This window comes from Bradyrhizobium sp. AUGA SZCCT0105 (genome assembly GCF_018129565.1).
Lineage (GTDB): Bacteria > Pseudomonadota > Alphaproteobacteria > Rhizobiales > Xanthobacteraceae > Bradyrhizobium.
In genome coordinates this window covers 283,388-396,653 of record NZ_JAFCMK010000007.1, presented here as the reverse complement: position 1 = coordinate 396,653, position 113,266 = coordinate 283,388, and the positions used below count along the sequence as shown (strand labels likewise).

Genomic DNA, 113,266 nt, shown 5'->3' with positions numbered 1-113,266 from the left:
GAAGGACGACATCTCCGGCCTCGGCCAGACCGAGGCAACGCACGCGCTCTGCACCGCGATTCCGAACCATCGCCGCGTGCACTACGTGCAGAAGGGCGTCGGGCACTACGGCGTGTTCAACGGCTCGCGGTTCCGCTCCGAAATCGTGCCGCGGATCTCCGATTTCATGGTTTCGGCGGCCAATACGCGGCTTTCCCTGGTCGCCGCCGCCGAATAGGTATCGCTCCGGCCGCGATTATCGCGGTCGCGCAAGTCACTGATTTAACTAAAAGAATCTCAAATCAGCCAAGGCTCAAGTGATGAATTTAATTTCATCTCTTGGGCCTTTTTCGTGACTCCGATTCATCGGAAAAAATCCGGTTCCGCCCCCTGCCAGTAGAGGTCAATTAACGGCCAACCCCTGTATATTGGGCAAATGATTTGTTTTTGCGCCGAGCGCTTTCCCTGGCGGCGGATATGGCAAAGTTCGGGCGAACTCCTGCTCCCCGGACTCTCAGAAATGGCTACTCGCGCGCTCCTCTATCGGCGGCCTGCCGAACCCGCGACCGTATTGGTCAGACACGGCTCCCAGTTCTTCACTGTCAGGCTGCGCCGGCACCGGCGCGCGCGCCGCTATACGCTCAGGATTCATCCAACCGATCGCGAAGCGATCCTGACCATGCCGCCGCGCGGCACGATCGTGGAAGCCAAGGAGTTCGCCAATATCCATGGCGGCTGGATCGCTGCCCGTCTTGGCCGTTTGCCGAAGGCCGCGCCGTTCCAGCCCGGCACCGTGGTGCCGTTGCGCGGCGTGCCACATCGGCTGGTGCACCGCTCGGGCGAGCGCGGCACGGTCTGGACCGAGACGCGCGACAGCGGCGAGAAGATCATTTGCGTCGCCGGCGGCGTCGAGCACATGGATCGCCGGGTGCATGACTTCCTCAAGCGCGAGGCGCGCAAGGATCTGCAGAAGGCGGCGCAGCTGCACGCCGCGGAACTCGGCGTACGGGTCCGTCGAGTCTCGATCCGCGACCAGTCGAGCCGTTGGGGCTCGTGCACCTCGGCGGGTTCGCTGTCGTTCTCGTGGCGGCTGATCCTGGCGCCGCCCTTCGTGCTCGATTACCTCGCCGCCCATGAGGTCGCGCACCTCGTCGAGATGAACCACTCGGCGCGGTTCTGGCGGGTGGTCGACAAGGTCTGCGCGTCGGTGACGCGCGCCAAGAACTGGCTCGACACCTACGGCAACGACCTGCATCGCTACGGGATTCAGGAGTAGGCGGCGCTGTCGTAGGATGGGTAGAGCGCAGCGAAGCCCATCATGGCGTGTGCAAGAGGCGATGGGTTTCGCTGCGCTCTACCCATCCTACGGACTGAGTGTGAATGAAAGCGCGGTGCGTAGCCCGGATGAAGCGAAGCGAAATCCGGGGCAGCTTTCACCAATGGCGCGACCGATCCCGGATTTCGCTTCGCTTCATCCGGGCTACGTAGTCAGGGACTAGAGGCCTACCGAAACAACCGATCCGCCAACCATCCATCCAGCCCCGCCGCCGCCTCCGGCCGCGCGTTCGGGTTGGGTGGCGCCGAGGCGCGGGCCGGCGTCGGCGGTGGCTGGCGATAATAGCCGCCGCCGGACGGAACCGGCGCGGGCGACGGCGCCTGCATCGGCGGTTGAATCTGCATCGGTGCCGCCGGTGCTGAAGGCGCTGATATCTGCGACGAGATCTGCATCAGGTTCGCCGGCGCCCAACTGCCCTGCGAGTTCGGGATCGCCGCGACCGGCACGCCCTGATGCGCGGCCTTCATGAAGCGGGTCCACACTTCGACCGGCAGTCCGCCACCGGTTGCCTTCTTGGTCGGCGAATTGTCGTCATTGCCGAGCCAGACGCCGGTGACGAGCTTGGCGGTGTAGCCGATGAACCAGGCGTCGCGATAATCCTGGCTGGTGCCGGTCTTGCCGGCAGCGGTCCAACCGGGGATTTCGGCCTTGCGCGCGGTGCCCGAGATCAACGTCTCGCGCATCATGCTGTTCATCATCGCGTCATAGCGCGGTTCGATCACCTGGTTAGGCGGCTCCGTCGGGCGATCATAGAGCAGCTTGCCGGAGCTGGTGCGGATCTTGGTCACCACATGCGGCGACACTGCGTAGCCGCCATTGGCGAACGGCGCATAGGCGCCGACCAGCTCGATCACGGACACTTCCGACGTGCCGAGCGCGATCGAGACGTTGGGCTCGAGCTTGGAGGAGATGCCGAGCCGGTGCGCGGTGCGCACCACATTCTTGGCGCCGACCTCGACGCCGAGCCGCACCGCCACCGTGTTCAGCGACATCGCCAGCGCCTGGGTCAAGGTCACCGAGCCGAAATATTCGTGGGTGTAGTTCTCCGGCTTCCAGCCCTTGATGTCGAGCGGTGCATCGGTGCGGATCGTGTCCGGCGTCAGCCCGGATTCGACTGCGGTGAGATAGACGAACGGCTTGAACGACGAGCCCGGCTGCCGCTTCGCGGTGACGGCGCGATTGTACTGGCTCTCGGCATAGTTCCGGCCGCCGACCATGGCGCGCACCGCGCCGTCGGGCGTCATCGCCACCAGCGCGCCCTGGCTGACATTGAATTTCACGCTCTTGGCGGCGAGCTCGTCGATGACGGCGGCTTCGGCGACGTTCTGCAGCTTCGGATCGATCGTAGTCTGCACCACGATGTCCTGGTCGATCTGGCCGACCAGATCGTCGAGCACTTCACCGATCCAGTCGGCGACATAGTTCACGGTGCCGGCGCCGGCCGGCTTCACCGCAATCGAGGGCTGGCCGATCGAGGCCTTTGCCTGCGCTTCGGTGATGAACTTGGCGTCGGCCATCGCCGCGAGCACGACCTGCGCGCGCTGCTCGGCGCCCTCGGGGTTGCGGTTTGGCGCCAGCCGCGACGGCGACTTGACGAGGCCCGCGAGCATCGCAGCTTCCGGCAAGGTCACGTTCTTCGCCGACTTGCCGAAATAGCGTTGCGCCGCGGCCTCGACGCCGTAGGCGCCGGAGCCGAAATAGACGCGGTTGAGGTAGAGCTCGAGGATCTCGTTCTTGGAATGCTTGCGTTCCAGCCACAGCGCGAGCTCGGCCTCCTGCAGTTTGCGCTGCATGGTGCGTTCCTGGGTCAGGAACAGGTTCTTGGCGAGCTGCTGGGTCAAGGTCGAACCGCCCTGCGATACACCCCGATGCAGCACGTTGGTGACGGCTGCGCGCAAAATGCCGAGCGGGTCGACGCCGAAATGCGAATAGAAGCGGCGGTCTTCAATGGCGATGAACGCCTTCGGCAGATAGGGCGGCAGGTCCTTCAACGCGATGTTGGCACCGGCCATTTCGCCGCGTTGCGCCAGCACGCTGCCGTCGATGCCGACGATCTGGATCGTCGGCGGACGCTTGGGAATTTCCAGGGACTGGATCGGCGGCAGATGCGCGCCGACCCACACCACGACACCGATCACAGCAATGCCCGCCCACAGGCCGAGCACCGCGGTCCAATAGAACAGGCGGCCGATGCCGAAACCGCGCGACTTGCTGCGCCGCTTGCTGCCGCTGCGCGACGGGCGCGGTTTCTCGCTACCGGAATCGCTACTTTTGGGTTTGGATTTGGCGGGCGTATCGTCGCCACCGCCGGGAACGCGATCGGAGGGCGACAGTCGGAGGTCGGCAAGCGCGGCCGGAAGCCCGAACAGCGGCTCCTTGCGCGCACCGCCTTTTTTACGTCCCCACGCCATCCGCAACGCTCACACCCTGACAGGGGCGCACGCTAGCGTTCCCGGTTTAAGGGGCGGTTACGCAAAGCTTAACGGGGGATTAGGAGGTGAGGCGGCGCGTGTTAGATAGAGATGGAACAAGGGAAAAAAGGAGCACCGCATGGGCCATATCGATCCGACCAAGGACGTCTTCGCGCAATTCCGGGACAACAACCGGCCGGGCCCGATCCACATGCTCAATCTGGTGCGTTTACGCGAATGGGCTGCCTATCCCGACGGCCGCAAGGCGACCGGCGCGGAGGCCTATGCCGCCTATGGCCGCGAGAGCGGGCCGGTGTTCGAACGCCTCGGCGGCCGCATCGTCTGGCAGGGCCGCTTCGAGCTGATGCTGATCGGTCCGCAAGAGGAGCGCTGGGATCACTGCTTCATCGCCGAGTATCCGAGCGTCGCCGCCTTCGTCGAAATGATCCGCGATCCCGTCTATCGCGAGGCGGTGAAGCATCGCCAGGCCGGTGTCGAGGATTCGCGGCTGATCCGCCACGCCGTGCTGCCGGTCGGGAAGAATTTTGGTGAGATCCCGGAGTGAGCGCACGAAGCGAGATTTCTATCCCGTCATGCTGAGGTGCGAGCGGAGCGAGCCTCGAAGCATGCACGGCCCGGCTGGTGGCCGTCGACCCTTCGAGACGCCGCTTCGCGGCTCCTCAGGGTGACGGGGATAGATGGTGTGGAAGGCCCAAAAACAAAATCGGCGGCCTGCAGGCCGCCGATTGCATCTCAACTCTGTGCGAACGACTAGCCCGCCGGGCCGGCGTCCTCGAGGATCGGGCCGAACAGCTCCCAGCGCTCGCCGTTGAACTTCATCATTTGCAGCTGCTTGTTGACGCGATAGTCGTTCGGCGTGGTGTTGCCCTTGATGCCGGGCAGCGCCATGTCGAGGTCGACGTTCTTCAGGTTGGTGGCCTGCTTCAGCACGTTCTCGCGCGTCAGCTCGTCGCCGCACTGCTTCAGCACATGCACCATCAGCTGGGCCGTGGAGTAGCCGTAGGTATTGAAGTTCGAGTTCTTGTCACCGTCGGGATAGTACTTGGCCATGAAGTCGAAATAGCGCTTCATGCCCGGATCGTCCTTCCACTGCGGATCGGCGGGATCCTTGCCGTAGTTGGTCGAGATCAGGCCCTTGGAGGCTTCCAGGCCCGCCGGCTGCAGCACGGCGCCGACCGAGGTGGCGTTGATGTCGACGATGTGGACCGGATGCCAGCCGAGCTCGGCGATCTTCTTGATCGCCTGCGCGGCCTGCTTCGGCGTCGAGGCCGAGAAGAACAGGTCGGCGCCGGCGTCCTTGATCTTGATCACCTGGGAGTCGATGGTCGGGTCGGAGACCTCATAGGAGGCTTCGGCCACGATCATCTTGGCGGCCTTGTCGCCGAGTCCGGCCTTGATGCCGTTCAGGTAATCCTTGCCGAGGTCGTCGTTCTGATAGAGCACGCCGATCTTGGCGTTCGGATGCTCCTTCAGGATGTACTGGCCGTAGATGCGGCCTTCGACGAAGTAGTTCGGATTGAAGCCGAGCGTCCACGGGAAGTTCTTCGGATCGGTGAACTTCGAGGCGCCGGTAGCCGCGAACAGCTGCGGCACCTTCTTGGCGTTGAGATATTTCTGCACGGCGGCGTTTGACGGTGTGCCGACGATCTGGAAGGTCAAGAGCACCTCGTCGCTCTCGACGAGCTTGCGCACCTGCTCGACAGCCTTCGGCGGCGAATAGGCGTCGTCATACTGGATCAAATTGATCTTGCGGCCGTTGATGCCGCCCTGATCGTTGATCATCTTGAAATAGGCCGCCTGTGTCTTGCCGATCGAGGCATAGGCGGAAGCCGGTCCGGAGAAGGGGACGGTCTGGCCGATCTTGATCTCGGTGTCGCTCGCGCCGGGATCGTACTTCTTTTGCGCGGAGGCCGACGTTGCAGACAGCGCGATCGCGAGCGCCGTTCCCGTGACCAGGTGGAAAATCCCATTCCTCATAATGCTGTTTCCCTCACGTGACTGATGGTTGGCCGATGATCTTGTCCGCGGGCTCAAGGTCCCGCGGTCGCCATCGCTGGGCCGGGATACTGGAGGAACCGTTGCTGCGATGCAAGACGACGGATGCCGAAAAGCCGAGCAATTTCAGTCAACGAAAGTAGGGGGCGGCGCAAAAAGAAACGGCGCAGCGGGGATGCCCCGGGGCTGCTCCGTACACCTCGCCCCGCTTGCGGGGAGAGGTCGCATCGCATCGAAGATGCGATGCGGGTGAGGGGGAGTCTCCGCGAGTGTCTCTATCGCCGAATGCGCGGTGAGAGCCCCTCACCCCAACCCTCTCCCCGCAAGGGCGGGGCGAGGGAGTGGATCGCGTCTTAGGCGCGACCTAGCCCGCCGGTCCGGTGTCCTCGATGATCGGGCCGAACAGCTCCCAGCGTTCGCCGTTGAACTTCATCATCTGCATCTGCTTGTTGATGCGATAGTCGTTCGGTCCGGTCGTGATCGACATGCCCGGCAGCGCGAGGCTCGGCACGAACTTCTTCAGACTGGTCACCTGCTTCATCAGGTTCTCGCGGGTGAGGTCGTCGCCGCACTGCTTGAGCACCTGGATCAGGAGCTCGGCCGTCGAATAGCCGTAGGTGTTGACGGTGTTGAGCTTGTCGCCCTCCGGGTAATACTTGTCCATGAAGGCGAAATAGGCCTTCACGCCGGGATCGTCCTTCCACTGCGGATCGGCGGGGTCCTTTCCGTAATTGGTCGAGATGATGCCCTTGGAGATGTCGAGGCCGGCCGGCTTCAGCGTCGCCGACACCGGGCTCGCATTGATGTCGAGGATGTGCACCGGGTGCCAGTCGAGGTCCGCGACCTTGCGGATCGCTTGAGCTGCGAATTTCGGCGTCGACGCGTTATAAAGCAGGTCGACGCCGGCGGCCTTCAGCTTGACGATCTGGGAATCGACGGTCGGGTCGGTCAGCTCGTAGGACACCTCGGCGACGATCATGCTCGCGGCCTTGTCACCGAGCCCGCTCTTCAGGCCGGTGATGTAGTCGCGGCCGAGATCGTCGTTCTGGTAGAAGATGCCGATCTTGGCGTTGGGGTGATTGGCCAGAATGTATTTGGCGTAGATGCGTCCCTCGGACTGGTAGTTCGGGTTGAAGGCGATCGTCCACGGCGCGTTCTGCGGATCGGAGAAGCGCGACGCGCCGGTCGAGGCCAGCAGCTGCGGCACCTTCCTGGCATTCAGATATTTCTGCACGGCGGCATTTGAGGGGGTGCCGATGATCTGGAAGGTGAACAGCACCTCGTCGCCCTCGACCAGCTTGCGCACCTGCTCGACCGCTTTCGGCGGCGAATAGGCGTCGTCATACTGGATCAGGTTCAGCTTGCGGCCGTTGATGCCGCCCTGATCGTTGATCATCTTGAGGTAGGCCGCCTGGGTCTTGCCGATGCCGGCATAGGCGGATGCGGGGCCCGAGAACGGCACGGTCTGTCCGATCTTGATCTCGGTGTCGGTCGCGCCGACGTCGTATTTCTTCTGCGCGGTGGCCGATGTAACCGACAACGCGATGGCAAGCGCTGTCGCAGCGAGCAATTGCGCGCTCCTCATGTCCGTGACCTCCCATGTTGCCGGTGGTCTTGTCCGCAAGGCTCAAACCCGCGGATGTCACCGTTGAACGGGATGATGGAGGAACGGTGAGGGCATTGCAAGACGATGCCCCCTGCGCGCGATGTCGCGTCAGGCCAGCCAGAGCAGGATCAGTGCGAGCGCCGCGGGTGCCGCCTGCACATAAAGGATGCGCCGGCTCACGGTGGCGGCGCCATAGGCGCCGGCGACGATCACGCAGAGCAGGAAGAATGTCTTGATCTGGAAGGCGAAGGCGGCATTGCCGTGCACCAGGCCCCAGATCAGCCCGGCGGCGAGGAAGCCGTTATAGAGCCCCTGATTGGCGGCAAGCACCGCCGAATCGGTCGCCTTCTCGATCGAGTTGCGGAAGGTCTTCAGCCCGAGCGGCTTGGTCCACAGGAACATCTCGAGCACAAGGAAATAGACGTGCAGCGCGGCCACCACCGCGACCAGGACATTGGCTATCCACAGCATGCTCGGTCCCCCCAAAGAGCTTCGGTTCTGATTGAATCAGAACCGAAGCTCAAGATACTTGTTTTGACGCGTTTTCTTCACGCGAACCGGTGCCCACTTCGCTCGAAAACGCTTTCACCGGAATTCGGGTGGACGCTAGCACGCGGCCGGTGAATTGTATGCCGAGCGACTGCTTCGAGAACGATTGATATGGCCGACCGCAAGACCGCACAGACCTTCAACCTCGACCGCCTCAAGACCCCGATCGGCACCGCGCTGCTGGTGACCGATGACGACGGCGTGCTGCGCGCGCTCGACTGGGACGATTATGAAGGGCGCATGCTCGACCTGCTGCGGCTACACTATGGCGCCGTGACGCTGCGAGACGGCCGCGCGCCGGCCGCGATGCGCAAGGCGCTCGGCGACTACTTCAACGGCGATCTCGATCGGCTGACCGATGTCGAATGGCGCGTCGCCGGCACGCCGTTCCAGCAGAAGGTCTGGCACGCATTGCCGAAGATTGCGCCGGGCACCACCATGAGCTACGGCGCGCTGGCGGCGAAACTGAAAGTGCCGAATGCGATGCGCGCGGTCGGCCACGCCAACGGCTCCAACCCGATCAGCGTCGTCGTGCCCTGCCACCGCCTGATCGGCGCCAACGGCTCGCTGGTCAAATATGGCGGCGGACTGGAGCGCAAGCGCTGGCTGCTGCGGCACGAGGGCGTGGAGATATAGCGGCCGAACTCAGCCGCCGTGAGATTCTCAATCGAGATCCTCGCGCGGCATGTTTCGCAGATCGCGCACAATGTAGAGGAATACAATGAGCGAAGGCACCCACGCGAGGATCGCTCCTACCAGCATCGCATCGACCGTCGTCATCGGAGCTCCCTTGAGCGTTGTTCGCGCATTTTCGAACGAAGTGGCCGCCGGCTCGCGTGAAGAAAACGCGTCAAACAAAAATCTGGCTTTCGCCGTCAGCTCAGCTTTTTCGATGGACCGCCGGTTCTCGGAGGGGATAGAGCCACTTCCAATAGACCTTGTTGCGCTCCAACTGCCGCTTGTAGATCTCGCGGCACTTCGTCGAGCAGAACTGCTCGAAGTACCAGCTATGCCGGATCAGTCCGAAGGGCCGCCGGCATCCTGGATTCCCGCAACGGCCTGTCATGAAGCTGCCTCCGCATTCGCCCGCCAAAGCCAGCGAATGAAGTTCTCCTGACCCTTGTGAAGACAGAGCCGTCCGCAGTAGCGTTCACCCGCCGGATTTCGCAAGCAGATGATCTTGGCATCTTCACTGTCACACTGGGCGCAGCGCGGTTCCGTACGCATTGGCGACTTCCCTCCGAGGAACTGCCATTTGCCAATCAAGAATGTCTGATGCTGTCGTTGCCATCGGTCTTCTTGAGGGACGGCGCCGCGAAATCTCGCGCTGCCACCGTCGATGTGCAACTTGTCCAGATGTTTCTCGGCATCATCCTTGCGTATACTCGATTTGAACTCACGCGCTCGTCGCTGTGCCGCGCTGTGCCAGAGCTGCATCGAGGCATTTGACCAGCGTATCTCCGTCAAACGGCTTGATCAGAAAGCAGATCGCTCCCGCCTGCATGGCTCGGGCCCGATCGGCTTCGACGGAGAAGGCCGTAATGAAAATGAACGGAAGGCGCCGGCCGTCGGCAATCAGGCGTGCCTGCAGGTCGAGCCCGCTCATGGCTGGCATCCTGACATCGGCTATCACGCAGGATGTGTCGTTCAGTTGCGGCGAATGCAGGAATTCTTCGGCCGACGCGTAGGTCTGGACCGCGTAGCCAAGCGACCTGACCAGATTGTCGGTCGCGGTGCGGACCGACATGTCATCGTCGACGATCGATATCACCGGGTTGGACAAGAAGGCTTTTCCTGGAACGGCCAGAGGGGCCTCTGGTGTCTGCGATCACGGAGCCACAGTGCGTCGTCGGCCGCGGCTGGAGAATCATACTTAGGTTTGCGCGCCGCCGGATGCCTGCTTGAACCCGAGGATCTGCGCCATCCTGACCAGATCCGGCAACGACTTTGCCGCCATTTTCCGCATAATGTGCCCGCGGTGTATCTTGACTGTGATCTCGGCTACGCCGATTTCGGCGGCGACCTGCTTGTTCATGAGCCCCGCGGTGACGAGGCTCATGATCTGGCGCTCACGAGGGGTCAGGGTCGCGAAGGCTGCGCGCAGGTTTGCGAGCGCCTTGGCCTCATTGCGGCGAGTTCTGTCGCGTTCGATCGCAGTCGTGACGGCATCCAGCATGTCCTGATCGCGGAACGGCTTGGTCAGGAAGTCGACAGCTCCGGCCTTCATGGCTCGGACCGTCATCGGGATATCGCCATGGCCGGTCATGAAGATGATCGGAATTTGAATGTCGGCTTTGGCCAATTCCGCCTGGAAGTCGAGGCCGCTCAGCCGGGGCAGCCTGATGTCCAGGATCAGGCAGCTTGGGACATCGGGGAGCTTGTGCTGCAGAAATTCATGGGCCGACCCGAACGCCGCGGTCCGCAGGCCGACCGACCGGAAAAGATTGCTCAACGCGTCGCGCACCGACACATCGTCGTCGACGACGAAGACGGTCGGATCCTCGGCGTTCGCGAGGGCGGGAGGCGATGCCGCGCGTCCAATCACCATGCATGATCCTCCTGACGCAGCGGCAGGGTGAACTGGAACGTCGTGCCGGGGCCGATATTTCTGGACATTGACAGGCGCCCTCGGTGGGCTTCGACGATCGAGCGGCAGATCGACAGCCCCATTCCCATGCCGCTGGCCTTGGTGGTGTAGAAGGCGTCAAACAGCCGTTCGGCATGCTCTGTCGCAACCCCGACGCCACAGTCGGTGACCGTGACCAGGATCTGCCCGGTATCGTCATGGCGGGTCCGGATCACGAGTTCCCGTGGCCTGTCCGTGACCGGCTGCATTGCCTCGATGCCATTGACGACAAGGTTGAGGATGACTTGCTGCAGCTGGACGCGGTCGGCAACGACAGGCGGGAGCGCGGGAGCGAGGTCGAGCTGCAGGGATACAAGGTGGTTCTGCAGTTCATGCTGCACCAGGCCGATCACCTCGTTGATGGCTTCATTGATGTCGAGCGGCGCCATCTGACCGGTCGTCTTGTTCACCAGTGCGCGGACGCGCTGGATGACTTCGCCTGCCCGGTTGCCGTCGCTGATGATCGACCTGACCGCCCCGCGCGCTTCATTCAGATCGGGAGCCGCCCGGTTGAGCCAGCGCAGGCATGCCGCGGCGTTGGCGACCACGGCGGCGAGCGGCTGGTTCACTTCATGGGCGATCGATGCGGCGAGCTCGCCGAGTGCCGTCACGCGCGTGACGTGCGCGAGGTTGGTCTGCGCTTCGTGCAACTCCGCCTCGGCTCGCTTGCGGGCGGTCACGTCGGTGACCGCTCCGATGAATTCGGTGTCGCCCGAGGGGGTGGTCACCGCATGCGCCCTGGCGTGAACATATTTGATCGCGCCGTCCGGCATCAGCAATCGGTAGCCGTGCTCGAAGTCCCTGCCGTCGAGCGAGACGCTGTCGACGGTCCGTTGCACGCGGGCGCGATCATCCGGATGGATGCGTTGAAGGACCGTGGCATGCTTGATGGAAGGAGCCCTGTCGAATCCGAAGATCCTGAACGTCTCTTCCGACCAGATCACCTCACCGCTGGCGACGTGCCAGCCAAAGCTGCCGGTGTGGCTCAATCGCTGGGCTTCGCTCAGGTACATTTCGCTCTGCTGCAGCGCGTTTTCGGCCTGTTTGCGCTCGGTGATATCCTCGCATGCGATCAGCACGATCAATCGGTCGTCCTGCCGCCGCACGGCCTTGGCATTTTCGCGAACCCAAAGTCTTGAGCCGTCCTTGCGGATCTTCCGGATTTCCCAATTGTGGGTTTGGCCGATGTTCTCGAGGCACGCCGCGACGTTGCGCTGTACCATCTCTCGGTCTTCGGCGGCAAAGACCCGCAGCACGGATTGTCCAAGCAATTCGTCGACGGTGTAGCCGAGTTGTGCCGCGCCGAACGTGTTGACCGACAGCACGAGACCCGTGGCGTCGACCATGAAGTACATGACCGGATTGTGCTCGAACACCTCCTTCCATTGCGCTTCGCTGTTGCGCAGGGCCTCTATTGCGCGCTCTTCGCCGCTGGCCCGGCCGCGCAACATGGCTTCCATCTGCCTGTGGGTGCGCCCCACCACCCCCATCATCACCAATGCGGCGGCAAGCGAGGCGATCAGCAGCGCCAGCGCGATCAGATGGGCGGAAGCTGCCGGCTGCGGACCAAGCAGCAGCCCAATGCAGGTTGCGGCCAAAGCCAGCACCATGCCGCCGAGCAGCCATTGCTCGGCCGACCAGGATTTCGTGGTCGGGATGCGCATCATCGGCAGCACCAGCACTTGGCTATCCAGCACTTGGGCCGTCCAGCACTCGGCCGTCATGGGCCGCGCTGCGTCGCTAGGTGACCGCTACCATCAGCGGCGACAACGTCGCCCTCCTCACAAACTCCATACTAGCAGCTTTCTCGACGTTCGAACGGGATCGTGGGGGCGATTTTGGCGATCCGCTCGCGTGGCGTGAGATCGCGCGGAAAGCGCAATCGCCGGACGAACTCAGGCCCAGGTTGCGGCTAAACCAAAGTATGTCGTCCCCATCCGAATGTAACGGCCGGATCAACCTCCGTTCAATGGCCGGTTTCCTGCCGGTGGCTACGCTTATTGGGTAACTCGATGACAGTAGAGGCCTTTCGGGGTTCAGCAATCGCCAATCAGAGACGGGAGATTGAAATGCCCAACACGCGCCTGCATCTGATCCTTTGCTCCGACGACGTCGCGCGCGAGACGACGTCTCAGAGCCGTAACCGCAGCTTCCAGCCCTCCGTGATCGACGGCGGCAAGCAAGCAGCGACCGTGCAGGCCGACAATTCCTGGATCGATCTGCTCGACGTCTTCGATTTGAGCGTTGTGCTCTGCCAGGCGAGCTACCTGGCCCTGCTGGGGGCAAGCCTCGCGGCGCTGCAGCCGCAATTGAACGTGCCGGATCCAGGATCGTAGCCCGCTCTGGATCCAAGTCCGGCAGGCTGCCGGGACCGACGCGCTGGCTGCTCACGCCTGGGTCGCGCAAACGGGTCCGACAACAGCCTCCGTGAGAGCCCGGAATCCACTCCCCGTCTAGCCCCGGCCCTGATGGATTCCGGGCTCAGTTCCTTCCGCCGTCATTCCTCGATGCGCAATTGCGCATCGAGGAATGACGAGTGGAGCGAGGCGACGCGTCACGCCGCCGGCTTCGCCGCCTGATCCTCGCTCGACAACAGATGCAGCAGGGCGCTCTTGATCGCGGCCTGCCGGGTCGGCGCGGTGATCTGGGCGCCGAGCAGGTCGGTGACATAGAACACGTCGCGGGCGCGTTCGCCGAAAGTCGCGACATGCGCCGAGGCGATGTTGAGGTTGAGCTTCGAGATCGCTGTGGTCAGCTGGTAGAGCAGGCCGGGGCGGTCGAGGCCGGAGACCTCGATCACGGTGTAGCGGTCGGACCACTGGTTGTTGATGGTCACTTCGGGCTCGACGATGAACGGCCGCGCCTTGCTGCGCACCGCGCGCTTCGCCACCGCCTCGGGCAGCCTGAGCTTGCCTTCCAGCACCTGCTCGATCATCTCGCCGATCCGCGTCGCGCGGCGGCCCTCGTCATCGTCGCGATCGTACTCGCGCGAGATCGAGATGGTGTCGAGCGCGCGGCCGTCGGTCGTGGTGTAGATCTGCGCGTCGACGATGTTGGCGCCGGCCGAGGCGCAGGCGCCGGCGATGATCGACAGCAGCCAGGGATGGTCGGTCGCCAGAATCGTGAGCTCGGTGACGGCGCGGACCTCGTCGAAGCCGACATTGATCGCGAGCTTGTGGCCGGCCTGCTCGCTGGCGCGGATGAAGCGCGCCTGGCGGATCTTGCGTTGCAGCTCGACCTTGAGCCAGTACGCCGGGTAGTGTCGGCCGATATAGGCGTTGAGCTCGACCTCCGGCCATTCGGTGAAGGCGCGGCGGAATTCGGCCTGCGCCACCGCGATGCGCTGGGCGCGGTTGACCTCGGAGAAGCCGCCGGTCAGCACCGGCTCGGTCTCGTAATACAGCGTGCGCAACAGCTGCGCCTTCCAGCCGTTCCAGACGCCCGGGCCGACGCCGCGGATGTCGGCGGTGGTCAGGATCGTGAGCAGCTTCATCTGCTCGACCGACTGCACCACGGCGGCGAAATTCTCGATGGTCTTGCGGTCCGACAAATCGCGCGATTGCGCCACCGTCGACATCGTCAGATGTTCCTCGATCAGCCACGCCACCAGCTCGGTGTCGGCGGCCGAGAAGCCGAGCCGCGGGCATAGCCGCCGCGCCACCTTGGCGCCAGCGATCGAATGATCTTCCGGGCGGCCCTTGGCGATGTCGTGCAGCAGGGTCGCGATATAGATCACCGGGCGGTGCTCGGGGCGAATCTTGCGGAACAGGTCGCTGGCGACCGTGAACTCCTCATTGCCGCCGCGCTCGATGTCCTGCAGGAAGCCGATGCAGCGGAGCAGATGCTCGTCCACCGTATAGTGGTGGTACATATTGAACTGCATCATCGAGACGATCTTGCCGAAGGCGCGGATGAAATGGCCGAGCACGCCGGTCTCGTTCATCCGCCGCAGCACGGTCTCCGCATCGTTCGAGGTCAGGATCTCCATGAACAGGCGGTTGGCTTCCTCGTTGTCGCGGAGCTGGGTGTTGATCAGCTTCAGTGAGCGCGTCACCGTGCGCATCGCATCGGGATGGAAGGCGAGGTTGTTCTGCTGCGCGAGGCGGAAGATCCGGATCAGGTTGACCGGATCGTGCTTGAACACATCGGGCGCGGCGAGGTTGATGCGGTTGTTGTCGACGATGAAGTCGTCGCTGCCGGCCACCCGCCGCCGCTTGGCGCCGGGCCGCAGCCGCGCCACCATCCGGCTCAACACCGGCGCCGGCTTGTTGTGCTCCTCCTCGAGCTTGGCGCACAGGATCGCGGTGAGGTCGCCGACGTCTTTCGCGATCAGGAAGTAGTGCTTCATGAAGCGCTCGACGTCCTGCATGCCGGGATGCGAGGTGTAGCCGAGGCGCACCGCGATCTCGCGCTGCATGTCGAACGACAGCCGCTCCTCGGCGCGTCCGGCGAAGAAGTGCAGATTGCAGCGCACCGACCACAGGAAGTCGGCGCAGCGGCGGAAGGTGCGGTACTCCTGCGCGTCGAACACGCCGCGTTCCAGCAGTTCGTCGGTCTCGCGCACGCGGTAGACGTATTTCGCGATCCAGAACAGCGTATGCAGGTCGCGCAGGCCACCCTTGCCGTCCTTGACGTTGGGCTCGACCAGATAGCGCGACTGGCCGGCGCGGCGATGCCGCTCCTCGCGCTCGGCGAGCTTGGCGGTGACGAATTCCGCCGCGGTGCCCTGCACCACCTCCTTGTCGAAGCGTTCGACCAGCTCGTCATAGAGCGGCTGGTCACCGGTCAGAAAGCGCGTCTCCAGGATCGCGGTGCGGATCGTCATGTCGCCGCGCGCCTGGCGGATCGATTCATCGACCGAGCGCGTGGCGTGGCCGACCTTCAGCCCCATGTCCCAGAGGCAATAGAGGATGGCTTCGGCGACTTGCTCGCCCCAGGCGGTCTGCTTGTAGGGCAGGATGAACAACAGATCGATGTCGGATTCCGGCGCCATCAGCCCGCGGCCATAGCCGCCGGTCGCGACCACGGCCATGCGCTCGGCGCCCGAGGGGATCGGCGAGTGATACAGATGCCGGGTCGCCGCCGCGTAGAGGATGCGGATGATCTCGTCCTGCACGAAACAGAGTCGTTCCGCGCAGTGCCGGCCGTGGCGGTCCTTCAGCAGCAGCGTCTGCGCCGTGGCGCGCGCCGCGATCAGCTCGGCCTTGAGCAGCTGCGCCATCGCGGCGCGGAACTGGTCCTCGCGCCCGGCATGCTGTTCGGCGAGTGCATTGACCGCCGCGGTGATCCGCTCGGTCTCGAAACGACCATCCGCTTCAGGGCGGACTTCGGCTACGACGCTGTCCATACGTTCATCCGATATCGGACCAAGCTGTTGCTGTCACTGACCAAAGTATATGGACAGCAGCTCCATTCTGTTTCCTGGGCACCCAGAGCAAGTCTGTGCTCGCGCCGCCAAACAAAGGGTAGAGATTTTCTCGTTGACCGCAAGGCTAACTCATTGAATTAAAAGTGTGTTTTTTAATCAACCCAAGGGGATCGACGAATGCAGAATTTTTCCCGGCGCGCGTTTGCGGCGCTGCTCGCGGTCTCGACATTCTTGCCCGGCGCGGCGCTCGCCGCCGACGCGCTGAAGGAGATCCGGATCGACTGGGCGACCTACAATCCGGTGTCGATGGTCCTGAAGCAGAAGGGCCTCTTGGAGAAGGAGTTCGCCAAGGACGGCATCAGCATCGTCTGGGTGCAGTCGGCCGGCTCCAACAAGGCGCTCGAATTCCTCAACGCCGGCTCGATCGATCTCGGATCGACCGCGGGCTCCGCCGCCTTGGTCGCCCGGATCAACGGCAACCCGATCAAGTCGATCTACGTCTATTCGCGCCCCGAATGGACCGCGCTGGTCACCACCAAGGACTCCAAGATCGCGTCGGTCGCCGACCTCAAGGGCAAGCGCGTCGCGGTGACGCGCGGCACCGACCCGCACATCTTCCTGGTCCGCGCGCTGCTCGGCGCTGGTCTCACCGAAAAGGACATCACCCCGGTGCTGCTGCAGCACGCCGACGGCAAGACCGCGCTGATCCGCGGCGACGTCGACGCCTGGGCCGGCCTCGACCCGATGATGGCGCAGGCGGAGGTCGAGGACGGTGCCAAGCTGTTCTACCGCAAGGCCGACGCCAACACCTGGGGCATCCTCAATGTGCGCGAGGAGTTTTTGAAAGCGTATCCGGACATCGTCCGCCGCGTGCTCGCGACCTACGAGGAAGCACGGAAATATTCGCTGGCGAACTATGACGAGCTGAAGAAGACCTTCATCGCGGTCACCAAGCTGCCCGATGCCGTGGTCGACAAGCAGCTCAAGGAGCGCACCGAGCTGACCCACAGCCGGATCGGCGCGCCCCAGCGCGAGTCGATCCTCGCCGCCGGTCTCGCCTTGCAGCAGGCCGGCGTGATCGACGCCAAGACCGACGTGAAGGCCGCGCTCGACAGCCTGATCGACGATCAGGTCCCGTTGCCCACCAACTAACCACTGTCGTCCCGGGCAAGCGAAGCGCGACCCGGGACCCATAACCACAGGGCGTTGTTGTTGAACAAGGCTGTGGCTCCAGCTTGCTCTGTCACCACGCCCTGTGGTTATGGGTCTCGGCCTTCGCCGGGACGACGGGGATGGACTTAGGCGAGCCCCCGCCTTGCAATCCCGCCGGAAGAATAGTTCTTGCTATGGCCATGACCGTTGACCTGCCTGCGCTGGAACAGACGGCCGCGCCGCGTGCGGCGTCGGCGCGATGGTCGCGTTATGCGCGCCCGGTGCTCGGGCTCGCGCTGCCGGTCGTGCTTGCGCTGGGCTGGGAATTGGTCGTCCATCTCGGCTATTCCAACGGCCGCCTGGTGCCGCCGCCGTCGAAGGTGTTCGAGACCATCGTGGCGCTCGCCAGAAGCGGCGAGCTGTCGCGCCATATCCTTGCCACGCTCTGGCGCGTCGGCGCGGGCTTTGCGCTCGGCGTCGTCGCCGGCACCATCATGGGCGCGATCTCCGGCTATTGGGGCCTGGCGCGGCGGCTGCTCGATCCGACCGTACAGGCGTTGCGCGCGATCCCCTCGATCGCCTGGGTGCCGCTGTTCATCCTGTGGCTCGGCATCTTCGAGACCTCGAAGGTCGCGCTGATCGCGGTCGGCGTGTTCTTTCCGATCTATCTCGGCGTGATGGGCGCGATCCTGTCGGTCGATCGCAAGGTGGTCGAGGTCGGCCGCGTGTTCCGGTTGTCCAGCTTTGCGATGATCCGCCGCATCCTGCTGCCGGCGGTGCTGCCGACCTATGTGGTGTCGCTGCGGGTCGGGCTCGGCTTGGGGTGGATGTTCGTGGTCGCCGCCGAATTCATGGGCGCCTCCGAAGGGCTCGGCCATCTCCTGATCGACGGCCAGCAGCTCGGCAAGCCGGCGCAGATCCTCGCCGCGATCGTGATCTTCGCGATCCTCGGCAAGCTGACCGACTGGCTGATCGAGTTCGCAACCGCGCCGCTGCTGCGCTGGCAGGATGCGTTTGGCGCGCGGGGAGGGCAGTGATGCTGGCGCTGAAGGATGTCGGCAAGACCTATCCGAACGGCGTTCACGCGCTGGAGCGCTTCTCGGCCGAGATTTCGCCCGGCGAGATCGTCGCGATCATCGGCGGCTCCGGTTGCGGCAAGTCGACGTTGCTGCGCGCCATCGCCGGCCTCGATCGCGCCAGCACCGGCAGCGTGACGCTCGACAATGCCGTGATCACGTCGCCGCACGCCGAGATCGGCATCATCTTCCAGGAGCCGCGGCTTTTGCCCTGGCTCAGTGTCGCCGACAATATCGGCTTCGGTCTCGCCGATCTTCCGGCTGAGGTGAGGCGCGCGCGGGTCGCGGCGGCGCTGGCTCGTGTCGGCCTCGCTGACAAGGCCGACGCCTGGCCGCGGGAGCTCTCCGGCGGGCAGGCGCAGCGGGTCGCGATCGCCCGCGCGTTGGTGCCGCAGCCGGAAGTGCTGCTGCTCGACGAGCCGTTCTCGGCGCTCGATGCCTTCACGCGGCGTGACCTGCAGGACCATCTGCTCGATCTCTGGGCCGACACGCGGCCGACCCTGATCCTGGTCACCCACGACGTCGACGAGGCCGTGGTGCTGGCCGACCGCGTGCTGGTGATGCGGTCGCGGCCGGGCCGGCTGTTCGAGGAGATCACTATCAATCTGGCGCGGCCGCGCGACCGCAAATCGGAGCTGTTCGACACCTTCAAGCGCCGCGTGCTGACCGCGCTCGACCGCTCGCTGGACCGTTCGGTGCGTGACGTCACGGACAAATCAAGCGCCGGCGAGGCGATGTGGTGGTGACATCGGCGCCATAAGGCCTTACATCGGCATAAAGAAGAATAGCCGGGAGACGAGACCATGGACTCCGCCGAACTCCGCGCAATGCAGGCCCCGATCAAGGAGCGCTACAAGAGCGATCCCTCGGCCGCCGTGATCACCCTGAAAGCCAAGGGCACGATCGACAACGAAAGCCTGTCCTGCAAGGTCGAAACCGGCCGCGCGCTCGCGGTCGCCGGCCTGCACCCCGCCACCGGTGGCTCCGGGCTCGAGCTTTGCTCCGGCGACATGCTGCTGGAAGCGCTGGTCGCCTGCGCCGGTGTCACGCTGAAATCGGTCGCAACTGCCGTCGAGGTGCCGTTGAAGGTCGGCAATGTCTTCGCCGAGGGCGATCTGGATTTCCGCGGCACGCTCGGCGTCGACAAGGAGGCCCCGGTCGGCTTCCGCGAGATCCGCCTGCGCTTCGACGTCGGCACCGACGCGCCGCAGGACAAGCTCGATCTGCTGCTGAAGCTTACCGAGCGCTACTGCGTGGTATATCAGACCATCAAGAACGGCCCGAAAGTGTCGGTCACGATGCAGCGGGTGTGATGTCTCGCTTACCCTCCCCTGGAGGGGGAGGGTCGCCGCGAATGCAATGAGCGGCGGGGTGGGGTGAAAGTCTCTCCACCCGATCAGCGCCCGTGTTGAGAGATCACCCCACCTCGTTTCGCATTTTGCTTCGCTGCGTGCGAAACGATCCTCCCCCTCCAGGGGAGGATAAGAAAACAAGAAATGTCCCCCGAACTCCACTTCGTCCTGCTCCTCGTGCTGCGCATGGCGGTTGCCGCCGCCTTCGTGGTCAGTGCGTCCATCATCACGGAACGTTCGGGGCCGGTGATCGGCGCGCTGATCGCAACCCTGCCGATCTCGGCCGGGCCGTCCTACACCTTCCTTGCGCTCGATCATGACGCGGCCTTCATCGCCGAAGGCGCGCTGTCGAGCCTGCCGGTCAATGCGGCGACGATCTTCATGGGCCTCACCTACGCCGTGCTGGCGCAGCGCCGCGGCATGTGGATCAGCGCGGGCTCCGCGATCGCGTTGTGGCTGGTGCTCGGCACCATCATCCGTCAGTTCGCGTGGACGCTCGCCGGCGGGCTGATCCTCAATGCCATTGCGTTCGCGATCTGCATTCCGCTGCTGAGGCCTTATCGACACGTGGCGAAAATGCCGCTGATCGCGCGGCGCTGGTACGACATTCCGCTGCGCGCCGCGCTGGTCGCGAGCCTGGTCGGCACCGTCGTCACTGCGTCGACCTGGGTCGGTCCACGCGTCACCGGCGTGATCGCGCTGTTTCCGATCGTGTTCTCCTCGATGATGCTGATCCTGCATCCGCGGATCGGCGGCCCCGCCACCGCCGCCGTGCTCGCCAACAGCGCCTGGGGCCTGCTCGGCTTCGGTCTCGGCATCGCGGTGCTGCATGTCGCGGTCGCGCAATTCGGCTCGGCGATCGGGCTGAGCTGCGCGCTCGCCACCTGCATCATCTGGAATCTGGTGCTGTGGCAGATCGGACGAAGGAAGAAGGCGCGAGCCTAGCCGTCATTGCGAGGAGCGAAGCGACGAAGCAATCCATCTGTCCGCGTATGTGGATCGATGGATTGCTTCGCTTCGCTCGCAATGACGAGTGAGACATCCGTAGCCCGGATGAAGCGCAGCGCAATCCGGGGCGGTTGTGCAATGGAGAGAGCGGCCCCGGATTTCGCTTCGCTGCATCCGGGCTACACCGCTACTGCTTCGGCAGTTTCGCCCGCAACGCATACAGCGCATCCAGTGCTTCGCGCGGCGACATCTCGTCCGGGTGCAGCGCCTTCACCGCCTCGAACAGCAGATCCGCCTCGCTTGGCGGCTTGTCCTCACTGGCGGCGCGGGAGGGCACGGCGAACAGCGGCAGGTCGTCGGCCAGCGCGCGGGCGGTCTGGCCGCGGTCCTGGGCTTCGAGTTTTGCCAGCACCGATTTGGCGCGCGTGATCACGGCGGGCGGCAGGCCGGCGAGCTTGGCGACCTGGATGCCGTAGGAGCGGTCGGCCGAGCCCGGCAGCACCTCGTGCAGGAACACGACGTCGCCCTGCCATTCCTTGACCCGCACCGTGGCGTTGAACATCCGCGGCAGTTTGGCCGAGAGCGCCGTCAACTCGTGATAGTGGGTGGCAAAGAGCGTGCGGCAGCGGTTGCCCTCATGCAGATGCTCGATCGCGGCCCAGGCGATCGACAGGCCGTCGAAGGTCGCCGTTCCCCGGCCGATCTCGTCGAGGATCACCAGCGACCGCTCGCTCGCCTGGTTCAGGATCACGGCGGTCTCGACCATCTCGACCATGAAGGTCGAGCGTCCCCGCGCCAGATCGTCGGCGGCGCCGACGCGCGAGAACAGCCGGTCGACGATGCCGAGCCGCGCGCGCGACGCCGGCACATAAGAGCCGATCTGCGCCAACAGTGCAATCAGCGCGTTCTGGCGCAGGAAGGTCGATTTACCGGCCATGTTCGGGCCGGTGATCAGCCAGAGCTGGCCGGATTTCTGCCCGGGCGCCGGTGACAAGTCGCAGGCATTGGCGATGAACGGCTGGCCGTCGCGCTTCAGCGCCTGCTCGACCACCGGATGGCGGCCGCCCTCGATCGCAAAGCCGAGCGAGCCGTCGACGTCGGGCCGCACGTAATTGTCGTCGATCGCAAGCTTCGCCAGCGAGGTCGCGACGTCGAGCATCGCAAAGGCATGCGCGGCGTTGCGTAGATCGTCGCTGGCGGCAAGCGCCAGCGCGCTCAGCCGCTCGAAGATCTCGAGCTCGAGATTGAGCGCGCGCTCGCCGGCATTGGCGATCTTGGCCTCGATCTCGCCGAGTTCTGATGTGGTGAAGCGGACCTGTCCGGCCAGCGTCTGGCGGTGGATGAAGGTCGCGTTCAGCGGCGGCGCGAACAGCTTGTCGCCGTGCTGCGCGGTGACCTCGACGAAATAGCCGAGCACATTGTTGTGCCGGATCTTCAGCGTCTTGATGCCGGTGTCCTCGGCGTAGCGCGCCTGCATCGCGGCGACGACGAGGCGCGAGGCATCGCGCAGATTCCGGCTCTCGTCGAGCGCGGCCTCATAGCCTTCGCGGACGAAGCCGCCGTCGCGCTTGATCAGCGGCAATTGCTCGGACAGCGCGCGCGTGAACTCCCGCGCGAGATCACGCGAGGGACGCTGCAGCGCCGCCATCACGGTCGACACCTCGGCCGGCGGATTGGCAAGCTGCGCCAATAGCTCCAGCGCCTGGTCGGCGGCGAGGATGCCGTCGCGCAGGCTGGCGAGATCGCGCGGACCGCCGCGGCCGACCGAGAGCCGCGCCAGCGCGCGCGACATGTCGGGCGCTGCGCGCAGCACGGTTCTGACGTCCTCACGCGCCGCGGAATCCGCGACGAACGCTGTGACGGCATCGAGCCGCCGCGCGATCACGGCAACGTCGGTAAGCGGCGCGGCAAGGCGCTGTGCCAGCAGCCGTGAGCCCGCCGCTGTCACGGTGCAGTCGATCGCATCGAGCAGCGAGCCGCGGCGTTCGCCGGCGAGCGTCCGCGTCAGTTCGAGATTGGCGCGGGTCGCCGGGTCGATCGCCATCGTGGTGCCGGCGGCCTCGCGCGCCGGCGGCGACAGTGGTGGACGCTTGCCGACCTGGGTGCGGTCGATATACGTGACGGCCGCGGCCGCGGCGGTCGCTTCCAGCCGCGACATCGCGGACAGGCCGTCCATGGTCGCGACCGCGAAATAATCGCACAGCCGCCGCTCCGCGGTGGCGCTGTCGAACACGTCGCGGGTCAGCGGCGTCACCGAGGGCAGCTCGCGCAAGGTCGGCGCCAGCTCGTTGTCGCTGTACAGCGCATCGGTGACGATGGCCTCGTTCGGATTGATGCGCGCCAGCGTCGCCGCAAGCTCTGATGTCGCGCACTCCGTCACCATGAATTCGGAGGTCGAGATGTCGATCCAGGCAAGGCCAAGACGATCCGCGCCGGCCGAGCCGCGGGCGCGCGCGATCGCGATCAGGTAATTGTTGGTGCGGGCGTCGAGCAGCGTGTCTTCGGTCAGCGTGCCCGGCGTCACCAGCCGCACCACGCCGCGGCGGACCACGCTCTTGTTGCCGCGGGCCTTTGCCTCCGCGGGATTTTCCGTCTGCTCGCACACCGCGACGCGGTGACCGGCGCCGATCAGGCGATGCAAATGGTCCTCGGAGCGTTCGACCGGAACGCCGCACATCGGGATGTCCATGCCCTGATGCTTGCCGCGCTTGGTCAGCACGATGCTGAGCGTCTTGGAGGCGATCTCGGCGTCCTCGAAGAACAACTCGTAGAAATCGCCCATCCGGTAGAACAGCAGCAGGCCGGGGTGGGCCGCCTTGATCTCCAGATACTGTTCCATCATCGGCGTGACGCGCGACGGCGCCTCGACGGCGGGAGTTGGCTCAGGCGGAACGGGGATGGGCTGCTGAATGGTCATGAGGGCCGGGAAGCTACAAAATTTCGCCGCGCGGTCCTATCCAAGAGGAGGGGGTTTTCCACCCTGTCCACGACCCGAGATATGACAGGGCATCACGGTAATGCGTGGAGGGCCCGCAGCCGCGTCAATTGACCTGCCGCGGGCACGCTCCTAAAACTCACCTCAAGTTCCAGCCTATCCAGCGCCTAAGTCGCGGCATTCAGGGAGAGATTCAATGCGTGATGTCTATATTTGCGATGCCGTCCGGACTCCGATCGGCCGTTTCGGCGGTTCGCTCGCCAAGGTGCGCGCCGACGATCTCGCGGCGGCCCCGATCAAGGCGCTGATGGCCAAGCACCCGACCCTCGACTGGAATCAGGTCGACGAGGTGTATTTCGGCTGCGCTAACCAGGCTGGCGAAGACAACCGCAACGTCGCGCGCATGGCGCTTCTGCTCGCCGGCATGCCGGAATCGGTTCCCGGCCAGACCCTGAATCGGCTCTGCGCCTCCGGTCTCGATGCGGTCGGTGCCGCGGGCCGCGCCATCCGCGCCGGCGAGATCGATTTCGCGATCGCGGGCGGCGTCGAATCGATGACGCGCGCGCCGTTCGTGATGGGCAAGGCTTCCGAAGCCTTCTCGCGCTCGTCCGAGATCTACGACACCACGATCGGCTGGCGCTTCATCAATCCGCTGATGAAGGCGCAGTACGGCGTCGATGCGATGCCGGAGACCGGCGAGAACGTCGCCGAGGAATTCCAGGTCTCGCGCGCCGATCAGGATGCGATGGCGATCCGCTCGCAGGAGCGCGCGGGCGCGGCGATCGCGTCGGGCTATTTCGCCGAGGAGATCGTGCCGATCCAGGTGCCCGGCGGCAAGGCCGGCCCGATCACCGTCGACAAGGACGAGCATCCGCGGCCGGAGACCACGCTCGAAGCTCTCGCCAAGCTGAAGCCGATCGTGCGCAATCCGGGCACGGTGACCGCGGGCAATGCGTCCGGCGTCAATGACGGCGCCGCCGCGATGATCCTCGCCTCCGAGGCCGCGGTGAAGAAGCACGGCCTGACCCCGCGCGCAAAAATCCTCGGCCTTGCCTCGGCCGCGGTGCCGCCGCGCATCATGGGCATCGGCCCGGTGCCGGCGACCAGGAAGCTGGTCGAGCGGCTCGGCATCAAGGTGTCGGACTTCGATCTGATCGAGCTCAACGAAGCCTTCGCCTCGCAGGGCATCGCCTGCCTGCGCCAGCTCGGCGTCAAGGAGGATGCCGATTTCGTCAATCCGCATGGCGGCGCGATCGCGCTCGGCCATCCGCTCGGCATGAGCGGCGCGCGGCTGGTGCTGACCGCCGTGCACGGCATGGAGAAGCGGGGCGGGAAGCTTGCCTTGGCAACTATGTGCGTCGGGGTCGGCCAGGGCGTCGCGGTCGCCATCGAAAAGCTGAACTAATCCAATGGCTTGGAAGGGCTGAAAACAGCCCTTCCCCATTTTGGTTATGCATTATAATGATCTGATGTGAGCTCACGGGGCGCGTGGGCCGCGGAGGAATTCGCCATGACCTTGTTGTATCCGCTGCAATCGCTTGCGGCCCATCCGGCGCGGCTCTCGCCGGACTATCGCTCCACCGTGAAGCGCTCGCCGCAGAAGCCGCTGATCCCGATGCGGCACACGCTCTCCGAATTGACCGGGCCGGTCTATGGCCACGAGACGGTGCGGGCGCACGACAACGATCTCACCATTCAGGCCAAAGGCGAGCCGCTCGGCGAGCGCATCATCGTGCATGGTCACGTGCGCGACGAAGACGGCCGCGGCGTGCCCAACACGCTGGTCGAGCTGTGGCAGGCCAATGCCTGCGGCCGCTACATTCATGTCGTCGACCAGCATCCGGCGCCGCTCGATCCGAATTTCACCGGTGCCGGCCGCACGCAGAGTGACGCGCAAGGCTATTACAAGTTCATCACCATCAAGCCCGGCGCGTATCCGTGGGGCAATCACCATAACGCCTGGCGGCCCGCGCATATCCACTTCTCGGTGTTCGGCCACTCCTTCGTCTCGCGTCTGGTGACGCAGATGTATTTCCCAGGCGATCCACTGTTCCCGTTCGATCCGATCTTCAATTCGGTGACGGATGAGAAGGCGCGGGCGCGGATGATCTCGTCGTTCGATCTCGAGAACACCAAGCCGGAATGGGCGCTGTGCTACCGCTTCGATATCGTGCTGCGCGGCCAGAGCGCCACGCCGATGGAGACCAAGTAAGTGTCGAACCAACGTCCTGATGGAATCACGCCCTCGCAGACCGTCGGTCCCTATTTCAAATACGGCCTGACGCCGAACGGCGAGTATGAATGGAACGACGCCTTCACCAACAACCTCTTGACGTCTGACGTGTCGGGCGAGCGGCTTCGCGTCGAAGGCAAGGTCTACGACGGCGACGGCGCCGTGATCCCGGACTGCATGCTGGAGATCTGGCAGGCCGATAGCCAGGGCCGCTTCTCTGATCCGCAGGATGCGCGCGCGCTGCCGAACTCCTCCTTCAAGGGTTTTGGCCGCTGTGGCACCGACAAGAGCGGTTTCTATGCCTTCGACACCATCAAGCCGGGCTCAGTGCCCGATCCCGACGGCAAGCCGCAGGCGCCGCACATCGTGCTCGCGGTGTTCGCGCGCGGCATGCTGCTGCATCTCTACACCCGGATCTATTTCGACGACGAAGCCGGCAACGCCGGCGATCCTGTGCTCGCATTGGTGCCGGCCGATCGCCGCGCCACCTTGATCGCCAGGCGCAAGGCAGGCTCCGGCAACACCTACACGTTCGACGTTCACCTGCAGGGTGACAACGAGACCGTGTTCTTCGACGTCTAGCCGCTGACCGCGCCCGGCGGCACGCAAATCCAGCACCGAAGGGACGACCCAAATCCGCTGCGCGCCCTCGCCGCAGCGGATTTCGCTTGACTATGCATAATCAGTTATATAGCAAATTAGTTATATAACTGATGTGAGATCAAGCATGCCCAGCCTCGACGCCGCCTTTTCCGCGCTCGCCGACCCGACCCGCCGGGCGATCCTCGCGCGCCTCGCCCTCGGCGAGGCGACGGTGATGGAGCTGGTCGAGCCGTTCGAGATGACCCAGCCCGCGATCTCCCGCCATCTCAAGGTGCTCGAGGGCGCGGGCCTGATCGTCCGGCGCGTTGAAGGCACCAAGCGGCCGTGCCGGCTGGCGCCGATGGCGGTCGCCGAGATCGATCAATGGCTCGGCATGCTGCGGCGGGCGCTGGAAACCAATTACGACCGGCTGGACGGAGTGCTGGCCGCCATGAAGCCTGAGACGTGAAGGGTATCCCATGAGCAAGTTGACGCTGAAGACCGAAGGCGACCGCTACATCGTTGTCACCAGGCGCTTCGTCGCGCCGCCCGAGGCGGTGTATCGCGCGCATACCGAGCCGGAGCTGCTGCAGAAGTGGCTGCTCGGCCCGGAAGGCTGGACCATGCCGATCTGCGTCAGCGATCTCAGGCCCGGCGGCAAGATCCGCTACGAATGGACCGACGGCAAGGGCGGCGGCTTTCATCTGACCGGCGAGTATGTCGCGCTCGAACCGTTCAGCCGCATCGTGCATGTCGAGCGCATGCACCTGCCGGACCCGACGCCGGACAATCATGTCGAGACGCGGTTCGCGCCTGACGGCAGCGGCACCGTGATGACGATGCGGATGACATTGCCGGATGCCGAGACGCGCGCGGCGATGCTCGCAACCGGCATGGAGCACGGCATGGAAGACAGCTATGCTCGGCTCGACCGCATGAGCTGAGCACACACGTGAGGGACAATGCGCGATCGTTTCCTGACCGGTCTGATCGGGTATCCGATCGCGCATTCGGCGGCGCCTGCGATGCACGAGCAGGCCGCCGCAGTGCTCGGCGTTCGCTGTCACTACCAGCTCATCGAAGTGAAGGGCGCCGGGCGCGACGATCTGCGTGCGATGCTGGAGGGCGTCAGGCGGCTCGGCTTTGCCGGCGTCAACGTCACCTTTCCGTACAAGGAGGCGGTCGTCGATCTGCTCGATGACCTCGCGCCCGATGCGCGCGCGATCGGCGCGGTCAATACCATTGTCTCCGACGGCGGGCGTCTGATCGGGCACAACACCGATGCGACCGGCTTTGCGCGTGCGATCGAACCGCTGCTTGCGTCAGCGCCGCGCGGCCCGATCGCGCTGACCGGTGCCGGCGGCGTCGGCAAGGCGATCGCCTTTGCGCTCGCCGGCCTCGGCGTCGCCGGGATCAGAATCTTCGACGCCGATGCCGCCAAGGCCGCACAGCTTGCAGCCCAGTTGCGGGATCGCCATGCGGTCCACGCCAGCAGCGTCGCGATCGCGGTGGATGGCGCCACAGGTCTCGTCAACGCAACGCCGGTCGGCATGCTGCCGAGCCGCGACACGCCGGTGCCGGATGCGCTGCTGCATCGCTCGATGTGGGTCGCCGACGCCGTCTACACGCCGCTCTGGACGCCGCTGCTGACCGCGGCCAAGGCCAAAGGCGCAAGCGTCCTGACCGGACGGGACCTCGCGATCAACGCCTCGGCCGACGCATTCAAGCTGTTCACGGGATTGGCGCCGCCGCATGCGGCGATGGGAAATGCGTTCGACGCCGTGATGGCTGCACGCTACTCTCCGCCCGCCTGAAGGGCGGAGATATTAATGACAAAAATCAGGATCGGTCTGGCCGGCTGCGGCTTCGTGTCGGAGCTGCATATGGTTGCGTACCGGCGGGTCTATGGCGTCGATGTCGAGGTGAGTGCGGTGGCGGCGCGCGGCGATCACGCGGTCGAGTTCGCGCGCAAGCACGGAATCCCGAACGCCTATCGCAGTTTCGCCGAGTTGGTCGCCGACCGTGAGCTCGACGTCATCGACATCTGCACGCCGCCCAACCTCCATGCCGCGATGATCGTCGACGCAATGCAGGCCGGCAAGCATGTGATCTGCGAGAAGCCGTTCAGCGGCTATTTCGGCCGCGACGGCGACAAGGCGCCGATCGGCAGGCACGTTCCGAAGGCGCTGATGTACCAGCGCGTGATGGAGGAGATGGAAGCGACCCGCGCCGCGATCGAGCGCAGCGGAAGACTGTTCATGTATGCCGAAGACTGGATCTACGCACCCGCGGTGACAAAGACCGCGGAGATCATCCGCGCCACAGGCGACAAGATCCTGTTCATGAAGGGCGAGGAGAGCCATTCCGGCTCGCATGCCGCGCACGCCGCAGAGTGGGCGATGACCGGCGGCGGCTCGCTGATCCGGATGGGCTGCCATCCGCTGTCGGCCGTGCTCTATCTCAAGCAGGTCGAGGCCAAAGCGCGCGGCGAGGCGATACACGTTGCCAGCGTCACCTGCGATGTCGGCAATGTCACCGCCGGTCTCAAGCCGGAGGAGCGCGCCTACATCAAGGCCAATCCGGTCGACGTCGAGGATTGGGGCACGCTGACCGCGACCTTCTCCGACGGCACCAAGGCCACGGTATTCTCCGGCGACATGATCATGGGCGGCGTGCGCAATCTGATCGAGACCTACACGTCAGGCGGCTCGCTGTTCGCCAACATCACGCCGAACACGCATCTTGTGAGCTATCAGACATCAGAGGAGAAGCTCGCCTCCGTCTACATCACCGAGAAGGTCGATCGCAAAACCGGCTGGCAATATGTCTGCCTCGAGGAGGAATGGACCCGCGGCTATCTCCAGGAGATCCAGGATTTCATGGAGTGCGTGGCGACCGGACGCCAACCGCTCGCCGACCTCGCGCTGGCGTATGAAACCACCAAGGTGAACTACGCCGGCTATTGGGCCGCGGATGAGGGACGGCGGGTGGTGCTGTAGGCTAAGGGCAGCAGCGGGGTGATTGCTCTCGTCCCAAGGGTGCGTATGCCAGACCCGTCATCCTGAGGTGCGAGCACTTGCGAGCCTCGAAGGATGAACGGCCAACAGCGGGGCCGCGCATCCTTCGAGGCTCGCTCCGCTCGCACCTCAGGATGACGGAGCTGGTTCCAACACGCCGCAACAAACGGTCGAGCCCTACGCTCCGTACACCGATCCCTTCGGCAGCGGGAATACCGGGTCCTGCGTCCGGATGTTGGTCGGCCACACCACGGTGATGCGCTCGCCGGCGTTCTGCATCACGACCGGCGTCGAGCGCTCGTTCTGGCCGGACATCGGCGTATCAGGCGGATAGAACTTCACGCCATAGCCCTGGATGGTGCCGCCCGGCGGGATGTCGACATCGAGCGCGGCCTTGCGGATCGCCTCCGGATCGAAGCCGCCATACTTGTCCTTGGCGACCGGCAGCACATTGTTGAGCAGCACCCAGGTCTGGTTGAAGCCCATCGAGCAGTGCGGCGGCACTTCGGTGGCGCTGGTCTTCTCGCGGTAGCGCGCGACCATCACCTTGGTGAGATCGCCGACCCCCGGCGCCAGCTTGGCGGGATCGAGCAGCTGCGCCGGAACGGGGTCGATGTTGCAGAAATTGTCGATGTCGGCGCCGAACGTCGTCCGCAGCTTGTCGAGCTGGCTGTAGCCGGCGCCGGCGCCGAACAGCATCTTGAACTTCAGCCCGCTTTCGCGCGCCTGGCGCAGGAACAGCGTGATATCGGGGTTGTAGCCGGCATGCGAGATGATGTCGGCCTTGGCGCGCTTCAGCTTGGTCACCAGCACCGAGAGATCGGGCGCGGAGGCCGAATAGCCTTCCTTGAGCACGACCTGCAGCCCGGCTTCCTTCGCGAACATCTCGTCGGCGGCGGCGACGCCGACGCCGTAGGGACCGTCCTCATGGATCAGCGCGACCTTGACGTCCTTCGGCTCCATGCCGAGCCTGGCCTTGGCGTGCTCGCCGAGGAAGCCGCCGAAGGCCTGGCCGTACTGGTCGGAATGGATCTGGGCGCGGAACACGTATTGCAGATTCTTGTCCTTGAACACGGCGGTCGAGACCGCGGTCGTGATCCAGAGGATGCGCTTCTGCTGCTCGACCTTGGCGGCGAGCGGCACCGCGTGCGAGCTCGCGAACACGCCATTGAGGATATCGACCTTCTCCTGATCGATCAGGCGATTGGCCTCGTTGATCGCGACATCCGGCTTGCTCTGGGAATCGACATTGACCGGCGCGATCTTGTACTTGCCGCCGACGCCGCCCTTCTCGTTGACGAGATCGATCGCGATCTGCGTGCCGATCGAGGAGGCGACCGAGCCGCCGGCGGCAAACGGGCCGGTCAGGTCGTAGATCACGCCGATCCGGACCGTTTCGGCCTGCGCCTGCGCGCGCGTCCAATCGAAGCTGAAAGCAGCGGCGGCAGCCGCTGAAGTCTTCAGCAGCGTCCTGCGTGAAGTCGGCATCGCGTCCTCCCCTGAAGCCGTCATTTGTGTGACGGGATCTGTTTTTTCGCGGAGTATTGGGAGGCGAGGTCGGAAAGTCAACGCGATTGCGGCTGCGGCGTCTTGCGCTTTGGTCGAGGTTGGCCGCATCACAGGCTGTCATCGCCCGGCTTGACCGGGCGATCCAGTATTCCAGAGACAGTAGTGCTTGAGCCGATAGGCCGCGGCGTACTGGATCGCCCGCCTGCGCGGGCGATGACACCGAGGGAGACGTCCGACAGTGCGATCGGAGCGCCGAGACGTGGAGAGTTACTCCATCACCGCGGCATGATCCGGCGGCGCCGATTGCGCGCGCAGCGTGGCCTTGGTCGAGCCGATCATCAGCGCGAGCGGGATCGAGACCAGGATGAACAGCATCACCAGCTGGTAGTCGTGCGAGAATGCGATGATCTGCGACTGCGCGGCCACCATCCTGTCGGCCATCGCGCGGCCGGCATCGGTGTTGAGGTTGATCATGCCGGCGACATCGGGCATCTGCAGCGCGTGGTTGAACGGATTGATCTGCTCCGACAGCTTTGCGTAGATCCGCCGACCGCCTTCGGTGAGCTGCGCGATCACGATCGAGATGCCGACCGAGCTCGCGACGTTGCGGAACAGCGTCAGCATCGAGGTGCCGTCGGTACGCAATTGGTTCGGCAGAGTCAGGAACGCCACCGTCGACAGCGGCACGAACACGAGGCCGAAGCCAAAACCCTGGATCACGCTGACGACGATGATCTCTCTTGCCTGGGTCATGTCGGTCCAGCCGGTCATCTGGAACAGCGATGCCGCGGTCAGCGCGAGGCCGGAGACGATCAGCGTCCGCGCCTCGATGTAGCGCATCAGGCGGCCGACCAGCATCATCGCGACGAAGGTGCCGGCGCCGCGGGTCGCCAGCAACAGGCCGGCGGTGATGATTGGATAGCCGACCACGTTCTGCAGATACGGCGAGGACAGCGCCATGGTCGAATACAGCACGAGGCCCATCACCGTCATGAACACGACGCCGCCGAGAAAATTGCGGTCCTTGAAGATCGCGAACTGGATGAACGGCTTGTCGGTGGTCAGCGAATGGGCGAAGAAGAAATAGGCGCCGACCGCCGCCACAATGAACTCGATCATGATCTCGTTGGATTCCAGCCAGCCGAGCTGCTCGCCGCGGTCGAGCGCGAGCTGCAGCGCGCCGATCGCGACCGCGAGCGCGCCGAAGCCGAACCAGTCGAAGCGCAGCGCGTGGTCCTGCCTGGTCTCGTCCATGAACACCGCGAGGCCGAGCACGGTGAAGGCGCCGAACGGCAGATTGACGAAGAACACCCAGTGCCACGAATAGGTCTCGGTCAGCCAGGCACCGAGCGAGGGGCCCATGATCGGGCCCATCATCACGCCCATGCCCCAGATCGACATCGCCTTGGCGCGCTCATGCAGCGCGTAGGAATCGAGCATCACCGCCTGCGACAGCGGCACCAGCGCCGCGCCGAACACGCCCTGCAACAGGCGGAACAGCACCATCTGGTTGATGTCCTGCGCCAGGCCGCAGAACACCGAGGCGACGGTGAAGCCGGCCGAGCAGATGATGAAGATGCGCTTGCGGCCGAAGCGGTTGGCGATCCAGCCCACCGGGGCGGTCATGATCGCGGCCGCGACGATGTAGGAGGTCAGCACCCAGTTGATCTGGTCCTGCGAGGCCGACAGCGAACCCTGCATATAGGGCAGCGCGACGTTGGCGATCGTGGTGTCGAGCGCCTGCATGATCGTCGCGGTCATCGCGCAGATCGTCACCATGTTCCGGCGCATGCCGGGCACGGCGGATGGTGACGGTGCATTCATCGCGTCTTAGTCCTGATGGTCCGGGTGCGCGGAGGCCGAGCGCAGCCCGAGCAGGCCGGCCAGCGTGCGGCGGTGGTTGGTGTCGATCGTCGCGTAGACGCTCATGCCGGCCTTCAGCTTCTTCACGAACGGATCGTTCTCGTCGAAGTAGATCCGCACCGGCACCCGCTGCACCACCTTGACGAAGTTGCCGGTGGCGTTCTGCGGCGGCAGGATCGCGAACTGCGCGCCGGTGCCGGGCGACAGCGAGCCGATCTTGCCCTTGAATTCATGGTTCGGGAACGCGTCGACGTCGAGCGTCACCGGCTGACCGACCGCGACATAGGTGAAGTCGCTTTCCTTCGGATTGGCGTCGACCCAGGGGTGGTCGACGTCGATCACCGAGAACACCGGTGCGCCCGCGGCGACGAAGCGGCCGAGCTGGATCTGATCGACCTGGGTCGCCACGCCGTCCATCGGCGCGCGCAGTACGGTGTGATCGAGATTGCGCTGGGCGTCGTCGAGCTTGGCCTTGGCCTGGGCGTAAGGCGGGAAGCGTTCGATCGGCAAGTCGACATCGCCGAGCAGCTGCGTCTTGGCGTTGGAGATCTGCTGCCTGATGTATTGCGCCAGGCTCTCGGCCGTGACCTGCGCGTTGGCGGCGTTGTCGAGGTCGAGCTGCGAGCCGAAATTCTGCTTGGCGAGCGTCGATTTGCGATCGACGTCCTTCTTCTTCAGTTCGATGCTCTGCTGGGCGAATTCCAGCATCCTGGTGTTGATCTTGATGTTGTCGACCAGATTGTCATAGGTGGTCCTGGTCTGGTCGAGCGCCGCCTTGGCCTGGTCGACCGCGAGGCGGTACGGCACCGGATCGATCTCGAACAGCTCGTCGCCCTTCCTGACGTGCTGGCCTTCCTTCACGACGATCTTGTCGATCTTGCCGGAGATTTCCGGCGTGATCAGCACCTTCTGCGCGCCGACATAGGCGTCGTCGGTGCCGACATAGCGGCCGCCATTGAGATAGAACACGCCGCCGCCGATCACCGCCACGATCGGCAGCACGACGAGCAGCAGCACCCGGCGATAGCGCCGCAGGCCTGCCATCAGGCGACGGCGCGGCGCGCGGCTCGCCTTGCCCGACGGCGCCGGCTCGCCCGGATTGCTCTTCTGTTCGGGGGCCAGCTTGAGGACGGGTTCAGCCATAGCGTTGTTCCTTTCGGGAGGGCTCGCCGGCTGGGTTTTGGATGGCATTGCGAACGTTTTCCTTGATCGATTCCAATTGAGTGAGCAGGCGGTGCGCGTCAGCGGGGCTGATGCCCTCGAGCGCGGTCGCGGTGAGTTCGGAGCGCAGGCCGGCCAGCTTCCCGAGCAGCGGGCGCGCGGCCTTTTTCAGATAGAGGCGGTTGACGCGGCGGTCGTTCTCGTCGCTGCGGCGCTCGATCCAGTCATTGTCGCAGAGCTTGTCGATCAGCCGCGTCAGGGTGATCGGCTGCATCTCGAGCAGCTCGGCGAGCTCGGTCTGCTTCAGCCCTTCCTGGCGTTCCACCTTCGACAGCACGGCCCATTGCGCACGGGTAATGCCGTAGCGCGCGGCCTCCTTGTCGGCGTAGACGCGGATCAGCCGGAACAATTCGCCCAGCGTAAACATGAAGTTCGCGTCCACAGAACTGCGCATCAATGTTGTCTCCATAAGCTTGCAATATAATAAGCTTGCTTATGAATTCTGCATGCCAGGTTAACGGGGGGCTGCCCCGCATGGCGCACATGGCTGCAAGGCGGTGAGGGACTGGCTTCGGTATCGGGCTTGGGCCGGGCTATGGGAACGGGCGCAGAAATGCTACATATCCGGGCAATGAGCCTCGCCAAGCCGACATTTCCTGCCCCCGACCACGATCACGGCCGCTGCGCCGCGGACGCGATGGCGCATGCCGAACAGGTGTGCGCGCGCCGCAGCCAGAAATTCACCTCGATCCGGCGTCAGGTGCTGCAGGCGCTGCTGTCGAGCCATCGACCGCTCGGCGCCTATGAGGTGATCGACGAACTGGCCAAGACGATGCCGCGCCCGGCACCGATTACCGTCTATCGCGCGCTCGACTTCCTGATGGAAAACGGCCTCGTTCATCGCATCGAGAGCCGCAACGCTTTCCTCGCCTGCGCGCACGATCATGACGAAACCTCGATGGTGGCGTTCCTAATCTGCGACCATTGCGGCTCGGTCGGCGAAATCCCCGCTGCGCCTGTCGCGCAAAGCCTGACCGCCGCGGCGCGGGCCTCGGGCTTCATCCCAAAGCTCTCCGTGGTCGAGATCGCCGGCACCTGCGCGCATTGCCAGAAGGCGTGATGCGCGGATGGTTCTGGCTCATCGGCACAGCTTCGGAGTCACCTCGCCCCGCTTGCGGGGAGAGACCGAAGTTCGCGTGAGCGAATTTCGGGTGAGGGGGGCTCTCCGCGCGCTCGTCTCTATCAAGTTTGCGGAGACAGCCCCTCACCCCGACCCTCTCCCCGCAAGAGCGGGGCGAGGGAGGGCAACCAGTCGATAGCAACAATAACGGCAGCAAGCCGGCCCGCGAGGAAACATGTCGACCCAAGCGATCACAGCCCACGTCACGAGGCCGGTCAGCGTCGGCCACGGGCTGCCGCCCGGCGCCATCGCATTGATGCTGATGCTGTGCGTGAGCTGGGGCTTCAACCAGCTGGCGGTGAAGCTTGCGCTGCCTGATGTGCCCCCGATGTTGCAGGCGCTGATCCGCTCCTCAGGCGCGCTGCCCGTGATGCTGATCGTCGGCCGGCTGCGCGGCGTCAAATTCTTCGAGCGCGACGGCACGCTCGTCCCCGGCGTGATCGCCGGGCTGATGTTCGGCTGCGAGTTCGTGCTGATCTTCACTGGCCTCGTCTTCACCTCGGCGTCGCGCGCCTCGGTGTTTCTCTACACCGCGCCGTTCTTCGTCGCGCTCGGCTCGCACCAGTTCCTCGGCGAGCGGCTCTCGACCGTGCAGTGGAGCGGGCTGGCGTTGAGCTTTGCCGGCGTCGCGCTCGCGATCGGCGTGCCGCAGCCGAACGTCGATGCCAAGGTGCTGCTCGGCGACCTCATGGTGGTCTGCGGCGGCGCGCTGTGGGCGGCGACCACCCTGGTCGCCAAGGGCACGCAGCTGCGTAAGGCCGCGCCGGAAAAGGCGCTCGGCTACCAGGTCGCGATCTCGATTCCGATTCTCGGCCTCGCCGCCTGGATCGCCGGCGAGCGCATCGCGCACGTGCCGAGCGCGCTGTCGATCTCGCTGCTCGCCTATCAGGCGGTCTGGGTGGTGGGCTGCACTTTTGTCATCTGGTTTGCGATGGTGAAGACCTATTCGGCCAGCAAGCTCTCGGCCTTCACCTTCGTCACGCCGCTGTTCGGTGTGGTCGCGGCCTATTTCATCATGCACGACACGCTGACCCCTGTGTTCGGCGTCGCCGCGCTGCTGGTGATCGCCGGCCTCTATCTCGTCAACAAGCCCGACCCGAAGGTGACGCCGGATCCGAACGTTCCGGCGTGAGGCTCAGGCGCCCGACGATTCGAGCGTCGTGTCGCCCTAGCAAGGCTCGGACAGATCATGTCGCGAGAATGCGAAGCTGCGTCCCAGCCCACCCTGTCATCGCCCGGTCGAGCCGGGCGATGACACCGAGATGAGGTGCGCAATAGCGGTGCGCGGTATCGCGCGAAATCGATCGTCAGCGTCGTCCTGGCTTTCGCCAGGACGACGGAGGAGGCTTCACGCCTCCGTCCACTATCCGACCTCGATCGGCAGCGACTCATCCTTCGCCCATTCGCCCATCGAGCCGTCATAGAGCGTGAGATTGTCGTAGCCGAGCCGATGCAGCTGGAACAGGTCGATGGTCGCGGAGATGCCACCGCCGCAATAGGCGACGACGCGCTTGTCCCTGGTGATGCCTTGCGCGGCGAAGGTTGCTTCGGCCTCCGCAAGCGGCACGAACGTCTTGCCCTTGGGATCGATCAGGGTTGCCGCCGGCACGCTGACGCTGCCGGGGATGCGGCCGGGCCGGCCGTAACGGCTCGGCTCCAGTCCCTTGTAGAATTGCGGGCCGAGCGCATTGACGATCACGGTGTCGCGCTCGGTGGTCGCGGCGAGCACGTCACGCTTGTCGACGAACATGCCGTCCTTCGGCCGCGCCGAGAACGTGGCCTGCGGATAGCCGCCGGCAAGCCCGGTCTCGATGTCGCGTCCCTCGGCGGTCCATTTGTCGATGCCGCCGTCGAGCACTGCGGCGCCGTCAAAGCCGAGCGAATGCAGCATCCACCAGAACCGCGTCGCCCACATCGCCGTCCCGATCGAATAGAGCACCACGCGGCTGTTGGCCGAGATGCCGTGGCGGCCGAAGGCGGCCTCGAGCTGGGCCGTCGGCGGCATCATGAAGCGCAGCTCGGTGCGGGGATCGGAGAATTCGGCCTGCAAATCGAGGAAATTCGCGCCAGGGATGTGGCCGGCCTCGAATGTCTGGCGGCCCGAGACGACGACATAGGGAATGCCGCTGCCGGCCGGGGCCGGCTCCAGATAGGTCGTGCAGTCGAACAGGCGCAGCTCGGGCCGGGTCAGGATCTCGGCAAGTTCCGCCGTGGTGATCAGCTCGCTATGGCCGGCCATGTCACGCCCTCCGGGAATGATCTTAAGGGGATGCTAGTGCATGATCCGAAAAAGTGGGTACCGGTTTTTCGAAAGGATCATGCTCAAACCAAAGGAGTCCGCCGGATCACATGAAAAGCTGTCACTTTGCCCTTTGATTCACCCCAATTCGGCCCAATATAGCTAGCCATGCAGGACGCCGCTGCATGGCTTGCGTTTGGCCTCAATCGGCGTCATAAGCTATTGAATTCACTCCGAAACATCACCGTTTGGCCCGTCTTGCGCGAGGCCCATCGCCCCCTTGGTGAATGTCACCAAAACCTGATATTCGAGACGCCATGAACAAGCCCGAGATTTTGCCGCAAGACGACGTCGCCGGTCCCGCGCCGCGGCACCGAACCACGCAGGTCATGGTCGGCAACGTTGCCGTCGGCGGCGGTGCGCCGATCGTCGTGCAGTCGATGACCAACACCGACACCGCCGATATCGACGGCACCATCGCCCAGGTCGCCGCGCTCTCGCGCGCCGGCTCCGAAATGGTGCGCATCACCGTCGACCGCGAGGAAGCCGCTGCCGCCGTGCCGCACATCCGCGACGGCCTGCGCAAGCGCGGCATCACCACGCCCTTGATCGGCGACTTCCACTATATCGGCCACAAGCTGCTCGCCGAATATCCGGCCTGCGCCGAGGCGCTCGACAAGTACCGCATCAATCCCGGCAATGTCGGCTTCAAGAACAAGCGCGACACCCAGTTCGCCGACATCATCGAGATCGCCAACAAGAACGGCAAGCCGGTGCGCATCGGCGCCAATTGGGGCTCGCTCGACCAGGAGCTGCTCACCAAGCTGATGGACGAGAACACGGCATCGGCCAATCCGCGCGATGCCCGCGCGGTGACCCGCGAGGCGATGGTGCAGTCGGCGCTGCTGTCGGCGGCCCGCGCGCAAGAGCTCGGCATGCCCAAGAACAAGATCATCCTGTCGGCCAAGGTCTCCGCCGTGCAGGACCTGATCGCGGTCTATCAGGAGGTCGTGCGCCGCTCGGATTATGCGATCCATCTCGGCCTCACCGAGGCCGGCATGGGCTCGAAGGGCATCGTGGCGTCCTCCGCCGCACTCGGCATTCTCCTGCAGCAGGGCATCGGCGATACCATCCGCATCTCGCTGACGCCGGAGCCCGGCGGCGATCGCACGCTGGAAGTACAGGTCGCGCAGGAATTGCTGCAGACCATGGGCTTCCGCACCTTCGTGCCGCTGGTTGCGGCCTGCCCGGGTTGCGGCCGCACCACCTCGACCACGTTCCAGGAACTGGCGCGCTCGATCCAGGATTTCATCCGCGACGAGATGCCGGCCTGGAAGACCAAGTATCCGGGCGTCGAAGAACTCAACGTCGCGGTCATGGGCTGCATCGTCAACGGCCCCGGCGAATCCAAGCACGCCAATATCGGCATCTCGCTGCCCGGCACCGGCGAGGCGCCGGCTGCGCCTGTCTTCGTCGACGGCAAGAAGTTCCGCACCCTGCGCGGTCCGGGCATCGCCGCCGACTTCAAGGCGCTGGTGATTGACTATATCGACCAGAAGTACGGCGCCGGCGCCAAGATGCCCGAGCCCGCGGGCGCCGCGGAGTAATTTCACTTCGCGCGTAACCCACACTCCACCGTCGTCCCGGCGAAAGCCGGGACCCATAACCCCAGGCGGCGGTTATGGCGCGAGATGCGGGTTACCAGCCTTCGCAAAACACAATCCTGTGGTTATGGCTCCCGGATCTGCGCTCCGCTTCGCTGCGCTTGTCCGGGACGACGGATATGCTTGCGGCGCGGATTGCGCTTCGCTCCATCCGGGCTACCATGCTCCCAATCAAGAACCATCGGGAGAACGCCCATGAGCTCGCTGTCCGGCAAGCAGGGTCCGCGCTACCGCCACCTCGCCGACCAATCCGAGCCCTATGAGACCATCGGCGTCGAGAAGCTGACGCCGATCATCGGCGCGGAAATCTCCGGCGTCGATATTGGCAAGCTCGTTGGCGACGATGCGCGCTCCAACCGCCAGATGGACGAGATCCATCGCGCGCTCGCCGAAAACCTCGTCATCTTCTTCCGCGACCAGCACATCAGCCCCGACCAGCATCTCGCCTTCGGCCGCAAGTTCGGCGAGCTGCACGTGCACCCGGCCGCGCCCAATGAGGGCGATCCGGCGCTGATGAAGATCTATGCCGACAAGGATAGCCCACGCGCCAATGGCGAAGGCTGGCACACCGACGTGTCCTGCGATCTCGAGCCGCCGATGGGCTCGATCCTCTACATCAAGCAGTGCCCGCCGCGTGGCGGCGACACGCTGTTCGCCAACATGTACGCCGCCTATGAGGCGCTGTCGGACCGCATAAAGGCCTATCTCGACGGGCTGACCGCGCTGCACGACGGCGAGCAGACCTATCGTGGGCTGTACGCCAATTATGGCGTCGCCGACAAACGGGAATATCCCCGCGCCGAGCATCCGGTGGTCCGCACCCATCCGGTCACCGGCAAGAAATCGCTCTACGTCAATCGCGGCTTCACCCGCTTCATCGTCGGCATCCCGCGCGACGAGAGCGACGCCATGCTGGCCTATCTCTACCAGCATGCGGAGAACCCGCTGTTCCAGTGCCGCTTCCGCTGGACCGAGAACGCGATCGCGTTCTGGGACAATCGCTGCGCCCAGCACCGCGCGATGTGGGACTACTGGCCGCACACCCGTTCCGGCACCCGCGTGACCGTGAAGGGCGAGCGGCCGGTGTGAGGACGGCGTCGGCCTTGCGCCGTCGCGCCGGCCGCGGCTGAGCTCGATGCTTCAGTCTGCCCAAAGCTGCGCGGTTAACAGGGGTAATCCTTGCGGGTCATAGTATCCGTGAGCCGGTGAGCCCTATGATGCCCGATCATAATGGGCGATATCACCATGCGGCAGGTGATACTGGACGCGCGCAGACATGAGAGCATCGTCATTCGCGTCGACGGGAACTCAGCTTGTGAAAGTGCCGGCTCGCGCGTCAGATCGGATCGAGCGCCATTTGCTCCGAGGATGATGCGCCGGGCGGCTCCGCTATGGTGCGCAGCAACCCTCGCGCTGACGTGTCCTTCGGATGGGCCGGGTTCTGGCGGCGTCGCGCACGCGCAGTCCAACGGCCTCGCCGGTAATTCCCCGCAACTTGCACAAGCCAAGACGAACCCTGCGAGGGACGTTGGTCCAGCTGCAGAACAACCGCAAAGCGCGGACGTGCTCGCCCGCGAACTCGCGACAGCGCGGCGAGACATTGAATTGTTGCAGGGCTTGCTGACCAAGGCGCGCGATCTCTATGCGAAGGCTGAGGCCGGTGAATCGAGGGGGCAAGGCGCATTCGAGGCGCTGCGTTGATCGAACGATCTTTGCAGCAAGAGCGAACGCGCTGACGGGATGTCGTGCAAAGGAGCTGGTCGATGAAAAGGTCTACCGGATTGCGTCCGCTGTTTCTGCTTGCGGCCCTGGTGTCGCTGCTCCTTGCGCCGCAGCCGCCCGCGGTGGATGCGGCGCCGCAGTCTGGTCGACCTCACAAGGCTCGCTTGATCCGGGCCGAACCGCCTCCGCCCAAGCCTGAAGTTCTGGCCATGAATGCCTGGGTCGTCGGCCTCGCCGGCGGTCTTCTCGAGGGCGCGCCGATCCGCCTGGCCGCGGAGATAGCCCGTGTGACCGATGACGGCGACAATCTGCACGTTCTGCCGGTGGTGACGCGAGGGGCCGTGGAGAATCTGAACTCGCTGCTGTACTTGCGCGGCATCGATGCGGCGATCATCAACTCCGACGCACTCGAGGAATACAAGAGCCAGGTGCCGGACATCCAGCGACGGATCGCTTATGTCCTGAACCTGTTTCCCTCCGAGCTGCATATTTTCGTTCGGCCGGAGATTCAGAGCCTGAGCGACCTCGCCGGCAAGAAGGTGAACTTCAACAACCAGGGTACCGCCGCAGCCTATTCAGGTCCGCTGATCTTCAGTCGTCTCGGCATCGACGTCGAGAAGACCTTCATTCCGCACCAGATCGCACTCGAGCAGATGCGGAAAGGCGAAATGGCGGCCGTCGTCTTCATTACATCGAAGCCGGTCGATGCCTTTGTGAAAGGCCGGTTTGAATCGGGCTTCAAGTTCCTGCCCGTACCGTATGACAGCAAGTTCGAGGACTATTATCTGCCGGCAGCTCTTGATGCCGCCGACTATCCAAATCTGATCAAGCCGGGTGACCGCATCACCACGATCGCCGTGCCGACCGCTCTCGTTGCCTTCAATTGGCCGGCCAGCACCAACCGCTTCGAGCGTGTTGCACGCTTCGTCGATCATCTGTTCTCGCGCATCGACAAGCTGCAGGGGCCGGGCTTCGACCCGAAGTGGAAGTCGATCAACCTCGGAGCGACGGTGCCCGGTCTCACGCGCTTTCCTGCCGCGCAGGCGTGGCTCGATCGTCAGTCGGCACGGGCATCGCAATGACCAGGCTCGCCGTCCCGCTGCTAGCCGCAACCACCGCCGTCAACGGCGTTGCCCTGGCGCAAGGGATGGAAGACCCCATGGCACAGCTACGCGCCTGTTCCCAGCTGCAACGTGAAGCGCGCCTGGAATGCCTCGACAAGTTGTCGCACGCCACTGCGCCGACCCGCCGCGAGGCGTCGAGAGCCGATAATTGGACGATCAGCGAGACGACGTCGCCCGTCGATTATTCACCGATCGCCACTGCGACGACATTCGATTCGGTCGAATCGTCGATCAAGCTGTCGATCCGGTGTCGCGGCGGGCGGACCGAATTGTCCTTCGCGGGACCCGCTATCTCGGGCCGCGGCGACGGCTATGCGATCTCCTATCGCATCAACGACGGTCAGCCGACGCAGGTCGCGGCAACTGTGCCGGCGTTTGGTTCCGGCGTCGCCGTCGCAGGCGATGCGGTTCGCTTGTTGCAATCGCTTCCCGATAACGCGGTCCTTGTTGTCCGCCTCTCACCCGGTACCGGGGCTGCCCATGACGCAAGATTCTCGCTCGCGGGGCTGGACGCGATGCGAGCGAAGATGGCCGCGATCTGCAAATGGCCGCTCGCTGTCGCAAGGCCCAGCAACTGAGAAGTGTGTTCGACGATTTTTCGAGATGGAGATCTGTAATGTGCAATTTTGAGTCTGTAGCGAAATTTGTTGCGATGGCTGCCATCGCGATGCTGGCTTCCACGTCCTTGGCGGTGGCCGAGCAAGGCGGAAAATACTGGGTGCCGGGCGAGCAGTCCGCAACTTACCGGACAAGCGACGCCCGGAAATCTGAAACGCCGCGATCCGCCGCCGAAACGCGCAAGCGCGCCGCATATGCGCGTATGCATGATCCGGTGGCGCCGAAGGGGAAGGAGCATCATCTGGTCTTGCAGGTGAACAGCAATGATCCTGCCGCCATGAATCTCACGCTCAACAACGCAACGAACGTGACCGAATATTACAAGGGCCTTGGCGAAAAGGTGAAGGTCGAGGTGGTCACGTTCGGCCCGGGCCTGCACATGCTCCGCGAGGATACGTCGCCGGTGAAGGCTCGCATCGAGGAGATGGCCCTCAGTTCACCCGAGGTGTCGTTCAAGGCCTGCGGCAACACCCAGGAGAAGATGCAGAAGGCCGAGAACAAGTCGATCCCGATCATCAGGCAGGCGGAAGTCGTGAAGTCCGGCGTCGTGCGCGTGATGGAACTGCAGGAGAAGGGATGGGCTTACGTGAAGCCGTGAGCCGGAAGGCCAGCCTGCCTTGAACCACTCTGCGCGGGCACGGACCGGCCGGCGCAGAGAACGGGTGTAAATCCATCAGTGCGCGGGACAGGGCTGCCGGCCGCGCAGCCAATCGCATTGACGCCGCGCATCGGCTACGCCAAGCTCCGGGAAAATCAAAAACAACTCCCGGGGAAATGCCATGCTCCGCGCCGAAGACAACAAATTCCTCACCGAATCCGGTGCCGGAACGGGAATGGGCGAATTGCTGCGCCGGTTCTGGATTCCGGTGCTGCTGACGGAAGAGCTGCCGGAGCCGGACAGCGACCCGAAGAAGATCGTTGTCATGGGCGAGGAGCTGCTGGCCTTCCGCGACTCGAGGGGCGTGGTCGGCGTCATCGATCAGTATTGCCCGCATCGCGGCGCCAATCTCTGGCTCGGCCGCAACGAGGAATGCGGCATCCGCTGCGTCTACCACGGCTGGAAGTTCGACACCGACGGCCGCTGCGTCGACATGCCGACATCCTATCCGGACCTCAACGCCAAGGACCTGATCCGCATCAAGTCCTATCCGGTGCGCGAATGGGGCGACATGATCTGGGCCTATATGGGCCCGGCCGATCAGATGCCCGAATTGCCGGCGCTGGAGATGGCGCTGCTGCCGGCCTCGCATCGCTTCGTCACCAAGAAGTGGCAGGACTGCAACTGGGTGCAGGCGGTGGAAGGCTCGATCGACACCGCGCATTTCACCTTCGCGCATCTCTCCTTCGAGAAGGAGGAGAACGAGATCCTCGACATCAAGAAGCATTTCGTCAACCCGCTGACGCGGGTCGCGACCGACCACATGCGCTGGATCGCCGAGGATCCGCGGCCGGTGATCAAGATCAATCCGCACGAGGCCGGCCTGACGGTCGCGGGCGGACGGCTCACCGGCAGCGACAACATCTACTGGCGCATCGCCCAGTTCCTGATGCCGTTCCACAGCTATGCGCCGAGCTCGATGCCGGGCGAGAACATGTTCGGCCAGACCTTCGTGCCGGTCAGCGACACCAATTGCTGGATCTATACCTACGCCTGGAATCCGCACCGGCCGCTGACCGATGCCGAACGCGACGGCTATGCCAATGGCAACGGCGTGATGGCTGTCGTCGACGAGAACTACGTGCCGCTGCGCAACAAGGCAAACGACTATCTGATCGACCGCCAACTGCAGCGGACCAAGAGCTACACCGGGATCAAGGGCGTCTCCGAGCAGGACGCCGCGGTGCAGGACAGCCAGGGCCCGATCGCCGACCGCACCCGCGAGCATCTCGGCCCGACCGATCTCGGCATCATGCATTTCCGCAAGCTGGTGCTGGAGGCGGCCCGCGCGCTGCAAAAGGGCGAGGCGCCGCCGCACGCCAGGCATCAGGATCGCTACACAGTGCGCTCCGGCGCCTGCGTCACCAGCAAGACCAAGGATCTCACGGCCGTGATGATCGAACGGTTCGGCGATCCCGCGGGCTTCGTCGGCGGTCCCGGGCAGAACGCCGCGGCGGAGTAGGCTCCTTGCTGTCGTCCCGGCGAAGGCCGGGACGACGTGGGATAGAGTTCGCTACAACGGAATCCTGCGATACTCCCGGTTGGAGAGGCTCGCCTCCTCCAGATCGAGGTCGCGTTCGATGCGCCGTCTGGTCTCGTCGGTGATCTTGCCGTCGCGCAGCAGCATGTGGATGAACTTGCGCTCGGAGGCGATCAGCTCCCGTGTCAGCGCGGTGCCGGCGGCGGAGACGTCGTGCTTGTCGGGATCGAGCGTATCAGGCAGCTGGTTGATGCGGATTTCGTGCCGCGACCGCAGCAGCTTGATGACCTCGTCGGAGAGCTCGCGGTCGTCGGTGATGGCGTCGAGCGATTTCAGCGCGGCGTTCAGCGCCTCGCGCCGCGCCTCGATTTCCTGCTCGTGCTCGGCGATATGCTCGCTGCGGCCGTCCTTGGCGAGGCCGAGCACGCGCACCACCGGCGGCAATCCGAGGCCGAGCCCGACCAGTGTCACGAATATCACGCCGAAGGCGACGAACAGGATCAGGTCGCGATACGGGAAGGCGTCGCCACCGGGCAATGTCAACGGCAGCGCAAGTGCCGCGGCGAGCGAGACCGCGCCGCGCACGCCGGTGAAGGCGACCACGAACACCGCCCGCCACGACGGCAGCGGATCGCGCTCGCGCACGCGGGCGCTGATCCAGCGCGGCAGATAGGTGCCGGGAAACACCCACAGGAAGCGCGCGACGATCACGATGACGGCGACCAGCACGGTGGCGGTCAGGATGTCGTGCAGCGGGAACGCCTTCGACTTCTCGTACAGCGAGCGCATCTGGAAGCCGGTCAGGAGGAACAGCAGGCCCTCGATCAGATAGATGATCAAATCCCAGAAGAAGATGCCCTGCAGGCGCGTCGCGGCCGAGATCAGCAGCGGTCCGTTCCAGCTCATATAGAGGCCGCAGGCGACGGTTGCGATCACGCCGCTGCCGCCGAAATGCTCGGGGATCCAGTAGGCGAGATAGGGCGTGATCAGCGACAGCGTGATCTCGACCTGCGGATCCCGGGCGCGGCGGCGGGCGCGCAGGCTGAGCCAGCCCACCGCCGTGCCGAACGCGATCTCGCCGGCAACGATGACGAGGAACGTGCCGGTCGCCTTCGGCAGCGAGAACAGCCCGGTGGTGATGGCGGCGAGCGCGAAGCGGTAGAGGATCAGCGCGGTCGCGTCATTGGCGAGCCCTTCGCCCTCGAGCACCACCAGGATCCGGCGGGGCATGCCGAGCTTGCGCGCGATCGCGAGCGGCGCGACCACGTCCGGCGGCGCGACGATCGCCCCGAGCAGGAAGCCGATGCTCCAGGGCAGGTCGATCAGATAGTGGGTCGCGGCCGCGACCATGAAGGCGGTGAAGATCACGCAGCCGACCGACAGCAGGATGATCGGCCGCAGATTGGCCTTGAACTCGCGCCAGCTCATCGCGACGCTCGCCGAATAGATCAGCGGCGGCAGCACCACCAGAAGCACGAGCTCGGGCGGCAGTTCCAGCGACGGCATGCCCGGCACAAAGGCGAGCACGATGCCGACCAGCAGGAGCAGGATCGCCGGCGCGATGTCGGTCCGCCGTGCAACCAGGGCGGTTCCCGCCAGTACGCCGAGCAGAGTGAGAAAGATCTGAAACTTGGCTTCCATACTGGGCTCAATTCGCCCGGAAAGCAGCGCCAGTCAATGCGGTCCGGCCGGAGCCGGACCGCCGGGGCGTGTCATAAAGCCGTCGCAGGGATGCGGTGGGCCGCCCGGTCAGTCCCGCTGATCGTAGCGGTAGGACTTCGAGACGATCTGCCAGCCGTCGGCGAGCTTCATTGCGACGAGGTAGTCGGTGAAATAGCGCGGCGGCAGCTGGCAACGCACCTTGATGAAGGCGGTGTTGTCGTCCGACCGGTCGATGGTGACGATGAAGTCCTCGCGCGGCTTGCCTTCGGCCTTCGCCGACGGCCGCTTGCGCACCAGAGCGAGCCAGTCCGGCACGCTGAGGACCTTCAGCTCGCCCTTGTCCACCCAGCGCAGATCGGCGCTGGGATGAAAGGCCGTCGCGAGCTTGTCGGCATTGCTCTCGTAGAGGCCGTCGAAATAGGTTTGCACGACGCTTTCGACGCTGGATCGTTCTTGACTCATTGGTTAGCCCTCCCGGCAGGATTTGAACTACTAGAGCGTTTTCGAGCGAAGTAGGTACCGGTTCGCGTGAAGAAAACGCGTCAAAACGAGAATCTAGAGCCCCCCGTTCCGATTCAATCGGAACGGAAAGGGCTCTAGGATTTAGCCATGAACTGCCGGATTGCGCCATGGCCGGCGATAAAATTCCGCGTGAGGAGTGAGTTGTGACCGCATCTGCAAATTCGAACGAGACGATCCTGACCGGCGAATGCTTCTGCCGCGACGTGCGCTATGAAGTGGCCGACGCGTTCACCTATGCGCTGAATTGTCACTGCTCGAACTGCCGGCGCACCACGGGATCGGCGTTCAAGCCGTTTGCAGGCATCGTGCGCGAGAAGTTCACCGTCACCCGCGGCGCCGAGGGTCTTCTGATCTACGGCGATGAGCTCACCCACGACGCGCATTGCGGCCGCTGCGGGTCGCTGCTGTATTCGCGCGTCCGCAACGGCGCCTATGTCCATGTCACGATGGGTACGCTGCGCGATGCGCCGACGATCCGGCCGACCGCGCATATCTTCGTCGGCTCCAAGGCGCCCTGGTACGAGATACTGGACGACCTGCCGCAATATCGGGAGCACGTCACGCAAGGCGGGGAATAAATTCGCTCAAGGCAAGTTCTTGCCCTGAGTTTGGTCCGCTTGCACCACTGGTGTCTCGGACGGCCCCAGCGAGAACGCGAGCACGACGTTGTCGGCGCGCTGCTTGAATTCCTTGCCGACTGCGGTGCGCGCTGCGTCGGCAAGTTCCTGCAATGGCTTGTCCTGGAGCAGGTTCGGGAAGGTAACAGTCACCGATGAGAGCCGGCCATTGTGCCAGTTGAAGCCGACCGCCGGTTTGACCCCCACCATCGCAAAGAGGTCGTTCTCGACCGCTTTGGCGTGCTTGAAGCCGTCGAACACGGCGTCGACCAGGCCGCATCCCGCGACGCAGCCGGCCAGCAGCGCAAGCGCGAGGAGATTTCGGGCCATGCCGCCGATCATGCGCGATCGGCCGGCTGGAACCGGTGCGCTTGTGCCCTGCATGACGTCCTCCTTGTTCTCGTTGCTGCTGATCGTGCACGAAATGTCGCAGCCCGCCAAATGCGAACCGGTGGCCGCTTCCGCCGACTAATCGTCAGGATGGCATGGTCCACGCCGGCACCGATCGTGAGGTGCCTCACAAAGCCCGCCGCTTGCTTCTGGTAATTGGACCTGCATGCTAGGAAACGGCGAGAGTGTCGCCATGAACGGGTCTGGGCCCTTGAAACTGAAACGACTGCTGCTCGCCGTCGCGGCGTTGCTGCTGATCGCCTGCCGGCCGGCCTTCGCCGAGAAGCGCGTGGCGCTGGTTCTCGGCAATTCGGCCTATCGGAACACCGCGCCGCTGGCCAACCCGGTCAACGATGCCTCGGTGATGGCCGCGACGTTGAAGAATGCCGGCTTCGACGTGGTCGACTTCCGCAGGGACTTGCCGGCTATCGAGACCCGCCGCGCGCTGCGCGAGTTCGCCGACCTCGCGCGCGATGCCGATATCGCGCTGGTCTACTATGCCGGCCACGGCATCGAGGTCGACGGCGCCAATTATCTGATCCCGGTCGACGCCCGGCTGGAGCGCGATACCGACGTCTATGACGAGGCGTTTTCGCTCGATCGTATCCTGGTCGCGATCGAGCCGGCTAGGCGACTGCGGCTGGTGATCCTCGATGCCTGCCGCGACAATCCGTTTGCCAAGACCATGAAGCGGACGCTGGCGACCCGGGCGATCGGGCAGGGGCTCGCCAAGGTCGAGCCGACCAGCCCGAACGTGCTGATCGCCTATTCCGCGAAGGCCGGCTCCACCGCGGCCGACGGCGACGGCAAGAACAGCCCGTTCACGATCGCGCTGTCGAAATTCCTGCCGACCCCCGGCCTCGATGTCCGCCGCGCCTTCGGTTATGTCCGCGACGAGGTGCTGAAGACCACGAATAACCGCCAGGAGCCGTTCGTCTATGGCTCGCTCGGCGGCGAGGACGTGCCGCTGGTGCCGGCACCGGCCAAGCCGGCCCCCGCCGCTGCCGCTGCCGCCGCCGCGCCCGTTGCGCCCGCACCGACGCCGCAGTCGGAGGCCCGTCGCGATTACGAGCTGGCGCTGCAGATCGGCAACAAGAGTGCGATGAACGCCTTCCTCGCCCAATATCCGAGCGGCTACTACGCCAACCTCGCCAGATTGCAGCTGGAGAAGTTCACCGCCGAGGACGCGCGCGTGGCCGCCACCGAGAAGGCGCGTCTGGCCGAGCAGGAGCGCGCCCGGCTCGCCGCCGAGGGCGCGCAGAAGGCGCAGCAGGCCAGGGCCGAGGCCGACGCGAAGGCTGCCGAAGTGGCGCGTCTTGCCGCGGAACGGGCCAAGCAGGTCGCACAGGACCAGGCCGCGGCCGCCGAGCAGAAGCGCCAGGCCGATACCGCGCTCTCCGATCGTGCCGCGACGAACAAGGCTGTTCCCGATCAAGCGGCAACGCAGGCTGCGGCCGCACCGCCGGCGCCTCCCGAGAAGACCACGACCGTAGCCGCATTGGCCACCGGGTCACCCGAGGTGGACGTGGTCAAATCGGTGCAGGCCGAGTTGCGCCGCGTCGGCTGCCTGACTGGCACCGTCGATGGCGACTGGAACGCAGCCTCGCAGCGCTCGCTGACGCTGTTCAACCGCTATGCCGGCACCAAGCTCGACATCAAGACCGCGAGCGTCGACACCCTCGATGCCGTCAAGCTGAAGCAATCCCGCGTCTGCCCGCTGGTCTGCGAGCACGGCTACAAGGCTGACGGCGATCGCTGCAGCAGGATCGTGTGCGCCGAGGGCTCGTTCCTCAACGACGACAATGAATGCGAGAAGCGGCGTGAGCGGAAGCCGGTCGCCAAGCGCGACAGCGACGAGCGTCTGCCGCGCCGTGACCGCGAACGCGCCTTCCGTCCGCAGCGCGAGCCACAGGTCCCGTCCGCAGACATTCCGCGCCCGCAGGGCCGTGCAAGAGCGGAAGGCGGCGGCAGCGGTCAGATCATGTGCGATGCGTATTTGTGCCGTCCGGTCAGGCGCGGCTGCCATCTCGAGTACCGCGGTGGCGGCGGCCCCGGCGGCAACGTCGGTAATGTCGAGGTCTGCAACTAGCGAGGCATGTTGTCCCTCGCCCGTTGTGGGAGGGGGCCGACCCGCCGGCTTGGCGGCTGATGATATGCATTGCCGACTGATCGGCTGCTACATCGTCCGAACCGGCGGACGACTTTCAGTCGCCAGCCCGAACGTCACAGAATGCTTCCACAGCGTCATTCACCGAAGCGGTGATCAAATCACGTCGCTCCGGTGAGTTCATTTGCAGCTCCTCCGTGCGGTTGATGATCGATCCCGCTTCGAACAGGACGGAAGGCATCTTGGTTTCTTTGAGCACGATGAGCTGATCGTATCGGTAAATCCCGAACTCAGCGTCCACCAGTTCGTGCTGGTACTTGCCCATGATCGTCTCCGTGTACTGGCGGGCATATTGCAAGCCGCGTGCCTTCAGCTGTTTCCCGAGGAGCGTCGCGAACAGCACGCTCGCATCGTAGTGCGGATTGTCGCGGGAAACGAAGAGCGAATAGCCGCTAAATCGATCGCTGAAATGACTTGGCGCTCCTTCAAACTCCCAATCTTCACGTAGCTGGTCCGGAACGGAATCGTGGTGAATCGAAAGGAACAGGTCTGCGGGAAGCTCGTTTGCGTCGCTCGCCCGCTTAAACAGGCTTGGCCTGGCCTCGCCTTCGGTCACGAGTAGCACGCTGCCGGCAAAACCATCGGATGCCAGTCGTCTTTGAATCTCCTGACTTAATCGAAGGTTGAAGTTGTACTCGGTGACGTTGCGAGCACTCAGCGCGCCCGGCGCCTGGACCGTATGTCCGACGTCCACGACAACGCGAAAACGTGAGCGATCGCATTTCGCGGTACCGCGAGCTCCCATCGACGACGCGCTGACGGGAAGTGCCATCATGAGCACGAACGCCAGGACCGAAATCGGCCCGAGAAACAAACAGCAAAGCACCTTCGACGAGTGCGCGCACGGCACATAGCTGGCGCAGGCCGGGTGAGGGGCTGACGTCAGGTGCCACCTCTCAAATGCCTCCACACTCCGACAATTGGGCACAGAGCCGCTGTTCATCCAGATCAGCTGATCTTCCCTCCATCTACCAATGCGAGCATTTGATATTACCCCAAATTTCAACTACAACTAGAGGATTTTCAGGTCTGCCAGTCCGCCCAAGCTGGTTCGGTGCAGAAGTTATTGTGTCGATTGAGGTCAGCAATGCGTGAGATTTTCATAAATTATCGACGCATCGACACCATGGAGGCCGGCGGTCATTTGTACGCGGATCTTACCCGAATGTTCGGTAAGGACGCCGTGTTCATGGACTTGAGGGGGGACAGCATCCCTTGGGGGGAGGATTGGGATAAGGCGCTAAGCGACGGGCTGGAGAATTGCGAAGCCCTGGTGGCGCTGATCGGACCGCGATGGTCTACCTGCGAACGATCGCCCGGCCTACGGTCGCTCGATGCTCCCGATGATTGGGTTCGCAGCGAAATCGCCACGGCGCAGAGGCGGTCGAAGAAGATTCTGCCGGTGCTGATCGGAAGGGATAAGCCGCCTCTGGAGAACGAGCTGCCTGCGGAGCTCAGGGAGCTGGGTTTTCATAATATCCAAGCCTACCAGATCTCGGAAATCCACTGGGAGGCTGATACAGAGCGGCTGGTACAGGCCTTGAAGCGCAATCCCAAGCTCAAGCAATCCAATGACCTCGCGACCGGCGAGATAGGCATTCGGCAGCTCGAGAAATTGATCCGTCGGAACGCGCAAGTCGCCGACGCGGTCAGCCGCTCGCGGGTCGTGATCGAGACCGCCGATCGGGGGGTCGACGAGATTAGATTGCTCAAGAACGTCCATGACGCGCTGCATGAGATCGAGTCGAAATCTCTCATTCCCATTCGCAGCGAGTTGCAGGTGCTCGAGTCGGGCCTTGATTTGGCGGAAACCGTCACAGTCCGGGCGCTGGCGAGCGCCCAAAGGAAATTCAAGCAGCAGGAACGCGATATACAAGCGTCGCAGCGCCAGTTGGCCGAAATCGTTCCGAGCCTGAGCGGGCTGTTGGGCATCGAACTGCCCGAGCGTCTGCAGGCTGCAGCCCTCGCATTCGATAACGTGACCAGCACGCAAGCCACCGCGGACTTCGACCATCTCGTTGGCGAGCTGGAAGGGTTGGGAGGCGCGATACCGGCGCGGTTGAACGACGAGATCGAACGGGCAATGCGGCAACTGGAATTGCACGAGTTGCGGGATCTGATGACTGCCGTGGTGTGCCTGCTGGATCCGGCCGCCGCCGCGAACCGCGAACTTAAGCCCATGTTCGCGGGTATCGACGCGCTGAACGACTTGCGCGGGAGCTTGGCATCGCGTGTGCGAGACCACGGTCTGTTGCAGGGCCTCGACAACAAGCTGCGCAGCATGTTCGGCGGCCAATACAGGATCGGCACATGGGACAATGCAAATCGTGCCGGTCTGACTGCAAATTGGAAATCCATCCAGAGGATGCGCGAACGCTTCATGGCGCCGTTCTCCCCCGTCTTCGAGAACCGTCGGCAGGATCTGGAGGAACTCGAGGCCGGCATTAGAACCGCAATCGCAGCAGGCGACAAAGCCGGCATCGTCCTGGGGCTGCTCAACGACTATGCCAATGAGGTCGGCGAGCTCTTTCGCGAGGTAGATAGTGACCTCAAGAGCTTCTGTGCCGAGTTGCGTGAGACGACGCTGCCGTTGAAGGCGATTCTCCAGCAAATTGAGCCGGAGCCCCAAAATGTCTGACTCACCGGTTGCCACCGTGCAGCCGGCGCCATTCGACGACGCCGCCGAGATGCGCCGGGTGAATTCGGACCTGCTCCAGGACATGGACCGGCGGCTCGGAAACGACAGCAGTCCGGAAAGCGAGATCGCTGCCCTGGGGGCGCTTGAATCGAACATCCGCTGCTTCCTCGACCGTGGTGCGACCACCGGAACCCTTGTCGAGGATATCAAGGAGCGGACAGCCTGCCAGGTCTTGCTCGACTACTGGTCTTCCATGTTGTCGCATGCCGGGATTCGTGCCCCTCGGCCGCGCCTTGCCCCATTCGATGCCGAGCGCCTGCCTGATCTCGGTGACGACAAGTGCCCCTATGTAGGGCTGGAATCGTTCCGCAGCAGCGCTTTCTTCTTTGGCCGCGAAACAGCCGTCACCAGTTTGCTGCAGCGCTTGGACGAGGTGCCGCTGGTCGTGGTCGAGGGCGCGTCGGGAAGCGGCAAGTCGTCGCTCGTGATGGGCGGCGCGTTGCCGATGCTTCGGACCGTCGATGGCGCGCCAAAATTTCGAGTGGTCGGACCATTCGTCCCCGGCAATGCGATGCTCGAAAATCTGGTGGATGCGCTTAATGCGGCGCTGCCCGATGCGCGGTTCGATCGTATTGCCGAAGCCAAGGCGCTGCGCGACAATCCGGCTCGCTTGCCCGAGATGCTGGCCGTGGTGGCCGCAGCGCCGGCCCTGCTGGTCGTCGACCAGTTCGAAGAGGCATTCACGCTGTGCGACAATCGCGATTGCGCCGCAATGGCCGCCGCCATTGATGCACTACTGCAATCGAACCCGGCTAACCGTGTCATCCTCACGTTGCGCGAGGAATTCGCCAACGAAATCGACAAGCTCGAATTGCTGCGCCCGTACGTCGCTCGGCACGCGCGCTTTTCGATGAAGGAATGGTCGATGGGCTATGACGAGCTCAGGGCGGCTGTCGAACGACCGGCGGCCCTCGTCAACCTGCATCTGGCGCCGGGTATCGTCGACGACATGATCAAGAGCGTGCTCGGTCAGGATACCGCACTCCCGCTTTTGCAATTTGCCCTGATGTCGCTGTGGAAGAGGCGGGACCACAATCGCATCACGCGCGAGGTCTACGAGCGGGTCGGCAGCCCGCTGATCGCGCTCGAACGTTACGCCGAGGACTTCTACAACGGATTGTTTCCGGAAAATCGAGAGGAGGTGAAGCGGATCTTGCTCGAGCTCGTGCGCATCGACCGGATGATGGAGGCTTATCGCGAGCCCCGGATGCGGCGCACTTTGCTTGATACCGGAAACCCGCGTACTCCCGGAATGCTCGAGCTGCTCGCGCGCGAGGACTTCTTGCGTATCACCCCGACGGCCGACGGTGATGCGACGGTTGAAGTCAAGCACGAGGCTCTGTTGCGCAATTGGTCCCGCTATGTCGGATGGATCGGCAATAAGCGGGAGGCCGTGCGGCAGCGGTTGGCGCTGACCGAGGCCGCACGACGCTGGGATGCGCGCGGTCGTAGCCCCTCTACAGACCTGTTGAGTCCCTGGCAGTTGCACGATGCGCTGCGGCTGACCGGCCTGGACCAACTTGAGCGGGATTATGTGCAAGCCAGCAGGGACCACGTAGATGCGGACCAGCTCGCGCGCGACCGGGAAAAGCAGTTCAATTACTTCCTTAAGGCATGTGCGGCCGTCGCACTGGTCGTGCTCCTGGGCAGCGCTCTCTGGGTCATGTGGGCGCGCACGGATCGCGATCGCTCGGAGGTTTTGGCGGATTTTGCGCGCGCTACCGAGGCGTCATATGGCGGCCAGATCAACCGTGCACTCATTGTGGCGCTGCAGGCCGGGATCAAGGTGGCAGCCTTGCCAGACAATATCCGGGGCGAACTGCACCCGCAGTTGCGCGAGGTCTTGCTGTCGACACTTCTGAACGCGACCAATCTGAGGCGGCTGTTCGTCGAGGATGGCGCAGTCTTCAATGCGGTCGCTTTCCATCCCACGCGGCCCGATCAGTTGCTTGCCTTCGGGGGCAGCGATGGCCAGCTTTACCTGGCGAGCTCGGCAGATGGCACAGGATCATTCCCACCGTCGCTCAAGCCCTGCGCCGACGATCAGGGAGTTTCAGCCCTGGCGTTCGAACCTCACGGACGCTTCCTTGTGATCGGATGCCGCAGCGGCGAGCTGTCGGTATGGTCGGCCGACGATTGGCATCGAATCGGCAGCACGAATGCCTCGCCTGGCTTGATCAGAAGCATCAGCATCCGGAGAGACGGCCGTCTCGTCGCAGCTAGCGGAAAAGAGCACGTCGTATTGATTCAACTTGACGAGCGGGGCGACCCGTCCACGCAGCCAGTCAAGTCAAGTGGGGGAGTTGCAGCAGCCGCAATTGTCCAAACCGTAGCATTCTCACCGGTTGATGACACACTCCTTGCCGGCGATGGTGATGGCAACGTGCTGATCTGCGAAACGGCCCCCGAGCAATCCTGGGATTGCAAGCGCCCGTCGGGCTATACGCGTACGGAAAACGACGCGATCTTGACATTGACCTACTCGCCGGACGGCAGCCAGGTTGCCATCGGTCACTATTGGCGCGGCGTCGTCGATCTATGGGACACCCAATTCTCTCCCGCCAGCCGCAGGACGATCTACCATCAGAGTCCTTCCGCCGTGTATAGCCTGGCCTTCTTTGAAGGCTGCGGGACTTGGCAACTCGCGATTGGCTCGAGTAGCGGCCTGGAATACAGCCCCGTCGCTGACAGCTTGCACGAATCCGAGCCGTCCGAATTCTGCGCAAAGGCCAGATGGGCCCATATTGGAGACCAGACCTACGGTCTCGCGGTCGACAGCCGCAGCGGCCTGCTGGCTGCAGCGACACTCGGTGGCTATGTCGCGGTATTGGATCCTTCAAGCAAGCAGGGCTCCCTGCGTGTCCGCATACCGGCAGCCACTCGCAGGCCGATACGTGGTGCACTTCTCGCCGAGGAGGGGGCGACCGCATGGATCGCGCTGAAGAGCGCGCCAACTGATGCCGAACAATCGGGTGTCGCAATTTTCGAGCTCGGAGAGGGGCACGGAAATAAAGTCGTCCAGTTCGCCGCCGGGAAAGGAGAGGTTCAGCGGTTCTCGGCCAGTACGCACACTCGGCGTCTTGCCACGATCGGCTGCACACGATCACTGCCCCCCAAGGACTGTTTGCGAGACGATCCCTATGAGGTCACGATCTGGCAGTTCCAGAATCTCATGAGTGCGCCGCCCGAGCGTCTTGTGTCACTCGGCAGTTCCGACTTCATCACTCCCGACTTCAAGGGCAAAGCACCTCAGCGGGCTGTGTTGAGTCCGGACGGGCAGTGGCTCGCGATTTCGTTCCAGTACGGCTCGGGGCCTTCTAAAACGCTTCAAGGTTCGTCGGAGCCCATATTCGTTCTGAGGCTCGACAATCCCGCCAGGGGGACGTGGATCAGCTCCGATCTACGACACGTCAGGGAGATTGCATTCAGTGAGGATGGCAGGACGTTCGCGGCGGGGGGTGCGATCGGCGATACCGAAGGAGGCGTCGATCAGATCCGACTATGGTCCGTGGATAAATTTGGGTTCACGCCAAAGAAATGGGCGTTGCCACTTACGCCCTTCTCTCGACGTGTACAGGACCTCGCCTTTGCGCATGACAAGAAGGGCCGTCTGATATTGCTCATCGGCGGGCAATTCGGGACGATCACCTTATGGGATCTCGGCCCCGGGGACGCAGGCGAGGTCCGGGTTGACACGCATGGCGCCTCGTTCATTTCGTTCAGCCGAAATGAATCGCTGGTCGCCATAGCCTCGTCGCAGGGCGTTGTCCGTCTGTGGGGCGGAGCGCGCTGGCCGCCATTCGAACTTACACCGCAGGGAGACGACACGGGAACGCCGGGGTTCCTAGCCTTTGCGGCGAACGGCACGCGGCTCATATCCGCTGCCGACCAGATAGATTTCTGGGATCTCGATCCGGCCTCGCTCCAGCGCAAGGCCTGTGCCTTGCTTCGCAAGGTGGGGTCGAACAAGGTTGATAAGGAAACGCCGTGGTGGAGAAACGAGCAATGCCGGGATGCCCAGGCGCTTTACCCGCGCTCCATTCTCGCTCGCGTTGAGGACTTTCTCCGAAGGGTGTGGGCAGAAATGCCGTTCAGGGCCGGAACCAACTAGGCCAGGCGATCTCTGCGCTGTACGTTCGTACTTTTGCGATTTCGCAGTGACCCGCTTCTTGACTGCCTTATGGCTCTACGCCCGTCAGGCTAGATCGCACTCGCTGCGATATTCACCATCAGGGCCAGCAGCGCGGTGTTGAACACGAACGAGATGATGCCGTGCACGGTTGCGATGCGGCGGATGATCTTGTCGGTGATGCCGACGTCGGAGACCTGCGCGGTCATGCCGATCACGAACGAGAAGTAGACGAAATCCCAGTAGTCGGCGTCGGCATGCTCATCGCCGCTCGGAAACTGCAATCCGCCGGGCGTCTTGCCGCGGTAGAACTCGTGGGCGTAGTGCAGCGCGAAGGCGGTGTGGACTGCCGCCCATGACAGCGTGATGGTGGCGATTGCCACCGCCAGCCCGGCCGGGCTGCCCTTGGATGCGCCGAGTTCAAATACGATGGCCAGGAGGCTCGCCAGCGCGCCGAACGCGGTCAGCAGCAGGATCAGGAAACGGCCATCGTCCTGCAGGATGGCGCTGCGCTTGATGTGGGCGACGCCACAGCGCAGCATCATCACGTAGGCAAGCGCGAGATACAGCGCGGCGAAGGCGTCCCAGCCGGCCAGCATGCGGGTGACGAGGCGCATCGAGCCGGGGATCAGCAGCGCGACGGCGATGCCGACCGTGATCGAAACGAAGGTGCGCGGCCGGCCCACCACCACGCGGACCGGCATCGGCAGCTTGCGGAAACGAACAAGGCGATCGTCGAACTCCTTGCTCATTTCGCGGTTTGCTTTCGGCTAGTTCTTGCGCTCGGCGACGAAGCGGGCGGCTGCGCGCAGCACGTCGCCCCGGTTCCCGAACACCGACAGCGCGGCGTCGGCGCGTGCCAGGAGGTCGCGCACGCGCTGCTTGGCGCCGTCGATGCCGAGCTGGGTGACGAAGGTGGTCTTGCCGAGCACCGCGTCGGCGCCTGCCGGCTTGCCCAGTGCGGCGGCGTCGCCCTCGACGTCGAGCAGATCGTCGGCGATCTGGAACGCTTCGCCGAGCGCTTTGCCGTAATCGTCGAGCGCCTGGTATTCCTTCTGCGAGGCCTGGCCGAGGATCGCGCCGGCGATGCAGCCGAAGCGGAGCAATGCGCCGGTCTTCATCTGCTGCACGCGCGCGACATCGACCGGCTCGCGGTCGCCGAAGCGGCCTTCGCCGGCGAGGTCGAGGATCTGGCCGCCGGCCATGCCGCCGACGCCGGAGGCGCGCGCCAGCGCGCGGGTCAACAGCAGGCGCACCTGGGCGTCCTTGTGGATCGCATCGCGGGTGATGATGTCGAAGGCAATCGTCAGCAGCGCGTCGCCGGCGAGGATCGCGGTGGCGTCGTCATAGGCCTTGTGCAGGGTCGGGCGGCCGCGGCGCAGGTCGGAATTGTCCATTGCTGGCAGATCGTCGTGGATCAGCGAGTAACAGTGGATGCATTCGAGCGCGGCGCCCACCAGCAGGGCGGATTGGCGCGGGATGCCGAACACCGCGGCGCTCTCGACCGCGAGGAACGGCCGCAGCCGCTTGCCACCGCCGAGGCTCGAATAGCGCATCGCCTCGATCAGCCGCTTCGGGCGCACGATCTCGTCGCTCTCGGTCGCATCGGACAGCAGTTTGGCGAGCAGGGCTTCGGTATCCTCCGCGGTCTGGTCCAGCCGCTTGGAAAACTCTGCAGTACCGGTCGTCATTAAGAATTGCTCCAGATCGATTTTCGGCCGGACAATCGTTGATGGGATCGGCTTCGTCAATTCCCGCCCTGCGACGGATTGCGCCTTAAAAGTGCTGGAAAAACCGTGAATTATCCCACAGACGTCTGATGGCGCCGGCCGTGTTCTGGCGGGCGGGTCCTATAATCCTCCCTGGAAAGGTCCTCCCCGGAAACCCCAGCTTTGCGCATTGTCCGGATTTTATTGCTGCTTTTGCTGGCGCTGCTGTTGCTGCCCTATCTGGTGACGCCGTTCTACCGCACCGGTCAGCCAGTTTCGGCCCTGATGGCATGGCGGACCCTGCGAGGGGCTCCGGTGACGCGGCATTGGATCGATTTCGGCGCCATGTCGCCCTCGCTGCCGCGGTCCGTGGTCGGCTCGGAAGACGCCCATTTCTGCAAGCATCGGGGCATCGATTGGGGGGCGCTGCGCGAGGTGATCGACGACGCCGGGGACGGTGAGGCGGCCCGTGGTGGCTCGACCATCACCCAGCAGGTGGCCAAGAACCTGTTCCTGTGGCCCGGCCGCAGCATGATCCGCAAGGGGCTGGAACTGCCGTTGGCGCTCTGGATCGATTTCGTGCTGCCGAAACAACGGATCCTCGAAATCTACCTCAACATCGCGGAAATGGGGCCATCCGGGCAGTTTGGGGCCGAAGCCGGTGCTCAATATGCCTTCGGCCGGTCGGCGGCAGAGCTGTCACCCCGGGAGGCGGCGCTTTTGGCGGCGATCCTGCCGAATCCGGTCAAAAGGAGTGCCCGGAACCCGGGTCCGGGGGTCCGCAGGCTGTCCGGCACCTATATGGCCCGGGCCAACACCGTGACGCGCTGCTGGCGCGAAAATCGCGGCTCTTGAGCGCGATTTCGGGCGGATTTTGCTGTCTCCAGGCCTAGATTTACGCAGTCCCTTCCTCTATAAGCGCGGCCTTACCGGCATCGCAGCTTGCGCTTCGAAGCGCTGAGCCCGTCCGCATTTCGGACGATGCCTCCGCAACACCCTAGAGGACACCGTCATGGCCGTTCCCAGAAGAAAAACCTCGCCGTCGCGCCGTGGCATGCGCCGTTCGGCCGACGCGATCAAGACCCCGACCTATGTCGAGGACAAGGACTCCGGCGAGCTGCGCCGTCCGCACCACCTCGACCTGAAGACCGGCATGTACAAGGGCCGCCAGGTCCTGAAGGCCAAGAAAGAGTCCTGATCGGACCTTCGGCTTCCGCGCCGCTGGCGGGAGCATGATCGGGAAAATTGCGTAGCGGTTTTCCCTCGCGACAAACGCCAAAGGCGTTTGCGCGGAGATCGTCCTCCGATCAAGACGGCGCTGCGCCTGAATTCGGCCAACGAGTGCGGCCAAGACGGGCGCGTCGGCGGCGGGGCCAATGAGCATCGCCGCATTGCTGGTTCTCCCTGAATTAAGGCGCAAGCCCCGATGGTCGGTTTTCCGCTGCTGCTCGTTCCGCTCGCGGTCTACAACATCATCGCCTTCCTGATGCCCGGCGTGTCCTTCACGGACCCGCTGATCAGGCTGACATTGCTGTCGGGCGAGCAGTGGCAGATCACGCTCAGTGACATGCTGCTCGCCGCCGGCGTGCTGCTGTTGCTGCTCGAGGTCATCAAGGGCGCGCGCCCCGGCGCGAAATATCTCACCGACCATCTGCTGTCGCTGATCGTGTTCGGCGCGGCGGCCGCCGAATTCGTGCTCTGGCCGAAATTCGGCAACTCGACCTATTGCCTGCTGACGCTGCTGGCGCTGGTCGATTTCATTTCCGGAATTGCGCTGCGCACCCGCCGCCGTGCGGTGGTCGCGCCCGCGGCACCGGCGCCGGTCAGCAAGTCACAGCCCGCCGCGGTCGAGACGCCACGGCCCGCGCCTGCGGTGGAGCCTGCCCCGCCACGGCCCGAGCCTGCACCTATCGTCACACCGGCGCCCGCCGCGCCGGTCCCGCCAGCGACGTCAGTTGCGGAGTCCGTGCTGCTCGATCAATCGGTGCCAAAGCCCACGGTCAATTCGCCGGATTTGCAGCCCGGCGGCCAGCCATCTCCGGACACGCCACAACGCTAGAGCGTTCTCGAGGACGATCATGAGCGGAGAAACGGCCCTTCCGATCGCCGATTCGACGACCACTCGATCGATCTTCGACTGGCTGGAACGGTTCGCCGCCTGCGTCAGGGCGGTCGACTATGCGGCCGCCCGTCCGTTCTGGCATTCGGACATCATCTCGTTCGGCACCTATCAGGAACTCATCCAGGGCCGTGCGCGCTGGACCGAGATGCAATGGGACAATGTCTGGCCCCGCACCGCGGATTTCGCCTTCGATCTCGCGCATACGCAGGTGCTGATCAGCGCCGACGGCGGCATGGCGACAGTGATCACGCCATGGACGAGCACCGGCTTCCATGCGGACGGCAGCCGCTTCGATCGGCCGGGACGGGCGACGATCATTCTTGTGCGTCAGGCGGACGGGCGCTGGCTCGGCATCCATTCCCACATGTCGCTGCGCCGCGGCGTGCCGCAGGACAGCCACGGCAACCGGCCCGTCAAGGCCCATTGATCGCGAGATGATCAGCTAGATGATTTGCCGGGTCCGCCGCGCGACGCTGCGGCGTTCGTCGACATGCGGGCCGTAGGCGCTCTGCGCGTCGGCCAATGACCCACGCCGCAGCACGCAGGTCTGCGGCTCATGGGCGGCGGTGGCGATCAGATGGGCCACAAACGACGGATCGGCATGCGCCAGAGGGATCTTGGGCGCCCAATGGGTGGTCGCGGCCAGCGGCACCAGAGCCGTGCCGGTCGCCCCGGCAGTGTCTGTGAACTCGCCGTCCTGGACCTCTGATTGATCGAATTCGCGCATCGCGTGCGACCCGTTGGAGCGTCATAGTTTGGGACGTTGCGTCCCTCTGCAATACCCTCATGGCAAGGGTCATGCCCGCCATCCCCAGTTCGTTCCGCGGCAATCGAAAACGTGGTTTCCAGATTATTTATCAAGTTCTCCTAGCGTTGGATTCGCCGGAACCACTATCCTGAGAGTGTATAGAATCACCGGGTCCCGTCCCAAATCGAGACATTGTCGATGCTCCCTGTCCCGCCCGCTGCCAGCATCCTCGCCTCGCTCGGCCAGGCGACTTTCGCCTGGGACCTGGCGAGCGATGCGATTGCCTGGAGCCACAATGTGGCGACGGTGTTCCCGGACATCCCGGTCGCGGCGCTGGCCAGCGGCACTGAGCTCGCAAAGCTGATCGAGCCCATGCGCTCGGTCCGATCAGATGCGCTCGGCCAGACCGGACCGGCGCGGGGCGGCGAGGGCGTTCCCTACCGGATCGAATATGGCGTGCGGGCCGTGACCTCGGCGCCGGTGATCTGGATCGAGGAGACCGGCTGCTGGTTTGCCGGCGCCGACGGCAGGCCGGCGCGCGTGCAAGGCGTCGTTCGCATCAACAATGAGCGGCACGCCCGCGACGAGCAGCTCGTGAAGCTGTCGCGGCACGATCCGCTGACCAACGAGCTCAACCGCACCCATCTGATCGCCTCGCTCGCCGAGTCCATCGAGGAGTGCGCGCGCTTCCGCACCTCTTGCGCCTTCATGCTGATCGGCATCGATCATCTGGCGCGGGTCAACGATGCGTTCGGCTTCGATGTCGCGGACGCCGTCATCGCCGAGGTGGCGAAACGGATTCGCGCCCGGCTGCGCAGCGGCGACATGCTCGGCCGCTTCTCCGGCAACAAGTTCGGCCTGATCTTGCGCAACTGCACCGTCGACGACACCAACGTCGCCGCCGAGCGCTTCCTCGCCGCGGTGCGCGACGAGGTGGTGCCGACCAGGTCCGGCCCGGTATCGGTAACGGTCTCGATCGGCGCCGTCACCATCCCGCGCCATGCGAAGTCGGCGGAGGAGGCGGTCAATCGCGCCCAGGAGACGCTGGACGCGGCCAAGGGCCGCCGCGCCGGATCGTTCGCGCTGTGGAAGCCGAATGTCGAGCGCGATGCCCAGCGCCGCGTCAACATCCGCGTCACCGACGAGATCGTCACCGCGCTGAACGAGCGCCGTATCGTGATCGGCTTCGAGCCGGTGGTCGATGCGCGCTCGCGGCAGCCTTCGTTCTACGAGTGCCTGGTCCGCATGGAGCAGGAGGACGGCCAGGCGCTGCTCGCGCCCGATATCGTGCCGGTCGCCGAGCGGCTCGGCCTGATCCGGATGGTCGATCATCGCGTGCTGGAGCTTGCGATCGCCGAGCTCGCCTCTGCCCCTGGCGTGCAGCTCAGCCTCAACATCTCGCCGGACACCACGATGGATCCGGACTGGTGGGCCACCATCGAATCGCTGATGCACGCGCATCCCGGCGTCGGCGAGCGGCTGATCGTCGAGATCACCGAGACGGTCGCGATCCAGGATATCGACGACGTCCGCGGCTTCGTCACGCGGCTGAAGAATTTCGGCAGCCGGATCGCGATCGACGATTTCGGCGCCGGCTACACCTCGTTCCGCAATTTGCGCAAGCTCGGCGTCGATATTGTCAAAATCGATGGCGCCTTCGTGCAGAACATCGTGCGATCGGCCGACGACCGCGCCTTCGTGCAGACGCTGATCGATCTCGCGCGCCGCCTTGAAATCAAGACCGTCGCCGAATGGGTGCAGGACGAAGAAGCCGCCGTGATGCTGCGCGAATGGGGCTGCGACTTCATCCAGGGCCGCCTCATCGGCCTCGCCTCGCCGGACCGGCCGTGGAACGCGTCGGCGGAGAAGGTTGTGCCGGCTGCGGGTTAGGACGACGCGCCACTATAGACCCGTCATCCTGAGGAGCGCGTAGCGCGTCTCAAAGGATGCACGGCCCGGATGTGCAGGCGCATGCAATTCCCTTGCTGCACGAGCGAGGCCGTCGACCCTTCGAGACGCGCGCTGTGCTCGCTCCTCAGGGTGACGGATCACAAAGCTGAACGCGCTGCGCGACGCTACGCCTACTCGTCCTTCTTCGCCGGCTGCGACATGCGCTCGAGGCGTTCCTGCATGTCCTTCATCTGGCGGCGAAGGTCGTCGATGTTGCCGTCGTCGGCCGCGGGCTCCGGCGCCTTCTCGGCTTCAGTGCCGCCACGTTGCGGCACGAACGGCTTGAACATGGAGAAGGTCTGCTGGAACAGCTCCATGTTGCGGCGGACCTGTTCTTCCAGGGGAGCAAACGGCGTCCCGCTCAGGGCGCCCGCGATCTGCTTGCGAAATCTCTCCTGTTCCCGGGTCAGCGTATCGATCGACTGCTCGAGATATTTCGGCACCACCATCTGCATGCTGTCGCCGTAAAACCGGATCAGCTGGCGCAGGAAGGTGGTCGGCAGCAGGTTCTGTCCGGCCTTGTTTTCCTGTTCGAAGATGATTTGCGCAAGCACGGAGCGGGTGATGTCGTCGCCGGTCTTGGCATCATAGACGAGGAAATCCTCGCCTTCCTTCACCATCGCCGCGAGATCCTCGAGCGTCACATAGGTGCTCGTACCGGTATTATAGAGCCGCCGGTTCGCGTATTTCTTGATCGTGGTCGGTTGTTCAGATTTTGCCATGGGCTCACACTTCAACACCGAAGGACCTGGAACCCGGCAGCATCGCCGCTGGGCTAAATGCAACGCATCGCAGCAAAGGTAAGCATTTTCAAAGCCGTTCGGCTACCGTTTTGTGCTGCACGGTTAATCCCAAAGCAAAGGTATTGCTCAGGAAAGTGCCAAGGACGTCATTTTGAGTGCGTCGCGGCGCGATTTGCGCGTCAGCGCGATTGACATGGCTCAATGAGGTTTACAGGATAGCCGTTAAGAGACAGGTCCGCCAAACCGGCCGCCCGCCGTCGAGAAACCCAGCTACAACCCATAGGAGATGTCCATGTCAGACGATGTCGTCATCGTCAGCGCCGCCCGCACCCCGGTCGGCAGCTTCAACGGCGCGTTCGCCACCACGCCGGCCCACGACCTCGGCGCGATCGCCATCAAGGCGGCGCTGGAGCGTGCCGGCGTCGAGGGTGGTCAGGTCTCCGAAGTCATCATGGGCCAGATCCTCACTGCGGCGCAGGGCCAGAACCCGGCCCGCCAGGCCTCGATCGCGGCCGGAATTCCGGTGGAAAGCCCGGCCTGGGGCGTCAACCAGCTCTGCGGCTCGGGCCTGCGCACGGTGGCGCTCGGCTACCAGGCGCTGCTCAACGGCGATTCCTCGATCGTGGTCGCGGGCGGCCAGGAGTCGATGAGCATGGCCCCGCACGCGCAGTATCTGCGCGGCGGCGTCAAGATGGGTGACCTTCAGCTGATCGACACCATGATCAAGGACGGGCTGTGGGATGCCTTCAACGGCTACCACATGGGCAACACCGCCGAGAACGTCGCCAAGCAGTACCAGATCACCCGTTCGCAGCAGGACGAGTTCGCGGTCGGTTCGCAGAACAAGGCCGAGGCGGCGCAGAAGGCCGGCAGGTTCAAGGACGAGATCGTCCCGGTCACCATCAAGTCCCGCAAGGGCGATATCGTGGTCGACACCGACGAGTATCCGCGTCATGGCGCGACCATCGATGCGATGGCCAAGCTCCGCGCGGCGTTCGAGAAGGACGGCACCGTGACCGCCGGCAACGCCTCGGGCATCAATGACGGCGCCGCCGCCGTCGTGCTGATGACCGCCAAGGAAGCTGCCAAGCAGGGCAAGAAGGTGCTCGCCCGCATCGTCTCGTGGGGCCAGGCCGGCGTCGACCCCAAGATCATGGGCACAGGGCCGATCCCCGCCTCGCGCACCGCGTTGAAGAAGGCCGGCTGGAACATTGCCGACCTCGACCTGATCGAGGCCAACGAGGCGTTCGCGGCGCAGGCCTGCGCCGTCAACAAGGACCTCGGCTGGGATCCGGCCAAGGTCAACGTCAATGGCGGCGCGATCGCGATCGGCCATCCGGTCGGCGCGTCGGGCGCCCGCGTGCTGGTGACGCTGCTGCACGAGATGCAGAAGCGCGATGCCAAGAAGGGCCTCGCGACGCTCTGCATCGGCGGCGGCATGGGCATCGCTATGTGCGTTGCACGCGACTGAACAAGAGGCAGCGAGGTCGGTTAGGTGATGAAAAGATCATCTGTCAACCACGGCGCGAGCTGATAGAAAAGATGCCCGGCTTTGTGCCGGGCATTTTTGTTTCGAGAGCATGATCCGGAAAAGTTTGAAGCGGTTTCCAAAAGGATCATGCTCAAAAAAAGGGAGCTAAAGCGCGATGACGATTGAGCCTAATCTCATCGCGCTTTGTTGAGTGAGTGCGAAGACCGGAGTGATCCGGTTATAAAAGACGGCCAAGGAGGAGACGGACATGGCACGTGTTGCATTGGTGACGGGCGGAACGCGGGGCATTGGAGCTGCAATCAGCAAGGCGATGAAAGCGGCGGGCTACAAGGTGGCGGCAAGCTACGCCGGCAATGACGCCGCGGCGGAGAAGTTCAAGGCGGAGAGCGGCATCCCGGTCTACAAGTGGGACGTCGCATCGTTCGACGCCTGCGCGGCCGGCGTGAAGCAGGTCGAGGCCGATCTCGGTCCGATCGATGTGCTCGTCAACAATGCCGGTATCACCAAGGACACTGCATTCCACAAGATGACGTTGGAGCAGTGGACTGCCGTGATCAACACCAACCTCGGCTCGCTGTTCAACATGACGCGCCAGGTGATCGAAGGCATGCGCGCCCGCAAGTTCGGTCGCGTCATCTCGATCTCCTCGATCAACGGCCAGAAGGGCCAGTTCGGCCAGGTCAACTACTCTGCGGCAAAGGCCGGCGACATCGGCTTCACCAAGGCGCTCGCGCTGGAGAACGCCAAGGGCGGCATCACCGTCAACGTGATCTGCCCGGGCTACATCAACACCGAGATGGTGCAGGCGGTGCCGAAGGACGTGCTCGAGAAGAACGTGATCCCGCAGATTCCGGTCAACCGGCTCGGCGAACCCGAGGAGATCGCGCGCGCCGTGGTCTTCCTCGCGGCTGACGAGGCGGGCTTCATTACCGGCTCGACGCTGACCATCAACGGCGGCCAGTATCAGGCCTGACGCGAGAAGCGTCGTCGCGTCGCAGAGGTTCCCAATCAAGTCGTGATGCCCGGCCTTGTGCCGGGCATTTTCGTCGTTACAACCGCGAGGCGCGAAGCAGAGACGTGGCTGGCCCGGCCACGACGGATTGAACTCAGATGACGACCCGAACTGCCACCCTTGTCGGACTGACCGCCATCCTGATGTGGTCGCTGCTGTCGGTCATGACGGTGGCGACCGGGGCGATCCCGGCGTTCCAGCTCGCCGCCATGACGTTTGCGATCGGCGCCGCGGTCGCGTTCGCAAGCTTCCTGTTCCGTCCCGCAGCGTTCGACGCACTGAAGCAGTCGCCGGTTGCCTGGCTCGTCGGTGTCGGCGGGCTGTTCGGCTATCACGCGCTGTATTTCCTCGCGCTACGGTTCGCGCCACCGGCCGAGGCCGGCCTGCTCAACTATCTCTGGCCGCTGTTGATCGTGCTGTTTTCGTCGCTGCTGCCGGGCGAGCGGCTTGCGATCCATCACATCATCGGCGCGCTGCTTGGCCTTGCCGGCACCGTGCTGCTGTTCGCCGGCAACACCGGCGCCTTCACAAGAGCGCAGATTCCAGGTTTCGCGGCGGCCTTCGTCGCGGCGTTCGTCTGGGCCGCCTATTCGGTGATGTCGCGCCGGCTCAAGGCAGTGCCGACCGACGCGGTGGCGGGCTTCTGCCTGGCCACGGCCGCGCTCGCCGCGCTGGTGCACATGATGGTGGAAACCACGGTGTGGCCCGCGACACCGCCGCAATGGCTCGCGGTTGCAGCACTCGGCATCGGTCCGGTGGGCGCTGCGTTCTTCGCCTGGGACATCGGCATGAAGCGGGGCGACATCCGCGTGCTCGGCGCCGCATCCTACGCCACGCCGCTGCTCTCGACCGCGTTCCTGATCGCCGCGGGTTTTGCCAAGCCCAGCGCCAACATCGCAATCGCCGCGATCCTGATCGCCGGTGGCGGCCTGATCGCGGCGAAAGACATGGTCTGGAAACACTAGGCGGCTGGCCGCCAGCCAGGCGGCTTGTAAGCGCCTTCCGGAATTTGCCCGAGCACGGAATGCTTCAGCTTCTGGGGCGACAGGCCATAGAACTGCTGAAAACTCATGATCAGCGGTCGCCATTTGTCGGGATCGATGCGGTCGGTTTGGCCGTCCATCAAAATTCCCGGATGAGCGTGCACGCGGGTCACGCGCACCTCGATTGCCATGAGATGGCCGCGCCAGACCTCGTCCTCCTGCGCCATTCTGTGGACGTGGGCGACCTTCGCCTCAATCTGTACCGGGCACTCGGCGGCGCGCGGGGCGGTGACGGTCTCGCCGTGCAATCGCGTCAAGCCGCTGATGTCGAACTTGTCCCGTTCGTGCCGATAACCGCGCTTGATCTTTCCTGCCGGCACTGGGTTCGAGCCGGTGGTGCGCGCCAGAGCATTGACGGCATCGACAAGATCGACCGATGGGAGATTGAGCACGCATTCGCCGGTGCGGATCATGTTCTCGGTGGTCTTGGAATTGCTTGCGAGGCCAAGCATGCATCGCCAGCCAACCCACCATGCCGACGACATCGGCGCCAGATTGGGCGAGCCATCTTCATTGGTCGAACCAATCAGAACGACGGGTGTCCCGAAGTAGAGTATGGCCGGCTCAATGCTCCGCGATTCCGCAGTGCGTGTGATATCGATGGTGCTGAGCATGCTGGCTTCCTCATGTGAAGCCTAGAGCTAATGGCTTGGTGCCCGCTTACCCACCCGATTCCCGAGTACCTTTTTTCAGTTGCCGGGGAACCAATCGGGCTTTGCCATCTCGAACTTCGCAAACTCAAATCCCGGCGCCACGGTGCAGCCGACCAGCGTCCAGTCGCCGCCGCTTTCCGCGGCCTGCCAGGCGCCTGCCGGCACGATTGCCTGTGGCTGCTCGCCGTGCGCGACATCAGGCCCGAGCGTGATCGCATGCGGTAGGCCGCCGTCCTGCGCGATCTTCAGCGTTAGCGGCGCGCCGGCGTAGTAGTGCCACATCTCGACAGCGTCGATGCGGTGCCAGTGCGAACGTTCGCCGCGCGCGAGCAGAAAATAGATCGCGGTCGAATGCGCACGTCCACTGGCATCACAGCGCTCGTCGCGAAACGTCTCGCGATAATGGCCGCCTTCGGGGTGCGGCTGCAGCGCGAGCCGCGCGATGATGTCGGCAGCCGAGAGCTGTGACATCAGGACTTGTTCTTGCGCTCGCGGAGCTCGCCGAACACCAGCGCCGGGTCGGCGCCCTTCATGTGCAGCTTGGCCGCGACCGCCGGCTCGTCGGCCCGCAGGAACACATTGGCCTTCTTCTCGTCGCCCAGCAGCACGGGAATCGTCGGCTTGTTCTCGGCGCGCAGCTTCGTCACTTCCTCGGCGCGGGCCTGCAAATGCGGATTGTCGCCCTCGATGGTGAGCGCGAACTTCACGTTGGAGGCGGTGTATTCATGGCCGCAATAGAGACGGAAATCGTCCGGCAGCGAACGCAGCTTGAGAAGCGAATCCCACATCATGGGATAGGTGCCTTCGAACACCCGGCCGCATCCGATCGAGAACAGCGTGTCGGCGGCGAACACCGCCTTCTCGCCGTCGAACACATAGGAGATATGGTCCAGCGTATGGCCGGGGGTCTCGACCACGCGCGCGAGCAGGCTGCCGACCTTGATGACGTCGGCATTGGCGGCGCGCAGATCGACATTGGCAATCTTGGCCGACTGGTCGTGCGGCGCGACGACGCGGCATCCATATTTCTGCTTCAGCTCGGCGACGCCGCCGACATGGTCGCCATGGTGATGGGTGATCAGGATGTCGGTCAGCGTCCAGCCTTCGTGCTCCAGCGCCTTGATGATCGGGCCGGCCTCCGGCGCGTCGATCGATGCCGTCGCCTTGGTGGCGGGATCGTGGATCAGGTACCCGAAATTGTCGGTGAGGCAGCTGAAGGTGCGAATTTCGGCGGTCATGATATCTCCACGAACAAACGGGACGGACATTTCAGAGCATGGCCTTTTCGAAAAGCCGGCGTCGCCGTTTCCGGATCATGCTCTTACCGCGCCCAATATAGGGGTGAAATATGGCGTTAACGCTCCGGCGGCAACGCAAATTTCGGCGCTCCCCGGCTGCAGGGGGCATGTTAGGCTGGGATCATGGACGTCATCGACCTCCGCGACTTCTATTCGCAGCGCCTCGGCATCGTGGCGCGGCAGCTGATCAACCGTGGCATCCGTGCGCGGTGGCCGAACGCGGAAGGCCTGCGCGTGCTCGGCCTCGGCTATCCGACGCCTTACCTCGGCCTGTTCCGTGATACCTGCGAGCGCTGCATTGCGTTCATGCCGGCGGCCCAGGGCGTGCTGAAATGGCCGACCGGCCGGCCTGCGCTGGCGACCCTGATCGACGAATTCTCGATGCCGCTGCCGGATGCCGCGGTCGACCGCGTGCTGCTGGTGCATGCGCTGGAGATGTCCGACGATCCGGAGCGGCTGCTGCGCGAGGTGTGGCGGGTGCTGTCGCCGTCGGGGCGGCTGATCGCGATCATCCCGAACAGGCGCGGCGTCTGGACCCGCACCGATACCACGCCGTTCGGCCATGGCCGGCCCTATTCGCGGGCGCAGATCACCCAGCTGTTGCGGCAGACCTGGTTCACGCCGGCGTCATGGGGTGAGGCGCTGTTCATGCCGCCGGTGCAGGGCAGCTGGTTCCTGCGCTCGGCGATGGCGTGGGAGCGGGTCGGCGCGGCGCTGTCGATGCCGTTCGCCGGCGTGCATATCGTGGAAGCGAGCAAGCAGGTCTATCGCGCGATCCCGGCGCGCCGCGAACGGACGCAGCTGATCCCGTCATTGCGTCCGGTGCTGGTGCCGTCCTCGACGGCGACGCGCAAATCCAGTCACGCGGAGTCGTAGGAAGACGCGGAGTCGTGAGACGACTCGGAGTCGCGACGCGGATCATTCACCCTCCCCGTGAAGGGAGGGTGACAGATTTTCAGGGGTTACTCGTTGCCCGGATTGAAGTCGTCGCTCGGCGCCGGCTGCGCCGCCATGTCGGGGCGCGGGCCGTGCGGACGGCGGCGCCGGCGCGGAAAGCGCTCGCTCCGTTCGCCGCGTTCTGCGCCGCCATTGTTGGTTTCATAGGGGCCACCGTTGACCTGCGGCTGCGCGCCGCCGGTGATGAACGAAGGCAGGCGATCGACGCCGCCGGCATCGGCCAGCACCGGCTGCGGCTGGTTCTGCGGTAGCGGTTGATACTGCGGCTGCGGACGATGCTCGCGTTCGCGGTGCTCACGCGGCTGCTGCTCGCGCGGCGGCTGGTCACGCTCGCGATGCTCGCGCGGCTGCTGGTAGGGCTGCTGGCCGTTGTCGCGCATGAATGGCTGTTGCTGCTGCGGCACGAAGCCCGGCTCCTGGCCGAAGCTCGAATAGCCGTCGCTGTCGTCGTCGCCGTCTTCGGTCTGCGTCACCTCGGCGTCGGGGCGCGGCGGCTGCTGATTCTGCCGGAACTGCTCCTGCGCGGTCGCGATGATCCGGTAGTAGTGCTCGGCGTGCTGGTAGTAGTTCTCGGCTGCCACCGGATCGCCGGAGGAGCGTGCATCGCGCGCAAGCTGGACGTATTTCTCGGCCACGTGGGAGGCCGTGCCGCGGATCTTGATGTCGGGTCCGTTCGATTCGTACACCCGTGTCAGGGGATTCTGGCCGCGCCGGTTATTATTGTTGTTGTTATTGTTGTTGTTATTCCGGTTGCGCATCCGCTTGTTGTTCTGACCGTTTCTCATCTGTCGCCTTTTATTCCAGCCCTGAAGTTATTGCAGTCCACAGTCCGATTTCTCAGAAGTCCGATTCCCAGATTCCGATTCGGCGCGCGTCTAGGCGCACGGAATCGCAATACCGTTCGAAGTGGCATCGATGTCGCCGACCATCTCGTTCAGCAAAGTCGCGTTCAGCAAAGACGCGTTCCCCAACCGCCGCCGGCCAAACACGCCAGCGACAAAATCATTCCGCCCGTTGAGACAGGCCCAGTTCTCGTGCGTAAGTGTTCAAGCGCAATAACAGGCTTTCGTTCGCTTGGCGGTCGAGAGCAGCACAGCTTCGGCTATTGCGCTCAATGAGACCTGCGTTCCTGGAACCTTTCGATCGGCGGGCTCTGCTGAACCCTGGTCATCACCCGTAACGGTTACGGGGCCAGCACCGATGTTGTGGGCGGAACGTAGTCGTTCCCGGGGGATATTCCAAGAGGTTTTTTTGCGTTCCAATAGGACTTTATCGGGGCAGCCGGCGGGCTGAAACGGCCCTCGGAACACCCCCGAGATCGGCCTTGGGCGGCCCCGTTGGGGATAACCCGGAAGCCGTCATCAGCGCTTCAACGTCGCCGCTCTGGCCCTGTCCGACTTCCACAACCAGAAATCCACCCGAGGTCAGAAGACCCGCAGATTGCGAAATCAGCGCGCGGTAGGCGTCGAGCCCGTCGGCGCCGCCGTCGAGCGCCGCGCGCGGGTCGTGCGCGCGGACCTCGATGTCGAGACCGGCGATGTCCGCCGAGGGGATGTAGGGCGGATTGGACACGATCAGGTCGAACGCGCCGGTCAGCGCGCTGCCATAGTCGCACGCGATCCATGTCGCGCGTTGGCTAAGTCCGAGCTCGGCGGCGTTCCGGCTCGCCGTCTGCAGCGCCTCCGCCGAGATGTCGGTGCCGAAGCCATGCGCGTTCGGCAGTTCCGAGAGCAGCGCCAGCAGGATCGCGCCCGAACCGGTGCCGAGATCGGCGATCCGCAACGCGCGCTCGGCCGCGCCGTCGGCGCGCAGCAGTTCGAGCGCGCGCTCGATCACGGTCTCGGTGTCGGGACGCGGCACCAGCGTCGCGGCGGTCAGATGCAGCGGCAGTCCCCAAAATTCCTTGATGCCGAGAATGCGCGCGACCGGTTCGCCGGCGAGGCGGCGGCGCGCCAGGCCCTCAAGGCGATCCGCTTCGTCCTGGGTCAGCGTACGTTTCGCTGCCGTGACCATGCCGGTCAGATCGAGGCCAAGCGCCGCGCCGACCAGCAGCCGTGCATCGAGTTCGGCGGAGTCGTTGCCGGCCGATTGCAACTGCGCAGCAAGTGCGCGGCGGGCCGTCTCGACTGTTGCGTTGACCACAGGCGCCATCACGCAGTGTCCTCGCGCAACACCAACCGCCCGTCGTCCCCGCGAAAGCGGGGACCCATACGCCGCGGCCCTTCGATCTGGGCGGTCGGGGTCGATATCGGGATCAACAATGACGCCCTGTGGTTATGGGTCCCTGCTTTCGCAGGGACGACGACGATCAATGGAGCCAGCAGCCGGATCGGTTCACGCCGCCGCGCCCTGTGCCGCGAGCTGCGCGGCCTGGTGCTCGGTGGTCAGCGCATCGATCAGTTCGCCGAGCGCCTCGCCCGCGATCACCTGCGGCAGCTTGTAGAGCGTCAGGTTGATGCGATGGTCGGTGACTCTCCCTTGCGGGAAATTATAGGTGCGGATCCGCTCCGAGCGGTCGCCGGAGCCGACCTTCTCCTTGCGGTCGGCGGAGCGCGCGGCGTCGACGCGCTGGCGCTCGGCGTCATAGATGCGCGAGCGCAGGATATTCATCGCCGACGCGCGGTTTTTGTGCTGCGAGCGGCTGTCCTGCATCATCACCACGATGCCGGTCGGCAGATGGGTGATGCGGATCGCGGATTCGGTCTTGTTGACGTGCTGGCCGCCGGCGCCGCCGGCGCGCATGGTCTCGATCCTTAAGTCGGTGTCCTTGATGTCGACGTCGACGTCCTCGACCTCGGGCAGCACGGCGACCGTGGCGGCCGAGGTGTGGATGCGGCCCTGCGTCTCGGTGTCGGGCACGCGCTGCACGCGGTGCACGCCGGACTCGAATTTCAGCTTGGCGAAGGCGCCACGGCCCTGCACCTCGGCGATGATTTCCTTGTAGCCGCCGACGGTGCCTTCGCTCGCCGAGATCACCTCGACCTTCCAGCCCTGCAAGGCCGCGAAGCGCTCATACATCCGGAACAGGTCGCCGGCGAACAGCGAGGCCTCGTCGCCGCCGGTACCGGCGCGGATTTCCAGCACCACGTTGCGGTCGTCCATCGCGTCCTTCGGCAATAGCGCGATCCGGATCTCCTGTTCGAGCTCGCCGATGCGCGCCTGCAGCGTTTCCATCTCCGCTTCCGCCATGCTGCGCATCTCGGGATCGGTCCCCGCATCCGCCAGCATCGCCTCGGCGTCAGCGAGTTCCGACCGGGCGGAGCGATAGACCTTCACCGCATCGATCAGCGGATTGAGCTCGGCGAGCTCGCGGGTGATCTGCACATAGCGCTCGGAGTTGACCTGGCCGAGCAGCTCGGCCTCCAGCGAGGCGTGATGGGCGAGCAGGACGTCGAGTTTGGCTTCGGGTAGCATGGCGGAGTCTCGAATTGCTGAAAGCGCGAAGGGGTGGCAGAGGCGCGGCAGCGTCGCTACAAGGCCAGCCCCTCGGTTTCCGCAAACTTCGTCAGCGCCTCGCGGATCGACACGCTGCCAACCGGCGCGTCCACCAGCGGATTGATCATCGCTTCAGCCTTCTTGGCGTCGAGGTCGAGGATCAGCGCCTTGACCGGGCCATGCGCAGTTGCTGACAATGAAAGCGAACGGTAGCCGAGCGCGATCAGCGCCAGCGCGCCGATCGGCTTCGACGCCATCTCGCCGCACAGCGACGCGGCCTTCTTCGCGATCTTGGCCTTGCGCACGATGTCGCGCAGCGCGCGCAGGATCGGCGCCGACAGGGTGTCGAAGCGTTCCGAGACCTTGGCATTGCCGCGATCGACCGCGAACAGGAACTGGAACAGGTCGTTGGAGCCGACCGAGACGAAGTCGACCTTCTTCAGCAGCTCGTCGAGCTGGTAGAGCAGGGCCGGCACCTCGACCATGGTGCCGATATCGATCCGCTCGGGCAGCGAATGGCCGTGCTGGCGCAGATAGGTCAGCTCGCGCTCGACGATCGCCTTGGCCTGGTCGAACTCGGCGATGTCGGAGATCATCGGGAACATGATCTTCAGCGCACGGCCGCCGCCGGCGCGCAGCAGCGCGCGGATCTGGCCGCGCAGCAGGCCGGGGCGGTCGAGGCCGAGCCGGATCGCGCGCCAGCCGAGCGCGGGATTTTCCTCGACCACGGTCTCCATATAGGGCAGCGCCTTGTCACCGCCGATGTCGAGCGTGCGGAAGGTGACGGGCTTGGCGCCGGCGGCATCGAGCACGGTGCGGTACAGCGCGAGCTGGTCGCTCGAACGCGGCAGGCTCGGGCTCACCATGAACTGCAATTCGGTGCGGAACAGGCCGATGCCGGCGCTGCCGGTGTCCTCGATATGCGGCAGGTCGATGGTCAGGCCGGCATTGATCAGGAGCTCGATCGGCTGGCCGTCCTTGGTCACGCAAGGCTTGTCGCGCAGAGCCGAATATTGCGCCTGCCGCCGCGCCCGGAACCGGACGCGCTCGGCGTAGGCGGATTCGATCTCGGCGGAGGGGCGGACATAGATCTCGCCGGAAATGCCGTCGACGATGATGGCATCGCCCGGATCGGCAATGCCGGGCGCGTTCGGCACCTCGCCGACCGCGGGAATGCCGAGCGCGCGCGCCACGATCGAGACGTGGGAATTCGCGGTGCCTTCCTCCAGCACCAGGCCGCGCAGCCGCTTGCGGTCATAGTCGAGCAGCGCCGCGGGGCCCATCGCGCGGGCGATCAGGATGGCGTTGTCGGGCAGCTGCTCGCGCGTCGGCGCATGGTCCTGGCCGACCAGTTGCCGCATCAGGCGATGGCCGAGATCCTCGAGATCGTGCAGCCGGTCGCGCAGATAGGGATCGGTCGAGCGCAGCATGCGCGCGCGGGTGTCGGACTGCACGCGTTCGACGGCGGCTTCCGCGGTGAGGCCGGTGGCGACCGCCTCATGCAGCTTGTGCGACCAGCCCTGGTCGTTGGCGAACATGCGGTAGGCTTCCAGCACCTCGCGGTGCTCGCCGCCCTCGGCAACGTCGCCACGCTCCAGCATGCGGTCGAGATCGGCGCGCAGATTGGCGAGCGCAGTGTCGAGCCGCTTGATCTCCTTCGGCAGGTCCTCGGCGATATAGTTGGTGATGACGACGCGCGGCTCGTGCAGCACGACATGGCCGAGCGCGATGCCGTCGGAGAGCACCGCGCCGGTCTTGTGCAGCGAGTGCCGCGCGGCGGGCTCGGCGCCGGGCTGGGCCAGCGCGGCAAGCTCGCCGGAGGCGATCATCTCCGCCAGCACCATGGCGGTGGTCTGCAGCGCCTCGACCTCTTCCTCGACATAGGTGCGCTTGGCGCGGTTCTGCACCACAAGCACGCCGAGCGTGTTGCCGGCGCGCAGGATCGGCACGCCGAGGAACGAGTGGTAGATCTCTTCGCCGGTCTCCGGGCGGTAGGCGAAGGCGGGGTGGCTTTGCGCGTCGGAGAGATTGAGCGGCGTCGCCTCGCTGGCAACGAGGCCGACCAGGCCCTCATGCGCGCTCAGCACGGTGCGATGCACGGCGTCGCGGTTCAGACCCTCGGTGGCGTAGAGCTCGAGTGTGTTGTCGATGCGCAGCACGTAGCAGGAGCAGACCTCGGCCACCATGTTGGCCGCGATCAGCACCACGATCTTGTCGAGGCGTTCCTGGGCGGAGACTTGCTCCGCCATGGTTTCGCGGAGCCGTCTCAACAGGACGCGGGGGCCTCCCGACGCGCTCCGCATGTGCTTCAGTCCCTCCCCACCAGGCCGGCGCACGGGGCCGGTCGGCCGTTGGCGCAAAACTCGTCAAAAACAACAATTTTAGTCATTCGGCGTCGCCGCTCGCGCCAGTTCCCGCCGATTCGGGATCGCACAAACTGTGCCACAGTTTGCGACAGCCCACCTGACTGGCCGTATAGCCAATCGAGGCTCGCTTTGCCAAGCAAAACGCCTGCCAGTAGCAAATAACGTCTGCGTCAGCCCTATGCTGCGCCCGCTAAGAGAAATTCTAACTCCGGGATGTGGGTACCGGAGGACGGCCAATGCTCCGCCTCGTCATTCCCCGGTGCGCAATTGCGCACCTGAGGGCTCTCGCGTCGCGGGCCCCGGAATGACGAAAGGAAGGGGGCCCCGGAAAGCCCTACGCCTGGTCCAGCCCGTACAGCGTGTGCAGCGTGCGGACCGCGAGTTCGGTGTAGGCGGCGTCGATCAGGACCGAGAACTTGATCTCGGAGGTGGTGATGGCGCGGATGTTGATGTTGCGGTCGGCCAGCGCCTTGAACGCCTTGGCGGCGACACCGGCATGGCTGCGCATGCCGCTGCCGATCACCGAGACCTTGGCGACGTCGGTCGCGGTGTCGAGCCTGATATAGCCGATCTTGGCCTTGGCGGAGGTAATGGTGTCCCTGGCGCGGTTGTAGTCGGTGGCCGGCACGGTGAAGGTGAGGTCGGTGGTCTTGCCGTCCTCCGACACGTTCTGCACGATCATGTCGACGTTGATGTTGGCATCCGCGAGCGGCCCGAAGATCGCCGCGGCGACGCCGGGCTTGTCCTCGATCTGGCGCACGGAAATCTGGGCTTCGTCCTTGGAGAAGGCGATGCCGGTGACGACGTGCATTTCCATGATTTCCTCCTCGCTGCAGATCAGCGTGCCCGGCGGCTGGTTGGCGTGCGGGTCGATATCCTCTGGCTTGTCGAAGCTGGAGCGCACGAAGATCGGCATGTTGTGCACCATGCCGAGTTCCACCGAGCGAACCTGCAGCACCTTGGCGCCCTGCGAGGCCAGCTCCAGCATGTCCTCGAATGCGATCTTGTCGAGCCGGCGCGCCTTCGGCACCACGCGCGGGTCGGTGGTGTAGACGCCGTCGACGTCGGTGTAGATGTCGCAGCGGTCGGCCTTCAGCGCAGCCGCGATCGCCACCGCCGAGGTGTCCGAACCGCCGCGGCCGAGCGTGGTGATGCGGCCGGTCTGCGGGTTGATGCCCTGGAAGCCGGCGATCACCGCGACCTCCTTGCGTTCCTTGAAGCGGTCGATGATCTCGCTGCCGTCGATATCGACGATGCGCGCCGAAGCGTGCGCGTCCGAGGTCTTGATCGGGATCTGCCAGCCCTGCCAGGAGCGCGCCTGGATGCCGATGCCCTGCAGCACGATCGCGAGCAGCCCCGAGGTGACCTGTTCGCCGGAGGCGACCACCGCGTCATATTCGCGCGCGTCGTGCATCGGCGAGGCCTCGGTGCACCAGCCCACCAGCTCGTTGGTCTTGCCGGACATCGCGGAGACGACGACGGCGACTTGGTGGCCGGCGTCGACCTCGCGCTTCACGTGCTGGGCGACGTTGCGGATACGATCAATATTGGCGACGGACGTACCGCCGAATTTCATCACGAGGCGGCCCATGACGACGCGTCTATTCCTTTAAGAGGATAAGTAGGTTAACCCACGCCGAAAACCGCAAGCGCGGGCACCGAAAGGCGCGTATACATAGCGCCGCGCCCGGGGGCAAGCCGGTTGGTAGGGGTCTCCGGAGGGTCTTTTGGGGGTGTTTTGCCGGTTGCGGGCGGGCTGTGGCGCAAGGGTGACTCGCGGGTAACGCGAAGGCGGGATTGGATGGGACGCTATATCGACGAAATCCTGCAGCCCGGCGAGAAGGTGCTGTATTCCACCAATGCGCACTGGATGTTCTATCTGCCGGCGATCGCGGCCTGGATCGTGGTGCTGGCGCTGCTGATCCTGTCCCGGATGACGATGGTCGACGCCTTGGTGCTGGCCTGCCTGGCGGCCGCCGCCGTGGTCGCGGTCGCGGCGCTGTACTGGACCGGCGCGGCCTGGTTCCATCGCTGGACCACGGAAACCGACGTCACCAATTTCCGCGTGGTGCACAAGAGCGGCTTCATCAAGCGGCGCACCTTCGAAATGAGCCTCGACAAGGTCGAGAGCGTCGACGTCAACCAGAGCATCATGGGGCGCCTGCTCAATTATGGCGACGTCACCATCCGCGGCGTCGGCGAGGGCATCGAGACCATCAAGACCATTGCCTCGCCGCTGTCGTTTCGCAATTCGATCACCGCGCGATAGGGGCGCGCGCAATCATGGCCACAACGCTTTCCAATTCCACCGCCGCCTCGGTCGATCCGGCCGAGGTCGCGAAATTCTCAAAGCTGTCGGATGAGTGGTGGGATCCGCGCGGCAAGATGGCGCCGCTGCACAAGATCAATCCGCTGCGCTTGACCTATATCCGCGACGCCGCCTGCCGCAAGTTCGAGCGCAACGCCAAGAGCCTGAGCTGCCTGTCCGGCCTGCGCCTGCTCGACATCGGCTGCGGCGCCGGGCTGTTGTGCGAGCCGTTCACGCGGCTCGGCGCCCAGGTGATCGGGATCGATCCCTCCGCCACCAACATCGCGGCCGCGAAGCTGCATGCCGACAAGGGGCATCTGTCGATCGACTACCGCTGCACCACGGTGGAGGAGATGGACGGACGCGAGCGCTTCGACATCGTGCTGGCGATGGAGGTGGTCGAGCACGTCGTCGATGTCGGCGCCTTCATCAAGCGCTGCGCCGTCATGCTCAAGCCGGGCGGGCTGATGGTGGTCTCGACCTTGAACCGCAACTGGAAGAGCTTCGCGCTGGCGATTGTCGGCGCCGAATACGTGCTGCGCTGGCTGCCGCGCGGCACCCATGACTGGAGCAAGTTCGTCACCCCCGCCGAGCTCGAGCGCTATCTCGGCGACGTCAACCTCGCCGTCACCGAACAGGCCGGCGTGGTCTACAACCCGCTCGCCGACAAATGGACCGTCTCGTCCGACATGGACGTGAACTACATGGTGGTGGCTGAGGAGGTGTAGCCTTCACCTCCCCCGCCCATGGGGGAATCCGTAGCCCGGATGGAGCGCAGCGCAATCCGGGACTCCTTCGTCCGCGGTTAAGCTGGCCCCGGATTGCGCTGCGCTTCATCCGGGCTACGGGGAGTTTGCGGCTCGATCGCAATCCAGTCATGCGCCGGCTCGGTTGACCGCGTCGGCGGCAATCGGCACGTTGTGCGCGTACTCCCGCCCCGGCGCACTTTCCTCGTCCCGCATGTTCTCAATCGCCTCGCTCTGGATTCCCTTCACCATTGTCGCTGCGTTCGGGCAGGTGGCGCGCAATGCGATGCAGCGGCATCTGACCGGGCCGCTCGGGACCTGGGGCGCGACCAATATTCGCTTCCTGTTCGGGCTGCCGTTCGCGGTGGTGTTCTTCGCGCTGGCGGTGCTGCTGACCGGCGATCGCGTGCCGTGGCCGGCGGCGTCGTTCTGGCCGTGGCTGTTGTCCGGCGCGCTCAGCCAGATCGTCGGCACCGGCTTCATGCTGCTGGCGATGAACGACCGCTCCTTCGTGGTGACCACGGCCTATATGAAGACCGAGGCGATCCAGACCGCGATCTTCGGCTTCATCTTCCTCGGCGACCATCTGACGACGCCTAAGGTGATCGCGATCGTGATCGCCACGATCGGCGTCGTCGTCACCGCGCTCAGGCCGGGCGGCTCGAAGAGCTTTGCCGATCTGCGGCCGACCGTGCTCGGCCTCGGCGCCGCCGCGGTGTTCGCGATCTCGGCGGTGAGTTTTCGCGGCGCGATCATTGCCGTGCCCGGCGTCTCGTTTGTGACGGCGGCCTCCTACACGCTGATGTGGAGCCTGTTCGTCCAGACGCTGATCCTGTCGGTCTATCTGCTGCTGCGCGCGCCCGACGTGCTGCGAAAAATCCTCGGCCTGTGGCGACCGTCGATGTTCGCGGGCTTCATGGGCGCGTTCTCCTCGCAGTTCTGGTTCCTGGCGTTCGCGCTCACCGCGGCCGCCAACGTGCGCACGCTGGCGCTGATCGAGGTGCTGTTCGCGCAGGGCGTGGCGTATTTCTCGCTCAAGCAGCCGTTCTCGCTGCGTGAGGTTTTGGGCATCGTCCTGATCGTGATCGGCGTCGCGCTGCTGATCGCGGCTTAGATCAACCCTTCACGGCGATCAGCACCGCGCCGGCCGAGATCAGCGCGATCCCGATCCAGCCATAGGGCGAGGGGCGCTCGCCGAGGAATACGGCGCCGAACAGCGCCACCAGCACCACGCTGAGCTTGTCGATCGGCGCGACCAGCGTCGCGGGGCCGAGCTTCAGCGCGCGGAAATAGCAGATCCACGACGCGCCGGTGCCGAGCCCGGACAGCAGCAGGAACAGCCAGCTCTTGCCCGAGATCGGTCCGGCCTGGGTGAATTGTCCGGTCGCGAACAGGATCGCCGACAGCGTGATCAGCACGACCACGGTGCGGATCAAGGTGGCGAGATCGGAGTTGATGCCCTCGACGCCGACCTTGGCGAAGATCGCGGTCAGCGCCGCGAAAATGGCCGAAAGAAACGCCCAGACCTGCCAGGTCGCGGTCAATTCCGGTCTTCCGGCAGCGTCGGCAGCGGCGAGACCTCGACGCCTTCGTCGATCAGCGCGCGCGCCTCCTCGGGCGAGGCCTCGCCATAGATCGGCCGATGCTCGATATCGCCGTAATGCATCTTGCGCGCCTCGTTCGGGAAGCGGTCGCCGACATTGTCGGCGTTCTTCACGATGTGGTCGCGCAGTTCCTTCAGCTTGCTGCGCAACTCGCGCTCCTGCGCCATCATCAGCGATGTCGATTCGGGTGGCGTCGCCTCGACGGGGGCGGCCGGCGCCGGCCGGGCCGGTTCGCGGCCCTTCTTGCTGACGATTTGCGGCGCCATGATCGCGCGCTCGATCTTGTCAGAGCCGCAGGACGGGCAATCGATCAAATGACGCCGCTCCTGCGATTCATAGGCCGAAGAGCTCTGGAACCAGCTCTCGAACTGATGGCCGCGCTCGCAGCGCAGCGTGTAGCGGATCATGCCGAACCCCGGACGAGGTGCAGATGCTCCGGGCCGGCCTTGGGGTCGGCGATGCCGAAACGCCTGCCGTGCTGAAGTGAAGGGATGGTCTTGCGCGCGGTCTCGACCTTGGCGGGATCGATCTCGGCCAGGAACACGCCGGGCTCGACGCCGCCCTCGGCGAGGATCTCGCCCCAGGGGTCGATGATCAGCGAATGGCCGAAGGTCTCGCGCTTGTTCTCATGCAGGCCGGCTTGCGCCGCTGCGAACACGAAGCAGCCGGTCTCGATGGCGCGGGCGCGCAGCAAGGTGTGCCAATGCGCTTCGCCGGTCTTGCGGGTGAAGGCAGACGGCACGGTGAGGAACGACGCGCCGGCTTCGGCGAGCGCGCGGTAGAGCGCCGGGAAGCGCACGTCGTAGCAGATCGTCAATCCGATCCGGCCCCAGGGCAGGTCGGAGATCACGGCGGTCTCGCCGGGCTGGTAGTTGGCCGATTCGCGATAGCTCTCGCCGCCTGGCAGGTCGATGTCGAACATATGGATCTTGTCGTAGCTCGCGAGCACATTGCCCTCGGGCCCGATCAGGAACGAGCGGTTGACCGCCTTCTCCGGCGAGTAGCGCAGCGCCAGCGAGCCGATATGCAGGTGGATCTTCAGTTCGGCGGCCAGCGCGCGATAGGCCTGCAGCGACTTGTCGTCCTCTTCGCTCGCCAGATGCTCGAACAACGCCTTGCGGTTCAGCTGCATCATGTTGCTGACCTCGGGGGTCAGCACGTATTTGGCGCCTTGCGCCGCCGCTTCGCGGATCAGCCGCGTGCCTTGCTCCAGGCTCGGCTCGGGCAGTAATCCGGTGCGCATCTGCACCATGGCGGCGGTGAAAATGTTGTCCGTGCTCATCAGGCGCCGCCTCCGTTGCTGAGCAGGCCGTCGAGCTTGCCCTCGCGGTCGAGCGCGTAGAGCTCGTCGCAGCCGCCGACATGGGTCTTGTCGATGAAGATCTGCGGGAACGTCGAGCCCGCGCCGGCGCGATCGTACATCTCGTCGCGGTACGCCGGGTTGCTGGCGACGCTCAATTCGGTGAACGCGGCGTTCTTGCGCGTCAAAAGCGATTTGGCCGCGGTGCAATAACCGCAGCCCGGGCGGGTATAGATTTCGATGGCAGCGGTCATGGTGTGCTCGGTTGAAACAGAAGTCACAGATTATATGGGAGCGCGGTGGGTATCGACAACCCGGGCAAACACCAGCACGTCGACCTGTGCGGCTTTGGCGCGCAACAGCGCCCGCGCGCAGGCATCCACTGTGGCGCCCGAGGTCAGGACGTCATCGACCAGGACCACGCGGCGGCCCTGGATGTCAGCCTTGCGTTCATCGGCGACCCCGAATGCGCCCTGCACATTGCTGGCGCGGTCCTTGCGCGACAGCCCGATCTGCTGCTCGGTGGCGCGGGTGCGCCGCAGCGCCTCGGAGACCATTTTGACGCCGCTCTGGCCGGCGATCACCTTGGCGAGCGCGCCGGACTGGTTGTAGCGCCGGCTCCAGCCGCGCCGCCAATGCAGCGGAACCGGCACCAGCATGTCGGCATCCCCCAGCAATTCCTTCCCCGCCCGCGCCATCCAGCGGCCCATTGTCGGCGCGAGATCGGTGCGGTCCTGGTATTTCAATGCGTGTACCAGGGTGCGCGCGACGTCGTCATAGCGCACCGCGGCGCGGGCTCTGCTGTAGGCGGGCGGATTGGCGATCGCCTCCATCGACAGCAGCTCGGGACCTGGATCGTAGACAAAGGGAATCCCGAGCCGCGGGCAGAACGGCGGCGCGATGAACGACAATTTGGCCCAGCAGGCCGCGCAGACGCCCTCGCCATGAACCGGCTCGCGGCAGGACACGCATAGCGTCGGCAGCGCGATATCGAGCGCCAGCCGCGCGGTGCGCAGCCACGCGCCCCCAACCGCGCCAAGCGCACGCTGCAAATGACCGGTAATGGAGCGTGTCGGTGATGCCTCGGCGTCCATGGCAGATGAGGCTAGCGTTTGAGCCGCACGGGCTCAAGGCGCATTGCCTGCGGCGGCGGTCCGGCGTAACCAGCGCGGATGGCAACGACCCCGGCCACGGCCCCGATCCTGTTCGATCGCGCATTGCTTGGCGCGCGGCTGGCGCGCGCGCGGCGCGAGGGGGCGGCGACGTTCCTGCTCGAGCGCGCCACCGAGGACATGGCCGACCGCTTGCTGGCGGTGTCGCGCAGCTTTTCTTCCGCGGCCGACGTCTGGACGCCGGGTGACGGGCTTGCGGACGCCCTGCGCGGACGAGTCGGATCAGTCGATACGATCGGTTTCGCTGAGACGGAAGCGCTCGGCCTGCCGCCCGAGTCGCTCGATCTCGCGGTCTCCGCGCTGGCGCTCCAGTTCGTCAATGATCTGCCGGGCGTGCTGGCGCAACTTCGCCGGGCGCTGAAGGGCGACGGGCTGCTGCTTGCGGCGATGCTGGGCGGCGACACGCTGACCGAGCTCAGGCAGAGCTTTGCCGCGGCGGAGGCGGAGTGCGAGGGCGGCGTGTCGCCGCGCGTCGCGCCGTTCGCCGATTTGCGCGACATCGGCGCGCTGTTGCAGCGGGCCGGCTTTGCGCTGCCGGTCACCGATGTCGACCGCGTCGTGGTGCGCTACGCCAGCGCGTTCGCCCTGATGGCCGATCTCAGGCGCATGGGCGCGACCAATGTGCTGCGCGAGCGCCGCCACACCCCGACCCGCCGCGCCACCATGCTGCGGATGGCGCAAATCTACGGCGAACGATTCGCCGACCCCGACGGCCGCATCCGCGCCACCTTCGACATCGTCTGGCTCTCCGGCTGGGCGCCGCATGAGAGCCAGCCGAAGCCGCTGAAGCCGGGTTCGGCGAAGGCGAGTCTCGAGGCGGCGGTGAAGGCTTCATCCTCCCCTGAAGGGGGAGGATCGACGCGAATGAAATGAGCGGCGAGGTGGGGTGACGGTCTCTCAACTCGAACAGTGCCCGTGTTGAGAGACCGTCACCCCACCTCGATCCGCATTCCGCTGCGCTTCATGCGGATCGATCCTCCCCCTTCAGGGGAGGATGAAGAGATCACAGCAGCAAATCCATCAGATACGGCAGCAGCGGGATGTCCGCGGGCCGCATCGGGACTGTGGCCGTGGCAGAAGTCCGCACAGATGCCATAGCGATCGCCCCCGTGGCGGCGGTTGCTTGCACGATTTCGGAATATTGGAAAAATACCCGTGAGTTGCCCGACGTGTCAAGTCGCCTGGTCGAACGCCGGCCGCCGCCGGCTACTGTGCATGGGGTTGTTTTCGATATTTTGGGTAGCCGCGCTTTCCCCGCAAGCGGGAGAGGCGAAGAAGATCACAGCAACAGATCCATCAGATGCGGCAGCAGCGGAATGTCCGCCGGCGGCATCGGGTAGTCGCGCAGCTTGCTGGCGCGGACCCAGGCGAGGTTCTGGCCCTCGCGCGCCACCGCCATGCCCTCCCATCGCCGGCAGATGTAGAGCGGCATCAGCAAATGGAAGGTTTCGTAGGCATGGCTGGCGAAGGTCAGCGGCGCGAGGCACGGCTCGCTCACAGTGATGCCGATCTCCTCATGCAACTCGCGGATCAGGGTCTGTTCCGGCCGCTCGCCGGGCTCGATCTTGCCGCCGGGGAATTCCCACAGTCCCGCCAACGCCTTGCCTTCGGGACGCTGCGCCAGCAGCACGCGCTTGTCGGCATCGACCAGCGCGCAGGCGACGACGAGGGTCAGCTTGATGTCAGCCATGCAGCACGAATATTCCTTCTTAGGTTGCAAGCTTTCATTAACCAGCAACGCGCCGTCAGCCAAACGATTTGTGCCTGCGCGCTTTTTCCGCATTCGCGATAAGTCGGCCTTAATGCGCAGCCGGCAGGGTGAAGGTCCTGATTTATCAGCCCATCATTTTCTCTGCCGACATAACCCATGCGCACCTTGCTCCGGACCGTCAGCCGTTTCCGCCGCGATCGCTCCGGCAACATCGCGATGATCTTCGGCCTGGCCTCGCTACCGCTCCTCGTCGCGGTCGGATGCGCGGTCGACTATTCCCGCGCCAACCAGATCCGCAGCAAGCTGATATCCGCCGCCGACGCGGCGAGCGTCGGATCGGTCGCCAAGGCATCGCCCGGCTTCATCGCGGCCGGCGCCATGACCTCGGACGGCGAGATTTCGGCCGGCGAGGCCGACGCGAAGAAGATCTTCAACGGCAACGTCTTCAACCAGAACGGCTTCACGCTGACCAGCGTGACGCCGACCATGATCAAGAGCGGCGGCACCATCACCTCGACGGTCCAGTTCACCGCCGATGTCCCGACCATGTTCCTCGGCGTGTTGGGGCGGAGCAAGGTGTCGGTGTCGGGCACCTCGACCTCGACCGCGAACATGCCGCTCTATATCGATTTCTATCTGCTGCTGGACAATTCGCCGTCGATGGGGGTCGGCGCCACGCCGACGGACGTCGCCAAGCTGGTCACGGCCACCACCGGCAACAGCTTCAAGCCGAACGACCAGTGCGCCTTCGCCTGCCACGACTACAACGACCCCAACAACTACTACAACCTGGCGAAATCGCTTGGCGTCACGACGCGGATCGACGTGCTTCGCAGCGCGACCCAGCAATTGATGGACACCGCGGCGGCGACCCAGACCTATTCGAGCCAGTTCCGCATGGCGATCTATGACTTCGGCGCGTCCTCGGCGACCTACGGCTTGCGAAGCCTGTTTTCGCTGTCGTCGAGCCTGTCGAGTGCAAAATCGGCGGCCGGCAACATCGATCTGATGGGCGTCTACGGCAACAACGATTCCTACACCGCGGACAAGGACAGCCAGTTCACCGCGATTTTCCCCCAGATCAACAACGCGATCGCAAACCCGGGCGCCGGCACGTCGTCGGCGCCGCTCAAATATCTGTTCTTCGTATCCGACGGGGTCGCCGACGAGCCGAATTCAAGCTGTCTTAAGCCGATCACCGGCAGCAATCGCTGCCAGTCGCCGATCAATCCGGCGCTCTGCGATGCGATCAAGAAGCGCAACATCAAGATCGCGGTGCTCTACACCACCTATCTGCAGCTGCCGACCAACAACTGGTACATGACCTGGATCGATCCGTTCAATCAGGGCCCGTTCGGCCCGTCGCCGAACAGCCAGATCGCACAGAACATGCAGGCCTGTGCGTCGCCGGGCTTCTATTTCGAGGTCAGCCCGACGCAAGGCATCGCGGACGCGATGAACGCGCTGTTCAAGAAGGCGGTCGCCGACGCGCGGATCAGCAGTTAGCGAAAGCTCACGCTCTCTCTCCGTCACCCTGAGGAGGCCGCGAAGCGGCGCTATCAGGGCCGTCCATCCTCCGAGGCTCGCTCCGCTCGCACCTCCAGCGACAAAGGCGAAGCCTTTGCGCGGGGATGACGGGACTCACACCGTCATTGCGAGCGATGCGAAGCAATCCATCTGTCCGCATGCTCGGACGGATGGATTGCTTAGTCGCTTCGCTCCTCGCAATGACGGAGGTGATGGGGAAAGCGATTACGACCTGTAATCGCCGTTGATCGCGACATATTCCTTGGTGAGATCGCAGGTCAGCACGCGGTCGCGGGCTTTGCCGAGGCCGAGCGCGACCTTGATCTGGATCTTTGGTGCCTTCATCGCCTCCGACACCTCTTTTTCATTGTAGGACGGATCGCGCGCGCCGCTCTTGGCGACGCGGATGCCGTTGAAGGAGATCGAGAGCTTGTCGCGGTTGGCGGGTTCGCCGGCCTTGCCGACCGCCATCACCACGCGGCCCCAATTGGCGTCCTCGCCGGCGATCGCGGTCTTCACCAGCGGCGAATTGGCGATCGACATCGCGATTCTGCGCGCCGACGGTTTTGTCGTCGCGCCCTCGACCACGACCTCGACCAGCTTGCGTGCACCCTCGCCGTCACGCGCCACCTGCTCGGACAGATTGGCGAGGATTTGCTGGAACGCCTTGGTGAAGGCCTTCAGGCGCGGGTCGCTGGCGCGCGAAATCTTCGGCGCGCCGTTGGCGGCTGCAGCACCGGTCGCAAACGCGAGCAGGGTGTCCGAGGTGGAGGTGTCGCCGTCGATGGTCAGCGCATTGAAGGTGTCCTCGACGCCGGCCTTGAGCAGCGATTGCAGCACCGACGCCGACAGCGGCGCATCGGTGAAGACGAAGGACAGCATGGTCGCCATGTCGGGCATGATCATGCCGGCGCCCTTGGCCATGCCGTTGATTGTCACCTTGGCCTTGCCGAGCTTGACGGTCGCGGTGGCGACCTTCGGGAAGGTGTCGGTGGTCATGATCGCCTTGGCCGCGTCCATCCACAGATCGGGGATCGCGGTTTCCGCGAGCTGCGCCAGCACGCCGTCGAACTTGGTGGCGTCGAGCGGCTCGCCGATCACGCCGGTGGAGGCAAGGAAGACGTCCGACGTCGAACAGCCGACCGCCTTCGCCGCGATCTGCGCGGTCAGCGCGGTGGACGCCTTGCCGGTCTTGCCGGTGAAGGCGTTGGCGTTGCCGGAATTGACCACCAGCGCGCGCGCAGCCCCGCCCTTCAGCTTGGCGCGGCACCATTCGACCGGCGCCGACGGGCACTTCGACTTGGTGAAGACGCCGGCCACCGTGGTGCCCTTGTCCATCAGCGCGAGCAGCACGTCGGTGCGGCCCTTGTAGCGGATGCCGGCGGCAGCGGTCGCAAGCCGCACACCCGCGATCACGGGCATCTCGGGAACGTCAGGCGGGGCGAGGGGGGAGACGGCGGTGGACATGGGAGGCTTCCGGCTACGGGGAGGGAAGCGCTGCATAACATCTCGCCGGCTGAAGCGGGAGAGGGCTGCGATGGTGTCATCAATTGTTCAAGGAAGCCGTAGCCCGGATGAAGCGCAGCGTAATCCGGGGCCGCTGTCACTGCGGATGGTCTGCCCCGGATTTCGCTGCGCTCCATCCGGGCTACGGCTTCACCGCAAAACGCAAATGGCCGGGACATGCCCGGCCATCGCAACTGCAACAATGTTCGAGAAGCTTACTTCTTCGCCGGCGCCATCTTGTTGTCGGCGGGCTTCGGCGCGTCCTTGGCGGCATCCGCCGGCGCCGTCGCGTCCTTGGCCGTCTCGGCCGGCTTGTCCAGGCGCTCGACCTTGGCGGCCTCGCGCAGCTTGGCGACATAGTCGGCCTGGGCCTTGCGGGTCACATAGGTCTCGATCTGGGCCTTCACCTGTTCGAAGTCGGGCGCCTTGCGGTTGCGCTTTTCCTCGACCTTGATGATGTGCCAGCCGAACTGCGACTTGACCGGATCGGAGATCTTGCCCGGCTCGAGCGTGAAGGCGACCGCGGAGAATTCCGGCACCATCTGTTCCTTGGTGAAGAAGCCGAGGTCGCCGCCGTCGGAGGCGCCGGGATCCTTGGACTTCTTCTTGGCGAGCTCGGCGAAGTCCGCGCCCTTGTCGAGCTCGGCCTTGATCGCCTTGGCCTCATCCTCGGTCTCGACCAGGATGTGGCGGGCGCGCACCTCTTGCTCGCCGGTGATCTGCTTGGAGGCCTCTTCATAGACCTTCTTCATGGCATCGTCGGTGGTCGCGGCCTTGCCCTCGCTGGCAAGCAGGCTGTCCATCAACAGGCGGTTGCGGGTGAAGGCGAGCCGCTTCTTGAAGTCGTCATTGTTCTCGATCTTCTTGTCCTCGGCGGCCTTGGACACGATCTTCATGTCGATCAGGAAGGACAGCACGTTGTCCTTGCGGGTCGAGGGGTCCATCTGCTGCAGGCTCGGGCCGAGTTCCTCCTCGGCGAGCGCGACGTCGCTGGCATGGATCTCGGAACCGTTCACCTTCGCCAGCACCGGGTCGGATTCCGCGGCGCGGACCGGGAGGCCGGCAGCCAGCACTGCGACAAGACAGCCCGTGGCGGCCAGGGTGGCGAGGCCGAGGCGCAGGCCGGTTTTGGTTTCCGGAGGCGAGGTGGTCATGCAAAATCCTTGTCTCAAAGGGGGGAAGCTCGAGCGGGGCGGACACTCGCCCAATCGTGTTACATTGGCAACGCGAAAGTCTTGTCAAAATGATGAATTCCTTGACATCTTGGCGGCGTTGACAACCCCCCGACCGGGCCATATCTCTGGCCGACCGTGTCAGTGGTGAGAGCGCTTATTTTGCTGCGTTTTTCGCCGTTGAACCCAGGATGGCCTGTTTCCCACTCAATTGGCGGAGGAGCTCCGGGTCGGGGCTCGAACCGTAGCGCGTCACGGTGAGTTGATAGGCAATCCGGCGGACCATCTCAGGCTGTATTCCAAGACTGAAATTCAAGACTGAAATTCAAAACCGAACCAAGACCGAACTCGAGACCGAAGAACAGGAATTTCGCATGATCGGCGCGCTCGCCCGCAAGTTTTTCGGCTCCGCCAACGACCGTCGGATCAAGGGGTATCAGTCCCGCGTCAGCGCCATCAACGCCCTGGAGCCCGACCTCGTCAAACTGACGGACGACGAACTCAAGGCCCGCACCGCCGAGTTCAAGCAGCAGCTCGCCGGCGGCAAGACGCTCGACGAGCTCCTGGTTCCGGCCTTCGCCACGGTGCGCGAGGCGGCCAAGCGGACGCTCGGCCAGCGCCATTTCGACGTCCAGCTGATCGGCGGCATGGTGCTGCACGAGGGCGACATCGCCGAGATGAAGACCGGCGAAGGCAAGACGCTGGTTGCGACGCTCGCGGTCTACCTCAACGCGCTCGCCGGCAAGGGCGTCCACGTCGTCACCGTCAACGACTACCTCGCCCGCCGCGACTCCGGCTGGATGGGCCAGATCTATTCGTTCCTGGGGCTGACCACCGGCGTGATCGTGCACGGCCTCGACGACGCCGAGCGCAAGGCCGCCTATGCCTGCGACATCACCTACGGCACCAACAACGAATACGGCTTCGACTATCTGCGCGACAATATGAAGTACCGCCTGGAGGACATGGTCCAGCGCGAGCATTTCTACGCGATCGTCGACGAAGTCGACTCCATCCTGATCGACGAAGCGCGCACGCCGCTGATCATCTCCGGCCCGCTCGACGACCGTTCGGATTTCTACAACACCATCGACACCTTCATGCCGAAGCTCGCCAAGAAGGACGACTTCGAGGTCGACGAGAAGCAGCGCACGGTGACGCTGACCGAAGGCGGCATGGAGAAGCTGGAGAACCTGCTGCGCGACGCCGGCCAGCTCAAGGGCGAGTCGCTGTACGACGTCGAGAACGTGTCCGTCGTGCATCACGTCAACCAGGCGCTGCGCGCGCACACGCTGTTCACGCGCGACAAGGACTACATCGTCCGCGACGACGAGGTCATCATCATCGACGAGTTCACCGGACGCATGATGCAGGGCCGGCGCTATTCGGAAGGCCTGCACCAGGCGTTGGAGGCCAAGGAGCACGTCACGGTCCAGCCCGAGAACCAGACGCTGGCCTCGATCACCTTCCAGAACTATTTCCGGATGTACCAGAAGCTGTCCGGCATGACCGGTACGGCGCTGACCGAAGCCGACGAACTGTTCGACATCTACAAGCTCGAGGTCGTGGAGATCCCGACCAACCTGCCGGTGGCGCGTCTCGACGAGGACGACGAAGTCTACCGCACCCAGAACGAAAAATACGCCGCGATCCTCGCCGAGATCGAGCGCGCCAACAAGCGGTTGCAGCCGGTGCTGGTCGGCACGGCGTCGATCGAGAAGTCGGAAGTGCTTGCCGAGTACCTCAAGAAGCACGGCTACAAGCAGATCGATTTCGGCGCTGAGTCCGGCATGGACAAGCTTTATGCGGCGGCGCGCGCGGGCAAGCCGGCGAAACTGTTCGCGGTGCTGAACGCGCGCTTCCACGAGCAGGAAGCCTACATCGTCGCGGAAGCCGGCGTGCCGGGTGCGATCACGATCGCGACCAACATGGCCGGCCGCGGCACCGACATCAAGCTCGGCGGCTCGCTCGAGATGCGGATCCAGCAGGAGACCGCCGCGATCACCGACGAAGCCGAGAAGGCGAAGAAGATCGAGCTGATCAAGGCCGACATCGAGCGCTTCCGCGAACTGGTGCTGAAGGCGGAAGAGGATTTCGAGGTCGAGCCCGCCAAGGGCAACAAGCCCGCCAAGACGGTGAAGAAGCCGGGCGGCCTCTACATCATCGGCTCCGAGCGCCACGAATCCCGCCGCATCGACAACCAGCTGCGCGGCCGTTCCGGCCGCCAGGGCGATCCCGGCCGCTCGAAATTCTTCCTGTCGCTGGAAGACGATCTGATGCGCATCTTCGGCTCCGACCGGCTCGACAGCATGCTGCAGCGGCTCGGGCTGCAGGAAGGCGAAGCCATCATCCATCCCTGGATCAACAAGGCGCTCGAGAAGGCGCAGCAGAAGGTCGAGGCGCGCAACTTCGACATCCGCAAGAACCTCTTGAAGTTCGACAACGTCCAGAACGACCAGCGCAAGGTGATCTTCGACCAGCGCATCGACCTGATGAAGGACGACAGCGTCGTCGAGACCGTGACCGACATGCGCCATGCCTTCGTCGAGGACGTGGTCGCCAAGCACATCCCCGAGCACGCCTATGCCGAGCAGTGGGACACCGCGGGCCTCAAGGAAGAGTTGAAGCGCGTGCTCGATGTCGATTTGCCGGTCGACGAATGGGCCAAGGAAGAGGGCATCGCCGACGAGGAGTTGCTCAACCGCATCGAGAATCATGTCGACGAGCGCATGGCGGCCAAGGTCGCGCAGTGGGGCCCCGACGTGATGCGCTACGTCGAGAAGACCATCCTGTTGCAGACGCTCGACCATCTCTGGCGCGAGCACCTGATCATGCTCGACCATCTGCGCCAGGTGATCGGCCTGCGCGGCTACGGCCAGCGCGATCCGTTGCAGGAGTACAAGACCGAAGCCTTCAATCTCTTCCAGGAGATGAGCGCGCATCTGCGCGAGGCCGTCACCGCGCAACTGATGCGGGTCGAGATCGTGCCGCCGGATGAGCCTGCGATGCCGCTGCCGCCGATGGAAGCGCACAAGCTCGATCCCCACACCGGCGAGGATGAGTTCGCCCAGGCCCGCCTGACCGAGGCCACCTACGCCCAGGCCTCGCTGGCGCCGGGGATGCCCGCCGCCGACCGCAATCCGAATGACCCGACAAGCTGGGGCAAGGTCGGCCGCAACGAGGACTGCCCCTGCGGGTCAGGCAAGAAGTACAAGCATTGCCACGGGCGCTACGCGTAAGCCGCCGCAAGCCCTGACGCGGCGGGCGATGCGCCCGCCGTCGAGGCTACATCGCCGTCAGCCGGCGAACGCCTTGTCGAGATCGGCGATGATGATCTTCTGCATCTTCAGCATCGCCTGCATCGCGCGATCGGCCGCCTTGCGGTCGGGATCGCCGAGATAGCGGCTCAGCGCTGTCGGGATCACCTGCCAGGATAGGCCGAAGCGGTCCTTGAGCCAGCCGCAGCGCGATTCCTGGCCGCCGTCGGTGAGCTTCTCCCAGAAGTAATCCACCTGCTCCTGGGTCTCGACGCTGAGGAAGAACGACACCGCCTCGTTGAATTTGTGCTGCGGGCCGCCATTGAGCGCGTAGAACCGCTGCCCCTCGAGCTCGAAGCTCGCCATGAAATCGCTGACGGTCTCGATCTCGGCGTTCGGAAACACCGACTTGTAGAAGGCGACGGCGTCGCGGACGTTGTTGTCGAGCCAGAGGAACGGCGTGATCGAAGTCATGACGGGGGAATCCTTGTGATCGATGAGGAGGATGAGCCGGAACCGCGCGCACAGCGTTAGCGCATTCGGAGGACGCGCCCGCGACCGGCACTCCGACATGTTGACCGGACTTTTTGTTGGAGCCTCCCGGCATGGCTGTCTGTCGGCGAGGCGGTATTTTCGCGATTTGGGGTTCCCCGGTAACCCTGCGCTAAGCCCGCCGACGGTCCGGCCACTGCCCAAAGTCGGAGTTGGCTCGTCCAATCAATCACTTGTTAGTGCTCTGTGCTTCAATATTGCCGGGCGCGTCGGGTGAGCCGCCAACGCGCATCAAAGCGTCTCTTTGATCAAGGCTCGATCAGGAGGCCGCGCCTTGCAGACCGCGACGACTATGCCGGGCCGCTACTATCCGGCGATCTTCGTGCTGGCGTCGGCCACGCTGGCCTATCAGATCCTCATTACCCGCTTCTTCAGCGTGATGGTGCATTACCATTTCGCTTTCGGGGCCATCGCGCTTGCGATGTTCGGGCTGACGCGCGGTGCAATGAAGGTTTATGAGGACTCCACCCGTTATGCGCCGGAGCGTGTGGCGCCGGAATTTGCCCGTCATGCCGCGCGGTTCGCGATCAGCGGCGTCGCCGTCATGGTCGCCTTTCTGTATGCGCCGCTGGTCGTGCCCGACGCATATGCCATGTCCGCGCTCGCCGTGGTGGCGCTGGCTTTCACCATTCCGTTTGCCGAGGGCGGCATCTGCATCACGCTTCTCCTGACCCGGCTGCCCAATGTCGGGGGCTGGCTTTACGCTGCCGATCTGGTCGGCGCCGCGGTCGGATGCCTCGGCATCATCTTCGTGCTGCTGGTGATCGATCCGGTCAGCGCAACGCTGTGGATCGGCGCCTGCGCCGCGGCCGTCGGCTGGTTCGTGGTCGGTCACGGCGAAGGCCGAAGCGATATGCGCCTGAGCCGCAACGCCGCGCTTGGTCTCGCCGCGCTCGCCGCCGTTCACACCGCGCTGGCCGCAACCGGCGGCAGCCATCTTGGCGTGATCTGGGCCAAGGGCACCCAGCAGACCGGAACGTTGTTCGAGCGCTGGAACACCTATTCGCGCATCCGCGTGACCGATCTCGGGCTCACGCTTCCGTTCGGCTGGTCCTTCTCGCGCACCCCGGATACCAGGATCGAGCAGCTCTATCTCGACATCGATGCCGACGCGGCGACGCCGATCACCCGCTTCTCCGGCGATCTGACGAAGGTTTCCTATCTCAAGGACGACGTCATCAACGCGCCCTATCTGGTGCAGCAACGGCCGGGTGACGTGGCCGTGGTCGGCGTCGGCGGCGGCCGCGACATCCTCTCCGCCCTCTATTTCGGCGCCCAGCGAATTCACGGCATCGAAATCAATCCCGCGATTTTCGAAGTGCTGACCGACAAGTTCGCCGATTATTCGGGTCATCTCCATCGCCAGCCCGGCGTGTCGCTGGTCAATGCGGAAGCGCGCAGTTACATCAACCACTCGCCCGATCGCTACGACCTGATCCAGATCTCGCTGATCGACACCTGGGCCGCCACTGCAGCCGGCGGGCTGACGCTGACCGAGAACCGGCTCTACACCGTGGAGGCGTGGGACGATTTCTTCCGCGCATTGAAGCCGGGCGGCATGCTCTCGGTGTCGCGCTGGTACGAACCTACGGCCTATCGCGGCGAGTTCTATCGCCTGATTGCGATCGCGGCCGAGGCGCTGCAGCATCAGGGCGTGCCGATGACCGAATTGTCGCAGCATGTGATTGCGGCGAATGTCGGCAGCGTCGTCACGGTCATGACCCGGCCCGAGGCGTTCACGGCGGCGCAATGGCAGGGCGCGCGCGACCGGCTGGAAGCACAGGGATTCAAGCTGCTGCTCGGGCCTGGCATCGCGTATGACAGTGTGACCTCGACCCTTCTATCGGGCAAGGCCGACCAGAGCTTCCTTGATTCATTACCAGCAAACATCGCGGCCTCGACCGACGACAAGCCATTCTTCTTCTATACCGCGCGACTTGCCGATCTGTTCCTCAAGAACGGCTTCGAGGCGCAGAACAACGCAGCGCTCGGCATCATCAAATGGGTGCTCGTCTTCCAGCTCGGCATCTGCATCTACTACATCGGCATTCCCTTCACGCGCCTGATGCGGCGGATGCCGGTGGCCACACTGGCGCCGCCGGTGGCCTATTTCGCCGCGATCGGCATGGGCTTCATGCTGATCGAGATTTCGCAGATGCAACGGCTGATGGTGTTCCTCGGCCACCCGGTCTACGGGCTCAGCGTCGTGCTGTTCACGATCCTGCTGTTCGGCGGTATCGGCAGCGCCACGGTGGGTGCCGCGCCTTCGCGGCCGGCCATGTTGATCGCTCGCCTCGTGGCGCTGGGCGCAACGCTGGTGGCCGCAGGCCTGCTGACGCCGACCGTCACCGCTTGGGCGCGCTCCGCGCCGACCGACATCCGCATCCTGGTGTCGGTCGCGCTGCTGGCCCCGCCGGCTTTCTGCATGGGCATGATGTTCCCGCTGGGCCTCGGCATCTGGCGGCGGCATGACAGGCTGCTGCCTTTCTTCTGGAGCACCAACGGCATCACCTCGATGCTTGCTTCCGTGCTCGGCATGGCGCTGTCGATCCAGTTCGGCATCACCACGACATTCGCACTCGGCGTCTGCTGCTATGTGGTGTGCGCGATCATGATCGTCGGCAACCGGCTGGCCCATCCGGTCGCTGATACCGCCCTCAAGCCGGTGCGGCCGGCGGGCCTTGTGGCGCAGGACGAGGTGGCGTCGTAGCGGAGGCTGTTGCCTCAGTTGGCGCTGCCGATCAGGCTTTCCAGCAGCCGCTTGAGCTCGGTGGTCGACTTGTCGCCATAGCTCTCGACGATGTGCTCTTCCTGGCTCACCGCCAGCGAGTTCAGCCGGCGGCACAGCGCCTTGCCGCGGTCGGAGACGAACATCAGCACCTTGCGGCGATCCTTCGGATCCTGCACGCGATAGACGAGGGCGTCCGACACCATGCGGTCGATCATCTTGGTCAGCGTCGGATGGTTGAGCAGCACCGCGTCGGCAAGCTCGCCCATCGAGTGTCCGTTGCCGTCGGACAGCACTTTGAGGATGCGCCACTGCTCGACCGGCACGCCTTCCTTGGCCAGCCGCGTCTCCAACTGCCGGTTGATCTCCCGGTTGGCTTGCGCGAGCAGGTAGGTGAGGTGTTCGGTGATCGGGGAATTTTCTTTCGGCGGTTTAGCCACGGCGTGAGACCTGGTTCCTGACCCGGTGAATGAATGTCCGGCAACTCATGCCATTTCTATATGCACTTCAATTGTTGAATATTCAATATTTTCCCCTAGGATATTCCCCCAACCAAGGGGCGGATGCCGCGACCGCCCGCTGGCTGCGTTGCGTACTGCTTCCCAGACAGGAGTTGGCGTGCTCTCGACGGTCTCCTTCCAGGCGTATGGCGGCATGCCCGTCGCGCCGCCGCACCTGTTTCGAAATCCGTCGTCCTGTGCGGCCGATCTCGCTTTGACCGTCAAGCCGCGGTCCTCGCGCCGTGGCGGCACCGACGGCAAGCTTAGGATCGGCAATTTCATCACCTTCTCCGGCGCGCCCGGAATCTGGGGGCCGATCTCGGCCAACAGCGTCATGCTCGCGGTTGCCGAGATCAACCGGCGCGGCGGCATCCGCGGCCGCGAGGTCGAATTGTCGATGTACGACGCCGGCGGGCCGATCGAGGAGGTGGTGCGCCGCGCCGAGCGGGCGATCGCGTTCGACGAGATCGACGTCATGATGGGCTCGCATATCTCGGCGGTCCGCCTCGCGCTGCGCAAGGTCACAGCCGGCCGCATCCCCTATGTCTACACGCCGGTCTATGAGGGCGGCGAGCGGACGCCCGGCGTGATGGCGATCGGCGAGACGCCGCGCGCTGAAAGCCGCCCGGCGATCCACTGGCTCACCGAGGTCAAGAAGGCGCAGCGCTGGTACCTGATCGGCAGCGACTATGTCTGGCCCTGGCAATCGCATCGCGCGGTGAAGCGCTACATCAAGGAGGCCGGCGGCCAGGTGGTCGGCGAGGAATTCGTCCCGCTCGGCGAGGACGATCACGAGCCGCATCTGGCGCGGATCCGCGCCGCACGGCCCGATGTCGTGCTGATCACCCTGATCGGGACCGATAGCATCACCTTCAACCGCGCCTTCGCCGACGCAGGGCTCGCCGCCACCACCTTGCGTTATGCGGGCGCGATGGACGAGACCGTGCTGCTCGGCATCGGGCCGGACGCGACCGAGAATTTGTTCTGCGCCTCCGGCTATTTCGGCTGCGTCGATTCGCGCGCCAATGACGAGTTCCAGATCAGCTACCGCGCGATGTTCGGGGCGCACGCGCCGCCGATCGGCTCGGTCGGACAGTCGAACTATGAGGGGATGCGCTTTCTCGAAGCGGCGGCCAACCGGGCCCGCTCGCTGTCGACGGGCCCCTTGTCCGCTGCGGCGCGCAACCTCGTCTATAGCGGCGCCCGCGGCACCGTGACCATTCGCGACGGCCGTGCCGAAATGCCGATCTATCTTGCCGAGGCCGACGGTCTCGACTTCAATGTGATCAAGACGATCTAGAAGCGTTCTCGAGCGAAGTGGGTACCGGTTCGCGTGAAGAGAACGCGCCAAAACAGGAGCTAATGGCACCGTCGCCCGTGAGGGCGATGCCGTGAGCGGCGTGCGGGTGCCGGACAGGAGCAGGTGTGCATTCGACGCCCAACGTCATGGCAAGAAACCTGAACCACAGGGGTGGCGGCCTCCCGTTCCCGCCATCCCTGCTGTTCAGGAACTTGGCGTCGGCGGCCTCCGATCGCCTGCTTGCGCCGATGGATCGTGGCGGGTTCGGTCCGCGCGGCGCGCGCAACCGGCTGCGGATCGGGGGCTTCGTCTGTTGCTCCGGTTCGCCCGGGATGTGGGGGCCGGCCGCGACCTCGACCGCGCAGCTCGCCGTTGCGGAAATCAACCGGCGCGGCGGCATCCTCGGCCGTGAGATCGAGTTCTCGGTCTACGACGCCGGCGGCCCAATCGACGAGGTGATCGACCGCGCCGAGCAGGCGATCGCCTCCGACGAGGTCGATCTCATCATGGGCATGCACACCAGCGCGGTGCGTGTCGCGCTGCGTAACCTCATCACCCGCAGCAAGATCCCCTACATCTACACGCCGGTCTATGAAGGCGGCGAGCGGACGCCGGGCGTCATTGCGATCGGCGAGACGCCGCGCTGGCAGAACCGGCCGTCGATCCACTGGCTGGCCGAGGCGAAGCGCGCCAAACGCTGGTACCTGATCGGCAGCGACTATGTCTGGCCATGGCAGTCGCACCGCGCGGTGAGGCGCTACATCAAGGAGACCGGCGGCCTCGTGGTCGGCGAGGAGTTCGTGCCGGTCGGCGAGGACGATCACGGGGCGCATCTGGAGCGGATTCGTGCGGCGAAGCCCGATGTCGTGCTGATCTCGCTGATCGGCACAGACGGCGTGACCTTCAACCGCGCCTTCGCCGACGCCGGGCTTGCCGCCACCACGCTGCGCTTTGCCGGCTGTTTCGACGAAACCGCGCTGCTCGGCATCGGCGCCGACAAGACCGAGAACCTGTTCTGCGCCTCCGGCTATTTCCCCTCGGTCGGCTCGCAGGCCGGCGACGATTTCAGGGACCGCTATCGCGCGATGTTCGGTCCGTTCGCGCCGCCGGTCGGATCGTGCGGCGAGTCCGCCTATGAAGGCTTCTGCCTGTTGGAGGCTGCCGCCAACCGCGCCGGCACGCTCGACCTGCGGCCGCTGCTCGCGGCGGCGGACAATCTCGTCTATCGCGGCCCGCGCGGTCCGGTTACGGTGCGCAATGGCCACGCCAGGATGCCGATGTATCTCGCCGAAGCCGATGGCCTCGACTTCAGGGTGATCAAGGCGATCTGACGCCGGATGCGACAGCCTGCCTAACCGATCCATGAAATAATACTTGAAAAGGAAAATATTTCCGTTTTCAATACAACAACGGGGTGAGCGGTTCGCGCGGGGCAAACGCGCCGCTGCTGCTTCGTGCCCAAGGGATCCGATCCAGGAATCAAATCCCAGAGATCAAAAGCTTCAGGAGAGCGCCGTGACCGTCGTCCTTCCCACGCCAACGCAACTTCGTGCCGTCGCCGAGCAGTGCGGCCTGTCCCTGACCGATGAGGACGTGGCCTCGTTCCGCGGCCTGATGCAGGGCTCGGTCGATGCCTACAACCTCGTCGCCCAGATGCCGGACGAACTGCCCGAGGTGAAATATCCGCGCACGCCCGGCTATCGTCCGGCACCGGAAGACAACAAGCACAACGCCTGGTACCGCAAGTCGACGGTGAAGGGCGCAGCCTCCGGCAAGCTCAAGGGCAAGACGGTGGCGCTGAAGGACAACATCATGCTGGCCGGCGTGCCGATGACCAACGGCTCGTCGACGCTGGAAGGCTATATCCCCGATTTCGATGCCACCATCGTCACCCGCATGCTGGATGCCGGCGCCGAGATCGCCGGCAAGACGCACTGCGAGCATTTCTGTCTGTCCGGCGGCAGCCACACCGGCTCCTACGGGCCGGTGCACAATCCGCACAAGATGGGCTATTCGGCCGGCGGCTCGTCGTCGGGCTCGGGCGTGGTGGTTGCGCTCGGCGAGGTCGACATGGCGATCGGCGGCGACCAGGGTGGCTCGATCCGCATGCCGTCCTCGTTCTGCGGCACCTACGGCATGAAGCCGACCTGGGGCCTCGTGCCCTACACCGGCATCATGCCGATCGAGATCTATGTCGACCACACCGGCCCGATGACCGCGACCGTGGAAGACAACGCGCTGCTGCTCGAAGTGCTGGCCGGCGACGACGGCTATGATCCCCGGATCAAGGCGCCGAAGGTCGACGACTACACCAAGGCGCTCGGCAAAGGCGTCAAGGGCATGAAGATCGGCATCGTCAAGGAAGGTTTTGAGCAGCCGACGGCGGAGGCCGCGGTGAATGAGAGCGTGCATGAGGCGGCCAAGCGCTTCAAGGACCTCGGCGCCAGCGTCGAGACGGTGTCGATCCCGATGCACATGCTCGGCGGCGCGATCTGGACGCCGATCGGTACCGAAGGCCTGACCCAGACCATGATGTTCGGCGACGGCTACGGCCTCAGCCGCGGCGATCTCTATTCGACCTCGCTGATGGATTTCCATCGCGGCTGGCGCCGTCAGGCGGATTCGCTGTCCGAGACCACGAAGCTGTTCATGATGCTCGGCACCTACATCAACAACACCTTCGGTCCGCGCTTCTACGGCAAGGCGCTCAACATCTCCCGCCGGCTGGCCGCAGCCTATGACAAGGCCTTCAAGGACTACGATCTGCTGCTGATGCCGACCACGCCGATGAAGGCGACGAAGTTGCCCGAGGCCAATGCCAGCCGCGAGGAGTATGTAGCCCGCGCGCTGGAGATGATCTCCAACACCGCGCCGTTCGACATCACCCATCACCCGGCGATGTCGCTGCCCTGCGGCATGGTCGACGGCCTGCCGGTCGGGCTCATGCTGGTCGGCCGGATGTTCGAGGAATCCACCATCTACCGTGCCGCGCACGCCTTCGAGCAGGCCGGCGACTGGAAGAAGATGTGAGGCGCCGCTTGTCGCAGAAACAGGCCGAACGGATCGGGCACCATGGCTAGCACCTTCGCCGCGGTGTTCGAGATCGTGAGCTTCGGCGCGATCATCGTGCTGGTCGTGCTCGGGCTCGGCATCATCGCCAGCATGATGGGCATCTTCAACTTCGCGCAGGGCGAATTCGTTCTGCTCGGGGCCTATGTCACCTATCTGGCCTACGCCCATGGCGCACCGGTCTGGGTCGGCATGGTCGCCGCGCCCTTTGTGGTCGGCGCGCTCGGCTTCGTGCTGGAGGCGCTGATCATCAGGCGATTCTATGCCGCGCCGATCGTGGCGATGCTCGGCACCTATGCGCTCGGGCTGATCATCCGCGAAAGCGTCCGCGGCCTGATCGGCGGCTTCTATCTCACGGTGCCGGAGCCGATCGGCGGTTCGATCGACCTCGGCTCCGTCCACATCTCGGCCTGGCGCTTCACCATCATCGTGATCACGCTGCTGGTGATGGGCGGCTGCTATCTGCTGCTGGCGCGCACGAGCTTCGGGCTTCGGGTCCGCGCCACACTGGAAAACCCGGCGCTGGCGCGCGCGTCGGGCATCTCGACGCCGCTGATCTACGGCGCGACCTTTGCGTTCGGCGCGGCCCTGGCCGGGCTTGCCGGCGCGCTGATCGTGCCGGTGTTCAGCCTGTTTGCCGATCTCGGCATCCGCTTCCTGATCCAGGGCTTCGTCGCCGTGATGGTCGGCGGGGTCGGCTCCTTCATCGGTCCGGTCGCCGGCGCCGGCGTCATCGGCACGCTCAGCGCGGCGCTGCCATGGGTCATGTCTCCCGTCGTCGCCGACGTCCTCGTCTTCGTGCTCGCCATCGCCTTCATCAAATTCCGGCCGCAAGGCCTCATTGCTGGGAAAGGGGTCTAATCACCATGTCGATTGAACGCATGAATCTCACGCGCCGCCGCTTCATGAGCAATTTTGCCTTTGCGACCGGCGCGCTCGCGACCGGGGTCGGAAGCTGGGTGGTGAGGCCCGATTGGGCCAACGCCGCCGAGGGCCCGATCAAGGTCGGCATCGCGACCGACCTGACCGGCCCGATCGCCTATGCCGGCAATGCCGACGCCAACGTCGCCAAGATGGTGATCAAGGAGATCAACGCCGGCGGCGGCCTGCTCGGACGGCCGCTCGAGCTCTACATCGAGGACACCGCCTCGAACGAATCGGTCGCGGTCGGCAACGTCCGCAAGCTGATCCAGCGCGACAAGGTCGACATGGTGCTGGGCGGCATCACCTCGTCGATGCGCAACGCGATCAAGGACCCGATCGTGGCGCGCGGCAAGACGCTCTACATCTATCCGCAGCTCTACGAGGGTAAGGAGTGCACGCCCTATCTGTTCTGCACCGGACCGACGCCGGCGCAGCAATGCGATGAGTTCATTCCCTGGCTGATCAAGAACGGCGGCAAGAAGTTCGCGCTGCCGAGTGCCAACTATGTCTGGCCGCATACGCTCAACGTCTACGCCCGCAAGGTGATCGAGGATAACGGCGGCGAGGTCGTGTTCGAGGAGTATTACCCGCTCGACCAGGTCGACTTCTCGTCGACCGTCAACCGGATCATCTCGAACAAGGTCGACGTGGTCTTCAACACCGTGATCCCGCCGGGCGTCGGCCCGTTCTTCAAGCAGCTTTATGAAGCCGGCTTCCTCAAGAACGGCGGGCGGCTCGCCTGCGTCTACTATGACGAGAACACGCTCAACATCAATCAGGCCAGCGAGATCGAGGGGCTGGCGAGCTGCCTCGATTACTTCAAGGTGCTGACCAAGGAGGATCCGTTCAACGCCAAGATCCAGGCGGCCTATGAGAAGGATTTCCCGGGCAACTTCCTGTTCGCGGCCGGCAGCGCCGCCACCGGAACCTATCGCGGCCTCAAGCTGTGGGAAGCCGCGGTCAAGGAAGCCGGCAAGGTCGACCGCGACTCGGTTGCGGCCGCGCTCGACCACGCCAAGATCGCCGAAGGGCCCGGCGGTCCCGCCGAAATGGTTCCCGGCAAGCGTCACTGCAAGATGAAGATGTACACCGCTGTTGCCAAAGGCGGGAACTATGAGATCGTGGCGCGCAGCGCCGGTCTCGTCGATCCCAAGGAATGCTGAGCAATCCATGGGTGGAGCAGAGCAGGCCGTCGCACGCATCGGTGAGGAACCGGATGTCGTGACAGGTGAGGGTGCACCGGCCGCGCGCGCGCCGGCGGGACAGGCATCGGCAGGATGGAAGGTCCTGCCGATCGTGGAAGGGCTGGTGCTCTTGATCGCACTGGTCCTGCCATGGGTGCTGCAGGATTATCTCACGGTGTTCGCCACCCGCGTAGTGATCCTCGCGCTGTTCGCGCTGTCGTTCGATCTGGTGTGGGGCTATGCCGGCATCATGAGCTTCGGCCAGGCGCTGTTTTTCGGCGCCGCCGGCTACGGCGTGGCGCTGATGGCGCGCGACCTCAACGTCACCTCGATCCTTCTGATCCTGCCTGCCGGCATGTTGATCGGCCTCACCGCGTCGCTGCTGCTCGGCGGCTTCCTGCTGCTCGGGCGCTATCCCTCGAGCGTGATCTTCGTCTCGCTCGGCACCCTGACCGGCTCCTATGCGGCCGACCGGCTGGCGCGCGGCTGGTATTATCTCGGCGGCCAGAACGGCATCCCGTCGATCCCGCCGCTCACGCTCGGCAGCTACGAGTTCGAGGAGGGGCCGGTCTATTACTACATGGTGCTCGGCATCCTCGTGGTCGTCTATCTACTGTGCCGGTTCCTGGTCCGCTCGCAATTCGGCCTCGCGCTTGCGGGCCTGCGCGAGAACGAGCAGCGCATCGCCTTCTTCGGCTACAAGGCGCAGCATCTGAAGGCGATCATCTTCGCGGTCGGCGGCACCATCGCCGGCCTCGCCGGCAGCCTCTATGCCTTCCACGAAGGCTTCGTCTGGCCCAACATGCTGGGCGTCGTGTTCTCGACCCAGGTCGTCCTCTATGTGTTGTTCGGCGGCTCCGGCACGCTGATCGGCGCGGTGATCGGCACCGTGATCATCGAGGGCGTCAGCTTCTGGCTGTCGGACAATTACCGCGATGTCTGGCCGATCATCCTCGGCGTGCTGCTGCTGCTCGTGATCATGTTCCGCCCGCTCGGGCTGGTCTCCTTCGTGCTCGGCGAGCGCGAGCGGGTCGGCAGCTTCGGCAAGGGACCAAACAAGAAGGGCCCAAACAAGGCGCCAAAGCCAAAGGAGACCGGCAATGCCGCTCCTTGAGGCGCAAGGGATCAGCAAGGTGTACGGCAAGCTCACCGCGCTCGACGGTGCGGCGCTGACCGTCGGCGAGAACGAGTTTCACGGCCTGATCGGCCCCAACGGCTCGGGCAAGAGCACGCTGATGAAGTGCGTCGCCGGCGCCGAGGTGCCGACCACGGGCAAGGTCTCGTTCGTCAACACCGACATCACGGCATTCACGCCGACCGAGCGCGCCCGCGCCGGCATGAGCCTGAAATTCCAGATCACCTCGGTGCTGCCGACGCTGACGCTGTACGACAACATCCTGCTGGCGCTGCAGGCGCATTCGTCGCTGTTCGATCTCGTGCTCTCGCGCACCCGCAACAGGCTGCACGATCAGGTCATGACGATGCTGACCCAGTTCCGTCTCGCCGACCGCGCGCATGATGCCGCGGCCGCGCTGTCGCACGGCCAGCAGCAATGGCTCGAGATCGCGATGGCGCTCGCCGGCAAGCCGCGGCTGTTGCTGCTGGACGAGCCGACCGGCGGTATGAGCCTCGAGGAGCGCCGCGTCACCGGCGAGCTGTTGCAGCCGATCAAGCAGCATTGCTCGCTCGTCATCGTCGAACACGACCTCGATTTCATCCGCGACATCTGCGACCGCCTCACGGTGCTCGACCAGGGCAAGGTGCTGGCGTCGGGCACGGTCGCGGAAATCCAGGCCAACAAGAGTGTCCAGGAGATTTATCTTCGCCGTGCCTGACCAGTCCTTCCTCGATATCCGGCATCTCGATGCCGGTTATGGCCGCAGCCAGGTCCTGTTCGATGTCAACATCGGCATTCCCTGGCGCGGCGGCGTCGCCGTGCTCGGCCGCAACGGCGCCGGCAAGACCACGCTGATGAAGACCATCGTCGGCGAGCTCGCGAGCTCGCAGGGCGAACTGTTCTTCGACGGCCGCGACATCACCCGCCGCCGCACCGAGGAGCGCGTGCGCTCCGGCATCGGCTATGTACCGCAGGAGCATTCGGTATTCGCCCGCCTGTCGGTGCGCGACAACCTCGCGGTCGGCTCGCTGACCAATTCCGATATGAGCGCGGTCGATCGCGTGCTCGAGATCTTCCCCAAGCTCGGCCAGCGCCTCGACCAGCCGGCCGGCACGCTGTCCGGCGGCGAGCGCAAGATGCTGGCGATCGGCCGCGCCATGCTCGGCAATCCGAAATTGCTGCTGTTGGACGAGCCGACCGAAGGCGTCTGGATCGGCGTGATCGAGGAGATTACCGAGCGGCTGATCGAGCTTGCCAAGAGCATCTCGGTCGTGATCGTCGAGCAGCACCTCGACCTCGCGCTGCGCGTCGCCGACTATGCCTATGTGCTGGACCGCGGCCGCGTCGCGCTGCAGGGCGGCGCAGGCGAGGTGCGCAACGATCCTGAACTGCTGCGTTATCTGGCGCCGTAACCGTACGGGAAGCGGCTGTTTGCGGCGGGATCGGTTCTGGCTGGCAAAGGCGTCTGCGGTGCAGTGGTCTGGCCTTCCCATTCCCGGCTCAGCTTTGAGCGTCCCGGCCCCGCGATGATCAAAGCTGTCACCAAGGCTTCGCTATTTTGACAAGGGTCAACGCAGACCCGGCAGGAGAGTGCTGAATGCCTCGCGGGCTCCCAGCTGTGTCCTGGAGCCGCAGCCGATTTTTTGCGCTTGTTGGATCGGGCTGATCGAGCGGGGATAATCTTGACGAAGGAACGGCAGGCAGAAGATGCGGCGGATGCATTCCGGCTCCTGCGGGCCTTTCGCGCGATCCGGGACCGTGCCGCACGACGACGCATCGTCGAGACGGTTGAAGCGATCGCTAATGATCGCGCACCGGCTGGCGATGCAACGTCGTTCGCCATCGACCAAAAATAGAACGCGACGAGCCAACCCATTATCGGGCTCCCAGGCGGCTGACTATTGGCCCGTTGCGAAAGCAGGCGGCCAGCCTTTTCGTCCGGTGCGGCCATGTCCCTCGCGGCTGCGGCCGCCGCCGTCTCGCGCGCGCCGGCAGACCCCTGCAAGGGCCTCAGGGATCCCAGCCGAAGCAGTGGAATCCCGGTTCCCCAGGAACGAAGAGCCCCGGCTGCCGTTGGGCCGCGGGAGGAATTCACCGATGCGTTATCTTTCGATCATAACCCTTTGTGTCGCTGCCGTGATGAGCAGCAGTGCCGCGCTGGCGCAGCATGCCGGCACCAAGTCCGAACAATCCGCGTGCTCGCGCGACGCACAGCGCTTCTGCCGCAAGGACCTCGGCAATGACGGCGCCGTACAAAACTGCCTTCAGATGAAGCGGGCCAGCCTGAGCTCAAGCTGCAAGAAGGTCTTCGAAAGCCACGGCATGTAACCGTCACGGCGCAGAACTTCCTGTCGATCAACGCGACGGCGTCCCGCCTGCGTGCTCAACGAGGTGCGCGCGCGAGGGCGACGGCTCGAACCGGTCGCCGAAGTACTGCGTTTCGTGGACGACCAGCCCGTCGCGGAATTCCATGATGCTCACCGTGTAGGACGGGATGCCGTCATAGGTCAGCACGAATTCGGTGACCCAGAGATCGCCGCCGCCGATCATGCGCTGGACCGTGAAGCGCTTCTTGCTCGGCTGAACCGTCCGGCTCTGCTGAATGTTGCGCCGGCCACGGATCCGCTCGCCCGATTGCGGATAGTCGAGCACTGCATCGTCGCGATAGATCTCGTGCTCGCGCTCGAAATCGCTCGCGTCCGACGCCTCCCAATGGCGCTCCAGCGCCATCCGCACGGTTCGATCATCCATCGCAATCTCCCGGCTGTGCCCGCGTGCATGATCTGGCGATCATCTACGCGTGGTTGGCAAGAGGAATGTGGTGGCGAAGGGAGGCTATGATTGAGAGGTCATGTCGCGAGAATGCGGAACCCCGCTGGCCGCGCGACACATTCGGTGTCGTCCCGGCCTTGAGACGAGACCCATAACCACGAATGCGATTGTCTTGAAAAGCTGTGGCCACAGCGCGCTTCAACAACACGGCGTGTGGTTATGGGTCCCTGCTTTCGCAGGGACGACACCTTGTGCTGTTCGAAGTGCTGATCGGAGACGACGAGCGCCGCGGCGCAAGCCGGCCGCGCTTACTTCACCGCGGAGAAGCGGGTGTCGAAAGAGTTGGTCTGCACGACCGGCGCGGAGCCGGCGAGCTGGGTCGACGCCGCCGCGGGGGCCGGCGCGGCGGCCGCAGTGTTGGTTGTCTGCGGCTTCGGCGCGGGCTTGGCGGCCTGCTTCGGCTCGGCCTTGGGTGCGACGCGAACCACCGATTGCGGCTTGGCCTCGGCGACCTTCGGCTTGGCCGGTGCCGCAGCGACCGGAGCCGGCGGCGATGCCGTCATCTTGCTGGCGTCGGCGGTGCCGCCGATGCCGACCTTCTGGGCAAAGCTCGAGAAGAAACCCTCGGACTTGTCGGACGTGTTGGCCGAGGCAACGCGGGCAGTCGACGACGTCGTCGCAACGACCGGCTCGTCCTGCTGGACCGCGAGATTGGGTTTGGGCGGATTGACCGTGCCGGGGATCGTGCCGGGCGCGCGCGCCAGCGACATCGACTGCAGCGCCTGGCTGTCGCCGCCTTCGGACAGACCGGTGTTTCCTTCGGGAATCTTCGAGGCGAAGATCGCGTTCATGCCGCCGTCGATGCCGGTGTTGAGGCGCGCCACCGGCGTGCCCTTGGACACCAGCTTGGCGGTCTCGGCGGCGTCCTGCTGCTCCCTCTCGCGCACGGCGCTCGCGATCTCCTCGGGGATCACATAGGCCGGACACTTCGCGGAGGCGTCGAACACCGGATCGCGCGTTGCGTTCGGCGCCTTGACGGCATCGAACACGTACTTCTTCTCGCAGAAGTCGACCCTCGGCTCCTGCTTCGTCACCTCGAAATGATCATAGCCTTCCTTGATCATCTTCCAGAAAGGCATGTTCGGATTGTTGCGGTGCTTGGCCATGTTCACCGGCGTCATCCGGAACGGATAGGCCTGCAGCTGGAACGCCTTCTGGCCGCCGAAGAACGACTCGCGGCCGAGCGAATAGATTTCCGCGATCTGCTCGTCGGTCATCGCGTAGCAGCCGCGCGAGGAACAGTCGCCATGCACCATCAGCTGCGAGCCGGTGCGGCCGAGCGCCTTGTCGAACGCGTTGGGATAGCCGGTGTTGAACGACAGGTAATAGGCCGACTGCGGATTCATCTGGCTCGGATTGATCGAATAGAACCCTTCGGGCGCCTGGCGGTCGCCCTCACGGACCTTCGGGCCGAGATCGCCCGACCAGCGGCAGATCGGATAGGTCTTGAGCAGCGCGAACTGGCCGGAGCGGGTCTGCTTCCAGACCTCGAGCTCGGCCTCCTGCTTGAACAGCCGCACCAGGATCGGCGACTGCATGTCCATGTCCTTCTCGGTCATGGCAGCGACGAGCTTGGGCGGGACCGGCTGGTTGGCCTTGGCGTTCTGGGCGAGCGAGATCTGGTCGCTGTCACAGCCGGCGAGCATGACGCCCGCGGCGAGGACCGCCGAAGTCAGAAGCGCGCGTACGAGCGTGCGATGAGTCAAGTCCGAGCTCCACACCCACCGGGCGATTTTCGCGACCCCAACACGGCGAATATGCCCTGAAGCCATTGTGTAAAATATTAGCCTTCGACGCCCCCTGCTCGCAACCTGAACGGAGGCTGACACCGCTCACGCTAGCAGGCATGGTTCAAGGAACGTTAAAGACCCGTCTCGGGGCCCAATTACGGCAAAATCGGCTGATTTGGTCGAAAATTCGCCCGTTTGGGCGGCTCAGCCCAGCTTGCGGCCGATATCCAGGAACTTCTGGCGCCGCTGTTTGCGAATCGCGTCCGGATCAAGATTTCGTAGGTCGTTGAACGCCTGGGCGATGGCATCGCCCGTGGTCGTGATCATCGCGGCGGGGTCGCGATGCGCGCCGCCGGAGGGTTCTTTCAGGATCTGGTCGATCACGCCGAAGCGCAGCATGTCCTGCGCGGTGATCTTCATGCTGTTGGCGGCTTCCTGCGCCTTGGTGCCGTCGCGCCACAGGATCGAGGATGCCGCCTCCGGCGAGATCACGCTGTAGATCGCGTGCTCCATCATCAGCACGCGGTTGGCGGTCGTGATGGCGATGGCGCCGCCCGACATGCCTTCGCCGGTGACGATCGCGACATTGGGCACGCCGAGCGACAGGCAGGCGTCGATCGAGCGCGCGATCGCCTCGGCCTGGCCGCGCTCCTCGGCGCCGATGCCGGGATAGGCGCCGGCGGAATCGACGATCGACAGCACCGGGACGCCGAAGCGGTCGGCCATCTCCATCAGGCGCACCGCCTTGCGGTAGCCTTCGGGACGCGCCATGCCGAAATTGTGCTTGATGCGGGTATCGGTGGTGGCGCCCTTCTCCTGGCCGACCACGCAGATGCTCTCGCCGCGGAAGCGGCCGAAGCCGCCGATCAGGGCCTCGTCGTCGGCGAATTTGCGGTCGCCGGCCATCGGGGTGAATTCGGTGATCAGGCCGCCAATGAAATCGGTGAAGTGCGGTCGCTGCGGATGCCGCGCCACCAGCGTCTTCTGCCACGGCGTCAGATTGGCATAGAGGTCGGTCAGCGCCTGCGCCGCCTTATCCTCGATCCGCGCGACTTCGTCGCCGATGTCGCTGCCGCTCGCGGCAAGCGCACGCAATTCGTCGATCTTGGATTCAAGCTCGGCGACGGGTTTTTCGAAGTCGAGATAGCTGCGCATCGGGTCGGGCATCAACTCAATATAGGGAGGAACAATGCGAGGGGCGAAGCGGTTTTGGCGGTGGCAAGAGAAGTTTTGTAACTTCAATCGGTTAACGCGCATTCGGGCGGAATGCACGCTTCGGGATCGCAGGCAGGTGACGCTCTTTCTGCGGAGACGACGCGGAAGTCAAGGTGGATCGCTTGTAGCCCGGATGGAGCGAAGCGCAATCCGGGATAGGTATTTCCGCGGATATCGCTCCCCGGATTACGCTTCGCTCCATCCGGGCTACGGATAGCTACGACTTCTCGGCCAGCGGATGCAGGTCGCGGACCAGGCTCTTCAGCCGCTCCTCGACCACATGGGTGTAGATCTGGGTGGTCGAGATATCGGTATGGCCGAGCAGGGTCTGCACGATGCGCAGGTCCGCGCCATTGTGCAGCAGGTGGCTGGCGAAGGCGTGGCGCAGCACGTGCGGGGACACCAGCCGCGGCGCGAGGCCGGAGGCGCTCGCGAGCTCCTTCAGGTCGCGGGCGAAATGCTGCCGGGTCAGGTGGCCGCTCTCGCCGGAGGACGGAAACAGCCATTTCGGCGGTGCGGCCTTCTTCGCCTTCGGCTGCATCACTTCGAGCGCCGCGAGGTAATCCGCCATCGCCTGGCGCGAGGCATCGTTAAGCGGCACCAGCCGCTCCTTGTTGCCCTTGCCGCGCACCACGATCATCCGCGCGTCGCGCCGCGCCGCGGAGATCGGCAGCGACACCAGCTCGGAGACGCGCAGCCCGGTGGCGTAGAGCACCTCGAGCAGGCAATACAGCCGCAGCGCGCGCAGCCGCTGTGCCGGCGAGACGTCGGTCTGGGTCAGCTCCTTGGCGCGGGTCAGCATGCGGTCGACGTCCGCGATCGACAGCACCTTGGGCAGGCCGCGGCCGCGCTTCGGGCCGGACAGGATCGCGGCCGGATCGTCGCCGCGGATCCGCTCGTTGAGCAGGAAACGGTAGAGATGCCGCATCGCCGACAGCCGCCGCGCCACGCTGGTCGACTTGAAGCCGCGCGTATCCAGGTCGGCGAGGTAGCCGCGCAGCGCCTCGGTGTCTGCGCTCGTGAAATCGGTGCCGGCATGGGCGAGGAAATCGGAGAAATCGGTGAGGTCGCGCCGGTAGGCGTCGAGCGTGTTGACGCCGGCGCCCTGTTCCGCGGCGAGCATGTCGAGGAACAACGCGGTCAGCTTGGCGTCGGAGGACCTGATTTGGGTCTTGGCGGGTGTCTTCACAGGAGCTTTGGCAGCAGCGGGCATGCCAGAATCATAGCGGCTATTTCTTGAGGAACTTATCCGGCGGGATGGTCACGCTCATTTCCCGCGGTTTCGGATGCACGAAATTGGCCAGCGCGAAGACGATGCCGTAGCCGATCCCGAAAATCACGGCGACGACCGTCAGGAAGCGGAACAGGCTGGGCATGGAGGCGACTCAGGCGGCGAATTAACCAATGAAATCATCCAACATGTTCCCCGCGCCGTTGCAAGAGTCGCTGGTAACGGTATCGCCGGGGGTAGTATAGGTGGCTCGAATTCTGAACAAATCGTCCCAATATCCGAGCTTTTTGATGTCCGACGCAGCCGTCCCGGCGCCCACCCATCCGACCCTGGAGGCCGATATCACGGCCGCCCTGGGGACGCGGTCGATCGTGCTGGTGGGCATGATGGGGGCCGGCAAGTCGACCATCGGCCGGCGGATGGCGCTGCGGCTCAAGCTGGCGTTCACCGATGCCGACACCGAAATCGAGGCGGCGGCGGACATGACGATCCCGGAGATTTTCGAGACCCATGGCGAGGCTTATTTCCGCGACGGCGAGGCGCGGGTGATTGCCCGCATCCTCGACAGCGGTCCGATCGTGCTGGCGACCGGTGGCGGCGCCTTCATGCGTGAGGAAACCCGCAAACGGATCAGCGACAAGGCGATCTCGATTTGGCTCAAAGCCGACAGTGATATCATCATGCGCCGGGTCCGCCGCCGCGCCGATCGTCCGCTGTTGCAGACCGCCGATCCCGAGGCGACCGTCAACCGGCTGCTCAGCGAGCGCGAGCCGGTCTACCAGAACGCCGATCTGACGATCGCCTCGCGCGACGTGCCGCACGACCGCATTGTCGACGAATGCCTCGAGGCCCTGCATGCGCATCTGTGCGGCGTGCGTCCGGCCGGCGAGCCACCATCTGATGGATTGAACGCGACCTCATGACTGCGCCCTTGAAACACTCCGCCTCGGTTACCGTCGACGTCGCGCTCGGCGATCGCGCCTATGACATCGTCATCGGCCGCGACGTGCTGGCCTCGCTGGGCGAGCGCGTCGCGGCGCTGCGGCCCGGCGTGCGGACCGCCATCGTCACCGATCGCACCGTCGCGAAACACTGGCTGGAGCCGGCCGAGGCATCGCTTGCGGCCGCGGGCGTGCCGACGTCGCGGATCGTCGTCGAGGAGGGCGAGGGCTCGAAGAGCTATGCCACGCTGACGCAGGTCAGCGAGGCGCTGATCGCAGCGAAGATCGAGCGCAACGATCTGGTGATCGCGCTCGGCGGCGGCGTGGTCGGCGATCTCGCCGGCTTCGCGGCCGCGATCCTGCGTCGCGGCGTCGATTTCGTGCAGGTGCCGACATCGCTGCTGGCGCAGGTCGATTCCTCCGTCGGCGGCAAGACCGGCATCAACTCGCCGCAGGGCAAGAACCTGATCGGCGCATTCCACCAGCCGGTGCTTGTCATCGCCGACACCTCGGTGCTCGACACGCTGTCACAGCGCCAGTTCCGCGCCGGCTACGCCGAGGTCGCGAAATACGGCATCCTCGGTGACGAGGCCTTCTTCGCCTGGCTCGAAAAGAACCACGCCGACATCTTCTCGGGCGGCGCAGGGCGCGAGCACGCGATTGCGACCTCCTGCCGCGCCAAGGCCGCCATCGTCTCCCGCGACGAGCGCGAGACCGGCGAGCGCGCGCTGCTCAATCTCGGCCACACCTTCGGTCATGCGCTGGAAGCCGCGACGGGCTTCTCCGACCGCCTGTTCCATGGCGAGGGCGTCTCGGTCGGCATGGTGCTCGCGGCGGAATTCTCCGCGCAGCTCGGCATGATTTCGACGGACGACGCGGCCCGCATCGCGCGTCATCTTTCCGCGGTAGGATTGCCGACGCGCCTGCAGGATATCGCAGGCTTCACGCAGGAAGGGCTTGCCGATGCCGACGCTCTGTTGGCGCTGATGGCGCAGGACAAGAAGGTCAAGCGCGGCAAGCTCACCTTCATCCTGCTGGAGGCGGTCGGCCGCGCCGTGATTGCCAACAATGTCGAGCCTCAGCCGGTGCGCGACTTCCTGCAAGCCAAGCTGAAGGCCTAAACCACGGATCAAGCCAGTGGGCTGGTTAACCTTCTCGATCGTGCTGCTCTGTCTGCTCGTCTCCGCCTTCTTCTCGGCGAGTGAGACGGCGCTGACCGGCGCCTCGCGCGCCAGCATGTTGCGGCTGTCGAAGCAGGGCAACAGCGAAGCCACGGTGGTCTCGAGCCTGATCGCGATGCGCGAGCGGATGATCGGTGCGCTGCTGCTCGGCAACAACATCGCCAATATCGGCGCCTCCGCGCTTGCCACCGGCATCTTCACCGCCTGGTTCGGCGATGTCGGCGTGCTTTATGCCACCGGTGTGATGACGGTGCTGGTGGTGATCTTCGCGGAAGTGCTGCCCAAGACCGTCGCCATCAATGCGCCGGACCGGGTGTCGCTGCTGGTGGCCCGGCCGATGCG

Annotated in this window: 105 protein-coding genes (2 of these 105 cut by a window edge); 60 read left to right on the top strand and 45 right to left on the bottom strand. The window is 64.7% G+C overall.

Annotation, left to right across the window (positions count from 1 at the left end):
* Together JQ573_RS30800 and JQ573_RS30795 are read left to right on the top strand one after the other, a co-directional pair.
* Window positions 1-217, top strand: partial view of a polyhydroxyalkanoate depolymerase gene (locus tag JQ573_RS30800; protein WP_207834434.1) — the 3' portion only. Its footprint begins 1,112 nt before the window's first position; only the last 217 of its 1,329 coding nucleotides appear in the window; its start codon lies beyond the left edge, outside the window; it ends in the stop codon at window positions 215-217.
* Between the two features lie 198 nt (window positions 218-415).
* Window positions 416-1,255 carry a M48 family metallopeptidase gene (locus JQ573_RS30795; protein ID WP_212312085.1) on the top strand — a complete coding sequence of 280 codons (840 nt, stop codon included), beginning with the start codon at window positions 416-418 and terminating at the stop codon, window positions 1,253-1,255.
* 227 nt (window positions 1,256-1,482) lie between these two features.
* On the opposite strand, the gene JQ573_RS30790 is transcribed toward JQ573_RS30795, so the two are convergent.
* Window positions 1,483-3,726, bottom strand: coding sequence for a transglycosylase domain-containing protein (locus JQ573_RS30790; protein ID WP_212312083.1), 2,244 nt, complete (start codon window positions 3,724-3,726; stop codon window positions 1,483-1,485).
* A 139-nt stretch (window positions 3,727-3,865) separates the two neighbouring features.
* Between JQ573_RS30790 and JQ573_RS30785 the strand changes: the two genes are divergently transcribed.
* Window positions 3,866-4,291 carry a DUF1330 domain-containing protein gene (locus JQ573_RS30785; protein WP_212312075.1) on the top strand — a complete coding sequence of 142 codons (426 nt, stop codon included), beginning with the start codon at window positions 3,866-3,868 and terminating at the stop codon, window positions 4,289-4,291.
* Between the two features lie 206 nt (window positions 4,292-4,497).
* On the opposite strand, the gene JQ573_RS30780 is transcribed toward JQ573_RS30785, so the two are convergent.
* From JQ573_RS30780 to JQ573_RS30770, 3 genes are all read right to left on the bottom strand, one after another.
* Window positions 4,498-5,724 carry an ABC transporter substrate-binding protein gene (locus tag JQ573_RS30780; protein ID WP_176534786.1) on the bottom strand — a complete coding sequence of 409 codons (1,227 nt, stop codon included), beginning with the start codon at window positions 5,722-5,724 and terminating at the stop codon, window positions 4,498-4,500.
* Between the two features lie 382 nt (window positions 5,725-6,106).
* The gene (locus tag JQ573_RS30775) at window positions 6,107-7,327 is read right to left on the bottom strand and encodes an ABC transporter substrate-binding protein (RefSeq protein ID WP_212312073.1); all 1,221 of its coding nucleotides are present in this window, start codon (window positions 7,325-7,327) and stop codon (window positions 6,107-6,109) included.
* A gap of 129 nt (window positions 7,328-7,456) precedes the next feature.
* The gene (locus JQ573_RS30770; RefSeq protein ID WP_212312071.1) at window positions 7,457-7,819 is read right to left on the bottom strand and encodes a DUF1304 domain-containing protein; all 363 of its coding nucleotides are present in this window, start codon (window positions 7,817-7,819) and stop codon (window positions 7,457-7,459) included.
* Window positions 7,820-8,008: 189 nt separating this feature from the next.
* On the opposite strand from JQ573_RS30770, the gene JQ573_RS30765 reads away from it, so the two are divergent.
* Window positions 8,009-8,533 carry a methylated-DNA--[protein]-cysteine S-methyltransferase gene (locus tag JQ573_RS30765; protein ID WP_212312069.1) on the top strand — a complete coding sequence of 175 codons (525 nt, stop codon included), beginning with the start codon at window positions 8,009-8,011 and terminating at the stop codon, window positions 8,531-8,533.
* A 154-nt stretch (window positions 8,534-8,687) separates the two neighbouring features.
* Window positions 8,688-9,014: a hypothetical protein gene (locus JQ573_RS30760; RefSeq protein ID WP_212312067.1), complete on the top strand. Its 327-nt coding sequence runs from the start codon at window positions 8,688-8,690 to the stop codon at window positions 9,012-9,014.
* A 279-nt stretch (window positions 9,015-9,293) separates the two neighbouring features.
* Here the strand turns inward: JQ573_RS30760 and JQ573_RS30755 are convergent, their stop codons facing one another.
* The 3 genes from JQ573_RS30755 to JQ573_RS30745 all read right to left on the bottom strand — a co-directional run bounded on the left by JQ573_RS30755 (window position 9,294) and on the right by JQ573_RS30745 (window position 12,016).
* On the bottom strand, window positions 9,294-9,668 hold the full coding sequence (locus JQ573_RS30755; RefSeq protein WP_212312945.1) for a response regulator transcription factor: 375 nt from the start codon (window positions 9,666-9,668) through the stop codon (window positions 9,294-9,296).
* Window positions 9,669-9,770: 102 nt separating this feature from the next.
* Entirely contained in the window at window positions 9,771-10,445 is a 675-nt protein-coding gene (locus JQ573_RS30750; protein WP_212312065.1) for a response regulator transcription factor, read from the bottom strand.
* Complete coding sequence (locus tag JQ573_RS30745) at window positions 10,439-12,016, bottom strand: PAS domain S-box protein (RefSeq protein WP_249132531.1); 1,578 nt, start codon at window positions 12,014-12,016, stop codon at window positions 10,439-10,441. The genes JQ573_RS30750 and JQ573_RS30745 overlap by 7 nt, the downstream gene beginning before the upstream one ends.
* 576 nt (window positions 12,017-12,592) lie before the next feature.
* On the opposite strand from JQ573_RS30745, the gene JQ573_RS30740 reads away from it, so the two are divergent.
* Window positions 12,593-12,859 (top strand): hypothetical protein, encoded by a 267-nt coding sequence (locus JQ573_RS30740; protein WP_212312063.1) that lies wholly within the window; start codon window positions 12,593-12,595, stop codon window positions 12,857-12,859.
* A gap of 218 nt (window positions 12,860-13,077) precedes the next feature.
* On the opposite strand, the gene JQ573_RS30735 is transcribed toward JQ573_RS30740, so the two are convergent.
* The gene (locus tag JQ573_RS30735) at window positions 13,078-15,870 is read right to left on the bottom strand and encodes a [protein-PII] uridylyltransferase (RefSeq protein ID WP_212312061.1); all 2,793 of its coding nucleotides are present in this window, start codon (window positions 15,868-15,870) and stop codon (window positions 13,078-13,080) included.
* Between the two features lie 198 nt (window positions 15,871-16,068).
* On the opposite strand from JQ573_RS30735, the gene JQ573_RS30730 reads away from it, so the two are divergent.
* From JQ573_RS30730 to JQ573_RS30710, 5 genes are all read left to right on the top strand, one after another.
* Entirely contained in the window at window positions 16,069-17,043 is a 975-nt protein-coding gene (locus tag JQ573_RS30730; RefSeq protein ID WP_212312059.1) for an aliphatic sulfonate ABC transporter substrate-binding protein, read from the top strand.
* Window positions 17,044-17,243: 200 nt separating this feature from the next.
* Window positions 17,244-18,080, top strand: coding sequence for an ABC transporter permease (locus JQ573_RS30725; protein ID WP_212312943.1), 837 nt, complete (start codon window positions 17,244-17,246; stop codon window positions 18,078-18,080).
* Entirely contained in the window at window positions 18,080-18,865 is a 786-nt protein-coding gene (locus JQ573_RS30720) for an ABC transporter ATP-binding protein (protein WP_212312057.1), read from the top strand. The genes JQ573_RS30725 and JQ573_RS30720 overlap by 1 nt, the downstream gene beginning before the upstream one ends.
* A 57-nt stretch (window positions 18,866-18,922) precedes the next feature.
* Complete coding sequence (locus JQ573_RS30715; RefSeq protein ID WP_212312055.1) at window positions 18,923-19,432, top strand: OsmC family protein; 510 nt, start codon at window positions 18,923-18,925, stop codon at window positions 19,430-19,432.
* 183 nt (window positions 19,433-19,615) lie between these two features.
* Window positions 19,616-20,416, top strand: coding sequence for a hypothetical protein (locus JQ573_RS30710; protein ID WP_212312053.1), 801 nt, complete (start codon window positions 19,616-19,618; stop codon window positions 20,414-20,416).
* A gap of 190 nt (window positions 20,417-20,606) precedes the next feature.
* Here the strand turns inward: JQ573_RS30710 and mutS are convergent, their stop codons facing one another.
* Window positions 20,607-23,336, bottom strand: coding sequence for a DNA mismatch repair protein MutS (mutS, locus tag JQ573_RS30705; RefSeq protein WP_212312051.1), 2,730 nt, complete (start codon window positions 23,334-23,336; stop codon window positions 20,607-20,609).
* Between the two features lie 214 nt (window positions 23,337-23,550).
* Between mutS and pcaF the strand changes: the two genes are divergently transcribed.
* The 7 genes from pcaF to JQ573_RS30670 all read left to right on the top strand — a co-directional run bounded on the left by pcaF (window position 23,551) and on the right by JQ573_RS30670 (window position 29,168).
* Complete coding sequence (gene pcaF / locus JQ573_RS30700; RefSeq protein WP_212312038.1) at window positions 23,551-24,759, top strand: 3-oxoadipyl-CoA thiolase; 1,209 nt, start codon at window positions 23,551-23,553, stop codon at window positions 24,757-24,759.
* A 105-nt stretch (window positions 24,760-24,864) separates the two neighbouring features.
* Window positions 24,865-25,566 carry a protocatechuate 3,4-dioxygenase subunit beta gene (gene pcaH, locus JQ573_RS30695; protein WP_212312031.1) on the top strand — a complete coding sequence of 234 codons (702 nt, stop codon included), beginning with the start codon at window positions 24,865-24,867 and terminating at the stop codon, window positions 25,564-25,566.
* A complete protein-coding gene (gene pcaG / locus JQ573_RS30690; RefSeq protein WP_212312029.1) occupies window positions 25,567-26,169 on the top strand; it encodes a protocatechuate 3,4-dioxygenase subunit alpha in 603 nt (200 codons plus the stop codon).
* Between the two features lie 145 nt (window positions 26,170-26,314).
* A complete protein-coding gene (locus tag JQ573_RS30685) occupies window positions 26,315-26,638 on the top strand; it encodes a metalloregulator ArsR/SmtB family transcription factor (RefSeq protein WP_212312027.1) in 324 nt (107 codons plus the stop codon).
* A 10-nt stretch (window positions 26,639-26,648) separates the two neighbouring features.
* On the top strand, window positions 26,649-27,113 hold the full coding sequence (locus JQ573_RS30680) for an SRPBCC domain-containing protein (RefSeq protein WP_092120299.1): 465 nt from the start codon (window positions 26,649-26,651) through the stop codon (window positions 27,111-27,113).
* A gap of 18 nt (window positions 27,114-27,131) precedes the next feature.
* Window positions 27,132-27,983, top strand: a complete 852-nt coding sequence (locus JQ573_RS30675; RefSeq protein WP_212312026.1) for a shikimate dehydrogenase — start codon at window positions 27,132-27,134, stop codon at window positions 27,981-27,983.
* Window positions 27,984-27,998: 15 nt separating this feature from the next.
* Window positions 27,999-29,168 carry a Gfo/Idh/MocA family protein gene (locus tag JQ573_RS30670; protein ID WP_212312024.1) on the top strand — a complete coding sequence of 390 codons (1,170 nt, stop codon included), beginning with the start codon at window positions 27,999-28,001 and terminating at the stop codon, window positions 29,166-29,168.
* 195 nt (window positions 29,169-29,363) lie between these two features.
* On the opposite strand, the gene JQ573_RS30665 is transcribed toward JQ573_RS30670, so the two are convergent.
* The 4 genes from JQ573_RS30665 to JQ573_RS30650 all read right to left on the bottom strand — a co-directional run bounded on the left by JQ573_RS30665 (window position 29,364) and on the right by JQ573_RS30650 (window position 34,176).
* On the bottom strand, window positions 29,364-30,674 hold the full coding sequence (locus tag JQ573_RS30665) for an ABC transporter substrate-binding protein (protein WP_212312016.1): 1,311 nt from the start codon (window positions 30,672-30,674) through the stop codon (window positions 29,364-29,366).
* 288 nt (window positions 30,675-30,962) lie between these two features.
* The gene (locus JQ573_RS30660) at window positions 30,963-32,519 is read right to left on the bottom strand and encodes an MDR family MFS transporter (protein ID WP_212312014.1); all 1,557 of its coding nucleotides are present in this window, start codon (window positions 32,517-32,519) and stop codon (window positions 30,963-30,965) included.
* A gap of 6 nt (window positions 32,520-32,525) precedes the next feature.
* Window positions 32,526-33,701, bottom strand: a complete 1,176-nt coding sequence (locus tag JQ573_RS30655; protein WP_212312012.1) for an HlyD family secretion protein — start codon at window positions 33,699-33,701, stop codon at window positions 32,526-32,528.
* Entirely contained in the window at window positions 33,694-34,176 is a 483-nt protein-coding gene (locus JQ573_RS30650) for a MarR family winged helix-turn-helix transcriptional regulator (protein ID WP_212312011.1), read from the bottom strand. The genes JQ573_RS30655 and JQ573_RS30650 overlap by 8 nt, the downstream gene beginning before the upstream one ends.
* A gap of 174 nt (window positions 34,177-34,350) precedes the next feature.
* On the opposite strand from JQ573_RS30650, the gene JQ573_RS30645 reads away from it, so the two are divergent.
* Together JQ573_RS30645 and JQ573_RS30640 are read left to right on the top strand one after the other, a co-directional pair.
* Window positions 34,351-34,839 (top strand): Fur family transcriptional regulator, encoded by a 489-nt coding sequence (locus tag JQ573_RS30645; protein ID WP_212312941.1) that lies wholly within the window; start codon window positions 34,351-34,353, stop codon window positions 34,837-34,839.
* Window positions 34,840-35,155: 316 nt separating this feature from the next.
* The gene (locus tag JQ573_RS30640) at window positions 35,156-36,031 is read left to right on the top strand and encodes a DMT family transporter (protein WP_249132565.1); all 876 of its coding nucleotides are present in this window, start codon (window positions 35,156-35,158) and stop codon (window positions 36,029-36,031) included.
* Window positions 36,032-36,262: 231 nt separating this feature from the next.
* Here JQ573_RS30640 and JQ573_RS30635 read toward each other — a convergent pair whose 3' ends face one another.
* Entirely contained in the window at window positions 36,263-37,138 is an 876-nt protein-coding gene (locus JQ573_RS30635; protein WP_212312007.1) for a sulfurtransferase, read from the bottom strand.
* A 317-nt stretch (window positions 37,139-37,455) separates the two neighbouring features.
* On the opposite strand from JQ573_RS30635, the gene ispG reads away from it, so the two are divergent.
* The 7 genes from ispG to JQ573_RS30600 all read left to right on the top strand — a co-directional run bounded on the left by ispG (window position 37,456) and on the right by JQ573_RS30600 (window position 44,386).
* Window positions 37,456-38,745, top strand: coding sequence for a flavodoxin-dependent (E)-4-hydroxy-3-methylbut-2-enyl-diphosphate synthase (gene ispG / locus JQ573_RS30630; protein ID WP_212312005.1), 1,290 nt, complete (start codon window positions 37,456-37,458; stop codon window positions 38,743-38,745).
* Window positions 38,746-38,997: 252 nt separating this feature from the next.
* Window positions 38,998-39,891 carry a TauD/TfdA family dioxygenase gene (locus JQ573_RS30625; RefSeq protein WP_212311996.1) on the top strand — a complete coding sequence of 298 codons (894 nt, stop codon included), beginning with the start codon at window positions 38,998-39,000 and terminating at the stop codon, window positions 39,889-39,891.
* Between the two features lie 141 nt (window positions 39,892-40,032).
* Window positions 40,033-40,503 (top strand): hypothetical protein, encoded by a 471-nt coding sequence (locus tag JQ573_RS30620; protein WP_212311994.1) that lies wholly within the window; start codon window positions 40,033-40,035, stop codon window positions 40,501-40,503.
* Between the two features lie 62 nt (window positions 40,504-40,565).
* A complete protein-coding gene (locus JQ573_RS30615; RefSeq protein ID WP_212311992.1) occupies window positions 40,566-41,606 on the top strand; it encodes a TAXI family TRAP transporter solute-binding subunit in 1,041 nt (346 codons plus the stop codon).
* Window positions 41,507-42,226: a hypothetical protein gene (locus JQ573_RS30610; protein ID WP_312011677.1), complete on the top strand. Its 720-nt coding sequence runs from the start codon at window positions 41,507-41,509 to the stop codon at window positions 42,224-42,226. Before JQ573_RS30615 ends, JQ573_RS30610 begins: the two co-directional genes overlap by 100 nt.
* 5 nt (window positions 42,227-42,231) lie before the next feature.
* Entirely contained in the window at window positions 42,232-42,864 is a 633-nt protein-coding gene (locus JQ573_RS30605) for a hypothetical protein (protein WP_409334675.1), read from the top strand.
* 181 nt (window positions 42,865-43,045) lie between these two features.
* Window positions 43,046-44,386 (top strand): Rieske 2Fe-2S domain-containing protein, encoded by a 1,341-nt coding sequence (locus JQ573_RS30600; protein WP_212311982.1) that lies wholly within the window; start codon window positions 43,046-43,048, stop codon window positions 44,384-44,386.
* A 51-nt stretch (window positions 44,387-44,437) separates the two neighbouring features.
* Here JQ573_RS30600 and JQ573_RS30595 read toward each other — a convergent pair whose 3' ends face one another.
* Window positions 44,438-46,045: a Na+/H+ antiporter gene (locus tag JQ573_RS30595; RefSeq protein WP_212311981.1), complete on the bottom strand. Its 1,608-nt coding sequence runs from the start codon at window positions 46,043-46,045 to the stop codon at window positions 44,438-44,440.
* 108 nt (window positions 46,046-46,153) lie between these two features.
* Window positions 46,154-46,528, bottom strand: a complete 375-nt coding sequence (locus tag JQ573_RS30590) for a nuclear transport factor 2 family protein (RefSeq protein WP_212311980.1) — start codon at window positions 46,526-46,528, stop codon at window positions 46,154-46,156.
* Window positions 46,529-46,731: 203 nt separating this feature from the next.
* Between JQ573_RS30590 and JQ573_RS30585 the strand changes: the two genes are divergently transcribed.
* Window positions 46,732-47,166 (top strand): GFA family protein, encoded by a 435-nt coding sequence (locus tag JQ573_RS30585; protein WP_212311979.1) that lies wholly within the window; start codon window positions 46,732-46,734, stop codon window positions 47,164-47,166.
* A 6-nt stretch (window positions 47,167-47,172) separates the two neighbouring features.
* Here JQ573_RS30585 and JQ573_RS30580 read toward each other — a convergent pair whose 3' ends face one another.
* Entirely contained in the window at window positions 47,173-47,547 is a 375-nt protein-coding gene (locus tag JQ573_RS30580) for a hypothetical protein (protein ID WP_249132530.1), read from the bottom strand.
* A 241-nt stretch (window positions 47,548-47,788) separates the two neighbouring features.
* Between JQ573_RS30580 and JQ573_RS30575 the strand changes: the two genes are divergently transcribed.
* Window positions 47,789-49,684 carry a caspase family protein gene (locus tag JQ573_RS30575; protein ID WP_212311978.1) on the top strand — a complete coding sequence of 632 codons (1,896 nt, stop codon included), beginning with the start codon at window positions 47,789-47,791 and terminating at the stop codon, window positions 49,682-49,684.
* A 115-nt stretch (window positions 49,685-49,799) separates the two neighbouring features.
* Here the strand turns inward: JQ573_RS30575 and JQ573_RS30570 are convergent, their stop codons facing one another.
* Window positions 49,800-50,537 (bottom strand): N-acetylmuramoyl-L-alanine amidase, encoded by a 738-nt coding sequence (locus JQ573_RS30570; RefSeq protein WP_212311977.1) that lies wholly within the window; start codon window positions 50,535-50,537, stop codon window positions 49,800-49,802.
* Window positions 50,538-50,849: 312 nt separating this feature from the next.
* On the opposite strand from JQ573_RS30570, the gene JQ573_RS30565 reads away from it, so the two are divergent.
* Entirely contained in the window at window positions 50,850-52,400 is a 1,551-nt protein-coding gene (locus tag JQ573_RS30565; protein WP_212311976.1) for a toll/interleukin-1 receptor domain-containing protein, read from the top strand.
* Window positions 52,393-56,571 carry a WD40 repeat domain-containing protein gene (locus tag JQ573_RS30560; protein ID WP_212311975.1) on the top strand — a complete coding sequence of 1,393 codons (4,179 nt, stop codon included), beginning with the start codon at window positions 52,393-52,395 and terminating at the stop codon, window positions 56,569-56,571. Before JQ573_RS30565 ends, JQ573_RS30560 begins: the two co-directional genes overlap by 8 nt.
* Window positions 56,572-56,660: 89 nt before the next feature.
* On the opposite strand, the gene JQ573_RS30555 is transcribed toward JQ573_RS30560, so the two are convergent.
* Together JQ573_RS30555 and JQ573_RS30550 are read right to left on the bottom strand one after the other, a co-directional pair.
* Window positions 56,661-57,341: a DUF1345 domain-containing protein gene (locus tag JQ573_RS30555; protein ID WP_212311974.1), complete on the bottom strand. Its 681-nt coding sequence runs from the start codon at window positions 57,339-57,341 to the stop codon at window positions 56,661-56,663.
* 18 nt (window positions 57,342-57,359) lie between these two features.
* Window positions 57,360-58,280, bottom strand: a complete 921-nt coding sequence (locus JQ573_RS30550) for a polyprenyl synthetase family protein (RefSeq protein ID WP_212311973.1) — start codon at window positions 58,278-58,280, stop codon at window positions 57,360-57,362.
* Window positions 58,281-58,481: 201 nt separating this feature from the next.
* Between JQ573_RS30550 and mtgA the strand changes: the two genes are divergently transcribed.
* The 4 genes from mtgA (at window position 58,482) to JQ573_RS30530 (ending at window position 60,847) form a co-directional block, all read left to right on the top strand.
* The gene (gene mtgA / locus JQ573_RS30545; RefSeq protein ID WP_212311972.1) at window positions 58,482-59,153 is read left to right on the top strand and encodes a monofunctional biosynthetic peptidoglycan transglycosylase; all 672 of its coding nucleotides are present in this window, start codon (window positions 58,482-58,484) and stop codon (window positions 59,151-59,153) included.
* Between the two features lie 157 nt (window positions 59,154-59,310).
* Window positions 59,311-59,496, top strand: a complete 186-nt coding sequence (rpmF, locus tag JQ573_RS30540) for a 50S ribosomal protein L32 (RefSeq protein ID WP_021077536.1) — start codon at window positions 59,311-59,313, stop codon at window positions 59,494-59,496.
* A 228-nt stretch (window positions 59,497-59,724) separates the two neighbouring features.
* Window positions 59,725-60,357: a hypothetical protein gene (locus tag JQ573_RS30535; RefSeq protein WP_212311971.1), complete on the top strand. Its 633-nt coding sequence runs from the start codon at window positions 59,725-59,727 to the stop codon at window positions 60,355-60,357.
* 19 nt (window positions 60,358-60,376) lie between these two features.
* Window positions 60,377-60,847 carry a nuclear transport factor 2 family protein gene (locus tag JQ573_RS30530; RefSeq protein ID WP_212311970.1) on the top strand — a complete coding sequence of 157 codons (471 nt, stop codon included), beginning with the start codon at window positions 60,377-60,379 and terminating at the stop codon, window positions 60,845-60,847.
* Between the two features lie 15 nt (window positions 60,848-60,862).
* Here JQ573_RS30530 and JQ573_RS30525 read toward each other — a convergent pair whose 3' ends face one another.
* The gene (locus JQ573_RS30525) at window positions 60,863-61,147 is read right to left on the bottom strand and encodes a hypothetical protein (protein WP_212311969.1); all 285 of its coding nucleotides are present in this window, start codon (window positions 61,145-61,147) and stop codon (window positions 60,863-60,865) included.
* A gap of 219 nt (window positions 61,148-61,366) precedes the next feature.
* Between JQ573_RS30525 and JQ573_RS30520 the strand changes: the two genes are divergently transcribed.
* Window positions 61,367-63,058, top strand: a complete 1,692-nt coding sequence (locus JQ573_RS30520; protein WP_212311968.1) for a bifunctional diguanylate cyclase/phosphodiesterase — start codon at window positions 61,367-61,369, stop codon at window positions 63,056-63,058.
* Between the two features lie 191 nt (window positions 63,059-63,249).
* Here JQ573_RS30520 and phaR read toward each other — a convergent pair whose 3' ends face one another.
* Window positions 63,250-63,840 carry a polyhydroxyalkanoate synthesis repressor PhaR gene (gene phaR / locus JQ573_RS30515; RefSeq protein WP_097671126.1) on the bottom strand — a complete coding sequence of 197 codons (591 nt, stop codon included), beginning with the start codon at window positions 63,838-63,840 and terminating at the stop codon, window positions 63,250-63,252.
* Between the two features lie 313 nt (window positions 63,841-64,153).
* Here phaR and JQ573_RS30510 point away from each other — a divergent pair, with 313 nt between their 5' ends.
* The 3 genes from JQ573_RS30510 (at window position 64,154) to JQ573_RS30500 (ending at window position 67,330) form a co-directional block, all read left to right on the top strand.
* On the top strand, window positions 64,154-65,332 hold the full coding sequence (locus JQ573_RS30510) for an acetyl-CoA C-acetyltransferase (protein WP_212311967.1): 1,179 nt from the start codon (window positions 64,154-64,156) through the stop codon (window positions 65,330-65,332).
* Between the two features lie 268 nt (window positions 65,333-65,600).
* A complete protein-coding gene (gene phbB / locus JQ573_RS30505; protein ID WP_212311966.1) occupies window positions 65,601-66,326 on the top strand; it encodes an acetoacetyl-CoA reductase in 726 nt (241 codons plus the stop codon).
* Between the two features lie 137 nt (window positions 66,327-66,463).
* Window positions 66,464-67,330, top strand: coding sequence for a DMT family transporter (locus JQ573_RS30500; protein ID WP_212311965.1), 867 nt, complete (start codon window positions 66,464-66,466; stop codon window positions 67,328-67,330).
* Here the strand turns inward: JQ573_RS30500 and JQ573_RS30495 are convergent.
* The 3 genes from JQ573_RS30495 to gloB form a co-directional block, all read right to left on the bottom strand.
* The gene (locus JQ573_RS30495; protein ID WP_212311964.1) at window positions 67,327-68,022 is read right to left on the bottom strand and encodes a flavin reductase family protein; all 696 of its coding nucleotides are present in this window, start codon (window positions 68,020-68,022) and stop codon (window positions 67,327-67,329) included. The genes JQ573_RS30500 and JQ573_RS30495 overlap by 4 nt on opposite strands.
* Before the next feature lie 75 nt (window positions 68,023-68,097).
* Entirely contained in the window at window positions 68,098-68,532 is a 435-nt protein-coding gene (locus tag JQ573_RS30490) for a cupin domain-containing protein (protein WP_212311963.1), read from the bottom strand.
* Window positions 68,532-69,299, bottom strand: a complete 768-nt coding sequence (gloB, locus tag JQ573_RS30485) for a hydroxyacylglutathione hydrolase (RefSeq protein WP_212311962.1) — start codon at window positions 69,297-69,299, stop codon at window positions 68,532-68,534. Before gloB ends, JQ573_RS30490 begins: the two co-directional genes overlap by 1 nt.
* 183 nt (window positions 69,300-69,482) lie before the next feature.
* On the opposite strand from gloB, the gene JQ573_RS30480 reads away from it, so the two are divergent.
* Window positions 69,483-70,235: a class I SAM-dependent methyltransferase gene (locus JQ573_RS30480; protein ID WP_212311961.1), complete on the top strand. Its 753-nt coding sequence runs from the start codon at window positions 69,483-69,485 to the stop codon at window positions 70,233-70,235.
* An 86-nt stretch (window positions 70,236-70,321) separates the two neighbouring features.
* Here JQ573_RS30480 and JQ573_RS30475 read toward each other — a convergent pair whose 3' ends face one another.
* From JQ573_RS30475 to JQ573_RS30455, 5 genes are all read right to left on the bottom strand, one after another.
* Complete coding sequence (locus tag JQ573_RS30475) at window positions 70,322-71,101, bottom strand: DUF4167 domain-containing protein (protein ID WP_212311960.1); 780 nt, start codon at window positions 71,099-71,101, stop codon at window positions 70,322-70,324.
* Window positions 71,102-71,585: 484 nt separating this feature from the next.
* Window positions 71,586-72,467 (bottom strand): peptide chain release factor N(5)-glutamine methyltransferase, encoded by an 882-nt coding sequence (gene prmC, locus JQ573_RS30470; protein WP_212311959.1) that lies wholly within the window; start codon window positions 72,465-72,467, stop codon window positions 71,586-71,588.
* 183 nt (window positions 72,468-72,650) lie between these two features.
* Window positions 72,651-73,730 carry a peptide chain release factor 1 gene (gene prfA, locus JQ573_RS30465; RefSeq protein ID WP_212311958.1) on the bottom strand — a complete coding sequence of 360 codons (1,080 nt, stop codon included), beginning with the start codon at window positions 73,728-73,730 and terminating at the stop codon, window positions 72,651-72,653.
* 56 nt (window positions 73,731-73,786) lie between these two features.
* Window positions 73,787-76,054 (bottom strand): phosphoenolpyruvate--protein phosphotransferase, encoded by a 2,268-nt coding sequence (gene ptsP, locus JQ573_RS30460; protein ID WP_212311957.1) that lies wholly within the window; start codon window positions 76,052-76,054, stop codon window positions 73,787-73,789.
* Window positions 76,055-76,451: 397 nt separating this feature from the next.
* The gene (locus JQ573_RS30455) at window positions 76,452-77,708 is read right to left on the bottom strand and encodes an aspartate kinase (protein WP_212311956.1); all 1,257 of its coding nucleotides are present in this window, start codon (window positions 77,706-77,708) and stop codon (window positions 76,452-76,454) included.
* A gap of 210 nt (window positions 77,709-77,918) precedes the next feature.
* On the opposite strand from JQ573_RS30455, the gene JQ573_RS30450 reads away from it, so the two are divergent.
* From JQ573_RS30450 to JQ573_RS30440, 3 genes are all read left to right on the top strand, one after another.
* Complete coding sequence (locus JQ573_RS30450) at window positions 77,919-78,386, top strand: PH domain-containing protein (RefSeq protein WP_212311955.1); 468 nt, start codon at window positions 77,919-77,921, stop codon at window positions 78,384-78,386.
* Between the two features lie 14 nt (window positions 78,387-78,400).
* Window positions 78,401-79,153 carry a bifunctional 2-polyprenyl-6-hydroxyphenol methylase/3-demethylubiquinol 3-O-methyltransferase UbiG gene (ubiG, locus tag JQ573_RS30445; protein WP_212311954.1) on the top strand — a complete coding sequence of 251 codons (753 nt, stop codon included), beginning with the start codon at window positions 78,401-78,403 and terminating at the stop codon, window positions 79,151-79,153.
* 232 nt (window positions 79,154-79,385) lie between these two features.
* The gene (locus JQ573_RS30440; RefSeq protein ID WP_212311953.1) at window positions 79,386-80,285 is read left to right on the top strand and encodes a DMT family transporter; all 900 of its coding nucleotides are present in this window, start codon (window positions 79,386-79,388) and stop codon (window positions 80,283-80,285) included.
* A gap of 1 nt (window position 80,286) precedes the next feature.
* On the opposite strand, the gene JQ573_RS30435 is transcribed toward JQ573_RS30440, so the two are convergent.
* Genes JQ573_RS30435 through JQ573_RS30415 form a run of 5 tightly spaced genes read right to left on the bottom strand, consistent with a single transcriptional unit; the run spans window position 80,287 to window position 83,169 of the window.
* Window positions 80,287-80,715, bottom strand: coding sequence for an EamA family transporter (locus JQ573_RS30435; protein WP_212311952.1), 429 nt, complete (start codon window positions 80,713-80,715; stop codon window positions 80,287-80,289).
* Window positions 80,712-81,182, bottom strand: a complete 471-nt coding sequence (locus JQ573_RS30430) for a DUF1178 family protein (protein WP_212311951.1) — start codon at window positions 81,180-81,182, stop codon at window positions 80,712-80,714. Before JQ573_RS30430 ends, JQ573_RS30435 begins: the two co-directional genes overlap by 4 nt.
* Window positions 81,179-82,057 (bottom strand): carbon-nitrogen hydrolase family protein, encoded by an 879-nt coding sequence (locus JQ573_RS30425; protein WP_173640112.1) that lies wholly within the window; start codon window positions 82,055-82,057, stop codon window positions 81,179-81,181. The genes JQ573_RS30430 and JQ573_RS30425 overlap by 4 nt, the downstream gene beginning before the upstream one ends.
* Window positions 82,057-82,329, bottom strand: coding sequence for a glutaredoxin 3 (grxC, locus tag JQ573_RS30420; protein ID WP_097671104.1), 273 nt, complete (start codon window positions 82,327-82,329; stop codon window positions 82,057-82,059). Before grxC ends, JQ573_RS30425 begins: the two co-directional genes overlap by 1 nt.
* A gap of 30 nt (window positions 82,330-82,359) precedes the next feature.
* Window positions 82,360-83,169: a ComF family protein gene (locus JQ573_RS30415; protein WP_212311950.1), complete on the bottom strand. Its 810-nt coding sequence runs from the start codon at window positions 83,167-83,169 to the stop codon at window positions 82,360-82,362.
* A 78-nt stretch (window positions 83,170-83,247) separates the two neighbouring features.
* Here JQ573_RS30415 and JQ573_RS30410 point away from each other — a divergent pair, with 78 nt between their 5' ends.
* The gene (locus tag JQ573_RS30410) at window positions 83,248-84,120 is read left to right on the top strand and encodes a methyltransferase domain-containing protein (RefSeq protein ID WP_212311949.1); all 873 of its coding nucleotides are present in this window, start codon (window positions 83,248-83,250) and stop codon (window positions 84,118-84,120) included.
* Between the two features lie 406 nt (window positions 84,121-84,526).
* Here the strand turns inward: JQ573_RS30410 and JQ573_RS30405 are convergent, their stop codons facing one another.
* Window positions 84,527-84,937, bottom strand: coding sequence for a (deoxy)nucleoside triphosphate pyrophosphohydrolase (locus JQ573_RS30405; protein WP_212311948.1), 411 nt, complete (start codon window positions 84,935-84,937; stop codon window positions 84,527-84,529).
* Between the two features lie 177 nt (window positions 84,938-85,114).
* On the opposite strand from JQ573_RS30405, the gene JQ573_RS30400 reads away from it, so the two are divergent.
* Complete coding sequence (locus tag JQ573_RS30400) at window positions 85,115-86,464, top strand: TadE/TadG family type IV pilus assembly protein (RefSeq protein ID WP_212311947.1); 1,350 nt, start codon at window positions 85,115-85,117, stop codon at window positions 86,462-86,464.
* A gap of 246 nt (window positions 86,465-86,710) precedes the next feature.
* On the opposite strand, the gene argJ is transcribed toward JQ573_RS30400, so the two are convergent.
* Both argJ and JQ573_RS30390 read right to left on the bottom strand, forming a co-directional pair.
* Window positions 86,711-87,952 carry a bifunctional glutamate N-acetyltransferase/amino-acid acetyltransferase ArgJ gene (gene argJ / locus JQ573_RS30395; protein WP_212311946.1) on the bottom strand — a complete coding sequence of 414 codons (1,242 nt, stop codon included), beginning with the start codon at window positions 87,950-87,952 and terminating at the stop codon, window positions 86,711-86,713.
* A gap of 254 nt (window positions 87,953-88,206) precedes the next feature.
* Window positions 88,207-89,145, bottom strand: a complete 939-nt coding sequence (locus tag JQ573_RS30390; protein ID WP_212311945.1) for a peptidylprolyl isomerase — start codon at window positions 89,143-89,145, stop codon at window positions 88,207-88,209.
* A gap of 392 nt (window positions 89,146-89,537) precedes the next feature.
* On the opposite strand from JQ573_RS30390, the gene secA reads away from it, so the two are divergent.
* A complete protein-coding gene (secA, locus tag JQ573_RS30385; RefSeq protein ID WP_212311944.1) occupies window positions 89,538-92,402 on the top strand; it encodes a preprotein translocase subunit SecA in 2,865 nt (954 codons plus the stop codon).
* 57 nt (window positions 92,403-92,459) lie between these two features.
* Here the strand turns inward: secA and JQ573_RS30380 are convergent, their stop codons facing one another.
* Window positions 92,460-92,894, bottom strand: a complete 435-nt coding sequence (locus JQ573_RS30380) for a VOC family protein (protein ID WP_173640120.1) — start codon at window positions 92,892-92,894, stop codon at window positions 92,460-92,462.
* Window positions 92,895-93,246: 352 nt separating this feature from the next.
* Between JQ573_RS30380 and JQ573_RS30375 the strand changes: the two genes are divergently transcribed.
* On the top strand, window positions 93,247-95,682 hold the full coding sequence (locus JQ573_RS30375) for a hypothetical protein (RefSeq protein ID WP_212311943.1): 2,436 nt from the start codon (window positions 93,247-93,249) through the stop codon (window positions 95,680-95,682).
* Between the two features lie 14 nt (window positions 95,683-95,696).
* On the opposite strand, the gene JQ573_RS30370 is transcribed toward JQ573_RS30375, so the two are convergent.
* Window positions 95,697-96,140 carry a MarR family winged helix-turn-helix transcriptional regulator gene (locus tag JQ573_RS30370; protein WP_038387042.1) on the bottom strand — a complete coding sequence of 148 codons (444 nt, stop codon included), beginning with the start codon at window positions 96,138-96,140 and terminating at the stop codon, window positions 95,697-95,699.
* 178 nt (window positions 96,141-96,318) lie between these two features.
* On the opposite strand from JQ573_RS30370, the gene JQ573_RS30365 reads away from it, so the two are divergent.
* The 10 genes from JQ573_RS30365 to JQ573_RS30320 all read left to right on the top strand — a co-directional run bounded on the left by JQ573_RS30365 (window position 96,319) and on the right by JQ573_RS30320 (window position 106,122).
* Complete coding sequence (locus JQ573_RS30365; RefSeq protein ID WP_212311942.1) at window positions 96,319-97,500, top strand: substrate-binding domain-containing protein; 1,182 nt, start codon at window positions 96,319-96,321, stop codon at window positions 97,498-97,500.
* Between the two features lie 146 nt (window positions 97,501-97,646).
* Entirely contained in the window at window positions 97,647-98,831 is a 1,185-nt protein-coding gene (locus JQ573_RS30360; protein ID WP_212312934.1) for a substrate-binding domain-containing protein, read from the top strand.
* A gap of 184 nt (window positions 98,832-99,015) precedes the next feature.
* Entirely contained in the window at window positions 99,016-100,530 is a 1,515-nt protein-coding gene (locus tag JQ573_RS30355) for an amidase (protein ID WP_212311941.1), read from the top strand.
* A gap of 42 nt (window positions 100,531-100,572) precedes the next feature.
* The gene (locus JQ573_RS30350) at window positions 100,573-101,430 is read left to right on the top strand and encodes a branched-chain amino acid ABC transporter permease (RefSeq protein ID WP_092120142.1); all 858 of its coding nucleotides are present in this window, start codon (window positions 100,573-100,575) and stop codon (window positions 101,428-101,430) included.
* Between the two features lie 5 nt (window positions 101,431-101,435).
* Complete coding sequence (locus JQ573_RS30345) at window positions 101,436-102,656, top strand: substrate-binding protein (protein WP_212311940.1); 1,221 nt, start codon at window positions 101,436-101,438, stop codon at window positions 102,654-102,656.
* 7 nt (window positions 102,657-102,663) lie between these two features.
* The gene (locus JQ573_RS30340; RefSeq protein ID WP_249132528.1) at window positions 102,664-103,791 is read left to right on the top strand and encodes a branched-chain amino acid ABC transporter permease; all 1,128 of its coding nucleotides are present in this window, start codon (window positions 102,664-102,666) and stop codon (window positions 103,789-103,791) included.
* On the top strand, window positions 103,778-104,512 hold the full coding sequence (locus JQ573_RS30335; RefSeq protein WP_212311938.1) for an ABC transporter ATP-binding protein: 735 nt from the start codon (window positions 103,778-103,780) through the stop codon (window positions 104,510-104,512). Before JQ573_RS30340 ends, JQ573_RS30335 begins: the two co-directional genes overlap by 14 nt.
* Window positions 104,505-105,206: an ABC transporter ATP-binding protein gene (locus JQ573_RS30330; RefSeq protein WP_212311937.1), complete on the top strand. Its 702-nt coding sequence runs from the start codon at window positions 104,505-104,507 to the stop codon at window positions 105,204-105,206. The genes JQ573_RS30335 and JQ573_RS30330 overlap by 8 nt, the downstream gene beginning before the upstream one ends.
* Before the next feature lie 270 nt (window positions 105,207-105,476).
* Window positions 105,477-105,650, top strand: a complete 174-nt coding sequence (locus JQ573_RS30325; RefSeq protein ID WP_212311936.1) for a hypothetical protein — start codon at window positions 105,477-105,479, stop codon at window positions 105,648-105,650.
* Between the two features lie 241 nt (window positions 105,651-105,891).
* Window positions 105,892-106,122: a hypothetical protein gene (locus JQ573_RS30320; protein ID WP_212311935.1), complete on the top strand. Its 231-nt coding sequence runs from the start codon at window positions 105,892-105,894 to the stop codon at window positions 106,120-106,122.
* A gap of 27 nt (window positions 106,123-106,149) precedes the next feature.
* Here JQ573_RS30320 and JQ573_RS30315 read toward each other — a convergent pair whose 3' ends face one another.
* The 5 genes from JQ573_RS30315 to JQ573_RS30295 all read right to left on the bottom strand — a co-directional run bounded on the left by JQ573_RS30315 (window position 106,150) and on the right by JQ573_RS30295 (window position 110,947).
* Window positions 106,150-106,545: a nuclear transport factor 2 family protein gene (locus tag JQ573_RS30315; RefSeq protein WP_212311934.1), complete on the bottom strand. Its 396-nt coding sequence runs from the start codon at window positions 106,543-106,545 to the stop codon at window positions 106,150-106,152.
* Between the two features lie 329 nt (window positions 106,546-106,874).
* The gene (locus JQ573_RS30310; RefSeq protein WP_212311933.1) at window positions 106,875-108,332 is read right to left on the bottom strand and encodes a L,D-transpeptidase family protein; all 1,458 of its coding nucleotides are present in this window, start codon (window positions 108,330-108,332) and stop codon (window positions 106,875-106,877) included.
* Window positions 108,333-108,560: 228 nt separating this feature from the next.
* Complete coding sequence (locus tag JQ573_RS30305) at window positions 108,561-109,523, bottom strand: acetyl-CoA carboxylase carboxyltransferase subunit alpha (protein ID WP_212311932.1); 963 nt, start codon at window positions 109,521-109,523, stop codon at window positions 108,561-108,563.
* A 265-nt stretch (window positions 109,524-109,788) separates the two neighbouring features.
* Window positions 109,789-110,784 (bottom strand): site-specific tyrosine recombinase XerD, encoded by a 996-nt coding sequence (gene xerD, locus JQ573_RS30300; RefSeq protein WP_212311931.1) that lies wholly within the window; start codon window positions 110,782-110,784, stop codon window positions 109,789-109,791.
* Between the two features lie 16 nt (window positions 110,785-110,800).
* Window positions 110,801-110,947: a hypothetical protein gene (locus JQ573_RS30295; protein ID WP_050405944.1), complete on the bottom strand. Its 147-nt coding sequence runs from the start codon at window positions 110,945-110,947 to the stop codon at window positions 110,801-110,803.
* 145 nt (window positions 110,948-111,092) lie between these two features.
* Between JQ573_RS30295 and JQ573_RS30290 the strand changes: the two genes are divergently transcribed.
* The 3 genes in view from JQ573_RS30290 to JQ573_RS30280 are tightly spaced (at most 16 nt apart) and all read left to right on the top strand, a layout consistent with a single transcriptional unit that may run on beyond the window.
* On the top strand, window positions 111,093-111,725 hold the full coding sequence (locus JQ573_RS30290) for a shikimate kinase (protein WP_212311930.1): 633 nt from the start codon (window positions 111,093-111,095) through the stop codon (window positions 111,723-111,725).
* The gene (aroB, locus tag JQ573_RS30285; protein ID WP_212311929.1) at window positions 111,722-112,864 is read left to right on the top strand and encodes a 3-dehydroquinate synthase; all 1,143 of its coding nucleotides are present in this window, start codon (window positions 111,722-111,724) and stop codon (window positions 112,862-112,864) included. Before JQ573_RS30290 ends, aroB begins: the two co-directional genes overlap by 4 nt.
* 16 nt (window positions 112,865-112,880) lie before the next feature.
* Window positions 112,881-113,266, top strand: partial view of an HlyC/CorC family transporter gene (locus JQ573_RS30280; protein WP_092120105.1) — the beginning only. The gene runs 925 nt beyond the window's last position; the window shows 386 of its 1,311 coding nt (coding positions 1-386); the start codon lies at window positions 112,881-112,883; the stop codon falls past the right edge of the window.

Bases quoted from the DNA above. Each gene is read 5' to 3' on its own strand.
- JQ573_RS30795 (WP_212312085.1), top strand. From the start codon at position 416: ATGATTTGTTTTTGCGCCGAGCGCTTTCCCTGGCGGCGGATATGGCAA.
- JQ573_RS30790 (WP_212312083.1), bottom strand. From the start codon at position 3,726: ATGGCGTGGGGACGTAAAAAAGGCGGTGCGCGCAAGGAGCCGCTGTTC.
- JQ573_RS30785 (WP_212312075.1), top strand. From the start codon at position 3,866: ATGGGCCATATCGATCCGACCAAGGACGTCTTCGCGCAATTCCGGGAC.
- JQ573_RS30780 (WP_176534786.1), bottom strand. From the start codon at position 5,724: ATGAGGAATGGGATTTTCCACCTGGTCACGGGAACGGCGCTCGCGATC.
- JQ573_RS30775 (WP_212312073.1), bottom strand. From the start codon at position 7,327: ATGAGGAGCGCGCAATTGCTCGCTGCGACAGCGCTTGCCATCGCGTTG.
- JQ573_RS30770 (WP_212312071.1), bottom strand. From the start codon at position 7,819: ATGCTGTGGATAGCCAATGTCCTGGTCGCGGTGGTGGCCGCGCTGCAC.
- JQ573_RS30765 (WP_212312069.1), top strand. From the start codon at position 8,009: ATGGCCGACCGCAAGACCGCACAGACCTTCAACCTCGACCGCCTCAAG.
- JQ573_RS30750 (WP_212312065.1), bottom strand. From the start codon at position 10,445: ATGGTGATTGGACGCGCGGCATCGCCTCCCGCCCTCGCGAACGCCGAG.
- JQ573_RS30745 (WP_249132531.1), bottom strand. From the start codon at position 12,016: ATGATGGGGGTGGTGGGGCGCACCCACAGGCAGATGGAAGCCATGTTG.
- JQ573_RS30740 (WP_212312063.1), top strand. From the start codon at position 12,593: ATGCCCAACACGCGCCTGCATCTGATCCTTTGCTCCGACGACGTCGCG.
- JQ573_RS30735 (WP_212312061.1), bottom strand. From the start codon at position 15,870: ATGGACAGCGTCGTAGCCGAAGTCCGCCCTGAAGCGGATGGTCGTTTC.
- JQ573_RS30730 (WP_212312059.1), top strand. From the start codon at position 16,069: ATGCAGAATTTTTCCCGGCGCGCGTTTGCGGCGCTGCTCGCGGTCTCG.
- JQ573_RS30725 (WP_212312943.1), top strand. From the start codon at position 17,244: ATGACCGTTGACCTGCCTGCGCTGGAACAGACGGCCGCGCCGCGTGCG.
- JQ573_RS30720 (WP_212312057.1), top strand. From the start codon at position 18,080: ATGCTGGCGCTGAAGGATGTCGGCAAGACCTATCCGAACGGCGTTCAC.
- JQ573_RS30715 (WP_212312055.1), top strand. From the start codon at position 18,923: ATGGACTCCGCCGAACTCCGCGCAATGCAGGCCCCGATCAAGGAGCGC.
- JQ573_RS30710 (WP_212312053.1), top strand. From the start codon at position 19,616: ATGTCCCCCGAACTCCACTTCGTCCTGCTCCTCGTGCTGCGCATGGCG.
- mutS (WP_212312051.1), bottom strand. From the start codon at position 23,336: ATGACCATTCAGCAGCCCATCCCCGTTCCGCCTGAGCCAACTCCCGCC.
- pcaF (WP_212312038.1), top strand. From the start codon at position 23,551: ATGCGTGATGTCTATATTTGCGATGCCGTCCGGACTCCGATCGGCCGT.
- pcaH (WP_212312031.1), top strand. From the start codon at position 24,865: ATGACCTTGTTGTATCCGCTGCAATCGCTTGCGGCCCATCCGGCGCGG.
- JQ573_RS30685 (WP_212312027.1), top strand. From the start codon at position 26,315: ATGCCCAGCCTCGACGCCGCCTTTTCCGCGCTCGCCGACCCGACCCGC.
- JQ573_RS30680 (WP_092120299.1), top strand. From the start codon at position 26,649: ATGAGCAAGTTGACGCTGAAGACCGAAGGCGACCGCTACATCGTTGTC.
- JQ573_RS30675 (WP_212312026.1), top strand. From the start codon at position 27,132: ATGCGCGATCGTTTCCTGACCGGTCTGATCGGGTATCCGATCGCGCAT.
- JQ573_RS30670 (WP_212312024.1), top strand. From the start codon at position 27,999: ATGACAAAAATCAGGATCGGTCTGGCCGGCTGCGGCTTCGTGTCGGAG.
- JQ573_RS30665 (WP_212312016.1), bottom strand. From the start codon at position 30,674: ATGCCGACTTCACGCAGGACGCTGCTGAAGACTTCAGCGGCTGCCGCC.
- JQ573_RS30660 (WP_212312014.1), bottom strand. From the start codon at position 32,519: ATGAATGCACCGTCACCATCCGCCGTGCCCGGCATGCGCCGGAACATG.
- JQ573_RS30655 (WP_212312012.1), bottom strand. From the start codon at position 33,701: ATGGCTGAACCCGTCCTCAAGCTGGCCCCCGAACAGAAGAGCAATCCG.
- JQ573_RS30645 (WP_212312941.1), top strand. From the start codon at position 34,351: ATGAGCCTCGCCAAGCCGACATTTCCTGCCCCCGACCACGATCACGGC.
- JQ573_RS30640 (WP_249132565.1), top strand. From the start codon at position 35,156: ATGCTGATGCTGTGCGTGAGCTGGGGCTTCAACCAGCTGGCGGTGAAG.
- JQ573_RS30635 (WP_212312007.1), bottom strand. From the start codon at position 37,138: ATGGCCGGCCATAGCGAGCTGATCACCACGGCGGAACTTGCCGAGATC.
- ispG (WP_212312005.1), top strand. From the start codon at position 37,456: ATGAACAAGCCCGAGATTTTGCCGCAAGACGACGTCGCCGGTCCCGCG.
- JQ573_RS30625 (WP_212311996.1), top strand. From the start codon at position 38,998: ATGAGCTCGCTGTCCGGCAAGCAGGGTCCGCGCTACCGCCACCTCGCC.
- JQ573_RS30620 (WP_212311994.1), top strand. From the start codon at position 40,033: ATGGGCGATATCACCATGCGGCAGGTGATACTGGACGCGCGCAGACAT.
- JQ573_RS30615 (WP_212311992.1), top strand. From the start codon at position 40,566: ATGAAAAGGTCTACCGGATTGCGTCCGCTGTTTCTGCTTGCGGCCCTG.
- JQ573_RS30600 (WP_212311982.1), top strand. From the start codon at position 43,046: ATGCTCCGCGCCGAAGACAACAAATTCCTCACCGAATCCGGTGCCGGA.
- JQ573_RS30595 (WP_212311981.1), bottom strand. From the start codon at position 46,045: ATGGAAGCCAAGTTTCAGATCTTTCTCACTCTGCTCGGCGTACTGGCG.
- JQ573_RS30590 (WP_212311980.1), bottom strand. From the start codon at position 46,528: ATGAGTCAAGAACGATCCAGCGTCGAAAGCGTCGTGCAAACCTATTTC.
- JQ573_RS30580 (WP_249132530.1), bottom strand. From the start codon at position 47,547: ATGATCGGCGGCATGGCCCGAAATCTCCTCGCGCTTGCGCTGCTGGCC.
- JQ573_RS30575 (WP_212311978.1), top strand. From the start codon at position 47,789: ATGAACGGGTCTGGGCCCTTGAAACTGAAACGACTGCTGCTCGCCGTC.
- JQ573_RS30570 (WP_212311977.1), bottom strand. From the start codon at position 50,537: ATGATGGCACTTCCCGTCAGCGCGTCGTCGATGGGAGCTCGCGGTACC.
- JQ573_RS30565 (WP_212311976.1), top strand. From the start codon at position 50,850: ATGCGTGAGATTTTCATAAATTATCGACGCATCGACACCATGGAGGCC.
- JQ573_RS30560 (WP_212311975.1), top strand. From the start codon at position 52,393: ATGTCTGACTCACCGGTTGCCACCGTGCAGCCGGCGCCATTCGACGAC.
- JQ573_RS30555 (WP_212311974.1), bottom strand. From the start codon at position 57,341: ATGAGCAAGGAGTTCGACGATCGCCTTGTTCGTTTCCGCAAGCTGCCG.
- JQ573_RS30550 (WP_212311973.1), bottom strand. From the start codon at position 58,280: ATGACGACCGGTACTGCAGAGTTTTCCAAGCGGCTGGACCAGACCGCG.
- rpmF (WP_021077536.1), top strand. From the start codon at position 59,311: ATGGCCGTTCCCAGAAGAAAAACCTCGCCGTCGCGCCGTGGCATGCGC.
- JQ573_RS30535 (WP_212311971.1), top strand. From the start codon at position 59,725: ATGGTCGGTTTTCCGCTGCTGCTCGTTCCGCTCGCGGTCTACAACATC.
- JQ573_RS30530 (WP_212311970.1), top strand. From the start codon at position 60,377: ATGAGCGGAGAAACGGCCCTTCCGATCGCCGATTCGACGACCACTCGA.
- JQ573_RS30525 (WP_212311969.1), bottom strand. From the start codon at position 61,147: ATGCGCGAATTCGATCAATCAGAGGTCCAGGACGGCGAGTTCACAGAC.
- JQ573_RS30520 (WP_212311968.1), top strand. From the start codon at position 61,367: ATGCTCCCTGTCCCGCCCGCTGCCAGCATCCTCGCCTCGCTCGGCCAG.
- phaR (WP_097671126.1), bottom strand. From the start codon at position 63,840: ATGGCAAAATCTGAACAACCGACCACGATCAAGAAATACGCGAACCGG.
- JQ573_RS30510 (WP_212311967.1), top strand. From the start codon at position 64,154: ATGTCAGACGATGTCGTCATCGTCAGCGCCGCCCGCACCCCGGTCGGC.
- phbB (WP_212311966.1), top strand. From the start codon at position 65,601: ATGGCACGTGTTGCATTGGTGACGGGCGGAACGCGGGGCATTGGAGCT.
- JQ573_RS30500 (WP_212311965.1), top strand. From the start codon at position 66,464: ATGACGACCCGAACTGCCACCCTTGTCGGACTGACCGCCATCCTGATG.
- JQ573_RS30495 (WP_212311964.1), bottom strand. From the start codon at position 68,022: ATGCTCAGCACCATCGATATCACACGCACTGCGGAATCGCGGAGCATT.
- JQ573_RS30490 (WP_212311963.1), bottom strand. From the start codon at position 68,532: ATGTCACAGCTCTCGGCTGCCGACATCATCGCGCGGCTCGCGCTGCAG.
- gloB (WP_212311962.1), bottom strand. From the start codon at position 69,299: ATGACCGCCGAAATTCGCACCTTCAGCTGCCTCACCGACAATTTCGGG.
- JQ573_RS30480 (WP_212311961.1), top strand. From the start codon at position 69,483: ATGGACGTCATCGACCTCCGCGACTTCTATTCGCAGCGCCTCGGCATC.
- JQ573_RS30475 (WP_212311960.1), bottom strand. From the start codon at position 71,101: ATGAGAAACGGTCAGAACAACAAGCGGATGCGCAACCGGAATAACAAC.
- prmC (WP_212311959.1), bottom strand. From the start codon at position 72,467: ATGGCGCCTGTGGTCAACGCAACAGTCGAGACGGCCCGCCGCGCACTT.
- prfA (WP_212311958.1), bottom strand. From the start codon at position 73,730: ATGCTACCCGAAGCCAAACTCGACGTCCTGCTCGCCCATCACGCCTCG.
- ptsP (WP_212311957.1), bottom strand. From the start codon at position 76,054: ATGCGGAGCGCGTCGGGAGGCCCCCGCGTCCTGTTGAGACGGCTCCGC.
- JQ573_RS30455 (WP_212311956.1), bottom strand. From the start codon at position 77,708: ATGGGCCGCCTCGTGATGAAATTCGGCGGTACGTCCGTCGCCAATATT.
- JQ573_RS30450 (WP_212311955.1), top strand. From the start codon at position 77,919: ATGGGACGCTATATCGACGAAATCCTGCAGCCCGGCGAGAAGGTGCTG.
- ubiG (WP_212311954.1), top strand. From the start codon at position 78,401: ATGGCCACAACGCTTTCCAATTCCACCGCCGCCTCGGTCGATCCGGCC.
- JQ573_RS30440 (WP_212311953.1), top strand. From the start codon at position 79,386: ATGTTCTCAATCGCCTCGCTCTGGATTCCCTTCACCATTGTCGCTGCG.
- JQ573_RS30430 (WP_212311951.1), bottom strand. From the start codon at position 81,182: ATGATCCGCTACACGCTGCGCTGCGAGCGCGGCCATCAGTTCGAGAGC.
- JQ573_RS30425 (WP_173640112.1), bottom strand. From the start codon at position 82,057: ATGAGCACGGACAACATTTTCACCGCCGCCATGGTGCAGATGCGCACC.
- grxC (WP_097671104.1), bottom strand. From the start codon at position 82,329: ATGACCGCTGCCATCGAAATCTATACCCGCCCGGGCTGCGGTTATTGC.
- JQ573_RS30415 (WP_212311950.1), bottom strand. From the start codon at position 83,169: ATGGACGCCGAGGCATCACCGACACGCTCCATTACCGGTCATTTGCAG.
- JQ573_RS30410 (WP_212311949.1), top strand. From the start codon at position 83,248: ATGGCAACGACCCCGGCCACGGCCCCGATCCTGTTCGATCGCGCATTG.
- JQ573_RS30405 (WP_212311948.1), bottom strand. From the start codon at position 84,937: ATGGCTGACATCAAGCTGACCCTCGTCGTCGCCTGCGCGCTGGTCGAT.
- JQ573_RS30400 (WP_212311947.1), top strand. From the start codon at position 85,115: ATGCGCACCTTGCTCCGGACCGTCAGCCGTTTCCGCCGCGATCGCTCC.
- argJ (WP_212311946.1), bottom strand. From the start codon at position 87,952: ATGTCCACCGCCGTCTCCCCCCTCGCCCCGCCTGACGTTCCCGAGATG.
- JQ573_RS30390 (WP_212311945.1), bottom strand. From the start codon at position 89,145: ATGACCACCTCGCCTCCGGAAACCAAAACCGGCCTGCGCCTCGGCCTC.
- secA (WP_212311944.1), top strand. From the start codon at position 89,538: ATGATCGGCGCGCTCGCCCGCAAGTTTTTCGGCTCCGCCAACGACCGT.
- JQ573_RS30380 (WP_173640120.1), bottom strand. From the start codon at position 92,894: ATGACTTCGATCACGCCGTTCCTCTGGCTCGACAACAACGTCCGCGAC.
- JQ573_RS30360 (WP_212312934.1), top strand. From the start codon at position 97,647: ATGGCAAGAAACCTGAACCACAGGGGTGGCGGCCTCCCGTTCCCGCCA.
- JQ573_RS30350 (WP_092120142.1), top strand. From the start codon at position 100,573: ATGGCTAGCACCTTCGCCGCGGTGTTCGAGATCGTGAGCTTCGGCGCG.
- JQ573_RS30345 (WP_212311940.1), top strand. From the start codon at position 101,436: ATGTCGATTGAACGCATGAATCTCACGCGCCGCCGCTTCATGAGCAAT.
- JQ573_RS30340 (WP_249132528.1), top strand. From the start codon at position 102,664: ATGGGTGGAGCAGAGCAGGCCGTCGCACGCATCGGTGAGGAACCGGAT.
- JQ573_RS30335 (WP_212311938.1), top strand. From the start codon at position 103,778: ATGCCGCTCCTTGAGGCGCAAGGGATCAGCAAGGTGTACGGCAAGCTC.
- JQ573_RS30320 (WP_212311935.1), top strand. From the start codon at position 105,892: ATGCGTTATCTTTCGATCATAACCCTTTGTGTCGCTGCCGTGATGAGC.
- JQ573_RS30315 (WP_212311934.1), bottom strand. From the start codon at position 106,545: ATGGATGATCGAACCGTGCGGATGGCGCTGGAGCGCCATTGGGAGGCG.
- JQ573_RS30305 (WP_212311932.1), bottom strand. From the start codon at position 109,523: ATGCCCGACCCGATGCGCAGCTATCTCGACTTCGAAAAACCCGTCGCC.
- xerD (WP_212311931.1), bottom strand. From the start codon at position 110,784: ATGCCCGCTGCTGCCAAAGCTCCTGTGAAGACACCCGCCAAGACCCAA.
- JQ573_RS30295 (WP_050405944.1), bottom strand. From the start codon at position 110,947: ATGCCCAGCCTGTTCCGCTTCCTGACGGTCGTCGCCGTGATTTTCGGG.
- JQ573_RS30290 (WP_212311930.1), top strand. From the start codon at position 111,093: ATGTCCGACGCAGCCGTCCCGGCGCCCACCCATCCGACCCTGGAGGCC.
- aroB (WP_212311929.1), top strand. From the start codon at position 111,722: ATGACTGCGCCCTTGAAACACTCCGCCTCGGTTACCGTCGACGTCGCG.